The organism is Ferrovibrio sp. GW821-FHT12B10, assembly GCF_058807515.1.
This window is the reverse complement of the sequence record NZ_JBXAQT010000001.1, coordinates 2,442,691-2,553,661: the sequence shown is the minus strand read 5'-3', so window position 1 is coordinate 2,553,661 and position 110,971 is coordinate 2,442,691. Positions and strand designations below refer to the sequence as shown.

At 63.9% G+C, this 110,971-nt stretch carries 115 protein-coding genes and 2 tRNA genes (2 of these 117 running past the window's edge); 44 read left to right on the top strand and 73 right to left on the bottom strand.

Translation table 11 applies throughout. The features are described 5' to 3' along the window. The 12 genes from ccmE to AC1RRT_RS12870 all read right to left on the bottom strand — a co-directional run. On the bottom strand, positions 1-371 hold the 5' portion of the coding sequence (gene ccmE / locus AC1RRT_RS12925; RefSeq protein WP_493014212.1) for a cytochrome c maturation protein CcmE. 106 nt of this gene lie to the left of the window's left edge; only the first 371 of its 477 coding nucleotides appear in the window; the start codon lies at positions 369-371; its stop codon lies off the left edge, out of view. Continuing rightward, positions 368-556 carry a heme exporter protein CcmD gene (ccmD, locus tag AC1RRT_RS12920; protein ID WP_493014211.1) on the bottom strand — a complete coding sequence of 63 codons (189 nt, stop codon included), beginning with the start codon at positions 554-556 and terminating at the stop codon, positions 368-370. Before ccmD ends, ccmE begins: the two co-directional genes overlap by 4 nt. A gap of 82 nt (positions 557-638) precedes the next feature. After that, positions 639-1,373, bottom strand: a complete 735-nt coding sequence (locus AC1RRT_RS12915) for a heme ABC transporter permease (RefSeq protein ID WP_493014210.1) — start codon at positions 1,371-1,373, stop codon at positions 639-641. Between the two features lie 23 nt (positions 1,374-1,396). Next, positions 1,397-2,062 (bottom strand): heme exporter protein CcmB, encoded by a 666-nt coding sequence (ccmB, locus tag AC1RRT_RS12910; RefSeq protein WP_493014209.1) that lies wholly within the window; start codon positions 2,060-2,062, stop codon positions 1,397-1,399. Next, positions 2,059-2,691, bottom strand: coding sequence for a heme ABC exporter ATP-binding protein CcmA (ccmA, locus tag AC1RRT_RS12905; RefSeq protein WP_493014208.1), 633 nt, complete (start codon positions 2,689-2,691; stop codon positions 2,059-2,061). The genes ccmB and ccmA overlap by 4 nt, the downstream gene beginning before the upstream one ends. Positions 2,692-2,721: 30 nt before the next feature. Continuing rightward, positions 2,722-4,041 (bottom strand): phenylacetate--CoA ligase family protein, encoded by a 1,320-nt coding sequence (locus AC1RRT_RS12900; protein ID WP_493014207.1) that lies wholly within the window; start codon positions 4,039-4,041, stop codon positions 2,722-2,724. Between the two features lie 22 nt (positions 4,042-4,063). After that, positions 4,064-4,873, bottom strand: coding sequence for an ABC transporter ATP-binding protein (locus tag AC1RRT_RS12895; protein WP_493014206.1), 810 nt, complete (start codon positions 4,871-4,873; stop codon positions 4,064-4,066). 61 nt (positions 4,874-4,934) lie between these two features. Continuing rightward, positions 4,935-6,242, bottom strand: coding sequence for an ABC transporter substrate-binding protein (locus AC1RRT_RS12890; RefSeq protein WP_493014205.1), 1,308 nt, complete (start codon positions 6,240-6,242; stop codon positions 4,935-4,937). Between the two features lie 90 nt (positions 6,243-6,332). Then, entirely contained in the window at positions 6,333-7,397 is a 1,065-nt protein-coding gene (locus AC1RRT_RS12885; RefSeq protein ID WP_493014204.1) for a branched-chain amino acid ABC transporter permease, read from the bottom strand. Between the two features lie 15 nt (positions 7,398-7,412). Then, the gene (locus AC1RRT_RS12880; RefSeq protein WP_493014203.1) at positions 7,413-8,297 is read right to left on the bottom strand and encodes a branched-chain amino acid ABC transporter permease; all 885 of its coding nucleotides are present in this window, start codon (positions 8,295-8,297) and stop codon (positions 7,413-7,415) included. 13 nt (positions 8,298-8,310) lie between these two features. After that, positions 8,311-9,120 carry an ABC transporter ATP-binding protein gene (locus tag AC1RRT_RS12875; RefSeq protein ID WP_493014202.1) on the bottom strand — a complete coding sequence of 270 codons (810 nt, stop codon included), beginning with the start codon at positions 9,118-9,120 and terminating at the stop codon, positions 8,311-8,313. Beyond that, complete coding sequence (locus AC1RRT_RS12870; RefSeq protein WP_493014201.1) at positions 9,117-11,126, bottom strand: AMP-binding protein; 2,010 nt, start codon at positions 11,124-11,126, stop codon at positions 9,117-9,119. The genes AC1RRT_RS12875 and AC1RRT_RS12870 overlap by 4 nt, the downstream gene beginning before the upstream one ends. A 653-nt stretch (positions 11,127-11,779) precedes the next feature. Here AC1RRT_RS12870 and acnA point away from each other — a divergent pair. Both acnA and AC1RRT_RS12860 read left to right on the top strand, forming a co-directional pair. Next, complete coding sequence (gene acnA / locus AC1RRT_RS12865) at positions 11,780-14,449, top strand: aconitate hydratase AcnA (protein ID WP_493015174.1); 2,670 nt, start codon at positions 11,780-11,782, stop codon at positions 14,447-14,449. 72 nt (positions 14,450-14,521) lie between these two features. Next, positions 14,522-15,082: a nucleotidyltransferase family protein gene (locus AC1RRT_RS12860; protein WP_493014200.1), complete on the top strand. Its 561-nt coding sequence runs from the start codon at positions 14,522-14,524 to the stop codon at positions 15,080-15,082. A gap of 6 nt (positions 15,083-15,088) precedes the next feature. Here AC1RRT_RS12860 and AC1RRT_RS12855 read toward each other — a convergent pair whose 3' ends face one another. The 19 genes from AC1RRT_RS12855 to AC1RRT_RS12765 all read right to left on the bottom strand — a co-directional run bounded on the left by AC1RRT_RS12855 (position 15,089) and on the right by AC1RRT_RS12765 (position 33,576). Next, a complete protein-coding gene (locus AC1RRT_RS12855) occupies positions 15,089-15,535 on the bottom strand; it encodes an FKBP-type peptidyl-prolyl cis-trans isomerase (protein ID WP_493014199.1) in 447 nt (148 codons plus the stop codon). 73 nt (positions 15,536-15,608) lie between these two features. Further along, positions 15,609-15,965: an FKBP-type peptidyl-prolyl cis-trans isomerase gene (locus AC1RRT_RS12850; protein WP_493014198.1), complete on the bottom strand. Its 357-nt coding sequence runs from the start codon at positions 15,963-15,965 to the stop codon at positions 15,609-15,611. Positions 15,966-16,117: 152 nt separating this feature from the next. Beyond that, the gene (locus AC1RRT_RS12845; RefSeq protein WP_493014197.1) at positions 16,118-17,017 is read right to left on the bottom strand and encodes a UDP-2,3-diacylglucosamine diphosphatase; all 900 of its coding nucleotides are present in this window, start codon (positions 17,015-17,017) and stop codon (positions 16,118-16,120) included. 191 nt (positions 17,018-17,208) lie between these two features. After that, a complete protein-coding gene (locus AC1RRT_RS12840; protein ID WP_493014196.1) occupies positions 17,209-17,511 on the bottom strand; it encodes an HU family DNA-binding protein in 303 nt (100 codons plus the stop codon). A gap of 207 nt (positions 17,512-17,718) precedes the next feature. Next, positions 17,719-18,918, bottom strand: coding sequence for a multidrug effflux MFS transporter (locus AC1RRT_RS12835; RefSeq protein ID WP_493014195.1), 1,200 nt, complete (start codon positions 18,916-18,918; stop codon positions 17,719-17,721). Between the two features lie 69 nt (positions 18,919-18,987). After that, a complete protein-coding gene (locus AC1RRT_RS12830) occupies positions 18,988-19,800 on the bottom strand; it encodes an alpha/beta hydrolase (RefSeq protein ID WP_493014194.1) in 813 nt (270 codons plus the stop codon). Between the two features lie 66 nt (positions 19,801-19,866). Beyond that, positions 19,867-20,652 (bottom strand): ABC transporter ATP-binding protein, encoded by a 786-nt coding sequence (locus AC1RRT_RS12825; protein ID WP_493014193.1) that lies wholly within the window; start codon positions 20,650-20,652, stop codon positions 19,867-19,869. A gap of 6 nt (positions 20,653-20,658) precedes the next feature. Further along, entirely contained in the window at positions 20,659-21,909 is a 1,251-nt protein-coding gene (locus AC1RRT_RS12820; protein WP_493014192.1) for an ABC transporter substrate-binding protein, read from the bottom strand. Positions 21,910-21,960: 51 nt separating this feature from the next. Further along, the gene (locus tag AC1RRT_RS12815) at positions 21,961-23,034 is read right to left on the bottom strand and encodes a branched-chain amino acid ABC transporter permease (protein WP_493014191.1); all 1,074 of its coding nucleotides are present in this window, start codon (positions 23,032-23,034) and stop codon (positions 21,961-21,963) included. A gap of 3 nt (positions 23,035-23,037) precedes the next feature. Continuing rightward, positions 23,038-23,925 (bottom strand): branched-chain amino acid ABC transporter permease, encoded by an 888-nt coding sequence (locus AC1RRT_RS12810; protein ID WP_493014190.1) that lies wholly within the window; start codon positions 23,923-23,925, stop codon positions 23,038-23,040. Between the two features lie 13 nt (positions 23,926-23,938). Then, positions 23,939-25,894 carry an AMP-dependent synthetase/ligase gene (locus AC1RRT_RS12805; RefSeq protein ID WP_493014189.1) on the bottom strand — a complete coding sequence of 652 codons (1,956 nt, stop codon included), beginning with the start codon at positions 25,892-25,894 and terminating at the stop codon, positions 23,939-23,941. Beyond that, a complete protein-coding gene (locus AC1RRT_RS12800) occupies positions 25,884-26,633 on the bottom strand; it encodes an ABC transporter ATP-binding protein (protein ID WP_493014188.1) in 750 nt (249 codons plus the stop codon). Before AC1RRT_RS12800 ends, AC1RRT_RS12805 begins: the two co-directional genes overlap by 11 nt. Before the next feature lie 283 nt (positions 26,634-26,916). Beyond that, positions 26,917-26,990, bottom strand: a tRNA-Gln gene (locus AC1RRT_RS12795). A 63-nt stretch (positions 26,991-27,053) separates the two neighbouring features. Continuing rightward, positions 27,054-28,334 carry a class I SAM-dependent RNA methyltransferase gene (locus tag AC1RRT_RS12790; RefSeq protein WP_493014187.1) on the bottom strand — a complete coding sequence of 427 codons (1,281 nt, stop codon included), beginning with the start codon at positions 28,332-28,334 and terminating at the stop codon, positions 27,054-27,056. Continuing rightward, positions 28,327-29,082: a TlyA family RNA methyltransferase gene (locus tag AC1RRT_RS12785; RefSeq protein WP_493014186.1), complete on the bottom strand. Its 756-nt coding sequence runs from the start codon at positions 29,080-29,082 to the stop codon at positions 28,327-28,329. The genes AC1RRT_RS12790 and AC1RRT_RS12785 overlap by 8 nt, the downstream gene beginning before the upstream one ends. Continuing rightward, the gene (locus tag AC1RRT_RS12780; RefSeq protein ID WP_493014185.1) at positions 29,079-30,419 is read right to left on the bottom strand and encodes an MATE family efflux transporter; all 1,341 of its coding nucleotides are present in this window, start codon (positions 30,417-30,419) and stop codon (positions 29,079-29,081) included. The genes AC1RRT_RS12785 and AC1RRT_RS12780 overlap by 4 nt, the downstream gene beginning before the upstream one ends. An 11-nt stretch (positions 30,420-30,430) precedes the next feature. Next, positions 30,431-32,353, bottom strand: coding sequence for a 1-deoxy-D-xylulose-5-phosphate synthase (gene dxs / locus AC1RRT_RS12775; protein WP_493014184.1), 1,923 nt, complete (start codon positions 32,351-32,353; stop codon positions 30,431-30,433). A gap of 28 nt (positions 32,354-32,381) precedes the next feature. Continuing rightward, positions 32,382-33,302 carry a polyprenyl synthetase family protein gene (locus AC1RRT_RS12770; RefSeq protein WP_493014183.1) on the bottom strand — a complete coding sequence of 307 codons (921 nt, stop codon included), beginning with the start codon at positions 33,300-33,302 and terminating at the stop codon, positions 32,382-32,384. A 1-nt stretch (position 33,303) separates the two neighbouring features. Next, positions 33,304-33,576 carry an exodeoxyribonuclease VII small subunit gene (locus AC1RRT_RS12765; RefSeq protein WP_493014182.1) on the bottom strand — a complete coding sequence of 91 codons (273 nt, stop codon included), beginning with the start codon at positions 33,574-33,576 and terminating at the stop codon, positions 33,304-33,306. A 155-nt stretch (positions 33,577-33,731) separates the two neighbouring features. Between AC1RRT_RS12765 and AC1RRT_RS12760 the strand changes: the two genes are divergently transcribed. Continuing rightward, positions 33,732-34,442 carry a lipid-binding SYLF domain-containing protein gene (locus tag AC1RRT_RS12760; protein ID WP_493014181.1) on the top strand — a complete coding sequence of 237 codons (711 nt, stop codon included), beginning with the start codon at positions 33,732-33,734 and terminating at the stop codon, positions 34,440-34,442. Continuing rightward, a complete protein-coding gene (locus tag AC1RRT_RS12755) occupies positions 34,439-34,876 on the top strand; it encodes a DUF3293 domain-containing protein (RefSeq protein ID WP_493014179.1) in 438 nt (145 codons plus the stop codon). The genes AC1RRT_RS12760 and AC1RRT_RS12755 overlap by 4 nt, the downstream gene beginning before the upstream one ends. Here the strand turns inward: AC1RRT_RS12755 and AC1RRT_RS12750 are convergent. The 4 genes from AC1RRT_RS12750 to meaB all read right to left on the bottom strand — a co-directional run bounded on the left by AC1RRT_RS12750 (position 34,873) and on the right by meaB (position 39,470). Continuing rightward, a complete protein-coding gene (locus tag AC1RRT_RS12750) occupies positions 34,873-36,057 on the bottom strand; it encodes an acetyl-CoA C-acyltransferase (RefSeq protein WP_493014178.1) in 1,185 nt (394 codons plus the stop codon). The genes AC1RRT_RS12755 and AC1RRT_RS12750 overlap by 4 nt on opposite strands. An 89-nt stretch (positions 36,058-36,146) precedes the next feature. Continuing rightward, complete coding sequence (locus AC1RRT_RS12745; RefSeq protein WP_493014177.1) at positions 36,147-37,295, bottom strand: acyl-CoA dehydrogenase family protein; 1,149 nt, start codon at positions 37,293-37,295, stop codon at positions 36,147-36,149. 17 nt (positions 37,296-37,312) lie between these two features. After that, the gene (locus tag AC1RRT_RS12740; RefSeq protein ID WP_493014176.1) at positions 37,313-38,506 is read right to left on the bottom strand and encodes a pyridoxal phosphate-dependent aminotransferase; all 1,194 of its coding nucleotides are present in this window, start codon (positions 38,504-38,506) and stop codon (positions 37,313-37,315) included. A 16-nt stretch (positions 38,507-38,522) separates the two neighbouring features. Further along, positions 38,523-39,470 carry a methylmalonyl Co-A mutase-associated GTPase MeaB gene (gene meaB / locus AC1RRT_RS12735; protein ID WP_493014175.1) on the bottom strand — a complete coding sequence of 316 codons (948 nt, stop codon included), beginning with the start codon at positions 39,468-39,470 and terminating at the stop codon, positions 38,523-38,525. A gap of 79 nt (positions 39,471-39,549) precedes the next feature. Here meaB and AC1RRT_RS12730 point away from each other — a divergent pair, with 79 nt between their 5' ends. After that, positions 39,550-40,374 (top strand): ABC transporter permease, encoded by an 825-nt coding sequence (locus AC1RRT_RS12730; protein ID WP_493014174.1) that lies wholly within the window; start codon positions 39,550-39,552, stop codon positions 40,372-40,374. A 328-nt stretch (positions 40,375-40,702) separates the two neighbouring features. On the opposite strand, the gene AC1RRT_RS12725 is transcribed toward AC1RRT_RS12730, so the two are convergent. The 5 genes from AC1RRT_RS12725 to AC1RRT_RS12705 form a co-directional block, all read right to left on the bottom strand. Then, positions 40,703-40,894 (bottom strand): hypothetical protein, encoded by a 192-nt coding sequence (locus tag AC1RRT_RS12725; protein WP_493014173.1) that lies wholly within the window; start codon positions 40,892-40,894, stop codon positions 40,703-40,705. Positions 40,895-41,154: 260 nt separating this feature from the next. Then, on the bottom strand, positions 41,155-41,535 hold the full coding sequence (locus AC1RRT_RS12720; protein ID WP_493014172.1) for a RidA family protein: 381 nt from the start codon (positions 41,533-41,535) through the stop codon (positions 41,155-41,157). A 77-nt stretch (positions 41,536-41,612) separates the two neighbouring features. Then, positions 41,613-42,011: a DUF6841 family protein gene (locus AC1RRT_RS12715; RefSeq protein ID WP_493014171.1), complete on the bottom strand. Its 399-nt coding sequence runs from the start codon at positions 42,009-42,011 to the stop codon at positions 41,613-41,615. Continuing rightward, positions 42,011-42,454 carry an acyl-CoA thioesterase gene (locus tag AC1RRT_RS12710; RefSeq protein ID WP_493014170.1) on the bottom strand — a complete coding sequence of 148 codons (444 nt, stop codon included), beginning with the start codon at positions 42,452-42,454 and terminating at the stop codon, positions 42,011-42,013. The genes AC1RRT_RS12715 and AC1RRT_RS12710 overlap by 1 nt, the downstream gene beginning before the upstream one ends. A gap of 3 nt (positions 42,455-42,457) precedes the next feature. Further along, complete coding sequence (locus tag AC1RRT_RS12705) at positions 42,458-43,624, bottom strand: iron-containing alcohol dehydrogenase (RefSeq protein WP_493014169.1); 1,167 nt, start codon at positions 43,622-43,624, stop codon at positions 42,458-42,460. 249 nt (positions 43,625-43,873) lie between these two features. Here AC1RRT_RS12705 and AC1RRT_RS12700 point away from each other — a divergent pair, with 249 nt between their 5' ends. The 6 genes from AC1RRT_RS12700 (at position 43,874) to AC1RRT_RS12675 (ending at position 50,052) form a co-directional block, all read left to right on the top strand. Further along, positions 43,874-45,061 (top strand): aspartate aminotransferase family protein, encoded by a 1,188-nt coding sequence (locus tag AC1RRT_RS12700; protein ID WP_493014168.1) that lies wholly within the window; start codon positions 43,874-43,876, stop codon positions 45,059-45,061. A 20-nt stretch (positions 45,062-45,081) separates the two neighbouring features. Beyond that, positions 45,082-46,017, top strand: coding sequence for an ornithine carbamoyltransferase (gene argF / locus AC1RRT_RS12695; RefSeq protein ID WP_493014167.1), 936 nt, complete (start codon positions 45,082-45,084; stop codon positions 46,015-46,017). A gap of 52 nt (positions 46,018-46,069) precedes the next feature. After that, complete coding sequence (locus AC1RRT_RS12690) at positions 46,070-46,993, top strand: Hsp33 family molecular chaperone (RefSeq protein ID WP_493014166.1); 924 nt, start codon at positions 46,070-46,072, stop codon at positions 46,991-46,993. A gap of 240 nt (positions 46,994-47,233) precedes the next feature. Further along, positions 47,234-47,857, top strand: a complete 624-nt coding sequence (locus AC1RRT_RS12685; protein WP_493014165.1) for a hypothetical protein — start codon at positions 47,234-47,236, stop codon at positions 47,855-47,857. A gap of 200 nt (positions 47,858-48,057) precedes the next feature. Next, positions 48,058-49,050: a 2-hydroxyacid dehydrogenase gene (locus AC1RRT_RS12680; RefSeq protein ID WP_493014164.1), complete on the top strand. Its 993-nt coding sequence runs from the start codon at positions 48,058-48,060 to the stop codon at positions 49,048-49,050. Between the two features lie 78 nt (positions 49,051-49,128). Continuing rightward, positions 49,129-50,052 carry a pentapeptide repeat-containing protein gene (locus tag AC1RRT_RS12675; RefSeq protein WP_493014163.1) on the top strand — a complete coding sequence of 308 codons (924 nt, stop codon included), beginning with the start codon at positions 49,129-49,131 and terminating at the stop codon, positions 50,050-50,052. Between the two features lie 7 nt (positions 50,053-50,059). Here AC1RRT_RS12675 and AC1RRT_RS12670 read toward each other — a convergent pair whose 3' ends face one another. The 5 genes from AC1RRT_RS12670 to AC1RRT_RS12650 form a co-directional block, all read right to left on the bottom strand. Then, positions 50,060-50,560 (bottom strand): hypothetical protein, encoded by a 501-nt coding sequence (locus tag AC1RRT_RS12670; protein ID WP_493014162.1) that lies wholly within the window; start codon positions 50,558-50,560, stop codon positions 50,060-50,062. 25 nt (positions 50,561-50,585) lie between these two features. Further along, positions 50,586-54,710 (bottom strand): AAA family ATPase, encoded by a 4,125-nt coding sequence (locus AC1RRT_RS12665; protein ID WP_493014161.1) that lies wholly within the window; start codon positions 54,708-54,710, stop codon positions 50,586-50,588. 39 nt (positions 54,711-54,749) lie between these two features. After that, positions 54,750-55,520 carry a DsbA family protein gene (locus AC1RRT_RS12660; RefSeq protein ID WP_493014160.1) on the bottom strand — a complete coding sequence of 257 codons (771 nt, stop codon included), beginning with the start codon at positions 55,518-55,520 and terminating at the stop codon, positions 54,750-54,752. Between the two features lie 106 nt (positions 55,521-55,626). Next, positions 55,627-56,160, bottom strand: a complete 534-nt coding sequence (locus AC1RRT_RS12655) for a DUF721 domain-containing protein (RefSeq protein ID WP_493014159.1) — start codon at positions 56,158-56,160, stop codon at positions 55,627-55,629. 46 nt (positions 56,161-56,206) lie between these two features. After that, positions 56,207-57,364: an ABC transporter substrate-binding protein gene (locus AC1RRT_RS12650; protein WP_493014158.1), complete on the bottom strand. Its 1,158-nt coding sequence runs from the start codon at positions 57,362-57,364 to the stop codon at positions 56,207-56,209. Between the two features lie 112 nt (positions 57,365-57,476). Here AC1RRT_RS12650 and mutY point away from each other — a divergent pair, with 112 nt between their 5' ends. Then, entirely contained in the window at positions 57,477-58,613 is a 1,137-nt protein-coding gene (gene mutY, locus AC1RRT_RS12645; RefSeq protein ID WP_493014157.1) for an A/G-specific adenine glycosylase, read from the top strand. On the opposite strand, the gene AC1RRT_RS12640 is transcribed toward mutY, so the two are convergent. Beyond that, complete coding sequence (locus AC1RRT_RS12640) at positions 58,570-59,340, bottom strand: crotonase/enoyl-CoA hydratase family protein (protein WP_493014156.1); 771 nt, start codon at positions 59,338-59,340, stop codon at positions 58,570-58,572. The two genes, mutY and AC1RRT_RS12640, sit on opposite strands and share 44 nt — an antisense overlap. 113 nt (positions 59,341-59,453) lie before the next feature. Here AC1RRT_RS12640 and AC1RRT_RS12635 point away from each other — a divergent pair, with 113 nt between their 5' ends. Beyond that, a complete protein-coding gene (locus tag AC1RRT_RS12635; RefSeq protein WP_493014155.1) occupies positions 59,454-60,734 on the top strand; it encodes a 3-deoxy-D-manno-octulosonic acid transferase in 1,281 nt (426 codons plus the stop codon). Between the two features lie 3 nt (positions 60,735-60,737). Here the strand turns inward: AC1RRT_RS12635 and AC1RRT_RS12630 are convergent, their stop codons facing one another. From AC1RRT_RS12630 to AC1RRT_RS12595, 8 genes are all read right to left on the bottom strand, one after another. Beyond that, positions 60,738-61,646: an SDR family oxidoreductase gene (locus AC1RRT_RS12630; RefSeq protein WP_493014154.1), complete on the bottom strand. Its 909-nt coding sequence runs from the start codon at positions 61,644-61,646 to the stop codon at positions 60,738-60,740. 260 nt (positions 61,647-61,906) lie between these two features. After that, entirely contained in the window at positions 61,907-62,404 is a 498-nt protein-coding gene (locus AC1RRT_RS12625) for a KdsC family phosphatase (RefSeq protein WP_493014153.1), read from the bottom strand. A gap of 114 nt (positions 62,405-62,518) precedes the next feature. Next, entirely contained in the window at positions 62,519-62,914 is a 396-nt protein-coding gene (locus AC1RRT_RS12620; protein ID WP_493014152.1) for a hypothetical protein, read from the bottom strand. Further along, the gene (locus AC1RRT_RS12615; protein WP_493014151.1) at positions 62,911-63,285 is read right to left on the bottom strand and encodes a hypothetical protein; all 375 of its coding nucleotides are present in this window, start codon (positions 63,283-63,285) and stop codon (positions 62,911-62,913) included. Before AC1RRT_RS12615 ends, AC1RRT_RS12620 begins: the two co-directional genes overlap by 4 nt. 125 nt (positions 63,286-63,410) lie before the next feature. Then, a complete protein-coding gene (locus AC1RRT_RS12610; protein WP_493014150.1) occupies positions 63,411-63,881 on the bottom strand; it encodes a YcgN family cysteine cluster protein in 471 nt (156 codons plus the stop codon). Positions 63,882-63,943: 62 nt separating this feature from the next. Next, a complete protein-coding gene (locus AC1RRT_RS12605) occupies positions 63,944-65,185 on the bottom strand; it encodes a polyhydroxyalkanoate depolymerase (RefSeq protein WP_493014149.1) in 1,242 nt (413 codons plus the stop codon). 215 nt (positions 65,186-65,400) lie between these two features. After that, positions 65,401-66,015 carry an SCO family protein gene (locus tag AC1RRT_RS12600; RefSeq protein ID WP_493014148.1) on the bottom strand — a complete coding sequence of 205 codons (615 nt, stop codon included), beginning with the start codon at positions 66,013-66,015 and terminating at the stop codon, positions 65,401-65,403. A 10-nt stretch (positions 66,016-66,025) separates the two neighbouring features. Further along, on the bottom strand, positions 66,026-66,364 hold the full coding sequence (locus tag AC1RRT_RS12595) for a 4a-hydroxytetrahydrobiopterin dehydratase (RefSeq protein WP_493015172.1): 339 nt from the start codon (positions 66,362-66,364) through the stop codon (positions 66,026-66,028). Between the two features lie 80 nt (positions 66,365-66,444). Here AC1RRT_RS12595 and AC1RRT_RS12590 point away from each other — a divergent pair, with 80 nt between their 5' ends. Then, positions 66,445-66,873 (top strand): metallopeptidase family protein, encoded by a 429-nt coding sequence (locus AC1RRT_RS12590; protein WP_493014147.1) that lies wholly within the window; start codon positions 66,445-66,447, stop codon positions 66,871-66,873. Position 66,874: 1 nt separating this feature from the next. Here AC1RRT_RS12590 and cobB read toward each other — a convergent pair whose 3' ends face one another. The 4 genes from cobB to AC1RRT_RS12570 all read right to left on the bottom strand — a co-directional run bounded on the left by cobB (position 66,875) and on the right by AC1RRT_RS12570 (position 70,122). Then, a complete protein-coding gene (gene cobB, locus AC1RRT_RS12585) occupies positions 66,875-67,591 on the bottom strand; it encodes a Sir2 family NAD+-dependent deacetylase (RefSeq protein WP_493014146.1) in 717 nt (238 codons plus the stop codon). Positions 67,592-67,603: 12 nt separating this feature from the next. Next, positions 67,604-68,233, bottom strand: coding sequence for an RNA 2',3'-cyclic phosphodiesterase (gene thpR / locus AC1RRT_RS12580; RefSeq protein WP_493014145.1), 630 nt, complete (start codon positions 68,231-68,233; stop codon positions 67,604-67,606). Positions 68,234-68,310: 77 nt separating this feature from the next. Then, positions 68,311-69,369 (bottom strand): NADP(H)-dependent aldo-keto reductase, encoded by a 1,059-nt coding sequence (locus AC1RRT_RS12575; protein ID WP_493014144.1) that lies wholly within the window; start codon positions 69,367-69,369, stop codon positions 68,311-68,313. A gap of 93 nt (positions 69,370-69,462) precedes the next feature. Continuing rightward, positions 69,463-70,122, bottom strand: a complete 660-nt coding sequence (locus AC1RRT_RS12570; protein ID WP_493014143.1) for an arylesterase — start codon at positions 70,120-70,122, stop codon at positions 69,463-69,465. 29 nt (positions 70,123-70,151) lie between these two features. Here AC1RRT_RS12570 and AC1RRT_RS12565 point away from each other — a divergent pair, with 29 nt between their 5' ends. From AC1RRT_RS12565 to AC1RRT_RS12555, 3 genes are all read left to right on the top strand, one after another. Continuing rightward, positions 70,152-70,886, top strand: a complete 735-nt coding sequence (locus AC1RRT_RS12565) for an ABC transporter ATP-binding protein (RefSeq protein ID WP_493014142.1) — start codon at positions 70,152-70,154, stop codon at positions 70,884-70,886. After that, positions 70,886-73,396 carry an ABC transporter permease gene (locus AC1RRT_RS12560; RefSeq protein ID WP_493014141.1) on the top strand — a complete coding sequence of 837 codons (2,511 nt, stop codon included), beginning with the start codon at positions 70,886-70,888 and terminating at the stop codon, positions 73,394-73,396. Before AC1RRT_RS12565 ends, AC1RRT_RS12560 begins: the two co-directional genes overlap by 1 nt. Before the next feature lie 103 nt (positions 73,397-73,499). Beyond that, positions 73,500-75,356, top strand: a complete 1,857-nt coding sequence (locus AC1RRT_RS12555) for a GSCFA domain-containing protein (protein ID WP_493014140.1) — start codon at positions 73,500-73,502, stop codon at positions 75,354-75,356. Between the two features lie 9 nt (positions 75,357-75,365). Here AC1RRT_RS12555 and AC1RRT_RS12550 read toward each other — a convergent pair whose 3' ends face one another. Together AC1RRT_RS12550 and AC1RRT_RS12545 are read right to left on the bottom strand one after the other, a co-directional pair. Beyond that, positions 75,366-76,373 carry a phytanoyl-CoA dioxygenase family protein gene (locus tag AC1RRT_RS12550; protein WP_493014139.1) on the bottom strand — a complete coding sequence of 336 codons (1,008 nt, stop codon included), beginning with the start codon at positions 76,371-76,373 and terminating at the stop codon, positions 75,366-75,368. A gap of 83 nt (positions 76,374-76,456) precedes the next feature. Beyond that, entirely contained in the window at positions 76,457-77,647 is a 1,191-nt protein-coding gene (locus AC1RRT_RS12545) for a Bcr/CflA family multidrug efflux MFS transporter (RefSeq protein WP_493014138.1), read from the bottom strand. Between the two features lie 266 nt (positions 77,648-77,913). On the opposite strand from AC1RRT_RS12545, the gene AC1RRT_RS12540 reads away from it, so the two are divergent. The 4 genes from AC1RRT_RS12540 (at position 77,914) to AC1RRT_RS12525 (ending at position 81,942) form a co-directional block, all read left to right on the top strand. Further along, positions 77,914-78,639: a Bax inhibitor-1/YccA family protein gene (locus AC1RRT_RS12540; RefSeq protein WP_493014137.1), complete on the top strand. Its 726-nt coding sequence runs from the start codon at positions 77,914-77,916 to the stop codon at positions 78,637-78,639. A 164-nt stretch (positions 78,640-78,803) separates the two neighbouring features. Further along, positions 78,804-80,291 carry a M81 family metallopeptidase gene (locus AC1RRT_RS12535; RefSeq protein WP_493014136.1) on the top strand — a complete coding sequence of 496 codons (1,488 nt, stop codon included), beginning with the start codon at positions 78,804-78,806 and terminating at the stop codon, positions 80,289-80,291. Between the two features lie 12 nt (positions 80,292-80,303). Then, complete coding sequence (locus AC1RRT_RS12530) at positions 80,304-81,617, top strand: tetratricopeptide repeat protein (RefSeq protein WP_493014135.1); 1,314 nt, start codon at positions 80,304-80,306, stop codon at positions 81,615-81,617. Between the two features lie 136 nt (positions 81,618-81,753). Next, complete coding sequence (locus tag AC1RRT_RS12525) at positions 81,754-81,942, top strand: hypothetical protein (RefSeq protein ID WP_492980043.1); 189 nt, start codon at positions 81,754-81,756, stop codon at positions 81,940-81,942. Positions 81,943-82,009: 67 nt separating this feature from the next. Here the strand turns inward: AC1RRT_RS12525 and AC1RRT_RS12520 are convergent, their stop codons facing one another. The 4 genes from AC1RRT_RS12520 to AC1RRT_RS12505 form a co-directional block, all read right to left on the bottom strand. Beyond that, the gene (locus tag AC1RRT_RS12520; RefSeq protein ID WP_493014134.1) at positions 82,010-82,438 is read right to left on the bottom strand and encodes a DUF2794 domain-containing protein; all 429 of its coding nucleotides are present in this window, start codon (positions 82,436-82,438) and stop codon (positions 82,010-82,012) included. Between the two features lie 117 nt (positions 82,439-82,555). Then, on the bottom strand, positions 82,556-83,107 hold the full coding sequence (locus AC1RRT_RS12515) for a response regulator (protein ID WP_493014133.1): 552 nt from the start codon (positions 83,105-83,107) through the stop codon (positions 82,556-82,558). 21 nt (positions 83,108-83,128) lie between these two features. Continuing rightward, positions 83,129-83,776 (bottom strand): chemoreceptor glutamine deamidase CheD, encoded by a 648-nt coding sequence (locus tag AC1RRT_RS12510; RefSeq protein ID WP_493014132.1) that lies wholly within the window; start codon positions 83,774-83,776, stop codon positions 83,129-83,131. Between the two features lie 24 nt (positions 83,777-83,800). Next, positions 83,801-84,991 carry a pentapeptide repeat-containing protein gene (locus tag AC1RRT_RS12505; RefSeq protein WP_493014131.1) on the bottom strand — a complete coding sequence of 397 codons (1,191 nt, stop codon included), beginning with the start codon at positions 84,989-84,991 and terminating at the stop codon, positions 83,801-83,803. Between the two features lie 248 nt (positions 84,992-85,239). Between AC1RRT_RS12505 and AC1RRT_RS12500 the strand changes: the two genes are divergently transcribed. From AC1RRT_RS12500 to AC1RRT_RS12450, 11 genes are all read left to right on the top strand, one after another. Beyond that, complete coding sequence (locus AC1RRT_RS12500) at positions 85,240-85,761, top strand: hypothetical protein (RefSeq protein ID WP_493014130.1); 522 nt, start codon at positions 85,240-85,242, stop codon at positions 85,759-85,761. 112 nt (positions 85,762-85,873) lie between these two features. After that, positions 85,874-86,422 (top strand): hypothetical protein, encoded by a 549-nt coding sequence (locus tag AC1RRT_RS12495; protein ID WP_493014129.1) that lies wholly within the window; start codon positions 85,874-85,876, stop codon positions 86,420-86,422. Positions 86,423-86,595: 173 nt separating this feature from the next. Continuing rightward, a complete protein-coding gene (locus tag AC1RRT_RS12490) occupies positions 86,596-87,066 on the top strand; it encodes a hypothetical protein (protein ID WP_493014128.1) in 471 nt (156 codons plus the stop codon). A gap of 182 nt (positions 87,067-87,248) precedes the next feature. Next, positions 87,249-87,563, top strand: a complete 315-nt coding sequence (locus AC1RRT_RS12485; protein WP_493014127.1) for an STAS domain-containing protein — start codon at positions 87,249-87,251, stop codon at positions 87,561-87,563. Then, positions 87,560-87,928, top strand: a complete 369-nt coding sequence (locus AC1RRT_RS12480; protein ID WP_492980034.1) for a response regulator — start codon at positions 87,560-87,562, stop codon at positions 87,926-87,928. Before AC1RRT_RS12485 ends, AC1RRT_RS12480 begins: the two co-directional genes overlap by 4 nt. A gap of 47 nt (positions 87,929-87,975) precedes the next feature. Further along, positions 87,976-90,246 (top strand): chemotaxis protein CheA, encoded by a 2,271-nt coding sequence (locus AC1RRT_RS12475; RefSeq protein ID WP_493014126.1) that lies wholly within the window; start codon positions 87,976-87,978, stop codon positions 90,244-90,246. A gap of 15 nt (positions 90,247-90,261) precedes the next feature. Next, positions 90,262-90,792 carry a chemotaxis protein CheW gene (locus AC1RRT_RS12470; protein ID WP_493014125.1) on the top strand — a complete coding sequence of 177 codons (531 nt, stop codon included), beginning with the start codon at positions 90,262-90,264 and terminating at the stop codon, positions 90,790-90,792. A 21-nt stretch (positions 90,793-90,813) separates the two neighbouring features. Beyond that, the gene (locus AC1RRT_RS12465; protein ID WP_493014124.1) at positions 90,814-91,668 is read left to right on the top strand and encodes a CheR family methyltransferase; all 855 of its coding nucleotides are present in this window, start codon (positions 90,814-90,816) and stop codon (positions 91,666-91,668) included. Between the two features lie 19 nt (positions 91,669-91,687). Continuing rightward, positions 91,688-92,740 (top strand): protein-glutamate methylesterase/protein-glutamine glutaminase, encoded by a 1,053-nt coding sequence (locus AC1RRT_RS12460; protein ID WP_493014123.1) that lies wholly within the window; start codon positions 91,688-91,690, stop codon positions 92,738-92,740. A 105-nt stretch (positions 92,741-92,845) separates the two neighbouring features. Beyond that, complete coding sequence (locus AC1RRT_RS12455) at positions 92,846-93,238, top strand: response regulator (protein WP_493014122.1); 393 nt, start codon at positions 92,846-92,848, stop codon at positions 93,236-93,238. Between the two features lie 73 nt (positions 93,239-93,311). Continuing rightward, a complete protein-coding gene (locus AC1RRT_RS12450; RefSeq protein ID WP_493014121.1) occupies positions 93,312-93,782 on the top strand; it encodes a MarR family winged helix-turn-helix transcriptional regulator in 471 nt (156 codons plus the stop codon). Here AC1RRT_RS12450 and AC1RRT_RS12445 read toward each other — a convergent pair. Then, complete coding sequence (locus AC1RRT_RS12445) at positions 93,779-94,708, bottom strand: alpha/beta fold hydrolase (protein WP_493014120.1); 930 nt, start codon at positions 94,706-94,708, stop codon at positions 93,779-93,781. The genes AC1RRT_RS12450 and AC1RRT_RS12445 overlap by 4 nt on opposite strands. Before the next feature lie 103 nt (positions 94,709-94,811). Between AC1RRT_RS12445 and AC1RRT_RS12440 the strand changes: the two genes are divergently transcribed. The 4 genes from AC1RRT_RS12440 (at position 94,812) to AC1RRT_RS12425 (ending at position 99,432) form a co-directional block, all read left to right on the top strand. Continuing rightward, positions 94,812-96,218, top strand: a complete 1,407-nt coding sequence (locus tag AC1RRT_RS12440; RefSeq protein WP_493014119.1) for an aspartate aminotransferase family protein — start codon at positions 94,812-94,814, stop codon at positions 96,216-96,218. Between the two features lie 123 nt (positions 96,219-96,341). After that, the gene (locus AC1RRT_RS12435) at positions 96,342-97,193 is read left to right on the top strand and encodes a hypothetical protein (protein ID WP_493014118.1); all 852 of its coding nucleotides are present in this window, start codon (positions 96,342-96,344) and stop codon (positions 97,191-97,193) included. Between the two features lie 206 nt (positions 97,194-97,399). Continuing rightward, on the top strand, positions 97,400-97,939 hold the full coding sequence (locus AC1RRT_RS12430) for a TRAP transporter small permease subunit (RefSeq protein ID WP_493014117.1): 540 nt from the start codon (positions 97,400-97,402) through the stop codon (positions 97,937-97,939). Positions 97,940-97,974: 35 nt separating this feature from the next. Then, a complete protein-coding gene (locus AC1RRT_RS12425) occupies positions 97,975-99,432 on the top strand; it encodes a TRAP transporter large permease (RefSeq protein WP_493014116.1) in 1,458 nt (485 codons plus the stop codon). Between the two features lie 51 nt (positions 99,433-99,483). On the opposite strand, the gene AC1RRT_RS12420 is transcribed toward AC1RRT_RS12425, so the two are convergent. After that, positions 99,484-100,587 (bottom strand): PQQ-dependent sugar dehydrogenase, encoded by a 1,104-nt coding sequence (locus AC1RRT_RS12420; protein ID WP_493014115.1) that lies wholly within the window; start codon positions 100,585-100,587, stop codon positions 99,484-99,486. A 92-nt stretch (positions 100,588-100,679) separates the two neighbouring features. Here AC1RRT_RS12420 and AC1RRT_RS12415 point away from each other — a divergent pair, with 92 nt between their 5' ends. The 4 genes from AC1RRT_RS12415 to AC1RRT_RS12400 are packed head-to-tail and all read left to right on the top strand — an operon-like array spanning position 100,680 to position 104,519. Next, positions 100,680-101,261 (top strand): helix-turn-helix domain-containing protein, encoded by a 582-nt coding sequence (locus AC1RRT_RS12415; protein ID WP_493014114.1) that lies wholly within the window; start codon positions 100,680-100,682, stop codon positions 101,259-101,261. Then, on the top strand, positions 101,258-101,752 hold the full coding sequence (locus tag AC1RRT_RS12410) for a GNAT family N-acetyltransferase (protein ID WP_493014113.1): 495 nt from the start codon (positions 101,258-101,260) through the stop codon (positions 101,750-101,752). The genes AC1RRT_RS12415 and AC1RRT_RS12410 overlap by 4 nt, the downstream gene beginning before the upstream one ends. After that, positions 101,749-102,279: a GNAT family N-acetyltransferase gene (locus AC1RRT_RS12405; RefSeq protein ID WP_493014112.1), complete on the top strand. Its 531-nt coding sequence runs from the start codon at positions 101,749-101,751 to the stop codon at positions 102,277-102,279. Before AC1RRT_RS12410 ends, AC1RRT_RS12405 begins: the two co-directional genes overlap by 4 nt. A gap of 20 nt (positions 102,280-102,299) precedes the next feature. Then, positions 102,300-104,519, top strand: coding sequence for an FUSC family protein (locus tag AC1RRT_RS12400; protein WP_493014111.1), 2,220 nt, complete (start codon positions 102,300-102,302; stop codon positions 104,517-104,519). Here the strand turns inward: AC1RRT_RS12400 and AC1RRT_RS12395 are convergent. The 3 genes from AC1RRT_RS12395 to AC1RRT_RS12385 form a co-directional block, all read right to left on the bottom strand. Next, the gene (locus tag AC1RRT_RS12395) at positions 104,503-104,685 is read right to left on the bottom strand and encodes a hypothetical protein (RefSeq protein WP_492980017.1); all 183 of its coding nucleotides are present in this window, start codon (positions 104,683-104,685) and stop codon (positions 104,503-104,505) included. The genes AC1RRT_RS12400 and AC1RRT_RS12395 overlap by 17 nt on opposite strands. A gap of 147 nt (positions 104,686-104,832) precedes the next feature. Further along, on the bottom strand, positions 104,833-106,776 hold the full coding sequence (acs, locus tag AC1RRT_RS12390) for an acetate--CoA ligase (protein ID WP_493014110.1): 1,944 nt from the start codon (positions 106,774-106,776) through the stop codon (positions 104,833-104,835). Between the two features lie 154 nt (positions 106,777-106,930). Then, on the bottom strand, positions 106,931-107,455 hold the full coding sequence (locus tag AC1RRT_RS12385; protein WP_493014109.1) for a MarR family winged helix-turn-helix transcriptional regulator: 525 nt from the start codon (positions 107,453-107,455) through the stop codon (positions 106,931-106,933). Positions 107,456-107,564: 109 nt separating this feature from the next. Between AC1RRT_RS12385 and AC1RRT_RS12380 the strand changes: the two genes are divergently transcribed. After that, positions 107,565-108,092: a PaaI family thioesterase gene (locus AC1RRT_RS12380; protein ID WP_493014108.1), complete on the top strand. Its 528-nt coding sequence runs from the start codon at positions 107,565-107,567 to the stop codon at positions 108,090-108,092. Positions 108,093-108,111: 19 nt separating this feature from the next. On the opposite strand, the gene AC1RRT_RS12375 is transcribed toward AC1RRT_RS12380, so the two are convergent. Continuing rightward, a complete protein-coding gene (locus AC1RRT_RS12375; RefSeq protein ID WP_493014107.1) occupies positions 108,112-108,357 on the bottom strand; it encodes a DUF1127 domain-containing protein in 246 nt (81 codons plus the stop codon). A 144-nt stretch (positions 108,358-108,501) separates the two neighbouring features. Between AC1RRT_RS12375 and AC1RRT_RS12370 the strand changes: the two genes are divergently transcribed. Both AC1RRT_RS12370 and AC1RRT_RS12365 read left to right on the top strand, forming a co-directional pair. Continuing rightward, on the top strand, positions 108,502-109,242 hold the full coding sequence (locus AC1RRT_RS12370; RefSeq protein ID WP_493014106.1) for an ArsR/SmtB family transcription factor: 741 nt from the start codon (positions 108,502-108,504) through the stop codon (positions 109,240-109,242). A gap of 65 nt (positions 109,243-109,307) precedes the next feature. Continuing rightward, a tRNA-Gly gene (locus tag AC1RRT_RS12365) sits at positions 109,308-109,381 on the top strand. A 246-nt stretch (positions 109,382-109,627) separates the two neighbouring features. Here the strand turns inward: AC1RRT_RS12365 and AC1RRT_RS12360 are convergent. Beyond that, a complete protein-coding gene (locus AC1RRT_RS12360; RefSeq protein WP_493014105.1) occupies positions 109,628-109,945 on the bottom strand; it encodes a helix-turn-helix transcriptional regulator in 318 nt (105 codons plus the stop codon). 99 nt (positions 109,946-110,044) lie between these two features. Here AC1RRT_RS12360 and AC1RRT_RS12355 point away from each other — a divergent pair, with 99 nt between their 5' ends. Beyond that, on the top strand, positions 110,045-110,260 hold the full coding sequence (locus AC1RRT_RS12355; RefSeq protein ID WP_493014104.1) for a SlyX family protein: 216 nt from the start codon (positions 110,045-110,047) through the stop codon (positions 110,258-110,260). Between the two features lie 149 nt (positions 110,261-110,409). On the opposite strand, the gene AC1RRT_RS12350 is transcribed toward AC1RRT_RS12355, so the two are convergent. Together AC1RRT_RS12350 and AC1RRT_RS12345 are read right to left on the bottom strand one after the other, a co-directional pair. After that, entirely contained in the window at positions 110,410-110,688 is a 279-nt protein-coding gene (locus tag AC1RRT_RS12350) for a hypothetical protein (protein WP_493014103.1), read from the bottom strand. Positions 110,689-110,701: 13 nt separating this feature from the next. After that, positions 110,702-110,971, bottom strand: partial view of a hypothetical protein gene (locus tag AC1RRT_RS12345; RefSeq protein WP_493014102.1) — the end only. Its footprint extends 435 nt past the window's final position; only the last 270 of its 705 coding nucleotides appear in the window; the start codon falls outside the window, past its right edge — the gene reads right to left on this strand; its stop codon occupies positions 110,702-110,704.

Here is a 110,971-nt window from a genome sequence, read left to right as displayed (position 1 = left end):
TTCTCGTCGTGCTTGGCCAGCACTTCAGACGCAATGAAGACACCCTGCGCATCAAGCCGGCCATTCGTCACCACACCTTGCCCTTCGCGGAACAGATCGGGCAGCATGCCAGTATAGCGTACATTCACAGTATTGCGCAGATCGGTGACGACGAACTCGGTCACCAAGCCATTCTTCTTCACGCTGTCCTGCAGCACCAGGCCTCCGAGACGGAACCGCTTATCGGGCTGGACCTGCTTTTCAACCATGTCGGATGGCGAATAGAAAAAGACGAGATTGTCGTTGAAGGCCGACAGCACCAAGGCAACAGCGACACCAAGGCCGCCAACCAGGCCGAGCACGGCCATCAGGCGTTTCTGCTTGCGCGTCATGCCCCGGCTCCGTCGCGGCCGGCATCCTGCCGCGCCTCGGCATGTTCACGCTCGGCTGTCTTCATGGCGGCGCGGCTTTGCAGCGCCAGGCCGATCAGCACGACCAGCGCCAGGGCAAAAGAAGGCCAGATGAAGGCCGCGTGCCCGCCCATGGCCAGGAAGTCGCCCAGCGAACCCCAATACACGGAATAACCCTTTGTTTCTTCTGGCCCCTGCGGCCACCCAGCGGAAAATACCGCCTTACGCCCCCGCCGGCTACCCCGGCTGCTAGCCGGCGCGGCGATCCGTCGCGGCGCTGAACCGCAGGATACGGGCCTGGCGGCTGAGAATTTCCGCCCGCACCCGCAGGCTGAGCAGCCAGACGTAGTAGCCCTTGGCGCCAATCGCCATGATCAGCAGCGGCCAGAGGATATCGGCATGGATTTTCGGGCCCGACAGGGTCAGCACGCTGGCCGGCTGGTGCATGGTGTTCCACCAATCCACGGAAAACTTAATGATTGGCAGGTTTATCACGCCGACCAAGGCCAGGATGGCGGCCGCCCGGCCGGCACGCGCGGGATCGTCGAAGGCCTCCCAGAGCGCGATATAGCCAAGATAGAGGAAGAACAGGATCAGCATGGATGTGAGCCGGGCATCCCATTCCCACCATGTACCCCACATCGGTTTGCCCCAGAGCGAGCCGGTAATCAGACAAATGATCGTGAAGGCCGCGCCAATGGGCGCCGAGGCCTTGGCCACCAGTTCGGCCACCGGATGCTTCCAGATCAGGGTCACGCCCGAGGCCACCGCCATGGAGGCATAAATGAACAGCGCCATCCAGGCGGCCGGCACATGCACATACATAATGCGCGCCGTATTGCCCTGCTGGTAGTCCGGCGGCGCATAAAGCAGGCCCCAGACCAAGCCAATTCCCAGGCCGAGCACGGCCACGCCGGCGGCCCAGGGGCGGATAACCGCCATCAGGCGCAGGAAACGGGCGGGATTGGCTAGGGCGTGGAACATAGGCTGAGTATATAAGCTGCGGATTATTCGAGGGCCAGCTTGATCGCGCCGGCAATGGCGAAGGGACTGAGCACGACGGCCGCCGCCAGGAAGGCACCGAGCAGCAGCAGGTGCGGCGTGGCCGACAGGCCATATAGCGAAGCCTCCACCGCACCGACGCCGAAGATCAGCACGGGAATCACCAGCGGCAAGGTCAGCAATGGCACCAGCACGGCGCCCCGCCGCGCCCCCAGAGTCAGCGCCGCACCGATTGCGCCGATCAGGCTGAGCGACGGCGTACCGAGCAGCAACGCCAGCAGCAGCACCGGGATGCCGGAAGCCTCCATGTGCAGCAGTAGTGCCAGGACAGGCGCGATCAGGCTCAGCGGCAATCCGGTGGTGAGCCAGTGCGCCAGCGTCTTGGCCAGTGCAACAAGGCCGAGCGGCAGCGGCGCTTGCGCCAGCAGATCGAGCGTACCGTCCTCCTGATCGGTCTGGAACAGGCGATCAAGTGACAGCAGGGCAGCCAGTAGCGCCGCGACCCAGATTACCCCAGCGGCAATGCGCGCCAGCATCTGGGGCTCCGGTCCCACGCCAAGCGGGAACAGGCTAACAGCCAGCACGAAGAACAGCAGTGTGGTAAGCATCGCGCCCTGTGCACCGAAGCCCAGGCGCAGGTCGCGCATGACGATGGCGAGGAAGGCGTTCATGCCAGCCGGCCCTCGGGCAGATCCAGTTGCCGCGCGGTGGGCAGCGGCACAGCAATATGGCTGGCCAGAATGATCATGCCCCCGCGCTGTCGATGCGCCTCCAGAATGGTGCCCAGCCATTCCGTGGCCGCAGAGTCGAGCGCATTGGTCGGCTCATCCAACAGCCAGAGCGTCGCCGGACTTATCAGCAGACGAGCCAGCGCCAGACGGCGTTTCTGGCCGGCCGACAGATAGCGCGCAGGCAGTCGCTTCTGACGCGACAGGCCCGCAGCGTCCAGCGCCGCGACGGCCTGCGTTTCTGCGGCATTCACAGCAGCGCCATGCAACTGCGCAAAGAAAACCAGATTCTCGACCGGGGTCAGTTGCGGCTTTACCGCGTCCTGATGGCCGAGATACAGCAGTCGGGCACGATGGGCCTCGGCGTCATCCGCCACCGGCACATCGTTCCACAGCACGGCGCCGGTCGCCGGCTCCAGGAAGCCCGAGAGCAGGCGCAACAGGCTGGATTTGCCGCTGCCGTTCGGGCCGCGCAGCAGCAGCGCCTCGCCGGCAGCGAGGCGGAAGCTCAGATCGGAGAAAAGCTGACGCTCGCCGCGGATGCAGGCGAGTCCTTGGACTGCCAACGCCATGATGCGGTGGAGTTTAGCGGTTTCCGGTCCTTACTGGTAGGTACGGAGGTCGGCGATCACCTTGCCGTCATTCGGCAGACTGCCGGTCGCCGCCACCTCGACCTGGCCGCGCAGCTTGCAGACCGCCTGCACGGTCTCCGCCACGGCCTTGCTCAAGGCGGCAGCATCGCCCTTTTTCAGCTCGATTTTCAGCACCATGATATCGACATTGTTCTGCGAGCTGACCTCCAGCCGGGCCCTGGCCACCTCGGGGTGACGGGCGGCGACCTGGGCGATCTGGCCCGGCGTGATGAACATGCCCTTCACTTTCGTGGTCTGGTCGGCGCGGCCCATCCAACCCCTGATGCGGGTGTTGGTGCGACCGCAGGGGCTGGCGCCCGGCAGCACGGCCGAAAGATCGCCAGTGGCGAACCGGATCATCGGATAGACAGTGTTGGACAGCACGGTGACCACCACCTCGCCCACTTCGCCCGGCGCCACCGGATCGCCGGTGCCCGGCCGCACAATCTCGACGATCACATCCTCGTCCAGGATCATGCCTTCCATGGCGAAAGACTCGTAGGCAACGAGGCCAAGTTCGGCCGTGCCGTAGGATTGCAGCACATCGACACCAAACGCCTTGAGCTCGGCGCGCAGCGACGGCGGCAGCGCTTCGCCGCCGACCAGCGCCTTTTTCAGTGACGTCACAGGCTTGCCGAGCTCGCGGCCTTTCTCCAGCAGAATCTTCAGGAAGGACGGCGTGCCGCAATAGACGCGCGGCTGCAGTTGCGCGATGGCATCGATCTGCAATTCCGTATTGCCGACGCCGGCCGGAAAGACCGGACAGCCGATGGCATGCGCCGAACCCTCGGTCAGTCGACCAGCCGGCGTGAGATGATAGGAAAAGGTGTTGTGCACCAGATTGCCGGGGCGGCAGCCGGCTGCCCACATGGCGCGGCCAAACCGGAATGGGTCCTTCGATTTTGCCGTCGGATGCGGATAGGCTTCATACAACGGTCCAGGCGACTGGAAGTAATGCGCAATCTCGCCCGGCTTGGCGGCTTCGAGTCCCCCCAAAGGCGGTTTGGCCTTCTGGCGCGGCCCCAGATCGGATTTACGCGTGACCGGCAGCTTCGCCAGCTCGGCCAGCGAGGTGAGCTTGCCCGGTTTCACGTCTTTCAGTAATGCGCGATAATACGGACTGGCTTTCCTGGCATGCGCGACCAGCGCCTGCAGAGCAGTCAATTGCGCCTTTAGACGGGCAGCAGGCTTCCGCGTCTCACGCCTGTCGAGATATTCATCCGCACGGACCTTGCTTTTTGCCCGGGGCTTCGCCGGCTTCTTGACGGCCTTTTTCACTGCACGCGCCACACTTGTCTCCTCGAGAATAAAATCAGGACAGCCAGCGCTTGCGGCGGCGATAATGCTTGGTATCGCGGAAGCTCATGCGCCCGCCCGAGCCAAGACCCAGATAGAATTCCTTCACGTCGGAATTCTCACGCAGCTTATCGGCTGGACCATCCATGACGATGCGGCCATTCTCCAGGATATAGCCGTAATCAGCATAGCGTAGCGCCATATTGGTATTCTGCTCGGCGATCAGGAAACTGACGCCGGTTTCCTTATTCAGCTTGTGCACGATCTCGAAAATCTCCTCCACCAGCTGCGGCGCCAGGCCCATCGAGGGCTCATCCAGCAGAATGGTGTCGGGCTTGCTCATCAGCGCGCGACCGATCGCCGTCATCTGCTGTTCACCGCCCGAGGTATAGCCGGCCAGCGACTTGCGGCGCACCTTCAGGCGCGGGAAGTACGAATAGACCATCTCGAGGTCGCGCTCGATTGCCCTGTTACCGTCGCCGCGGGTATAGGCGCCAGTCAGCAGGTTGTCCTCGATAGTGAGATGGGCGAAGCAATGCCGGCCTTCCATCACCTGGATCAGGCCTTTCTTGACCAGCGCGGAGGGATTGAGCTGGTCGATACGTTCGCCATGATAATCGATCTGGCCCTTGGTGATATCGCCTCGTTCGGCACGCAACAGGTTGGAAATCGCCTTCAACGTCGTGGTCTTGCCGGCGCCATTGGCGCCCAGCAGGGCAACGATGCCGCCCTTGGGCAGCTGCAAGGACACCCCCTTCAGCACGAGGATGACATGATTGTAGATCACCTCGATATTGCTGACGGAAAGCAGCGGCTGGGCTGTCATGGGCGGCTCGGTTCGAAGAGTAAGAAAATCCCCGCCGGCGAACCGGCGGGGATGGCTTGGCTTACGACTTGGCGCAGGAGCGCGAGGGGATGTTCTTCTCGCGCTGATACTGTTCCGCCCCAGCCAGATACAGCGGCATCAGTTTCTGGTTCTCGGGTGCAAGCCAGTCGCTGACGGTCTTCCACTTGTCGCCCTCCCACTGCACGATCAGCATCTTGCCGTCGCCCTGATGGTTGTCGCAGGAGATCTTGATCGGCTGGATCAAACCCTTCAGACCAAGCTTGGTGAGCTTGTCGTCCGTCAGGTTGATGTTCTCAAAGCCCCAGCGGGACTGTTCGCCATCCATCACCTTGTTGCCGTACTGCGCCTGTGCGGCGCGCAGAGCCTCGGTGGTGAACATGGCGTTCAAGATACCACGCACATAACCGATTTCGCCCAGATGCTTGCCGTTCTGGCTGGCCAGACCCTTGTCGACCAGGCGAGTCTTGATCTGCTTCAGCACTTCCAGATCACGATCGGCGCTGTGGAAGGTCAGGCCGCGGAAGCCCTTGGCGGCTGGACCGGCTGCCGTTACATCGCTGTCCTGCGAGGTGTACCAGCCGCCGAGAATCTTCTCACGCGGGAAGTTCACCGCCGCCGCTTCCTTCAGCGACACAGCATTCATCGCGCCCCAACCGGTGAGGAAGACGAAATCCGGACGCATCTGCCGCACCTGCAGCCAGATCGACTTCTGCTCCAGACCCGGCGCCGGGACCGGCACCAGCTCGAGCTGGAAGCCGAGTTCCTGTGCATAGTTCTGCAGAACCGGGTTGGGCTCCTTGCCATAGGGAATGTCGATGAAGACATGGGCAATCTTCTTGCCCTTCAGCTTGTCCTTGCCGCCAGCTTCCTTGGCGAAGAACTGGATTGCCGCCGAAGCGCCAGACCAGTAGGTGACCGGGGCGTTGAACACCCAAGGGAAGATGTTGCCGACCATCGCCGAGGCGCGGCCATAGGCCATCGAGAAGATCACCGACTTGTCGGTCGGCGCGCGGTCGATCAGCGCATAGGTGATACCGGTGGAATACGGGCTGAAAATCGTACCGCCCATCGCCTTGAGGCGTTCATAGCATTCGACGCCGCGCTCGGTGTTGTACTGGGTCTCGCACTCCTCGACCTTCAGCTTCACACCATTGAGGCCGCCGTCGCGGTTGTTCAGCAGCGCGATATAGTCGGCAAAGCCGTCAGCCGTCGGCGTACCGCTCGGCGCAAACGGGCCGGTGCGATAGACCATCGACGGAATCAGCTGTTCCTGCGCCGAAGCGGTATAGCTCGCCCCGAGCAGCGTTACGCCAGCCGCAAGGGCCAGGCACCAATGTTTGGCACGCATTTGTAGTCCTCCCATTTGTCCCGTCCGTTCAGGCGGGTTGAGTGAAACCTAACACGCGATACAGGCCCGACAAAGCCGGGTTTACGCACTTCAGTACGGAAATGGCCAAACCCGGAGCTTTTCCTTCGTGATCTGCCACAGGCGGGCAAGGCCGTGCGGCTCGACGATCAGGAAGAAGACGATCATCGCGCCGAAAACCATGAATTCAGTATGGGCAATCGCGGCCGTCGACATGTCGAAGCCGATCAGCGGCAGGCCACGCGTCAGGAAGATCGGCACCAGCAGGATGAAGAAGGCGCCGAGGAAGCTGCCCAGGATGGACCCCAGACCGCCGATGATGATCATGAACAGCGCCTGGAATGACAGATTGATATTGAAGCCGTCAGGCTCGGCCGAACCGAGATAGACAAAGAAATACAGCGCACCGGCAACGCCAATGTAGAAGGACGACACGGCGAAGGCAGTGAGCTTGGCCACCACCGGGCGGATGCCGATGATCTCGGCGGCGATGTCCATGTCGCGGATCGCCATCCACTGCCGGCCTGGATTGCTGCGCACCATGTTCTTGGCCGCCAGCGCCAGCACCGATACGACGCCGAGCGCGAACAGGTATTTCTCCACCGGCGTATCGATCACCCAGCCGAACAGGTCCATGCGCGGCACGGTGATCACGCCGGAGGGATTGTGGTTGGTGAACCAGCCGAACTTGACGAAGACCCAGGGCAGGAAGAACTGCGCCGCAAGCGTTGCCACCGCCAGATAGAAGCCTTTGATGCGCAAGCTGGGCAGGCCGAAGATTACGCCGACCAGCGCCGCCACCAGGCCGGCGAGAATGAAGGCCACCAGCAGGTTCAGCTCGGGGACGCGGAACACCAGGTTCCAAGCCGCCACTGCGCCCACGCCCATGAAGGCGCCGGTGCCCAGTGATACCTGTCCGCAATAGCCGGTCAGGATGTTCAGGCCCAGCGCCGCCAGCGCCATGCACAGGAAGGGAATGATGAGCGCGGTATACAGATAGTCAGTCGCCACCACCGGCACGCCGAAAACGGCCACCAGCATCAGCAGCGCGAAGAAGATCCGATCCTGCGGGATCGTGAAGATCGCCTGATCGGCGGGATAACTGGTCTTGAACTGACCGGACTCGCGATACAGCATCCGCTTCGCCCTTCCCTAGACGCGCTCGATGATACGTTCGCCGAACAGGCCCTGTGGCCTGATCAGCAGGAAGCCCAGCGCGACCACATAGGCAAACCAGTTCTCGATGCCGCCACCAAAAAACGGCCCGATATAAATTTCGGCCAGCTTCTCGCCGGCACCCACGATCAAGCCACCGACGATAGCGCCGGGGACGGACGTGAATCCGCCCAGGATCAGCACGGGCAGCGCCTTCAGCGCCAGGCCGACAATCGCCGGCTGCACACCCAGCTTGGACCCCCACATCACGCCGGCAACCAGGGCGACCATGCCGGCGATGGCCCAGACGATGATCCAGATCACATTGAGCGGAATGCCGACCGACTGCGCCGCCTGGTGGTCATCGGCAACCGCCCGCAACGCGCGGCCGATCCGGGTCTTCTGGAAAATCACCAGCCCGGCCAGCAGCGAGCCGGCGACCAAGGCCGCCCAGAGATCGAAGGACTGGATCAGGATATCGCCATCCATCAGCAGGATCGGATCGGTGGGGATGCCAATATCAAGCGTCTGCACGCCCGAACCCCAGATCGACTGACCAAAACCGTCGATGAAGAACGACACACCGATGGTGGCCATGAACAGGATAATGCCTTCCTGGTTGACCAGATGGCGCAGCACCAGCCGTTCGATGGCGACCGCCAGCAGTACCATCACGCCCAGGGTGAGGATGATGGCGAGCCAGATCGGCACCCCCTTCTGCAGGAAGCCGACAAAGAACAGCCCGGCGAACAGCACCATGGCGCCTTGAGCGAAATTGAACACGCCAGACGCCTTGAAGATCAGCACGAAACCAAGCGCGACCAGGGAGTACATCACCCCGGCCATCAGGCCGCCGATCAGGACTTCGAGGAAAAATGCCATCCGTCCGTCCGCCCTAATGCTGCACGCCGAGATAGGCGTCAATGACATCCTTGTTGTTCTTGATCTCGTCGGGCGTGCCGTCGCCGATCTTGCGGCCGTAATCCAGCACCACCACGCGGTCCGAGATATCCATCACCACACCCATGTCATGCTCGATCAGGCAAATGGTGGTGCCGAACTCGTCGTTCACATCCAGGATGAAGCGGCACATGTCCTGCTTCTCTTCCAGGTTCATGCCTGCCATCGGCTCATCCAGCAACAGCAGTGTCGGTTCAGCGGCCAGCGCGCGCGCCAGCTCGACGCGCTTCTGCAAACCGTAGGGCAGCCGGCCAACTGGCACCTTGCGGATCGCCTCGATTTCCAGGAAGTCGATGATTTTTTCGCAGAAGGCGCGATGCTCGATCTGCTCGCGCTCGGCCGGCCCCTTGTAGAAGGCCGAGGCCAGCAGGCCGGATTTCATCTTCAGCAACCGGCCGGTCATGATGTTGTCCAGCGTCGACATGCCCTTGAACAGGGCGATATTCTGGAAGGTGCGGGCGATACCCTGCTTGGCCGCCTCATGCGGCCGCATGCGTTGGCGCGGCGTGCCCTTGAAGGTGATGGTGCCTTGCTGCGGATGATAGAAGCCGTTGATGCAGTTGAGCATCGAGGACTTGCCGGCACCGTTCGGCCCGATGATGGCCAGCACCTCGCGCTCGCGGATTTCAAAACTGATATCGGTGAGAGCCTTCACGCCACCGAAGCTGAGCGAGATATTCTCTACCTTCAGCATGACATCGCCGATGGTCTTGCCAGTCTTTTCGGCCATCATCGCCGTCATCATCCCACCTTCCGCATGGCGCTCTGGACCGCCACGTCATCGATTCTGAGCTGGGCCTTGAAGCTGCCAGTGCGGCCATCCTCGAAGGTAATTTTCGCATCCACCGCAACATCGGGCTGGCCACTGTACAGCGCCTCGATCAGGTCGCCGTAACGTTCGGCGATGGTGCGGCGGCGCACCTTGCGGGTGCGCGTGAGTTCGCCGTCATCGGCATCCAGCTCCTTGTGCAGGATCAGGAAGCGGCGGATCTGGCTGTCGACCATCGAGCTGTCGGAAGCCAAGTCGCGGTTGACCTGCTCGATACAGCCCTTCACCAGCGCATAGACCTCGGGCCGGCCGGCAAGATCGGTATAGGAAGTGTAGGGGATGGCCCTGCGCTCGGCCCAGGAACCGACGGCCGCCAGATCGATATTGATGAAGGCCGTGGCATAATCGCGCTGATTGCCGAAGACCACCGCTTCCTTGATGGAAGGGAAGAACTTCAGTTTGTTCTCGACGAATTTCGGGGCGAACAGCGCACCGCTGTTGAGCCGGCCGACATCTTTGGCGCGGTCGATGATGCGCAGATGGCCATTATCGGTGAACACGCCTGCATCGCCGGTATGCACCCAGCCCTCGGCCGTCTTGGTCTCGGCCGTGGCCTCCGGGTTCTTATAGTAACCAACGAACACGCCGGGGCTGCGATACATCACCTCGCCCGTCTTCTCGTCGATATACAGCTCGATGCCGGGACCGGGCGGGCCGACCGTATCGGCCTTCACGTCGACATCCGTATGCAGGCAGAGATAGACCGTGCTTTCGGTCTGGCCATAGAGCTGCTTCAGGTTGATACCGAGCGCCCGGAAGAAATCGAAGATATCCGGCCCGATGGCCTCGCCGGCGGTATAGGCCAGGCGCAGGCGACTGAGTCCCAGAACGTTCTTAAGCGGGCCGTAGACCAACAGGTCGCCGAGAGCATAGAGCAGCCGGTCGACGATCCCCACCGGCTTCTTCTCCAGGATGTTGCGACCGGCGCGCTTGGCCACGGCGATGAAGTATTTGAACATTCCGCGTTTGAAGGCCCCCGCGTCTTCCATGCGGATCATCACGGTGGCCAGCAAACCCTCGAAGATGCGCGGCGGCGCGAAGAAATAGGTCGGTCCGATCTCGCGCAGGTCGGTCAGCACCGTCTCGCCCGATTCCGGGCAGTTGACGCAGAAGCCGGCGATCGTCGCCTCGGCATAGGAGATGAAGTTGTCGCCCACCCAGGCCAGCGGCAGGTAGGCGAGAATCTCATCCTTCTCGTTGATGCGATCGAAACTTATGGCCAGATTGGCCGAGCGCACGACATTGTCCTGGCTCAGCATCACGCCCTTGGGGCGGCCCGTGGTGCCCGACGTATAGCAGATCAGCGCGAGGTCACTGCCCTTGCCCTGGTCGATTTCGGATTTGAAAAAGCCCTGGTTTTGCTGGCCGTAGGCGCGACCGCTCTGCATCACCGTATCCAGGCTGTGCAGGAAGGATTGCGTGTAATGCCGCATGCCGCGCGGATCGGAAAACAGGATCAGTTCCAGATGTGGCAAGCGGTCGCGCACCGACAGCAGCTTGTCGACCTGCTCCTGATTCTCCGCCAGCACGAAGCGGGTCTCGGCATGCTCGAGCACATACTGGACCTCGTCGGCCACGCTGTCCTGGTAAACCGGCACCGGCACGCCGCCCAGCGCCTGGATCGCCCCCAGCGTCCAATACAGCTGCGGGCGGTTGTCGCCGATGATCGCCATCTTGTCGCCGCGGCGCAGCCCCAGCGCCTTCAGGCCGCCGGCAATGGCTTCAACCTGCTGGGCCACCTCCCCCCAGGTCCAGCTTTGCCAGATGCCAAGGTCCTTCTCCCGCATGGCCGGACGGTCGCGGCGGTGCAGCGCATTGTAGGCGAGGTATTTCGGGACGGTGTCACGCCCCAACGGATCGCGGCCATGGGACTCGTCCCCATGCGCCCCGTGCCCGCCGGTATTCACCGACGTCTCGGACATATTCGCCTCCTCAAACGCGGTGCAGCCGTAGCCATCACCGTCATTAGTTACATCGTTGATAAGGGCACGGACCTTTACCCGTCAAGGGGTCATGGAAGTGGCAGGACGTACCGCCTTCACCCCCTGTATCCATTGCCTAAATTTCGACCCCGGTTGAACTTTCCTCCAGCCGAAAGAGCTTGGCAAAGCTCTGGTTTTACGGCACCAATTGCCCCAACCAATGCGGGACCAGCCCGCCCTGACCAGCCTTTCAATATCTGACGTTTCCGCCACGAAAGGATTGCCCCGTGAAAGCCGCCAAGAAGACCAAGCGCAAGGCCGTGAAGGCGAAGAGCCCGGCCAAGGCCAAGAAGGTCGTGAAGGCCAAAAAGGCCGTGAAAGCCAAGAAGGCCGTCAAGTCGGCCAAGACGCCGGCCAGGAAGGCGATCAAGAGCGCCAAGAAAAAGGCTGTGAAGGTCAAGAAGGCGGTCAAGGCCGCCAAGAAGGCCGTCATCCGCAAGGCCGTGAAGAAGGCTGCCAAGAAACAGGGGCTGCGCAGCGCCGCCAAGAAGACCGCCGCCGTCGCCAGGAAGCTGCCGGTGGCCAAGAAGGCCGCCGCTGGCAAGTCGACCGGCGCCGCGCGTTCCGTGCCGATCGTGGTGGGCCACGACACCATGAAGACCCGCCGCACCCTGAAGGTCGGCAACAAGAGCTATGCCTATTACAGCATCAAGGCAGCCGAGAAGGCCGGCCTGGGCGATCTGACCCGCCTGCCCTATTCGATGAAGGTGCTGCTGGAAAACCTGCTGCGCTACGAGGACGGCCGCAGCGTCACCGTGGACGACCTCAAGGCCGTCGCCCAGTGGCTGAAGGACAAGCGCTCTGACCGCGAGATCGCCTATCGCCCCGCCCGCGTGCTGATGCAGGACTTCACCGGTGTGCCGGCGGTGGTCGATCTGGCCGCCATGCGCGACGCCATGACCCACCTGGGCGGCGACACCAAGAAGATCAACCCGCTCTCACCGGTCGATCTCGTGATCGATCACTCGGTGATGGTGGATCATTCGGCCGCCAAGAGCGCCTTCCAGAAGAATGTTGATCTGGAATACGAGCGTAACGGCGAGCGCTATGCCTTCCTGCGCTGGGGCCAGACGGCTTTCGACAACTTCCGCGTCGTACCGCCGGGCACCGGCATCTGCCATCAGGTCAACGTCGAGTATCTGGCCCAGACCGTATGGACCGGTCTGGATGGCAAGGATGAGGTCGCCTATCCGGATACGCTGGTCGGCACCGATAGCCACACCACCATGGTGAACGGCCTGGCCGTGCTGGGCTGGGGCGTCGGCGGCATCGAGGCCGAAGCCGCAATGCTGGGCCAGCCGATCTCCATGCTGCTGCCGGAAGTCGTCGGCTTCCGCCTCTCGGGCAAGCCGAAGGAAGGCACCACGGCCACCGATCTGGTGTTGACCGTGACGCAGATGCTGCGCAAGAAGGGCGTGGTCAACAAGTTCGTCGAATTCTACGGCCCTGGCCTGGATGAGTTGTCGACCGCCGACCGCTGCACCATTGCCAACATGGCTCCGGAATACGGCGCCACTTGCGGCTTCTTCCCGGTCGATGGCGAGACCATCGCCTACCTGAAGGCCTCGGGCCGCGATCCCGAGCGCGTCAAGCTGGTTGAGGCCTATGCCAAGGCGCAGGGCTTCTGGCGCGCGCCGAAGTCGCCGGACCCGATCTTCACCGACACGCTTGAACTCGACCTCTCGACGGTCGAGCCCTCGCTGGCCGGTCCGACCCGTCCCGAAGGCCGCGTGCCGCTGAGCCGCGCTGCCGCCGAGTTCAAGGACGCGATGACCAACTTCTACGGCAAGAAGACCGCCGTGGACTTCCGCGCCAAGGTCGAGAACTCCAAGTTCGATCTCGGCCATGGCGACGTGGTGATCGCCGCGATCACCTCCTGCACCAACACCTCGAACCCCAGCGTGCTGCTGGGTGCCGGCCTGCTGGCCCGCAATGCGCTCAAGAAGGGGCTGAGCACCAAGCCGTGGGTGAAGACCTCGCTCGCGCCGGGCAGCCAGGTGGTCACCGACTACCTCGCCAAGGCCGGCGTGCAGAAGGATCTCGACGCTCTCGGCTTCCAGATCGTCGGTTACGGCTGCACCACCTGCATCGGCAATTCCGGCCCGCTGCCGGACAACATCTCGAAGGCCATCACCGACAATGATTTCGTCGTCGGTGCCGTGCTCTCGGGCAACCGCAACTTCGAAGGCCGCGTCCATCCGCTGACCAAGGCGAACTACCTCGCCTCGCCGATGCTGGTGGTTGCCTATGCGCTGGCCGGCAACCTGAACATGGACGTGGCCAACGAGCCAATCGGCCATGACAAGAAGGGCAAGCCGGTCTACCTGAAGGACATCTGGCCCTCGAACAAGGAAATCGCCGCCACCGTGCGCAAGTACGTGACGCCCGCGATGTTCAAGAAGCGCTATGCCGACGTCTTCAAGGGCGATCCGAACTGGCGCAAGATCAAGGTCGATGGCGGCCAGACCTATGGCTGGGACAACAAATCGACCTACGTGCAGCATCCCCCGTATTTCGAGGGGATGAGCGCGACGCCGGCGGCGATCACCGACGTCAAGGGTGCCCGTGTGCTGGCGATCCTGGGCGACAAGATCACCACCGACCACATCTCGCCCGCCGGTTCGATCAAGAAGGACGGCCCCGCCGGTGCCTACCTGACCGACCACACCGTGCCTTATGCCGACTTCAACTCCTATGGTGCCCGTCGCGGCAACCACGAGGTGATGATGCGCGGCACCTTCGCCAACATCCGCATCAAGAACGAGATGGTGCCAGGTACTGAAGGCGGCATCACCAAGCACATGCCGGCCGGCGATGTCATGTCGATCTATGACGCCGCCATGAAGTACAAGGCCAGTGCCACTCCGCTGGTGATCGTGGCCGGCAAGGAATACGGCAACGGTTCCTCGCGCGACTGGGCGGCCAAGGGCACCATCCTGCTGGGCGTCAAGGCGGTGATCGCCGAGAGCTACGAGCGTATCCATCGCTCGAATCTGGTGGGTATGGGCGTGCTGCCGCTGCAGTTCCTCAACAACATGACCCGCTTCGACCTCAAGCTCGACGGTACGGAGAAGTTCGACATCTCCGGCATCGCCGTCGGCCTGAAGCCGCGTATGAAGACGCCGGTGACCATCACCCGCGCCGACGGTTCGACCCAGACCATCGAAGTGCTCTGCCGCATCGATACGCTGGACGAGATCGACTACTACAAGAACGGCGGCATCCTGCATTACGTGCTGCGCAACCTGGCCAAGGCCGCGTAAGCGCAACACTGCAGATCGCAGAACCAGAAACGGCCGGAGGAAACTCCGGCCGTTTTGCTTTATAGCTACCCCATGTCCGCCGACAGCCAGGCCGTCATAGACATCATCGCCGCCGATCCCTGGGCCATGGATATCCTATGGCTGGCGCGCAACCTCGGCCTGCCTGACTGGGCGATCGGCGCCGGCTTCGTGCGCAGCCTGGCTTGGGATCGGCTCTGCAATTTCAACCATCGCACGCCGCTGAACGATATCGATATCGTCTACTTCGATCCGGCCAATACCGGGCGTGGTGTTGAAATGGCCGCTGAGGCTGAGCTGGCCGCCGCGCGCATCGATCAGGTCTGGTCCGTGCGCAACATGGCGCGGATGCACATCAAAAACCGCGACCAGCCCTATCGGGATACAGCCCATGCCATCGGCCACTGGCTGGAAACGCCAACCACCGTCGCCATTCGCCTGGAGCCGGATGGCAGTCTGCATCTGCTGGCGCCACATGGGGTGGAAGACCTGCTGGCCGGCCGCGTCAGGCCGACACCGCACGGCCAGAGCAAAATTCAGGAATACCGCACGCGGGTCGCATCAAAAAAATGGCCGGCGCGCTGGCCCCGCGTGCGCGTTGAAGGCCTGACGTAAGCGGCCTTACTTGAGGTCGACCAGCTCGACATCGAAGATCAACGTGGCATTCGGCGGGATCGCGCCGCCGCCAGCGCCCTGCGCGCCATAGGCCAGGTTGGGCGGAATGATCAGGGTGCGCTGACCGCCCACCTTCATGCCGGCCACGCCTTCATCCCAGCCCTTGATCACCCGGCCACCGCCGACCGGAAAGGCGAAAGGCTGGCTGCGGTCGCGCGAGCTGTCGAACTTGCGGCCCTTCTCTCCGGCGATATAGAGCCAGCCGGTGTAATGCACGATAGCAGTCTGCCCCGGCATAGCGGTGGCGCCGGCGCCAACCTTCACATCGGTATACCGCAAGCCGGACGACGTGGTCTTTTCCTGGGCCCAGGCTGCATTCTTGGCCGGCAGGGCGATGGCAAGGCCGGCGGACAGGATGGCGGCAGCGGCAAAAGCGCGGCGGGACAACAGCATTACGGACAGCTCCTGAAGGTTTAAGACGGAGACGCTGCCGCGTGAATGCGGCGACAGCATGGCATGGCCCGCCTCAGCGGACGTTGACCAGTTCGATTTCGAAGAACAGCGTGGCGTTGGGCGGAATGATGCGGCCGTTACCGCGCGCGCCATAGGCCAGGTAAGGCGGGATGATCAGTGCACGCTTGCCGCCGACCTTCATATAGTTGACACCTTCGTCCCAGCCCTTGATCACCTTGCCCTGGCCGAGCGCGAACTCGAAGGGCTGGCCACGCTTGTAGGAACTGTCGAACATCCGGGTCGGCTTGTTGTTCTCCCAGATCCAACCGGCGTAATGGACCGAGACCATCTTGCCCTGTTCGGCCTTTGCGCCGGTTCCGACCACAACATCGCCCATGCGCATTCCAGACGCGGTCTGGCGCAGATTCACGGCCTCTTGCTTACCGCCAAGGCCGATCGCCCCAAGCAATGATGAAAGCACTCCCATGCCCCGAGAATACCAAGCAAATTTGCCGATGCCCAGAGTTGTCACAGGCCCCGGCAGCCGCGACTCGGGGTATACACGTCACCGTGTAGGGCCGATCAATCCACCGTTGCCGGCTGCGAAACCCGCGCGGGTATCACAACATCCTCCGGAAGCAGATCATTTCCCGGCATCTCGGCCAGGGCCGGCTCCAGGCTGTCCAGCCCGCCGGCAGCCAGGAAACTCTCCATGGTCTCGCGCAATTCGGCCCAGCGCAGGATTTCCAGCCGGCCATCGGCATGCTCGACCAGGGCTGTGCAGCTCTCCACCCAGTCGCCATCATTGCAGTACAGGATGCCGTCGATCTCGCGGATCTCCGCGTGGTGGATATGCCCGCAGACCACCCCGTCGACATGCCGGCGGCGCGCTTCCTCGGCGATCGCCTGCTCGTAGTCGGAGATAAACTCGACCGCGTTCTTGACCTTGTGCTTCAGGTAAGCCGAAAGCGACCAGTAGGGCAGGCCCATGCGACGGCGGATATGATTGAACCAGGTATTTAGGTCCAGCGCGAAGCCGTAGGCCGCGTCACCCAGCAGCGCCAACCATTTGGCGCAGGTGACGATGCCGTCGAAATGGTCGCCATGGGTCACCAGCAGGCGGCGGCCATCGGCGGTCTGGTGGATCGCCTCCATCTGCACGGTAATGCCGCCGAACTGCAGGCCGGTGGCGTCGATGAAATCGCGCAGCGCCTCGTCATGGTTGCCCGGCACATAAATGACGTCGGTGCCCTTGCGCGCCTTGCGCAGCAACTTCTGCACCACATCGTTATGGCTCTGATTCCAGTACCAGGACCGCTTGAGCCGCCAGCCATCAACGATATCGCCGACCAGATACAGCGTATCGGATTCAGTATGTTTGAGAAATTCCAGCAGCAGATCGGCCTTGCAGCCGCGCGTGCCCAGATGGATGTCGGATATCCATATGGTGCGGTAACGGGCCGGAAAGAGCGCCATATTCATCGGTCACCTGCTGAACGAATCACCAGATCTGGCAATGCGTTGGCCGGGAAGATGAATCGCGGACTCGCTGAAGTCCCGTGAATTTTCGATGACCCGCATGACGGTTCGATGACAACCGCAGCCGCGACTGCGCAAAGAAAAAGGGCCTGCCGCGAGGCAGGCCCTTGAAGCTTGATCCTAGAACGAAAGGATCAGACGGCTTCCTTCAGCACCTTGGAGGCGCGGAAGGCGACCTTCTTGGAAGCCTTGATCTTGATCGGCTCACCGGTCTGCGGATTGCGGCCGATGCGAGCGGCGCGCTTGCGGACCTGCAGGATACCGATATCGCCCATGCGGACGCGTTCGCCCTTCTTCAGCGACTTGGTGATGGCAGCAAAGAAGTCCTCGAACAGGGCGAGGGTCAGCTTCTTCTGCAGCTCATGCTTCTCGGCCAGCGTGGAAGCGATCTGCTTCGCAGTCACGGTAACCGTCTTGGTGGCGGCTGCCTTAGCCATGGTCTCTCTCCTCGGAATTGATGAGTCAGATGTTGTTTTTGAACGAATCGGGGGTTGATTCCCGAATCCTGCATAGCATCACCCCGTGGTTTTGCCCATCGGGTAATGCAAAAAATCCGCTAGCCATGCGGGGTTTCGAGAACCGGCACGAATCGGAGCCGCAAACCACGCGGGTTTGTGACCACCCCCTGTGGACAGACTTGCCGTTCAGGGGCGGCTGGCGCGGGATTTTGAAGCGATCAGAAAGCTTAAGACAGACAAACTGCCGCAGCCGAGCATGCCCCAGATCATCGGATACTGGCTCGGATCGTGGTCCTGGCCGTAGCCCACCAGCAGTGCCATGCCGGCGCCGGTCAGCATCTGCACCGCCCCTGAAAGGCCGGCGGCGGCGCCCGCCGTACGCGGATTGATCGAGATCGCACCGGCCGTAGCATTCGGCAGGGTCAGGCCGTTCGACATCGCCACCACCATCATCGGCACGAAGATGCCGGGCAGGCTGAGTGGCCCCAGCCAGCTGGTCAGGGCCAGGGCGGTAATGCCGGTCATGGCAAACGCGGCGCCGGCCGCCAGCATGCGGTTGATACCGAAGCGGACGGAAAACCGGCCGGTGAGGAAATTGCCGATCAGGTAGCCGCTGGATACGACGATGAACCACAAGCCGTAATCAGAGGGCGGCAAGCCCATCACCGTCACCACCACGAAGGGCGCACCGGCGATGAAGGAGAAGAAGACACCTGAGGTAAAGGCCAGCTGCAGCACATAACCGCAGAAGACCGGCGAGCGCAGCAATTCCGCGTAGCCGCGCAGCAGGGTCATCACACCCTCGCCTTCACCGCGCTGGCTCAGCGTTTCCGGCAAGGTGCGCAGTACCCAGGCAAATACCGCCAGGCCGGCGATGCTGCAAGCGGCGAAACTTGTGCGCCAGCCCGCCATCGTATCGAGATATCCACCCAGGGCCGGCGCCAGCATGGGCGCCAGGGTCATCGCCATGGTGACATACCCGATCATGGCGGCCGACCGCTCACGGTCGTACAGGTCGCGGATGATGGCGCGGCCCAGTACCAGGCCGGCGCAGCCGCCGATGGCCTGCAGGGCGCGCCCTAGCATCAGCAGCGTGATCGACGGCGCCACGACGCAGGCGATGCTGCCCAGGCAATAAAGCCCCAACCCCCAGAGCAGGACCGGACGGCGGCCGTAGCGGTCGCTAAGCGGCCCATAGACCAGCTGCGCTGCGCCCAGGCCGATCAGGTAGAAGGTCAGGGTCAGCTGCACCAGGCCGTAATCGACGCCGAACTGGCGGGCCAGACCAGGCATCGAAGGCATGAAGATATTCATGGCCATCGGTCCCAGCGCCGACATGGCGACCAGAATCACGACTGAGGGCAGGCGCTGGGCGGGAACCGACATGCGAGCATACAGGGGTGAGCAGGCCGGAGGCCCGGGATCCGCCCATATACAGCGGCCGGCGGCGTCTTTCTACTGTGCCGCCACGCCCTTGATCCAGGCCGCCACCTCATCCTTCACGATGGCCGGCGTGTTCAGGTGATTGGCGCTGATCGCGAGATACTGGTTTTTCGGATTGGGCTTCAGGCGATCGAAAATATAGGCCCGACCCACAGTGGTGAGCGGATCCTGATCGCCCAAGGCGACCAGGACCGGGATTTCTGCCGGCTGCTTTGCGGATGCCACAGCCATGTCGCCCATGCCGTCCGGATCGAAATAGGACAGGTAAGCCTTGGCCGTGGTGCGCACGGCGAGAGCCTTGCCCTGATTGTTGTCCATGAAATCCTTACGCGTGTCGCCCTGGCCAGACGCCACCAGCGCCCGCGCCTCATCGATACTCGCCTTCACCGCGACATTCGGACCCTGCTGTGCGCTGTTGTAATAGTAGTAAGGGGCATGGCCCGGGGCGAGCATCACGACGCCATTGACCCCACCGCGCTGCGCCGCATAGGCCAGACCGATGGCCGCACCCATCGAATGCCCGGCGATGAACAGCTTCACGGCGCCACGCTGCTTCAGTTTCTCCAGATGGCCCGCAATCTCATCCATCCCCTTGGTGAGGTCGCCATCGATATAGCGGTTGGCGGACCATGGCATGTCGGGCATGGAAACAACCGCGCCATCAGCTTCAAGCCGTGACTTCAGCGTCTGCATGCTGGGCGTGCCGGGACTGCCGGGATTCTTTCCATGCAGCATCAGGACGCCAACCTTGTCCTGGGCCATGGCATTGACGGGCTGCACCAGAACGGCCAGCGCCAGCAGACCTGCAAAAACTGATTTGAACATATTGTGTATCCCCCCGGATTGAGATGTCAGCCTAGGGGTGCCGCCCGCGGGCAGCAAGAGAAAGCATCAGGCCAGCCAGCGCTTGCGGCGGCGATAGTGCTTCACCGCGTGATAATCCACGCGGCCGGTACCGCCAAGGTAGAATTCCTGCACGTCGGGATTCTGCTTGAGCTGTTCGGCGCTGCCGTTCATGACAACGCGTCCGTTCTCGATCAGATAAGCCTGATCGACAATATCGAGCGCCGCCGTGGCATTCTGCTCCACCAGCAGCAGGCTCATGCCGCGCTCGCGGTTGATGCGGCTGATGGTGCCGAAGATTTCATCCACCAGATAAGGCGCCAGGCCGAGGCTAGGCTCATCCAGCATCAGCAGCTTGGGCTCGGTCATCAGCGCGCGGCCGATGGCCAGCATCTGTTGCTCACCGCCCGAGAGATAGCCGGCTTTGGCGTTGGCGCGCTGGCCCAGGCGCGGGAAGAAGGTGAAGACCATGTCCATCAGCTCGGACACCTTCTGCCGGCTGCGGTGCATGGAGGACGCCGCGATCAGGTTTTCCGCCGGCGTCAGGTGGCCGAAGACGCGCCGGCCTTCCAGCACCTGCACGATGCCCAGACGAACGCGCTGCGGCGCGGAGAGCGCGGCAATGTCCTGTCCCTGAAACAGGATATTGCCGCGCGTAACCTCGCCGCGTTCCGGCTTCAACAGGCCGGAGATGGTCTTGAGAGTCGTACTCTTGCCGGCGCCATTGGCCCCGAGGAGGGCGACCGCGCCACCCTCGGAGACCGACAGCGAAACGCCCTTGATCGCGAGAAAAACGCGGTCGTAGGCAACTTCGATGTTTTCCAGCGCCAGCATATCGGGTCAGTTCCCGGACTTCTTGAACTCATCCGCGTTCTTGCGGACCAGCTCCCAGACAAGGTCTTGGGACGCCGCGTACCAGTCGGTCTTGGGGACCCACTTGGCGCCATCCCATTGCGAAATACGGCCCTTGCCGCCACCCTGATGATCTTTCGCCGTGATAGTCACCGGCGGGATCAGGCCCTGGGCATCGAAGTTGGTGATGCTTTCCAGGCCGGCCTTCAGCTTGGGGCCGGTGAGCGGACCCGGATCCTTCTCCAGCGCCAGGCGGATGCCCTCGGCCACCAGCGCGGCACCCGCCACACCGATGTTGTAGTAGGACGAGCCGACCTTGGCGGCCGGACCCGCGCCCTTGCCCTTGGCAACAACCTCGGCATCAATCGCCTTGATCACGGTCGAGTCCTTGCCATAGGCCGCGCCTTCGAAGCGCAGCACGCCCTTGGCCGCATCCTTGCCGGCGATCTCGGTATCGACTTCCGAGAGCCAGATCACCGACAGCAGGCGATCGAGCTTCACGCCGTTACGGATCGCTTCGCGCAGCGACACGGTCTGACCGCCACCGGCGCCCCAGATCACGGTCCAATCAGGCTGGAAGCGGCGCACCGCTGTCCACGTAGCGGATTGCTCATTCCCCGGAGACGGATACGGGTGGATGCCGAGCTCGAAGCCTTCCTTCTCGGCCAGCGCCTGGAAGATCGGATGCGGCTCGCGACCAAACGGCGAGTCGATACCGACCAGGGCGATCTTCTTGCCCTTCAAATTCCCTTTTTCCTGCTCCTTGATGTACTGCAGGATATTGGTCGCCTGCGACCAGTAGAGCGGCGTCATCGGGAAGATGTAGGGGAAGGTTTCACCATCGGCGGCGTCCGAGCGGCCATGGAACAGCGTCAGCATGTTGACCTGGTCCTTGAGTGCACGCGGCACCACGGCGCGCGACACCGGCGTCGACAGGAAGTCGACCAGCACGGCACCTTCATTCTTCATGCGCTCGTAGGCCTCAATGCCGCGTTGCGGCTGGTTGCCCGTATCCACCACATCGGCTTGGATCTTGTAGCCCTTGATGCCGCCGCGCTCGTTGATCAGCGAGAAATAGTCGCGCTGACCCTGGTTGTAGTCCGAGGTGACGAAGGTGTAGACGGCGGTGAAATCCTCGGCCAGGCCGATCTTGATCACCTTGTCCTGCGCCTGCGCGCTGCCGGCAGCAACAGCAAACGCGGCCGCCGCTCCCAGCATCTTCAATGCACTCTTGCTCATGGCGTCTCTCCTCTGTGTTTTTACTATTCTTGTTGAACCCAAAGTCACGCTTTAACGCCGGGCATGGCGGAAGGGCCAGACCAGGAAATAGTTGCGGACGTTGTCATAGACCTTGGCAAGCCCTAGCGGCTCGAACAGCAGGAAGCCCATGATCAACCCGCCATAGAGAATGAGCGGGATCAGCGCCAGCACCTCGGGCGAGAGCGTCATGCCGGCCAGCTTCACGATGGCACCGACGCCGTTGTTCAGCACGATCGGCGCCAGCAGTACGAGGGCCGCGCCGAAGAAACTGCCCAGGATCGACCCCATGCCGCCGACGATCACCATGGCCACAACCTGGATCGAGACATCGAGATGGAACTGCTCGGGCGTCACGGCGCGGTAGTAGCAGAAAGCCAGCACCGCGCCGGCGATGCCGCCGAGGAAGGACGAGACCCAGAAGGCCAGCAGTTTGTAGTAAAAGGCATTCACGCCGATGATAGCGGCAGCGAAATCCTTCTCGCGCACCGCGACCAGCGCACGGCCGAAGCTGGTGCGCTTCACATTCAGCATGAAGACGGTGACCAGCACGCAGATGCCGAAGGCGACCCAGTATTGCCCGGCTTCGGAGGTGACCGCAAAGCCCAGCACCCGGATCGGCGGCGTCTGCAGCGTCGCCTGGCTGCCGCCGCTGATCGCCGGTACATGTGAGATCACCCAGTCGACCATATATTGCATGGCCAGCGTCGAGACGGCGAGATAGAGCCCCTTCACGCGCAAAGCTGCAGCCCCGAAGACAAGTCCGGTGACGGCAGAGACCAGTCCCGCACCGAGCAGCGCCAGCTCGAAGGGCACGCCGGCCCGCGCCATATGGATGGCGCTGTAGGCGCCGATGGCCATCACGGCGGCAAAGCCCAGATGAATCTGCCCGGCCCAACCCATCAGCAGGTTGAGCGCCAGCGCAGCGGTGGCCCAGATGATCCAGGGCAGCATGTAGCTGCCAAGATACAGCGGCGACAGCAGGAAGGGTGCGGCGATGCCCAGTACTAGCACGATCACCACCAGATAGCGGTCGAACGGCACCGGCCAGAGCTGGCGGTCGGCCAGATAGGACGTGTGCTTGATGCCGGAGAGGCGATAGAACATGGCTTACACCCGCTCGATGTCTTCGCGGCCGAACAGGCCATGCGGTCGCAGGATGACGGTGAGCAGGATCACCAGCGAGGCCACCACGTCGCGGCTGCCGCCGCCGACATACGGATCGAGATAGGCCGGGATCACGCTTTCCAGGATGCCGACGATCATGCCGGCGATCAGCACGCCCACGATGCTGTCCAGCCCGCCGAGGATCGCCACAGCCAACGCCTTCAGCAACAGCAGCGACAGCGTCCAGTCCACGCCCTGCACCGAGCCCCAGAGGATGCCACCCGAGGCGGCCGCAATGCCGGCCAGCCCCCAGGAAAGCCCGATGGCGCGTTCGACCGAGATGCCGACCGACCACGAAGCGGTCTGGTCATTGGAAACCGCGCGCAGCACCGTGCCGATGCGGGTGCCGAAGAAGGCCATCGACAGCAACACCAGTGTCAGCGCCACACCGCCCGACACCAGATAGGCGGTGTTGATCAGCATCGGGCCGATGATGATCGGCGCCTGCGGAATACCGAGATCGAGGCGTTTGACCACGCTGCCGAAGATGGCTGGCGCCAGGCCGCGCAGCAAAATCTCCAGACCCAGGGTCAGCATGATCACCATGATCACCGGTTGGCCAATCATGGACCGCAGTGCCACGCGCTCGATGCCGACGCCGACGAAGAACATGATGATCAGGCTGAGTGGCACAGCCACCCACATCGGCGCACCGACCAGAACCAGCAGCGCCCAGGCGACATAGGCGCCGACCATGGCAATGGCACCCTGCGCCAGATTGGCAATGCCCGAGGACTTGAAGATCAGCACGATGCCGAGCGCCACCAGGGTGTACATCAGCCCGATCAGCACGCCGTTGACCGCCAGTTCAAGGAAGAAATAGATATCCATGCTCGGCTTCCCCTCAGGCCACGGTGCGGATCAGCAGATGGCGCTTCAGCGCCCCGGTCGCACCGGTCTCGTAGGTGATGCGGGTTTCGTATTCGATGCTGTCGCCCGATCCGTAAAGCGCCTCGATCACCGGGGCGTAGCGCTCGTCGATCACATTGCGGCGCAGCTTGCGGGTGCGAGTCACCTCGCCGTCATCGGGGTCGAATTCCTTGGGCAGATTGGCGAAGCGCTTGATCGCCAGCGCCGGCGGCAACAGCGAATTCACATGCTTCACCACCCCGGCGATCAGGTCGCAAACGCGCGGGTGCTGCGACAGGTCGGCATAGGACGTATAGGTCACGCCGTTTTCCTCGGCCCAGTGGCCGACAGCCGCCATGTCGATGCAGACCAGCGCCGCAAGATGCTCGCGTCCGTCGCCGATGATGGCGGCATCCTTCACGTAAGAGCTGAACTTGAGCCGGTTCTCGATGTAGGTTGGGATGTAGCGCTCGCCGGCCTTGGTATGCACCACCTCGCTGGCGCGCCCCAGCACCACCAGATCACCATCGGGCTCGAGATAGCCGGCATCGCCAGTATGCAGCCAACCGCCGGCCATCGACGCCGCCGTCGCCGCATCATCGCCGAGATAGCCGTCAAACACGCTGTCGGCACGCACCAGAATCTCGCCGTCATCGGCGATCCTGATCTCCACGCCAGGAAGCGGTTGCCCCACCGTATGCAACTTGACCTTGCCGCTGAGCTGCGCGGCGGTGAGCGCGGCATTCTCGGTCTGGCCGTAGAACTGCTTCAGGTCGAGGCCGAGTGCGCGGAAGAACAGGAAGGTGTCCTCGCCGATGGCCTCACCTGCCGTATAGGGCCGGCGAGCGCGGGCCAGGCCTAGATGGTCGCGCAGCGGTGCATAGACCAGCCACTCGCCCAATCCCCGCAGGATGCGGCGGCCAAGGCTGCTGCTGCGGCCTTCCAGACGGTCGCGCTCCAGGCTGATCGCCAGCGGCATGAAATAGCCAAACAGCCGGCGCTTGAACGCCGTCGATTCCGCCATGCCGACCTGCACATGGGTCAGCATACCGTCCCAGGAGCGCGGCGAGGCGAAATACACCATCGGCGCGACTTCGCGCAGATTGGACAGCACCGTGTCCTGACGCTCGGGGATATTGACGCAGAAGCGCAGCACGATGCCGCCGGCCAGGGTGAAGACGAAGTCGCCGACCCAGGCCATCGGCAGGTAGGCCATCAGCTCGTCGCGTTCCTTGAAATAGTCGGCGGCGGCGGCATTGCGCACGGCGGCGATGGCGCGGCGATGCTGCAGCACGATACCCTTCGGCTTGCCGGTGGTGCCGGAGGAGTGCAGCAGCACGGCGGCATCACTGGGCCGGGCGCGATTGATGAGATCGTCACGCAGGCCCGGCTCGGCCTGCAGTCGCGCCGCGCCTGTCTTGATCAGATCGTCCCAGGCCAGCAGGCCGGGCTGGGTGTAGCCGCGCAGGCCACGCGGATCGTCATAGATGATGATTTCGGGCTGACCGCCGGTATCGGCACGCAGCTCCAGCAGCTTGTCGACCTGTTCCTGGTCTTCGGCCAGCGCAAAGCGCGCGCGGCTGTTGGCGGCGAAGAAGCGGATTTCCTCCGGCGGCAAGTCGGAAAACACCGGTGCCGGCAGGCCGCGCAGCATGCCGATGCCGACGATGCCGAAATAGAGCTTCGGCCGGTTGTCGCCGATCACCAGTAGGCCTTCGTCGGCCCTGAAGCCCAGCGCATCCACGGCGGCGGCAAAGCTGAGCACCGCATCCAGATACTGCGTCCAGTTGAATTCCTTCCAGATGCCGTGCTCGCGTTCACGCATGGCGATCTCGGCGGGATGCCGGGCAGCATTGGCGGCCAGCAGCGTTCCCAGCGTGCCAGAGTCGAGTCCGGCATTCACGCGCGGTACGGCCTGCGCGTCGACGTCTGCGCGCGCCTCAAGCCGCATGGCGCTTCTTGCTCCCGAGATAGGCCTCGATCACCTTGGGATCGGCTAGCGCATCGGCTGGCTTGCCCTCGGCGATCTTCTCGCCATAGCACAGCACGGTCATGCGATCGCAGATCGCAGCCACGACATCCATGTGATGCTCGATCAGCAGCACGGTCAGGCCGCGTTCCTCGCGCGCGTCCAGGATGAAGCGCGCCATGTATTCCTTTTCTTCCTGATTCATGCCGGCCATCGGCTCGTCCAGGATCAGCAGCCGCGGCTCCGCTACCAGGGCGCGCGCCAGCTCGATGCGCTTCTGCAGGCCCAGCGGCACGGTTTCCACCGGTTCGTTGCGCACGTCCTGCAGCTGCAGGAAATCGATGATCTCCTCAACCACCTCGCGCTCACGGATTTCATCGCGCCGCGCCCACCACCAGTAAAACAGCGTGGCCAGCGCGCTGGGCCGCATATGGATATGGCGGCCCATCATGATGTTGTCGAGCACGCTCATGCCGCGGAACAGCGCCAGATTCTGGAATGTGCGGGCGATGCCCAGCCGCGCCACGCCATGCGGCTTGCGGCCGGTGATGTCCTCGCCCTCGAACAGGATGCGGCCCTGCTGCGGCGGATAGAAACCGGTGACCGCATTGACCATGGTGGTCTTGCCGCTGCCATTGGGGCCGACGAGGCCGTAGATCTGGCCGCGTTCAATCGACAGCGACACATCCTTCAGGGCCACAAGGCCGCCGAATTTGCGCACGACTCCCTGGCATTCCAAACTGATTGGCGCCGCTTCCATTCCGTCTCCTCCCGGACGCAAGCGCGTCCGGGTCATCAGCGTCGGCTTATGGATAGACAATGCTCGTTAAGCTGATGACCACGAAGATGATAAGCATGCGGACAGAAGCCGTGCAAGCAGACCAAGTCTGCGGCACGGGCAGGTGGAATTCTCTATCGACGCTATAAGGAAATTCTATGCATGCCGGCGGACGGGACAATTCGTCCCGTCTGTCACGATCAGCATGTCGGATGAGCCGGAAGAATGGCTGGGGGACTAGGATTCGAACCTAGACAACCAGAGTCAGAGTCTGGGGTCCTACCGTTAGACGATCCCCCAGCAGGGATCGGGGCGGGATATAGCCCGTCTAAGGGGGCTTTGCAACCCCCCAGTCTGGCCGCGCTAGCGCCTGAAAAGACTGACAATTTCCAGATGCGGCGACCACCGGAACTGGTCGATCGGCACCGCCCGCTCCAGGCGGTAGCCGGCATCAGCCAGCACCCGGGCATCACGGGCGAAACTGGAGGGATCGCAGGAGGCCATGACGATCAGCGGCGGTGCCTCTCCCCCCTTGGCGGCCTCGGCAATCTGCTGCACCTGAGCCTTGGCGCCGGCGCGCGGCGGATCGATCACCAGCGCATCCAGCTTCTTCAGTTCCGCGCGACTGAGCGGCTGCCGCTCCAGGTCGCGCGCCGAGGCCGTCACCTTGCCGGCAAAGCCCTTGGCCGCAGCGGCCAGCGCGGCAATCGCCGGCTTGTCGGCATCCACGGCCCAGACACTCTTGCCGGCCGCCGCCAGCCGCAGCGCAAAGGCACCGCAGCCGGAGAAAAGATCGGCCACGCGCTTGGCGTCTTTCAAGGCCTCGAGCGCGACATCCGCCATCGCCTGCTCGGCTTCGGCCGTCGCCTGCAGGAAGCCGCCGGGCGCCAGTGTCACCGGCGTCGCACCAAAGGCCACGCGCGGCGGCTCTTCGCCCTGATACAGCATTTCAGGCTCGCTGCGCATGTCGAAGCGGAAGCTGAGACGCCCGAGCCCGATCTGCTTGGCCGCCTTGCTCAGCTCGATGCGCTCCTGCACGCGCATCTTCAGCTTACCGGTGATCAGCACATCGGGGCCGGTTTCGGTCTCGGTGACTTTCAGATCGACAGCCCAGCCGTCGCCCAGCACCGGCATCATCATCTCGCGCAACTGCGGCAGCACAGCGACCAGCGCCGGCCGCAGCACCAGGCAGGTCTGCAGGTCGACGATCTTGCGCGTCTGCGCCTCGTGGAAGCCGAGCAGCACCTTGTCCTTCACGCGACGCGCGATGAACTCGGCGCGGCGGCGCGACTGATCCGGCACCGAGACCAGATCGTCCACTACGGGATTCTCGAAATCGCGACGCTTCAACGCCGCCACCAGCTTGTCGCGCTTCCAATCACGATAGGGAGCCTCGGCCCAGTGCTGCAACGCACAGCCGCCGCAGGCGCCGAAATGCAGGCAGGGTGCTTCCACGCGATCCGGGCCGCTGGCTTCGAGCACGCTGACCCAGGCGGCAAAGCCATCGCCGCGCTCCTCGCCCACCTTGGCGGCGACGCGGTCGCCCGGCACGGTGAAGGGCACGTAATAGCGCGCATCATCCTTGGTCAGCACGCCATGGCCCTGTCCGCCCATGCGTTCGATCACCCCATCCACGTCACGCATGCGCATTGCCTTTCCGGGCGGCGATCAGGAATTCGCGATTGCCTTCTGGTCCCAGGATCGGGCTGGGCTCCAGGCCGATCACCTGCCAGCCGGGCAGTTCACTCCACCAGCTTTGGATACGTTCGCAGACTTCCTCATGCAGGGCCGGATCGCGCACCACGCCACCCTTGCCGACGCGTTCGCGTCCGACCTCGAACTGCGGCTTGATCAGCGCAACCGCCCAGGCGCCATCCTGCGCCAGACCAAGAGCCGCCGGCAGCACGGTCTGCAGGCCGATGAAGCTGGCATCGCAGACCACGCAGGAAATCGCGTCGGGAATGAGTGCGGCGGTCAGATGGCGCGCATTGGTCTTTTCCATCACGACAACGCGTTCATCGTTGCGCAGCTTCCAGTCGAGCTGGCCCTCGCCCACATCGACGGCAAACACCTTCGCCGCGCCATGATGCAGCAGCACATCGGTGAAACCGCCCGTCGACGAGCCGACATCGATGGCGGTGCGGCCCTTGGCATCGAGCGAGAAATGCTCGATCGCATGCGCCAGCTTCACGCCGCCACGGCTGACCCAGGGATGCGGCTTGCCACGCACTTCCAGTGGAATATCGGCCGCGAGCGAAACGCCCGGCTTGTCGAGGCGCTTTTCGCCCGAGAAGACCAGACCGGCCATGATCGCGGCCTGCGCCTTGGCCCGGCTATCCGCCAGGCCGCGTTCCACCAGCATCTGGTCGAGGCGAAGTTTCGGGGCCTTCATCGCGCCAGCCTACGGGTCATGACGGCGAAACGCCAGAGTAGCAACACAGCCACGATGGCGAGTCCGACCACCAGGCCGGCCCAGACACCGATGCCGCGCATCGGCGTGTAGAAGCCGAACCAGATCGCCACCGGGAAGCCGATCAGCCAGTAGCCGACCAGGGTCATCACCATCGGCACGGCGGTATCCTTCAGGCCGCGCAGCGCGCCATTGGCCACGCCCTGTGCGCCATCGACCAATTGGAACAGCGCCGCCATGCCGAGATAGGTCAGCGCCATGGTGAAAACCGGCGCCGCGCTGTCGGGGACAAAGACCGTGATCAGCAGCGCACCGGCGAAGCGGAAGATCAGCGCCGTGCAGGCCATGAAGGACATGCCCATCAGAATAGCGACCCAGCCGGCACGTGCCGCCGCGGCAATATCGCGCGCCCCGGCGGCAAGACCGACGCGCACGGTGGCGGCCTGTGCCAGACCCATCGGCACCATGAAGGCAAGCGATGCCCATTGCAGCGCCACCTGATGACCGGCGACCTCGGTCGCGCCCAGCCGCCCCATCAGCAGGGCCGCCGCCGAGAACAGCCCGATCTCGGCGCCCAGCGCCAGCGCGATCGGCGATCCGATCTTCAGGAAAGCCGTCATGCGGGTGCGCGTCGTGCGCCACCAGCCTTGCGCCAGATGATAGCGACTGAATTGCGGATCGCGCGCGATATACCCGCCGAAGACCAGCAGGATGGCGATATTGACCACACTGGAGCCCAGCCCGGCACCCACCACGCCCAGCGGCGGCACGATCCAGAAGCCAAAGATCAGCACGGCGTTGACCGCGGCATTGAGCGCAACGGCCAGCAGGGTGAGCAGCAGCGCCGCGCGCGGCCGTTCGAGCGCCGAGACGAAGCCGCGCAGCACCATGAACCACAGCGCGGGAATGAACATGCCGCTGACCGCCTGCATGAAAGGTGAAGCCAGCACGATCAGTTCTTCGGGCTGTCCGATCAGTCTGAGGAAAGGCTCGCTGACCATCAGCAGCGCTGTACAGACCACGCCATACAGGCCGGTGGCGATCAGGCCGTCATGCACCGCCTGACGCACACCTTCGCGGTCGCCACGGTCATGCCCCAGCGATTGCGCGGCAATGGCCGGTGTGGCCATGGCAAGACCCAGCCCCATCATCCACAGGAAGCTGAAGATGGCGACGCCCAAAGCAGCCGCGCCCAGGGCCTCGGCACTGTAATGCGACAACAGCCAGACATCGGTGGTGTGGATCGCCATCTGCGCCAGCTGGGTGCCGACAATGGGCAGCGCCAGCGTGAGCGTGGCCCGCGCTTCCTTGAGGATCATGATGGAACCTGTCAGGCGCGGGCTGGGAGGACGTCGCTCGAACGGCCAAGAGCGGCAAGCGCGGTGGCGACGATCTGCGGCGCGTTCAGGCCGGCCTCGTCATACTGCTTCACCGGGTTGTCGTGATCGATGAAGCGATCAGGAAGAACCAGCGGCCGGATCTTCAGGCCATGATCGAGCAGGCCGTCATGGCTGAGGAACTGCAGCACATGGCTGCCGAAACCGCCGACCGAGCCTTCTTCCAGCGTGATCAGCACTTCGTGGTTACGCGCCAACTGGCGCACCAGATCGGTATCCAGCGGTTTGCAGAAACGCGCATCGGCCACCGTGGTCGACAGGCCATGGGCGGCCAGGTCGTCGGCCGCCTTCAGCGCTTCGGCCAGACGGGTGCCGAAGGACAGGATGGCGATCTTGCTGCCTTCGCGGATGATGCGGCCCTTGCCGATCTGCAGCACCGAGCCGCGCGCGGGCAGGGCCAGGCCGCTGCCTTCGCCGCGCGGATACCTGAACGCAGACGGGCGATCGTCGATGGCGGCAGCAGTTGCCACCATATGCATCAGCTCGACCTCGTCGGCCGCCGCCATCACCACCATGTCGGGCAGGCAGGCGAGATAGGCGATGTCGAAACTGCCGGCGTGAGTCGCGCCGTCAGCGCCCACGAGGCCGGCGCGATCGATGGCGAAACGCACCGGCAAGCGCTGGATCGCCACATCATGCACCACCTGGTCATAGGCGCGCTGCAGGAAGGTCGAATAGATCGCCGCAAAGGGCTTGTAGCCTTCGGTGGCGAGGCCGGCGGCAAAGGTCACGGCATGCTGTTCGGCAATGCCGACATCGAAGCAGCGCTTGGGGAATTTCTTGGCAAACAGATCGAGCCCCGTGCCTGACGGCATGGCGGCGGTAATCGCGACGATCTTGTCGTCGGCTTCAGCTTCGGCAACCAGGCTCTGGGCAAAGACCTTGGTGTAGCTCGGCGGACCGGCCTGCGGCTTGGCCTGCGCACCGGTCACAACGTCGAACTTCACCACACCATGATACTTGTCATCGGCGGCTTCGGCCGGGCCATAGCCCTTGCCCTTCTGCGTCACGACATGGATCAGCACCGGGCCGGGCTTGTCGGTGTCGCGGATATTCTTCAGCACCGGCACCAGATGCTCAAGGTTGTGGCCGTCGACCGGGCCGACGTAATAGAAGCCCAGCTCCTCGAACAGCGTGCCGCCGGCCACCATGCCGCGCGCATATTCCTCGGCTTTCTCGGCAATCGAGGTCAGCGTCTTGGGCAGGATTTTCTCACCAATCTGCTTGGCCAGCTGGCGCAGGCCGATATAGGAGCGCGACGACATCAGGCGCGACAGATAGGCGCTCATGGCACCGACCGGCGGCGCAATCGACATGTCGTTGTCGTTCAGGATGACGATCAGCCGGCTGTTCATCGCACCGGCATTATTCATCGCCTCATAGGCCATGCCGGCCGACATCGCGCCGTCGCCGATCACGCAGATGACGTTGTTGCTCTCGCCCTTGAAGTCGCGCGCCACCGCCATGCCCAGGCCGGCCGAGATCGAGGTGGAGGAATGCGCGGCGCCGAAGGGATCGTATTCACTTTCCGAGCGTCGTGTGAAACCGGAGAGGCCGCCCGGCTGGCGCAGCGTGCGGATGCGGTCGCGGCGACCGGTGAGAATCTTGTGCGGATAGGCCTGATGCCCGACATCCCAGATCAGGCGGTCGGTCGGCGTATCGAAGACGTGATGCACGGCGACGGTGAGTTCAACGACGCCCAGGCCCGCGCCCAGATGACCGCCGGTGACCGAAACAGCATCGATCATCTCGCGACGAACCTCGTCAGCGAGCTGCTTGAGCTGTTCCAGATCGAACGACCGGGTATCGGCCGGCGTGCGAACGGTATCCAGCAGGGGCGTGCGGTTACTGATCATTACGGCCTGTCATGCGGCGTTAAGCGTGTCACGAGCGGCGGGTTATAACAAACTCCGCCAGTTCCTGCAAAACCACGGAACCGGGGCCAAAATGCGACAAAACCGCCGTCTTGGCCGAATTCGTTAACGTCCGCGCCTTGGTCCGGGCCTCCTGAAGCCCGAGCAGGCCGACAAAGGTGGCCTTGCCGGCAGCGGCATCCTTGCCCACCGCCTTGCCGACTTCGGCGGCCGAGCCTTCATGATCCAGAATATCGTCGGCGATCTGGAAGGCGAGTCCCAGATCGGCGGCATAAGCACGCAGGACCGCGCGATCCCGAGGGTCAGCCCGGCCTAGGATGGCGCCGGCTTCGGCCGAAAAGCCGATCAGCGCGCCGGTCTTGAGCGCCTGCAGATGCGCGATCTCGTCATAGCTCAGTGGCCGGCCGGCCGCCGTGCGGTCCTCGGCGGCCAGGTCGATGGCCTGCCCGCCGACCATGCCGCGCGCACCAGCCGCCAGGGCCAGCCCGGCGACCAGGCCGGCGCGCACCGTGGCATCGTCATGGGTGGCCGCGTCGGCCAGCACCGCAAAGGCCTGTGTCTGCAGCCCGTCGCCCGCCAGGACGGCGGTCGCCTCGTCGAAAGCCTTGTGCACGGTGGGCTTGCCGCGCCGCAGGTCATCGTCGTCCATGCAGGGCAAGTCGTCATGCACCAGCGAATAGGCATGCAGCATCTCGATGGCGGCTGCGACCCGCAGGGACTGCGTGCGCGGCACCTTGAACAGGTCGGCGCCCGCCACCACCAGCAGCGCGCGCAGGCGCTTGCCGCCGCCCAGGCAGGCATAGCGCATGGCCTCATCAAGCTTGCGGGTGGGGGTTTCGACAGCGGGCAGCAGGCCATCGAGCGCGGCTTCCACCGCCGCGCCGATATCCCGCATGGCCGCCGCTAATGCGGGCGACGGCTGGTCGGCCATATCAGTCTGCCTTGAAGGGCTGGGTGGCGGGCTGGCCATCGCCGCCGACCACGATCTTCTCGATCTTCTCTTCGGCGGCCTTCAGTTTGGCCTCGCAATGGCGCTTCAGCAGGGCGCCACGGCCATAGAGGGCGATCGACTCTTCCAGATCGACCCGGCCGCTTTCCAGCTTGGCGACGATCTCATCCAGCGCCTTCAGTGCCGACTCGAAGCTCAGCGCTGCGATGTCCGCCGGGATGGTCTCCTGACCTGCATCTTCCTTGGCCTTGGACATGCCGCCTCCGTTTCACAAAGCCGCCACAGTTTAGGGACTAGCTTGCGCTGCAACAACCCGTGCACCCCCGACTGATTCGTCGCCTGGGGTGATTCTGCGCGGCCGAAGCAATATATTGCGATTCGCGATTTGCCAACCCGGAAAGGGGTTTGAACATGTCCAAGCCGATACTCTCCGCTGCCATGACCCGCCGCTCCCTGATGACCGCCAGCCTGGCCGGCGGCGCCCTGCTGATGTCGCCCGTGCCAGCCTTTGCCGCCAGCGACGATCAGGGCCTGATCGACAGCGCCCGCATCACGGTGGAGCATTTCACCAATGACGGCCATATGAGTGACCTGCGCCGCAAGCTGGCCCAGGCCAAGGGCGCCTTCGTGGTGCCACAACTGCTGAAAGCCAGCTTCATCATCGGCGGCGAAGGCGGCTCGGGCGTATTGATGGCCAAAACCGGCACCGGCTGGAGCGAACCCGCGATCTACACCATGGGCTCGGGTTCCATCGGCCTGCAGATCGGCGGCGAGGCCTCGGAAGTGATTCTCGTGCTGATGAATGACAAGGCGGTCGACGCCATTCTGCGTAACGAGTTCAAGCTCGGCGCCGATGCCACCGTGGCCGCCGGCCCGGTCGGCATGGGCGTCGAAGCCGCCACCACCACCAATCTCGGTGCCGACATCTACTCCTTCTCCAAGACCAAGGGCCTGGCTGCGGGTGTATCGGTGGAAGGCGCGGTGATCACCGCGCGCCACAGCCGCAACACGGCCTACTACGGCAAGGAAATGCATCCACGCAACATCATCTATGACAACATGGTCAGCAACCCGGGCACCCAGGGCCTGCGTCAGGCGATGGCCAATGCCGAGATGCGATGATCTCTGACAGGACCCTGCAGGGCTATGTCGCCACCACCTATGCGGTGACATGGCCTGACGGCACGATGACCGGCCTGCGCCTGGATCAACCCAGTGCGCAGGCCGATGCGTATCTGCGCCAGTGCAGAGCGAACTCGCTAACATGCATAAACGCCTGGAACCCGCGCAGCCGGCGGCTGGATACCGGCCGCAACATGGCGGCGCACCAGCGCCTGCGCCGCGACCTTGGGATGCGCGGCCTGCTGCATCTGCCGCAGCTCGGCGTGCCGGACCGGCGCGGCTGGAAAGCCGAACCCGGTTTCGCCGTGCTGGACCTGGAAACGGAAAAGGCCATAGGCCTTGCGCAGACCTATGGCCAATTCGGGATCGTGCAGTACACGCGCGGCGGAGTGGCGGAACTGATCCTCACCCGCCTTGCGGCACCGAGGCTTTAAGCGACTTCAAACAAGCCGGCACCGCCCTGGCCACCGCCGATGCACATGGTCACCACCACATACTTGGCGCCGCGACGCTTACCCTCGATCAGGGCGTGGCCAGTCATGCGCGCGCCCGACATGCCATAGGGATGGCCGATCGAGATTGCGCCGCCATTGACGTTCAGGCGATCGTTCGGGATGCCGAGCTTGTCGCGGCAGTACAGTACCTGCACGGCGAAAGCCTCGTTCAGTTCCCACAGGCCGATATCGTCCATCTTGAGGCCGAAACGCTGCAGCAGCTTAGGCACGGCATAGACCGGACCGATGCCCATCTCGTCCGGCTCGCAGCCCGAGATCGCCATGCCGCGATAGATGCCGAGCGGCTGCAGCCCCTTCTTCTCGGCCAGCTTTGATTCCATCACCACGCAGGCGGATGCGCCATCGGAAAGCTGGCTGGCATTGCCAGCCGTGATCACCTTGCCCGGACCGCGCACCGGCTGCAGGCCGGCGAGGCCTTCCAACTTGGTGTCGGCGCGGTTGCCTTCGTCCTTGGCCAGCGTGATGTCCTTGTAGGAGACTTCCTTGGTCTCCTTGTCGACGACCGCCATCTTGCTCGGCATCGGCACGATCTCGGCGTCGAACTTGCCGGCGGCCTGGCCGGCGGCGGTGCGGCGCTGGCTTTCCAGCGCGTATTCGTCCTGCGCCTCGCGGCTGATGCCATAACGCTTGGCCACGACCTCGGCGGTGTCGATCATCGCCATGTAGATTTCAGGCTTGTTCTTCATCAGCCATTCGTCACGGGCACGGAAGGTATTCATATGCTCGTTCTGCACCAGCGAGATCGATTCCAGACCGCCGCCAACCACGATGGGCGCGTTGTCCTGGATCACCTGCTTGGCGGCCGTGGCAATCGCCATCAGGCCGGAGCCGCACTGGCGGTCGAGGCTCATGCCGGCAACAGAAACCGGCAGGCCGGCGGCGATGGCAGCCTGGCGTGCGATATTGCCACCGGTCGAGCCCTGCTGCAGGGCCGCGCCCATGATGACGTCATCGACTTCGCCGCCCTCGATGCCGGCGCGCTTCACCGCTTCGCGGATCGCATGCGCACCCAGCGTGGCGGCGTCGGTGTTGTTGAAAGCGCCGCGATAGGCCTTGCCGATCGGCGTGCGGGCGGTGGAAACGATGACGGCTTCACGCATTTTATGTCCTCCCAAGACTTGGTCTGGCGGAACGCTAGCCCCAAACTTTTCGCGGCGCAAACGTTCCGCTACGGCAGTTTACGCGAACGTCAGGCCGGCCAGCGCTTGGCGATCTCTTCCAGCATGACCTCGGTGGCACCGCCGCCAATGGGATGGATGCGGGCATCGCGCGCCATGCGCTCAATCTCGCTGTCCCGCAGGTAGCCGGCACCGCCATGGAACTGCAGGCAGTCATAGGTCACGGCATTGACCAGCTCGCCGCACAGCGCCTTGACCATCGAGACCTCGCGCACGGCATCCTTGCCCTCGCCCACCAGCCAGGCGGCGTGATAGACCAATTGCCGCGCCGCTTCGGTGCGGGCCTCCAGCATGGACAGCCGCTGGCGGATCACCTGCTTGTCGGCCAGCGCGCCGCCGAAGGCCTTGCGCGTCGTCACATACTGCCGGGTGATCTCCAACGCGCGGCGGCATTCGCCCACCGCCATGGCGCCCAGCACCAGGCGCTCGTTCTGGAAGTTGCGCATGATGGCGTAGAAGCCGCGGTTCTCCTCGCCAAGACGGTTCTCGACGGGGACGCGGCAGCCGTCGAACACCAGTTCGGCGGTATCCGAGCAGAGCCAGCCATGCTTCTTGAGCGAACGCCCGACGCTGAAGCCCGGCGTGCCCTTCTCCACCGCGAAGATCGAGATGGCGCGCGAGCCCTTGGCATCCGGGTCGGTCTTGGCGGCGACGAAATACAGATCGGCATGCACGCCATTGGTGATGAACATCTTGCTGCCGGTCAGCACATAATGGTCGCCATCGCGTTTCGCCCGGGTGCGGATGGCAGCGACATCAGAACCAGCATCGGGCTCGGTGACGGCCACGGCGGTGATCAGCTCGCCAGCAATGACCTTGGCGAACCAGCGGTCGAGCTGCTGCTGGTTGCCGGCATGGGCCAGATGCGGTGAGGCCATGTCGGTATGCACCAGCACGGTGGCGGAAAACCCGCCAAAGCCCGACAGCCCGCACTCCTCGGCCAGGATCGCGGCGGCGACCGGCGACTGGTCGCTGCCGCCATATTCTTCCGGATAGCGGATGCCGAAGAAACCCAGCGCACCCATCTTGCGCAGGGTCTCGCGCGGCACCATGCCGGCCTCCTCCCAGGCATTGCCATGGGGCCGGACCTCGTTGTCGATGAAACGGGCGATCTGTTCACGCAGCGCGGCGTGATCGTCGCTTTCGTAGATCGTCCGCATTCATCCTCCGGATTTTTTTATTTGAGTTGCGGCACCAGGCGCTCGAGCGCTTCCGACAGCTTGGGCAGCGAGGCCGCATAACACAGGCGGATGCGCCCTTCGCCGGCCGGGCCGAAGGCGATGCCGGGGGCTAGGCCGACCTTGGCCTTGCGCGCGATCTCCTTGCAGAACTCGACGCTATCGGTCAGGCCATCCAGCGCAAAGAAAGCGTAGAAGGCGCCTTCGGGTTTGCCGAGACGAACGCGCGGCAGCGGCGCCAGCGCCTGATAGACCAGATCGGCGGCGCGGCCATAGCGCTCGACCAGGCTCTCCACATAGTCATCGCCCTCATTCATCGCGGCAACGCCGCCATACTGCACGAAGGTGGTCGGATGCGAGATGTTGAACTCGGTCATCTTCTCGACGGCGGCGCACAGGCGCGGCGGCGCCACAATCCAGCCCAGACGCCAGCCGGTCATCGACCAGCTCTTGGAAAACGAGTTGACGATCACCACCGGATCTTCCGGCTGTGCCAGCGTGTAGTAGCTCGGCGCATGCCGTCGCCCTGATTCTTGGGCCGGGCCATAGATGATGCGGCCATAAACCTCGTCCGAGAGGATCCAGATGCCGCGCTCGCGGCAGAAATCGAGGATCGCCTTCAGCTCGGCTTCGGATGCCACCCAGCCGGTCGGATTGCCCGGGCTGTTGATCATGATCATCTTGGTGGTTTCGTCGCAGCTGTCGAACAGCTGCTGCAGGTCGAGTTTCCAGCGGCCATCTTCCTGCGGCTGCAGGAACACGTCGCGCGGCTCGCCGCCCATGGCACGGATGGCAGAGCGGCCATTGGGCCAGATCGGCCCGATCACCACGGCGCTGTCGCCGGGCTCGATCAGGCACTGGATGGTGATCATGATCGCACTCATCCCGGAAGCGGTGACGACCATGCGGTCATGGCCGACGCGGGCACCGTAGGCACGGTCGAGATAGGCGGCGATGGCGTCCAGCAGCGGCGCGATGCCGCGATTGGCGGCGTAGAAGGTCTCGCCGCGCTCCAGCGCCGCGGCCGCGCCCCTGCGCACGAATTCTGGCGTCGGCTCGTCGCCCTCGCCGAACCATAGCTTGATCATGTCCGGGATATCGGCCGAGGCGCGGGTGACGACGCGGATGCGTGAACCGGGCAGGTCGAGGATGTTGGCGCAGATACGGGCTTCGGGATTTTTCACTTCGGACATGGACGACAGGTTCACTTCATTTGGAGAGACGGTTTGCCAGCAGGGCGATCATGTCCTGCATGGCGGTTTCGATATCGCTGTGGCCACCGAGCACCGCATCGGACAGGCGGTCGATCTCTTCGGCCGGCAATTCGCTCAGGCCCCGGCGCAGGCGGTCGAGCACCAGGTTGTGCAACAGGCGCCGCGTGCGGGCACGCGGATCGGGACGCTTGCGCTTGCCAATCGCCTGGATCGCATCGGCCAGCTCAGCCACGCCCAGCCCCGCCGTCGCGCTGGTCTGCAGCACCGGCACGGGACCATGGCCACGTTGCGCGCTCATCGCGGCGAGCTGGCGCGCCGAGCGTTCGGCGAACGGCAGGTCGGACTTGTTGACCACCAGCACATCGGCGATCTCGAGAATGCCGGCCTTGATGGCCTGGATATCGTCGCCCAGGCCGGGTGCATTCACGACCACGCGCACATCGGCGATCTCGGCGATCTCGACTTCCGACTGGCCGGTGCCGACGGTCTCGACGACGACGACATCGCGGCCCGAGGCATCGAAGACGTCGATCACGCGGGCGGCCGTGCGCGACAGCCCGCCGAGATGGCCACGGCTGGCCAGGCTGCGGATGAAGACGCCGGGATCGGCGGCATGCTGGCTCATGCGGATGCGGTCGCCCAGGATGGCGCCGCCGGTGAGCGGGCTGGACGGATCGACGGCGACGACGCCGACATTGAGGCCGCGCTGCCGCAGCTCGGCCACATAGGCCGAGACCAGGGTGGACTTGCCCGCGCCCGGGGCGCCAGTGAAGCCGACGACCAGGGCATGGCCGAGCCGGCCACGGATGCCCTGCAGCACCAGCCGGGCCTCGTCGGTCTCGTTCTCGACCGCCGTGATGGCCCGGGCCAGGGCGGCACGTTCGCCGGCCAGCAGGGCCGGCAGCCAGTCCGGCAGGGCAGAATCAGCCGTCGCGTTTTGCATTGGGGCAGATTACGCGCTATGTAGCCCGGCGAACAGGTTCCCCCGCAGCTCTCCGGGGCCTCAAAGGCTTCAAATCCTCATGTCCGACCGTCCCGCCGTCGCCTATACCCCCCGCAGCTACGGCCCACGTTCTTATGGGCCCGTGAACTGGCTGGGCCTGTGGACGCTCTACGTCAAGGAAGTGCAGCGCTTCCTGAAGGTGATCACCCAGACGGTGCTGGCCCCGGTGGTGACCACCTTGCTGTTCTTCGCCGTCTTCGCGCTGGCGCTGGGCGGCGCGGTGCGGCAGATCGCCGGCATGCCCTTCATTGAATTCCTGGCGCCAGGCCTGATCATGATGGCCACCACGCAGAATGCCTTCGCCAACACCTCCTCCTCGATCATGATCTCGAAGGTGCAGGGCAACATCATCGACGTGCTGATGCCGCCGATCAGCCCGGGCGAGCTGCTGCTGGCCTATGCCGGCGCCGGCGTGACGCGCGGCCTGGCCGTGGCCTGCGCGGTCGCGCTGGCGATCGCGCCTTTCTCGGCCATCCATATCCACCACTGGTTCGCCACCGTGTATTTCGCCTTCGCCGGCTCGCTGATCCTCAGCCTGATGGGCATTCTGGCCGGCCTGTGGAGCCAGAAATTCGACCACATGGCCGCCGTGACCAACTTCGTCGTCACGCCGCTGGCCTTCCTGTCGGGCACCTTCTACTCGGTGCAGCAACTGCCGCCCTTCTGGTACGCGGCGGCGCATGCCAATCCCTTCTTCTTCATGATCGACGGCTTCCGCTGGGGCTTCACCGGCCATACCGACGGCGACGTGCTGCTGGGCGGCGGCGTGCTGGGGGTGGCCGCCGTGCTGCTCTGGGGCCTGTGCTACACCCTGCTCAAGCGCGGCTACCGCCTGCTGCCCTGAGCGGGTTACCGGCGCCTGATCGTCGAATGTGATGCTGTCGCCGTCGAAACTGATGCTGTAGGCGTCGAATCCGGGGATGTAGCCGTCGAATTCCGTCTTATCGGATGCCTATCCGACCTTATTGCCCCCTTATCCGACCTTATCCGGGGCTTATCCGTCCTTATGGACCCCTTAGTCCTCCTTATGCGCGCTTACCTCTGGCCGGCGGTCCGATGGCGGACAGGCGTCTGCGACCCGCCGGGATACCCCGCGGTCGCAAAAGAACATATAATGTACATATTATAGGATAAAAGTCAAGATTCCGTCCGTAGACGGATCGACTGATGTCTCAGCGTTGCTGCTGCTGCGCCTGCTGCGGCCAGACCAGCCAGAGCCCGACCACGAAAAGCGCCGCCCCGGCCCAGCCGGCCGTCACCCGGTCGCCCTCGGCAATCGCCACCCCGGCGATGACCGCCGCCAACAGGCCGAGCGTGATCACGGCCTTCGCACCCGGTACTGCGGGAAGTTTGGTATCGAACATCGTCCCCATCCAACTCGGTGGGCGCGCATCCCGTGGCATCAGAGGGCGCGCCATGTCTGCCTCATGCACACTATGCCCGATCGATTTTAAAGATTCTGCTAAAAGTGCGGTTACCTTTTGCCGCAGCTTAAGGCCAAGCTGCGTTACATCCATGAGCCGTCATGCCACGCCTTGGGCGTGGCATCCACGCGTTGTTTTCAAAAGGAACTCGTGGATGCCCGGGCCAAGCCCGAGCATGACAGGAAATGCGTGCGACGCACTCACGCCTCGGCGATCACCGCGATCGACACCTTCATGCCGGGAATGCGTACCGGCATCTTGGCGCCCTGCCGCGCCGGCGGATTGGCGGGAAACCATTTCACCCATTCCTCATTCATGCCGGCGAAATCGGCTTCGTCGAGAATGATCACCGTGGCGCTGACGACGCGGTCGAGCGAGCTGCCGGCCGCCGTGAGGATGGCGGAGATATTCCGCAGGCATTGCCGGGTCTGCTCCTGGATCGTGTCGCCGACGATCTTTCCCGTGGCCGGATCCTGCGGCGCCGTGCCCGAGACGAAGACCAGACCCGCCGCCCGTACCGCCTGGCTGTAGCTGGGCGGCGGCGATGGTGCAGCAGCGGTTCGAATGATCTCTCTGGTCACGATGGCCTCCAGCGTTGCGCCACAGCATTCAACGCTAGAGGAGCGGGCCCGACCGAGAAAGAGACGACTCCGCGCCGTCAGGCTTCACTTGACCGTGATGCGCGTTCTTCATAGGCCATGCAGAAGACGATCTTCCAGGCATCATCAATACGACGCAGCGTATACCCGGTGCGGAATTGCCACTGCGGCTTGGGATCGCGCCTCAATGTCCAGAGCAGATTCAGCACCAGCGCATCCGGCCCCTGCGGCAGCAGCGTGTCGACCACATAGCCGGCGGCCTTGAAACCACCCTCGCGATAAAGCCCGATCAGGCGCTGCATGTTGGCAACCACCTGATCCTGCGTGGTCCACAGGATGGGATCGCCATCGATCAGGACGCAGGGCAAGGCGAAATGCGCGGCGATTGCGTCGGCATCCTGCGCATTGAAGGCGGACTGATAGCTGTCGAGAAATGCCGTGACGCCGAGCGGCAGCATTACACCAGAATCTTTTCCAGCGCCGCGCGGATCTTGGCCGGAATCGGTACCGGCTTCTGCACACCGCGTTCGACAAAGACATGCACGAAATGCCCGGTAGCGGCGGGATGCGGATCGCCATCGCGGAACAACGCGATCTCGTGGCGCGCCGAGGAATTGCCCAGCTTCACCGTGCGCAGACAGCCCTCGATGGTCTCGGGATAGTTCAGCGATTTGTGGAAGCGGCAGCCGCTTTCCACCAGCAGGCCGATGATGCTGTCGTTGACCATGTCGAGGCCGCCGAAGCGGATCATGTAGTCGTTCACCAGCGTGTCGAAATAGGCGTAATACTGCACGTTGTTGACATGCTGGTAGACGTCGATATCCGACAGCCGCGTCGGGATCAGCAGGCTGTGGCGATAGTTGGCGCGGCTTTCCAGCTTCGGATCGAGGACTTCCGACATCGCTTACAGGGCCTGCTCGTAAATCTTCAGCGCGTCGTCATAGGCGACATCGCGCGGGTTGTTGACCAAGAGGCGCTGCTGGTTCATCGCGTCCTTGGCCAGCATCGGCAGGTGGTTGTGGCTGATGCCGACCTGACGCAGCTGCTTTTCCAGCTTCACGTCGTCGATGATCGCCTCGAGTTCAGCCAGCAAGGCGCCGGCGCCAGCCGATGCAGAGCTGAAGCTCTTGCCCGGCAGCAGGATCGGCGCCAGCTCGGCATACTGCTCGGCCGCCTTTGGCACTTCGAGGTTGAAGCGCAGCACATGCGGCAGCATCAGCGCATTCGACAGGCCATGCGGCACATGGAAATGCCCGCCGACCGGATAGGCCAGCGCATGCACGGCCGCCACCGGCGCATTCGCGAAGGACATGCCGGCCAGCATGGCGCCGAGCAGCATCTCCGAGCGCGCCGCGCGATCCTTCATACCCTCTGGCGAGCAGACCCTGCGGATGTTCTTTGACAGGAGCCGCAGCGCCTCGCGGCCCAGCGCATCCGACATCGCATTCTTCTTGTTCTTCGAGGTATAGGCCTCGATGGCATGTACCATGGCATCCACGCCGGTCGCCGCCGTCACATGGCGCGGCAGGCCCAGCGTGAGATCGGCATCGAGCAGGGCGATATCGGGCAGCAGCAGCGGCGACACCACGCCCTTCTTCTCGCTCTCGCCCGTGGTGATGATGGCGATGCCGGTGACTTCCGAGCCGGTGCCGGCGGTGGTCGGCACCTGGATCAGCGGCAGGCGTTTGCCCTTCGCGTTGCCGACGCCGTAAATCTCGGACAGCGGCTGCGTCGCGACGGGGAGGAAGGCGACCAGCTTGGCGATATCCATCGAGGACCCGCCGCCGAAACCGACAACGCCGTCGGCCTTGAAGTCCTTGGCGACCTGCACGGCGTCATGCACCAGCTTTTCCGGCGGATCGGCCTCGGTCCGGTCATAGATGGTGACGGCGATATTGGCGGCCTTCAGGCTGGCCAGGGCGGCCTCGGGCAGGCCCAGTTTCATGACACCCGGATCGGTGACCAGCACCACCCGGGACGCCCCCAGTTCGGCCATCAGGGCGCCCAGCTTCGCGCTGGCGCCGGGCTCGCAATAGACCCGCCGCGTGGTCTCGAAACTCAGGGTCGTCATGGCAGGCCTCCCGGTTTTCCCTTGTGGGGCCAGAGATTAACACCGGCCGGAAAAGCCCTGCCAGCCTCGGACGCTACGGTAAGGGATGGGTAATCTGCCAATGTCAGGATGCATTCGCCGAATTGACATAAGCCCTTAAGCGCCCGTAGAGTCTGGCCTTACCGCCAGCCCGGCCGTGTAAAACCCGGGGCTGGCGTCTTATTTTCTGGGGTCCAGATGGTCTGGGCCCGTCATTCAGAGGAGCGTGTCGTGACCGAAGCATTGATGTCGACTTACGCGAGGCAGGACCTCGCGTTCGAGCGGGGCGAGGGTTCTTACCTCTACACCGCCGACGGTCGACGTTATCTGGACTTCGGTTCCGGCATCGCGGTGACCGCGCTCGGTCACAGCCATCCCCATCTGGTGAAGGCGATCCAGGAGCAGGCGGCCAAGCTGTGGCACACCTCCAACCTGTTCCGGATTCCGGAGCAGGAGAAGCTGGCCGAGCGGCTGGTGGCGAACTCGTTTGCCGACAAGGCCTTCTTCTGCAACTCGGGCGCCGAGGCGAACGAGGGCGCGGTGAAGTGCGCGCGCAAGTATTTCGCCGTGAGCGGCAAGCCGGAGAAATACCGGATCATCACGTTTGAGGGCGCTTTCCACGGCCGTACGCTGGGCATGCTGGCGGCGACCAATAACCCCAAATATCTCGACGGCTTCGGCCCCAAGGTCGAAGGCTTCGATCAGGTCGCCTTCAGCCTGAAGGCGGCGAAGGATGCGATCACGCCCGAGACGGCGGCGATCATGATCGAGCCGATCCAGGGCGAGAGCGGCATCCGGTCGGTTCCGACCGAAATGCTGCGTGGCCTGCGCCAGCTCTGCGACGAGCATGACCTGCTGCTGATCCTGGACGAAGTGCAGACCGGCATGGGCCGCACCGGCAAGCTGTTCGCCTATGAATGGTCGGGCATCGCGCCGGATATCATGTCGCTGGCCAAGGGCCTGGGCGGCGGTTTCCCCGTCGGCGCCGTGCTGGCGACCGCCGAGGCCGCCAAGGGCCTGACGCCCGGCACCCACGGCACCACCTTTGGCGGCAATATCCTGGCGATGACGGCCGGCAATGCCGTGCTGGACGTGATGCTGGAAGACGGCTTCTTCGACGGCGTGCAGAAGCGCTCAAGCTATTTCATGCAGCAGCTCGTCATGCTGAAGGACCGCTATCCCGACGTGGTCGAGGATGTGCGCGGCCAGGGCTTCCTGCTCGCCATCAAGACCAAGGTGCCGAATACCGAGTTCCAGGCGACGCTGCGCGATGAACACGTGCTGGGCGTTACCGCGGGCGACAACACCCTGCGTCTGATTCCGCCACTGACCGTGCCGGAGAAGGACATCGCCGAAGGCATCCGCCGGCTGGAAGCCGCCTGCCAGAAGCTGCAGGACAAGAACAAGGCCGCCGCATGACTCCCGGCATGCAGCCCACTATGAATGGGACGGGCATCCGTCACTTCCTCGATCTCGACCGCCTGCCGGCCGAGACGCTGCGCGGCATCCTGAGCCACGCGGCGCAGATGAAGGCTGGCCGCCGCGGACTGCCGAAGGGCACCGTCGAGCCGACGCGGCCGGGCCGCGACCGGATTCTGGCGATGATCTTCGAGAAGCCCTCGACCCGCACGCGGCTGAGCTTTGACAGCGCCATGCGCCAGATCGGCGGCGAGACCATCGTGGTGCGCGCCGACGAACTGCAGATCGGTCGCGGCGAAAGCATCGCCGACACAGCCAAGATCCTGTCGGGCAATGTCGACGCCATCATGATGCGCACCAACAAGGCGCAGAACCTGCATGACCTGGCCGCCAATGCATCCGTACCGGTGATCAACGGCCTGACCGATGACAGCCATCCCTGCCAGGTGATGGCCGACGTGATGACCTTTGAAGAGCATCGCGGCCCGATCAAGGGCCGCAAGATCGCCTGGGTCGGCGACGGCAACAACATGGCCACATCGCTGATCCATGCGGCCGTGCTGTTCGGCTTCCGCCTCGATCTCGCCTGCCCGGAAGAGCTCAAGCCGTCGCAGAAGGTGCTGGACTGGGCCGCCGAACGGCAGGGCCAGATTCGCGTCACCACCGATCCGGCCGAAGCCGTGGCCGATGCCGACTGCGTCATCACCGACACCTGGGTGTCGATGGGCCAGAAGGATGCCGACAAGCGCCATGCGCTGCTGGCCCCCTATCAGGTCAATGCCGCCCTCATGGCCAAGGCTGGCAAGAACGCCATCTTCATGCACTGCCTGCCCGCCCATCGCGGCGAGGAAGTGACCGCCGAGGTGATCGACGGGCCGCGCTCGGTGGTGTTCGACGAGGCGGAAAACCGCCTGCACGCGCAAAAGGCAATCCTGGCCTGGTGCTTCGGCGCCTAAGGCGTCGCGCCTCCGACTAGGCTTGAATCTTCGGCCGGATTATAGTGGTGCCGTGAGCAGCATTCCTCTTCTTGATGACCTGTCCCTGCCGTTCCAGATCGAGCAGTGCGACACGCGCGGACGCCTGGTCCGGCTCGGCCCGGCCATCGATCACCTTCTCGCGCGCCATGCCTATCCCGAACCGGTCGCGCATTTGCTGGCCGAGGCGCTGGTGCTGGTCGCCACCATGGGCACGGCGCTGAAATTCGACGGCGTCTTCTCGCTGCAGGCCAAGGGCGACGGGCCGGTCTCGACATTGGTGGCCGACTTCCGCACGCCGGGCCATCTGCGCGGCTATGCCAGCTTCGATGCCGCGCGCCTCGAGGGCCTGGAGCTCGGGCCGGGCGGCACATCGGCGCTGGTGCCACTGCTGCTGGGCAAGGGCTACCTCGCCTTCACCATCGATCCGAACAACGAAGACCTCGAACGCTACCAGGGCATCGTCGATCTGGCCGGCTCCTCGCTGGCCGATGCGGCCCATGCCTATTTCGCGCAGTCGGACCAGCTCAATGCGCGCGTGACTTTAAGCGCCGCGCATCGCAAGGGCGTCAACGGCAACCGCTACTGGCGCGCCGGCGGCATCCTGCTGCAGCAACTGCCGCTGCAGCCCGGCGGGCTGTCGACGGAAGAACGCGGCTTCGCCTGGGAGAAGGTCACGGCGCTGCTGGGCACCACGAAACCTGATGAGTTGACCGATCCGGTCCTGAGCCAGAATGACCTGCTGTTCCGGCTGTTCCACGAGGATGGCGTGCGCGTCTTTGACGCAGCCCCGCTGGCCGACCGCTGCACCTGCTCCAAGGACAAGGTGCGCGGCATCCTGACGACCTTCTCGTCCGACGAAGTCGCCGACATGACGCAGCCCGACGGCCAGATCACCGTCACCTGCCAGTTCTGCAGCGAGCATTACAGCTTCCCGGCCGAAGCCGTCCGAGGTTGACGGTCCTGGGCTGACGGCCCCCGGGCTGATCCCGTTGCGCGTGTGATCTCCAAAAGACTTGGTTTCCCGCGGCTGACGAAACCCAAGCTGCGCCGTTTCTCCCGCCGTCCGGTTCTTGATCCCGCCACAGGCAGTCCATTAACGGATACGGTGTTTTCCGCAACGGGATACCTTGGCCGGGCCTTGAATTTGCCCCAATTCGCCGCCTATTTGGGGGCGGAAAACCAAGGAGAAACTCATATGCGCTCCCTCTTCGCCCAACCCTATTTCACCCGGGCCTATTTCACCCGGGCTTTTGCCGCCCTGGGCCTGGCCTTCGCCCTCGCCGCCTGCAGCGGCCCGCTGGAGAAGTCGATCCTGCCCGAGATCACCTTCGCCGATCAGCCCAAGATCACCTTCGCCGCCAGCACCGTCGAGACCATCCTGGAATACCAGCCGACCGCGCAGCCGCCGCATATCGAACTGGCGATCCCGCAGCCGCCGGCCTCTGTCGCCACCCGCTGGACCCGCGACCGCATCGCGCTGGACAACAGCCAGCAGAACCGCGTCACCGTGGTGATCCGGAAGGCCAGCGTCACCGAGACCGACCTGAAGAAGACCCCGGGCCTGCGCGGCAGCTTCACCGAGGACCAGGTCGCCCGCTTCGACACCGAGGTCGAGATGGCCGTCGAGGTGCGCGATGCCCGCGGTTTCCGCGTCGGCGAGGCCTCGGCCTCGGCGCGCCGCTCCAATTCGATGAGCGAGAAGGCGACGCTGAACGACCGCGACCGCATCATCCACGCCCTGGTGCGTGAAACCATGATGGATGTGAACCGCGAACTGGAGCGCAACATCCGCCAGTACATGCCCCTCTATGCCCGTTAATTGGGCCTAAGGATCAGGCAGGCGGCAGGCTCCGGCCCGTTCGTACGCCAACAGACGATCTGGCGGTCCTTGGACGAATGTCCAAGTCCCGACCTGCCCTTAGGGTAGCGGTTTTCGACCCGGTCGAGGTTTGTCTCGGCCGGGTCGATCTGCTAGAGAGGGCTTGAAAACACCTCCCCCTTTGCGGAGTGGAAACGCCAATGCCGACGCCGAAAAAGCGCCCCCTGGTCATCGTGACCCGCAAGCTGCCGGATCCGATCGAAACCCGGATGATGGAGCTGTTCGACACGCGTCTGAACGTGGCGGACAAACCGATGAGCCAGGCCGAGCTGATCGATGCGGTGAAGACCGCCGATGTACTGGTACCGACCATCACCGACCGCATCGACGGCGCGATCCTCGCCCATGCCAGCCCGAATTTCCGGCTGATCGCCAATTTCGGCACCGGCGTCGATCACATCGACCTCGCCGCCGCCCGCCAGCGCGGCATCACCGTGACCAACACGCCCGGCGTGCTGACCGAAGACACCGCCGACATGACCATGGCGCTGATCCTGGCCGTGCCGCGCCGCGTGGTGGCCGGCGCGATGGCGCTGCGCGAGGGCAAGTGGGAAGGCTGGTCGCCGACCTGGATGCTGGGCCAGCGCATCTGGGGCAAGCGGCTCGGCATCATCGGCATGGGCCGCATCGGCCAGGCCGTCGCCCGCCGCGCCAAGGCCTTCGGCCTGTCGATCCATTACCACAACCGCAAGCGCGTGCATGAGAGCGTGGAGCAGGAACTGGAGGCGACCTACTGGGAGAGCCTCGACCAGATGCTGGCCCGCATGGACATCATCTCGGTGAACTGCCCGCACACGCCGGCCACCTTCCATCTGCTGTCCTCGCGCCGGCTCGACCTGCTGCCGCCACATGCCTATGTGGTGAACACCGCGCGCGGCGAGATCATCGACGAGAACGCCCTGGTGCGGAAACTGCGCAAGGGCGAGGTCGCCGGCGCCGGCCTGGACGTGTTCGAGCACGAGCCGGCGGTGAACCCCAAGCTGCTGGAGCTGGATAACGTCATCCTGCTGCCGCATATGGGTTCGGCCACCCTGGAAGGCCGCATCGACATGGGCGAGAAGGTGCTGATCAACATCAAGACCTTCGCCGACGGCCATGCCCCTCCCGATCGCGTGATCGCCGGCCTGCTCTGACGAGTCGGACCACCTTTCCGCTGTACAAGATTCGCGGCGCTCCCTAGTCTCGGCGCACTGTTACGCCTGCCCGGACCCATGACCCAGACCGCCTATTCCCGCGCGCCCGCCGACGTCCTCGACATGATCGCCGCTCATGGCCGCTATCTGCAGTCGCAGACCGGTGCCGTGCGCGTGGGCAAGCAGCTGCGGCTGGAGCGCGTCGATTTCGGCGCCATCAAACTGCAGAAGAAGATGATGCGGCAGGTGCATCTGCCGTTCTGCGGCTTTTCCTGCGCCGACCTGCGCGAAAGCGACTTCTCGGGCTCCGACCTCACCGGTTGCGACCTCTCGGCCGCCGACCTGACCAAGGCCGATTTCAGCCGCGCCAACCTGCGCGGCGCCGACCTGAGCCGCGCCGTGCTGACCCAGACCAATTTCGCCGAGGCGCATCTGGGCTATCACAGCGGCGCCGACGGCAACCAGAATGCCAAGCTCAGCGGCGCGACCATGCATGGCACCAGCTTCGCACGGGCGCAGATCCTGGGCGCCAACTTCGACAAGGCCAAGCTGGAGGATGCCGACTTCGCCTTCGCCCGGCTGGAGAATGTCAGCTTCAAGGGCGCCGACCTGCGCGGCGTGGAATTCGCGCTGGCCGACCTCGGCGAGGGCATGGCCGAGGCGATTGCTGCGGCCGGCGGCAAGCTCGCCCCGCGCATGGAGCATGACGTGCTGCAGGAGATCATCGCCCAGCATGCGCTGTGGATCTCCACCGACGGTGCGCGTGGCATCCGCGCTGGCTTGCGCGGCGCCTATCTGGTCAACGCCTCGCTGGTCGATGTGGACCTGAGCGGCGCCGACCTCAGCCTGGCCAACCTGACCGGCTGCGACCTGACCGGTGCGCGTCTGATCTGCACGGATTTGCGCGGCACGAACCTGTCCCGCACCCGCGTCACCAATGCCGACTTCCGCGGTGCGCTGCTCGATGGCGCGCATGGCTTCATGCCGGCGGGTAGCCTCTAGATCAGGCTCAGTCCCATTGCGAATGATCGTCCGCCGTTAAAAGTCGACGTCCATCTGCAGCGATTTGATCGAATTCAAAGTCGCGGAAGGAGATGCGAAACTCACCAGGACGGCTGTCGCCCGGCCTTTGCGTGAGAAGAAAGCCATGAGACATCTCGCCAGCACTGCCGGAGAATTCATCATACCAGATCTCGGCTGGGCGCATTCGCAAAGCTGTTCGGAGTATTGCCTCCCCAGCCTCAATTTTGGCGCCAGCATAATTTATACGGGTTCGCCAATATCCAACTTGATTATCCCCGGTAAGCAATAAAAGTTCGATCCGGTGCGATTGACGATCGAACTTTACCTTGTCGAGGTAAGCATCGTTCAAATTCACTGACGTTGCAAACCGCCAGACTTGAGACGCATGACCGAGCGTTTCTAGGTACTGCTGATAGCGCGATGAGATAGCTTGTGCCGCCTCATCGCCCAGACGGCCCGCCGCCCATTCTGCAGTAAAATATTTCATCCAGCGGGTCGAAACATTCCACGCCTTACGCGATCGCCTTCAGCGTTTCGACACCCGCCAGGTCGACCGAGACCAGCGTCGAGACGCCGCGCTCGGCCATGGTGACGCCGAACAGGCGGTCCATGCGCGCCATGGTGATCGGATGGTGAGTGACCACCACGAAGCGCGTGCCCTCGCCCAGATTCTGGGTCTGGCGCGCCATCGCTTCCATCAGGTTGCACAGCCGCTCGACATTGGCGTCGTCGAGAGGCGCGTCCACTTCGTCCAGCACGCAGATGGGTGCGGGGTTGGTGAGGAACACGGCGAATAGCAGTGACAGCGCAGTCAGGGCCTGCTCGCCGCCCGAAAGCAGCGACATCACCTGCAGGCGCTTGCCCGGCGGCGAGGCATAGATTTCCAGGCCGGCCTGCAGCGGATCATCGCTCTCGACCAGTTGCAGATGCGCCTTGCCGCCGCCGAAGACTTCGACGAACAGCTTCTGGAAGTGGCTGTCCACCTTCTGGAAGGCTTCGAGCAGGCGCTCGCGGCCTTCCTTGTTCAGCGTGGTGATGCCCTGGCGCAGCTTTTCGATGGCGGTGACCAGATCGGTCTGCTCGGTGCTGAGCGCCGTGAGCTTCTCTTCCACCTCGTTGGCTTCCAGCTCGGCGCGCAGGTTGACCGGGCCCATGTTGTCGCGCTCCTTGCGGAGGCGTTCGAGCCGGTTGTCGACCTGGGTGAGATCAGCCTTTTCCTCGCCGTCCTCCACTTCGCCAACCTTCAGCACCTGATCGAGCGTGCAATCGAGTACCTCGCGCACGCGGATCGCCAGCTCGTCCATGCTGACACGCTGATGCTCCATGTCGGCTTCCGCCTTCACGCGCGCCTCACGGCCGGCGCCGAGCAGCTGCTCGATCTCGCGGGCGGTGCGGGCGGCGAGCTGCTGCGCGCTTTCCGCATTGGCCAGATGATCGGCGGCATCCTTGCGTTCGACCTCGGCCAGATCGATCTGCTGCTGCAGGGCATTCTGGCGGTCGCCGAGTTCGAGCGGGATCAGCTCCAGACGGGTCAGCTCGGTCTCGGCCTCCTCGCGGCGGGCGGAGAGCTGGGCGATCTGGTGGCTGGCGCTTTCATTGCGCGCATTGGCGGCGCGCATCTCGATGACGATGCCATCAAGGCGGCGGCCGCGGCTTTCGGCCTCGCGGCGCAGCTGCTCCAGCGTGGTGCGGGCATCGACCAGGGCCTGACGCAGGGTATCCAGTTCGCCGCGCACGGTGGCGATGAGCTGACGCACCTCGTCTTCCGGCGGCAGGGCTTCGAGCGCCTCGCCGTCGGCGCTGCGCACCTGCTCGGCCTCGGCGATCTCGGCTTCGGTCTGCTGCTTCTGTTCGGCCAGCGCGGCCAGCTGGGCCTGACGCTCGGCTTCCTTGCGCACGCCCTCGGCCTGACGGTCGCGGGCCTGACCCAGTTCGCGGTCGGCGCGGGCGATGTCCTGGTTGGCCAGCTCGCGCGCGGTGTTGCGTTCGCGCTCGGCGGCCGTGATCCCCTGGGTCGCATGCTCGCGCGCGGTGTTGCGTTCGCGCTCGGCCTGCGCCACGCCCTGATTGGCCTGATCGCGGGCACCCTGGCGCTCGCGCTCGGCGGCGGCGACAGCCTGGCTGGCGCGGTCGCGCGCTTCGGCGGCGGCGCGCTCGGCGGCCTGCACGACAGCCGAGGCCTGCTCGCGGGCTTCGCCGCGCGCCTGCTCGGCGGTCTGCACCACGGCGGCAGCCTGCTGGCGGGCACGATTGCGCTCTTCCTCGGCGCCGGCAATGGCCTGACGGGCCGCGCGCTCGGCGGCGGCGGCGGCTTCGGTCGCCTGCTTGGCCTCTTCATAGGCGCGCTGGGCATCGCCCAGCTTGCCTTCCAGTTCACGCAGCTCCTCGCGCAGATCGGCGAGGCGGTTGCGCTGCTCCAGCTTCACCGAGGCCGAGGTCGGCGCGCCGGCCTTGACCGTGAAGCCATCCCAGCGCCAGAGCGCGCCCGAGCGGGTGACCAGACGCTGGCCCAGCTTGAGATCGGCGCGCAGACGAGCACCATCGGCATCGTCAGACACAAGCCCGATCTGGCTGAGGCGGCGCTGCAGCGCGGCCGGCCCGGTGACATGCTGCGACAACGGCTCGGCGCCGAACGGCAGGCCCGGCGCATCGGTCAGCGGCGGCAGCGTATCCCAGTGCATCGGCGCATTGGGATCGGTGGCGGCATTCAGTTCATCGGCGAGCGCGGCGCCCAGCGCCTTCTCAAAGCCCGGCGCGACCTGGATCTGGTCGATCAGCGGCGCGAAGAGATTGCCCTCGTCCACCTTCAGCAGCTTGGCCAGGCCGGCCTCTTCCGCCTTCAGGCGGGTCAACTCGCCCTGCACGCCCTGCCAGGCATCGCGCGAGGCCTGCTCGGCCTGCGCCACGGCATTGCGATTGGCTTCGGCGGCTTCCTGGCCGCGGCGGGCGGCGGCGATCTTCTCGCTGTGCTCGGCCTCGACGGCATTCAGGCCGCTGCGCGCCGCTTCGATTTTCTGCGCATGCTCGCCTTCGACGGCGGTCAGCCCGGCACGGGCCTGCTCGATCTTCTGCTCATGCTCGCTGCCGGCCTGAGCCAGCAGACTGCGGGCGGCATCGACCTTCTGGCTGTGCTCGGCCTCGACGGCTTCAAGGGCGGCACGGGCCGCCTCGATCAGGCGAGCCTGCTCGGCTTCGACGGCTTCGTAGGCCTGACGCGCGGCATCGATCTTCTGCGCATGCTCGGCCTCGACGGTGTCGAGCGCGGCGCGCGCCGTCTCGACGGCGGTCTGCTTGGCTTCGACCTCGGCATTGACGGCCTCGGCCTCGGCCAGCGATTCCGTCTGCGCCTGCAGGCGGGCCTCTTCCAGACCCAGTTCTTCCAGGCGAGCCTTGAGGCGCGCGAGGCGGCGCTCGCCGTCCTCGATGGCCTGGCGCAAGCGGGCGCGATTGGCCTGCTCCTGCGCGGCGCGGTCGCTCAGGCGATCCAGTTCGCCCTGGCGCTCGCCCACCTTGCCTTCAGATTCGGTGACGGCGGCTTCGGCAGCCGCCTGCGTCTCGGCCTCGCCGGCGCGCTGCGCCTGCAGTTCGGCATCCTCGCTCTGAAGACGCGCGACCGTGGCCTGCGCATCTTCCGAGAGCGCGGTTTCGCGCGCGCTGTCGGCATTGATCTGCTCCAGGCGCTGGCGCACCTGATCGGCGGCTTCCTGTGCGCGCTGTGCCTCGGCTTCCAAGCCTTCGCGGGCAACGACCAGGCGATGCAGCTTGGCACCGGCCTCGGCCTCGTGCTGGCGCAGCGGCGGCAGCGCCTCGGCGGCGATGCGCTCGGCCTCATGGGCTTCCGAGACCTGCAGCGTGCGGTCGGCGACCTCACGCTCGGCGGCCTGCAGTGCCTGCTCGGCCTCGGCCAGCGCGGTGCGCAGCGCTTCATGCTTCAGATGGAACAGGATCGCTTCGGTCTTGCGGATCTGGCCGGCGATGTTGCGATAGCGGCTGGCCTGGCGAGCCTGCCTTTTCAAGGACTGCAACTGGTTGTCGAGCTGGCCGATGACGTCAACCACACGCTCCAGGTTCTGCTCGGCGGCCTTCAGGCGCAGCTCGGCCTCATGGCGACGTGAATGCAGACCAGAAATGCCAGCCGCCTCTTCAAGCAGCATACGGCGATCGGTCGGTTTGGCGTTGATGATGGCGCCGACGCGGCCCTGGCTGACCATGGCCGGCGAATTGGCACCCGAGGCCAGATCGGCGAACAGCAACTGCACGTCGCGCATGCGCACGTCGTTGCCGTTGATCTCGTAATCAGACCCCTTCTCGCGCTCGATCTTGCGCGTGATCTCCACCGTCTCCATCTCGTTGAAGGCGGCAGGGGCCGTGCGGGTCTTGTTATCCAGCGTGAGGGTGACTTCGGCGATGTTGCGCGCCGGCCGGGTGGCCGTGCCGGCAAAGATCATGTCGTCCATGCCCGTGCCGCGCATGCGCTTGGCCGAGTTTTCGCCCATCACCCAGCGCAGGGCTTCCACCAGATTGGACTTGCCGCAGCCGTTCGGACCGACAATGCCGGTCAGACCCGGATGGATCACGAAATCCGTCGGTTCAACGAAGGATTTGAAGCCGGACAAGCGCAACTTGGTAAACTGCACGGGAACTCCCTTTCAATAACGCAAACGCAGGCGGCTTGTTCAGCCGCGCCGGCGCTTGAAATACCAGACGCCGCCGATCAGCAGGGCGAGCAGCAGCGCTGCACCCACGATGAGGACGGTGTTGTTCATGCCGCCCGCGGATGACATGGCGGCGGCGGATGCGGCCGGCGCGGCGGAGGCCGCAGCGGCGTCGAGCTTGCCGGTGGCGGCCAGATGCTGACGCACCTCGGCGATCGACAGCGCGCCGGGGAAGGCCTTGCCCTCGATGATGAAGGTCGGCGTCGACGAGACGTTGAACTTCTGATTGCCTTCGAGCCGCGAATTCAGGATGTAGTCGGCCAGCGGTTTGTCGGCCATGCACTGCTCGAACTGCTCGCCCGACACGCCGCCCAGGCGCGCGATCTGCATCAGCGCGCTTTTCGGATCGCTGGAGCCGGCCCACTGGGCCTGCTGCGAGAACAGCACGTTCAGGAAGGTGTAGTACTTGTCCGGGCCGCCGCAGCGCGCCAGCACCGCGCCGGCGAAGGCCAGCTGGTCGAGCGGGAAGTCGCGGAAGATCAGTTTCACCTTGCCGGTGTCGATGAACTCGGTCTTCAGCGCCGGCAGCGTCTCGGCATGGAAGCGCGCGCAGTGCGGACAGGTGAGCGAGGCGTATTCGATCATGGTGATCGGTGCATCGGCCTTGCCGAGCACGATATCCTGCAGGCGCGGATCACCCGCCGGCGCTGTCCCCTGCGCATAGGCAGTGGCACCGAGGAAACCCGCGATCACGAAAGACAGGGTCAGTACCAAACGCTGTATATATTTCATAGAGATACTCCGACCCCCTACATGTAGGGGGCATTCTATGTTGCACGATCCGGCCTGCAACCGGACTCTGCCTTTATCCACAAGAATCTGGCTGCCTCAAGGCAGCTCAGCGACTCGCACCGAGAAGTGATCGTCCAAGGTTCTCAAGGGCTTGGCGAAGCGCCTTGTCCTCGACTCCGACCAGCATTTTCTCAAGCTGGGCGCGCTCCTCCGCCGTCAGCGGCCGAGTCGTGCGCGCGGGCTTTTCCCGCGACTCGGTCTGGCGGATCGGCATCTGCTTGAGCCTGAGCCGCTCGACGGCGCGATACCCGAAGTAGCCGTTGATCTTTTCGATGATCAGCGGGCTGAGATGCTGCAGTTCCAGCGCGAAGGCCGGCGTCACGCCGATCTCCAGCGTGGCGGCATGGCCGGCGCCCGAGGCATAGATCAGTTTTTCCGGCTGGGTTTCGACCGCGAGCAGCGGTCCGGCAATGGCTTTCCAGTTGTGGATCACCTCGCCCAGCGCCGCGCCGCGCTGTTTCATCAACGGGCGCGTCAGGCGGCCGAGCGACAACCCCAGCGCCTTGGGCGCATTCGTCCGTCGCGCCGGATCATGCTTGTCCGGCTTTTTCGCGTCAGCTTTCTTGGACTCGTCGACCATGGCGGCAGTCTACGCCGCCAGAGGCCGTGAGAGTAGCCGTGGGATCTCAGTAGCCGAGCGCCTCGGACAGCTTTTCGTAGCGCGCGCCACGCAGCTGGTAGACATAGGCCTGTCGCGCGCCCTGCCGCGAGCCATCGGTGAAATCCTGCAGGGTGCCACCGAAGAGATCACGCCAGCCGCGAATGCCGCTGATGGCACGGCCCAGCTTCGGCATCGCCGTCTCGCCCTCGGTGCGGTCGAGCGTGAGGATGGCAAGATCGGCTATGGTGGCGCCATAGATCGACGCCGCATTCGGCTCCTGGCCGAAGCGCGCCTTGTAGGCATCCATCCAGGCCACGACCTCCGCCGACGCCGTGGCGCGATCGGGCAAGGCAATGGACGACACGCTGTACAGTCCCTGCGTGGCGCCGCCGGGCGCATTGGCCAGCAGATAGTCATGCGTGGTGGAGGGTCCGAGGAAATCGACCTTCCAGCCCATGGTCTTCGCCGTCGTCATCGGCAGGATGGTGTCGCGCAGAAGCGTCGCCAACACGACGAGGTCGCAGCCGGTCGACTGCAGGCGCGTCATCGCGGCGGTGAAATCCGTATCGACGGGGCGATGGCTGACCACCGCCTTCAGCGTCTGGTTATGCTTGGCCAACTGGTCGCGCAGCGCCTGCTGCACCTCCTCGCCGTAATCGGTGTTCTGCACCAGCGCGCAGACCGCCTGCTTGCCCTGCGTCTCGACCATCCATTTCACGCCGGCACGGATCTGGTCGTAATACAGCGAGCCGGAAATCCAGCTCACCGCATCGGCGGCCTGCACCAGGTCGCGGCTGGCGGCCATCGGGAAAAGATTGGCGAGACCGGCCTCACGCAACTGCGGCAGCACCGCCTGCACTTGTGCGGTGCCGAGCGAGCCGACGAAGAGATGCACATGGTCGCGTTTGATCAGCTTGTTGGCGGCCTGCACGGCGCGCGGCACCTGGAACTGGTGGTCTTCCACGATCAGGCGCAGCTTGCGGCCACGGATGCCGCCGGCGGCATTCACGGCGTCGAAGCGCAGGCGCATCGCATTCACCACTGCATGGCCATAGGCCGAAGCCGGGCCGGACAGGTCGGTGACGGTGCCGATCAGGATGTCGCTGCGGGCCGCGGGTTCGGCCGCCTGCGCACCGAGGCTTGCAAAGACCGCGATGGCGGCGGCAACGATGGCGTGGCGCATGATGAACTCCGCTGGAAACCGGGGTCAAAATGACGCAAGCGCCCCATCCCTTGCAAGACAGGATTGCCGCGATCCCGTGGCAGTTATCGAATCTCAATGCTATGGTCCGGCCATGCCCAAGACACGCCCGATGCAGCCCGTTTCAGGGGCGTCTGATCTCGCGTCCCGTCTGCTGCCCTGGTACGACCGGCATCATCGCAGCCTGCCCTGGCGCAGCCCGCCGGGCGATCCTCCGATGCCGGCCTATCGCGTCTGGCTCAGCGAGATCATGCTGCAGCAGACCACCGTGCCGGCGGTGAAGCCGTATTTCGCCAAGTTTCTTGCACTATGGCCCAGCGTCGACGACCTGGCCGCCGCACCGGTCGAGCAGGTGATGGAGGCCTGGGCGGGGCTGGGCTATTACGCCCGCGCCCGCAACCTCCACAAATGCGCGCAAATGGTCAGCGCTAAACTCGGCGGCCGTTTCCCCGATAGCGAGGAAGGCCTGCTCGAGCTGCCCGGCGTGGGCGCCTATACCGCCGCCGCCATCGCCGCCATCGCGTTCAACCGCCCGGCCGCGGTGATGGATGGCAATATCGAGCGCGTGCTGGCGCGCGTGTTCAGCGTGCAGACGCCGCTGCCGCAGGCCAAGCCGGAGCTGCGCAAGCTGACCGCGCTGGTCACGCCGCAAACGCGTCCTGGCGATTTCGCGCAAGCCATGATGGATCTGGGCGCCACCGTCTGCACGCCGAAAAGTCCCGACTGCCTGCTCTGCCCGCTGCAGGCGATCTGCACCGGCTATCGCAGCGGTATCGCGCCCGAACTGCCGCGCAAGGCGCCGAAAGCCGAACGGCCGGTGCGCCATGCCGTGGCCTTCCTGCTGGAGCGCGAGGACGGCGCGGTGCTGCTGCGTCGCCGTCCGCCCAAGGGCCTGCTCGGCGGCATGCTGGAAGTGCCGAGCACGCCCTGGCGCGATACGCCCTGGCCGAACCCCGACGACGCGCTCGACCATGCGCCAGCCGCCCTGGCCTGGCAGCCGGTGGATGACGGCGCGGCCGAGCATGTGTTCACGCATTTCACCCTGAAGATCACCGGCCTGCACGGCCGCATCACGGCGAAGGCGGCGGCGAAGCTGGATGGCATCTGGCTGCCGCCGCGCGAGGCGCAACTGCCCACGGTGATGAAAAAGATGCTGGGGCTTCTGCCCGAAAATCTATCGGGCGAGACTAGATCGACGAAAAATCGCCGTGGCGGCCGAGCCCGCTCTTGAAGCGGGCCGCGCCCTTGATCGCCTCCTGCTCGACGATCGGCAGGCCGCCCTCGGCCTCGTCATGCAGCGCCGCATCCAGCGACATGTCCCACTGGCGATAGCTCGAACTGCGGTCGGCCAGCATGCAGCCTTGCGGGAAGCGGCTGATCTCTTCGGCCAGCGCCTCGGCTGCGGCGCGCGCCTCGCCCTTCGCAACTACGCGGTTGGCCAGGCCGATGTTCAATGCCTCTTCAGCACTCACGGCACGACCAGTGAGGATCATGTCGAGCGCGCGGCTATGGCCGATCAGCCGGGGCAGACGCACCGTGCCGCCATCGATCAGCGGCACGCCCCAGCGCCGGCAGAACACGCCGAAGGTGGAGTCTTCCTCGGCCACGCGCAGATCGCACCACAAAGCCAGTTCCAGCCCGCCGGCGACGGCGAAGCCCGAGACGGCGGCGATCACCGGCTTGGATAATGTGAGCCGCGTCGGCCCCATCGGGCCTTCGGATTCGGGCGAGACGTCGTTGCGCTTGTCGCCATCGGCCACGGCCTTGAGATCGGCGCCGGCGCAGAAGGTGCCGCCCGCGCCCCACAGCACGGCGACCTTCGCCGTTTCATCGGCATCGAAATCCTTGAAGGCCTGGCGCAATGCATCGGCGGTGGGGCGGTCGACGGCGTTGCGCGCCTCGGGCCGATCCAGGATCACGGTGGTGACAGCACCCTTCCGTTCGACATGCACGGCCATGATCATTCCTCCCGCCATAAACCCGTTTATCGCCACAGGCTGACAGTGCGCGGGCAGTGCCGCAAGGGTCTCTGGACGCTGTCCTAACGGCAGGGACGTGCTAAACAGCCTGCATGACTATGGACTGGCGGCGATCCCTCTGGCGCGGCACCGGGCATCTGATCGCGCCGGCCGTCGGCCTGTGGCTGCAGCATCGCGCCCGCATCGGCAAGGAAGACCGCGCCCGCCTCGGCGAACGCCTGGGTCATGCCGGAAAACCGCGGCCGGCCGGCCAGGTGATCTGGTGCCACGGCGCCAGCGTCGGCGAGAGCCAGGCCCTGCTGCCGCTGCTGCAGCATCTGCATGAACTGCAGCCCGCGCTGACACTGCTGCTCACCACCGGAACGGTCACCTCGGCCGCGTTGGTGGACAAGCGCAATGCCGGCGGCGTGCTGCACCAGTATGTGCCGGTCGATCTGCCCGATGCCGTCGACCGCTTCCTCGACCACTGGCGGCCCGACCTGGTGCTGTGGAGCGAGTCGGATTTCTGGCCCGGCATCCTGAGCAGCCTGCGCGAGCGCGAAATCCCCACGCTGCTGATCAACGCGCGGCTGTCGGAGCGGTCCTGCCGGCGCTGGGCCGCGACACCAGAGACGGCGCGCTGGCTGCTTCAAGGCTTCGCCGCGGTCTATGCACAAACAGCGCAGGATGCCGAACGCCTGCGCCGCCTCGGCGTGCGCGACGTGATCGAGGCCGGCAACCTGAAGCATGCCGCGCCGCCGCTGCCGGTGAACGCCACCGATCTGGCGGAATGGCGCCGCCGGCTCGACCTGCGGCCGCTCTGGCTTGCCGCCAGCACGCATAACGGCGAGGAAACGATCGTCGCCGACATCCATCGCCGCCTGAAATGGCGGCATCCCGACCTGCTGACCCTGATCGTGCCGCGCCATCCCGAACGCGGCGCGGAAATCGCCGCCGAGATGGCCGGCGCCGGGCTGATCAGCCGCCTGCGGTCGCGCGGCGAGGTGCCGGATGCGCAGACCGACATCTATGTCGCCGACACGCTGGGTGAGCTCGGCCTGTGGTACCGCATCAGCCCGCTGGTGGTGATGGGCGGCTCGCTGATCCCGCATGGCGGCCATAATCCGCTGGAACCGGCGCGCCTGGGCAGCGCCGTGCTGCTGGGGCCGCATATGTTCAATTTCGCCGAAGTCAGCACCGGCCTGCTCCAGGCCGGCGGCGCCGTGCAGGTGGAAGATGCCGAAGCCATGGCGGCCGAAGTGCTGAGCCTGTTCGAAGACCAGAAACGCCAACGCGCCATGGCCGCGGCCGGGCAGGTCTATGCGGCCGGCCCGGCCGAGATCATCGAGCGGCTGTCAAACGCCGTGCTGCAGCACCTGCCAGCACGGCCCTAAGCCTTACGCCTTGGCAAAAGGCTTGCCGATATGGGCGACCTCTTCCATCGATGAGCCGAAGCCGCGCGGCTTGCTCATGTCAGTGATCTTCGCGTAATTCGCCGCGATGTCGTCGATGCTGACCTTGGCGTCGGCGCCGAAGAACAGGCCTTCGGATTCCATGAACTGGATCTTGGCGTAGTAGCCGGCGCCCGCCGCGATGATGTCGCCGGTGGCCTTGCAGGCTTCCGAGCAGAGATAGGCCACGGCCTGGCTGACATAGTCGGGCCGCAGATGCTTGAGCAATTCGGGCGTCAGCAGGCTCTCGGTCATGCGGGTGGCAGCCACCGGCGCGATGGTGTTGACCTGGATGCCGTATTTGCCGCCTTCCTGCTTCAGCACATTCATCAGGCCGACAACCGCGCATTTGGCGCCGCCGTAATTCGACTGGCCGAAATTGCCATAGATGCCGGCGTTGGACGAGGTCATGACGATGCGGCCGTAGTTCTGCGCCTGCATCACCGGCCAGACCGCCTTGCTGACATAGGCCGAACCGAGGAAATGCACCTTCACCACGGTCTCGAAATCCGACAGCTCCATCTTGGCGAAGGTCTTGTCGCGCAGGATGCCGGCATTGTTGACCAGGATATCGACGCGGCCGAAGGCATCCATCGCGGTCTTGACGATATTGGCGGCCGCATCCGCTTCCGACACGCTGTCGTAATTCGCCACCGCGACACCGCCGGCCGCCGTGATCTCGGCCACCACCTGATCGGCTGCCTTGGCCGAACCGCCGGTGCCGTCCAGCGCGCCGCCCAGATCATTCACCACCACCTTGGCGCCGCGCGAGGCCAGCAGCAGCGCATGGCTGCGGCCCAGGCCGGCGCCTGCACCGGTGACGATGGCGACGCGGCCGTTGAAATCTATGGCCATAGCTTCTTCCCTTTTGCCTTCACTTAAGTTGTTAAATTTTTGAGATGGTCATCCCATGTGGGACCTGCTTACGAGGCAGATATCCCCAAATTTTACCATCGGGGGTCAGGTCCTGATATTTTCGCTTGATGTAAGGGCGATTACCATCTGCACCGTGATAATCTGAAGTGACATGATCACGCTCGTCCGCTGATAGTTCGCGGATCGTCCCGTCCTGCTCCACATGCACGAATGGAAATAGCTCCGCCAACATTTTTCAATCAAGCCCGATATTCGAGGAGCAGGTCGCAGACCTCGCGCACGGCACCATGGCCACCGGCGAGTTCGGTGACATAGGCCGCGACCTTCTTCACCTGCGGCCGCGCATTGGCGACCGCGACCGGCAGGCCGACGGCGCCCATGACATCGAGGTCGTTCACGTCATCGGCCACATGGCAGACTTCGTGCAGACCGATGCCAAGCTCCTTGCAGATTTCGTTCAGCACCGGCAGCTTTTCATGGATGCCCATGCGGCCGAACCGGATTTTCAGCCGGTCGATGCGCTTCTGAATGGCCGGCGTGTCGCTGCGGGTGATCAGCGCCAGCTCGATGCCGGCCTCCTTGCACAGCAGCATGCCGAAGCCGTCCTGCACATGGTATTTGCGCAACTCCGACCCATCCTCGGCATAATAAAGCCCGCCATCGGTCAGCGTGCCGTCGAGATCGACCGACAGCAGCTTGATGGCCCGGAACCGGGCAATGAGATCGGCGTCGAGCATGGAAGTCTCCCCTACCCGCAGAGCTGCGGGGCCTGCGGGGGAGATTAACGGGGAAGCCGGGGACCGCGCCAGCGTCTGGGCGACGTGCCGTTAGGTCAGTTCCGTCCCGTTCAATCAGTTCTGCAAGGTGCGGTTCATCTGCTGCTGGCGGTCGCGCCGCTGTTCGGCATCCAGCGACCGGCGACGCTGGTCTTGCTGCAGGCGCTGGGTCTCGGTTTCCCGTTTCGCGCCCTCCGCCGCCCGGCGGCGCTGCATGCTGTCGAGCCGGCGCTGGTCCTCGTTCATGTTCATCTGGCGCTGCTGGTCCTGCCGAGCCGCGTCGTCCTGACGGCTGCGCTGGGCATCCTGAAAACGCTGCTCGCGCTCCAGCTCGATGCGACGGTTCTCACGCTCGATATTCTGGCGGTTCCACTCGGCCTGATCGGCCTGCACCAACTGCTGGGCCAGCACAGGTGCCGAGGCCACCAGGATGCAGAGAGCGGCCAGCGGGAGCAGCGGCGATCTGATCACTGAAACCGCTCCGAGTCCGCGCGCTGGCGCTTGGCCTCGATCTCGCGCAGCGGGTCTTCACGCCCCCGCAGGGGATCGACATCGGTGCCGCGATCGGGACCGCGCCGGCGGTCTTCCTCGGCGGCCATGCGGCGGCGAGTTTCCTGTTGCTCGGCGACGTCCTGCTGTAATTGCATGAAATCCTCGCTCACCTGCTCCCGCTCGGTCTGACTACGGCGGGTTTCGGCTTCCACTTGCCGGCGCGCCCATTCGGTGCTGTCCGATGCGGCCGCCTGGGCATAACCCGATGGGGAATAAAGAGTAGTGCTGGCGAGAAGGCTTGCCAGAGTCAAAAACCGGGGCAGGCTCAAAATCAGGTGAAGACGCGACATGACCGACTCCCTTGCTGGTGAAGCACGGTCTCGCCGGTTTGCTGCCATTTTTGGCAGATCGCTGGGGCGGGACAAAGCAGGCGCAGCCTGCCTCGGCCTATAAACGCTGCCGGCTCTGGTTTGGTTCAGCGCCGCTTTGGTTTGGGCGGGCCCTTGTCGTCGAGCCAATAAACGATGTGGTCTTCCAGTTCGCCGGCATCCTTTTCCGAGATGCAGCGCCCGGCGGCCGAAACGCCGGCCTGATGCACGGTCTCGCGACTGCCGCTTTTCAGCGGATGCCACCAGGGCAGGTCCTTGCCCTGTGCCACCAGGCGATAGCCGCAGGTGGCCGGCAGCCAGTTCATCTTCTGCACTTTTCCAGGCGTGAGCTGGATGCAGTCGGGGACGATCTTCTTGCGCTTGGGGTAGTTGCTGCACTGGCCGGTGGCGCAGTTGAGCAGTTTGCAAGCCACGTTGGTCTGCTCCAGCGAGCCCGTATCCTCGTCTTCCAGACGATAGAGGCAGCATTTGCCGCAGCCGTCGCAGAGCGACTCCCATTCGGACGGGGTCATCTGGTCGAGGCGCTTGCGGCGCCAGAATGGCAGGGCACGGGACATGGCGACAGACTACGCCGAAAACCGGCTTTCAGAAAGACGTGCCGCCTGACCGGCGGTCAAGCTTACTTACGACCGGGCTTGCCGTCGTGCTGGCGGATGAAGGCGGTCACGCGGGGGGCGATTTCCTCGCGCCAGCGGCGGCCGTTGAACACGCCGTAATGGCCCACACCCGACTGCAGGTAATGACCGCGCTTGGCGGCCGGAATGTTGGGGCAGATATCATGCGCCGCCATGGTCTGGCCGACGCCGGAGATATCGTCCTTCTCGCCCTCGACGGTCAGCAGCGCGGTCTTCCTGATCGCGGTGCAGTCCACCGGCACGTCGCGATGGGTCATCACGCCGCGTGGCAGCTGGTGCTCCTGGAACACCACCCGCACGGTCTGCAGGTAATATTCCGCCGGCAGGTCCATGACCGCCAGGTATTCATCGTAGAAGTCGTTATGCGCCTTGGCGCTGTCGCCGTCGCCCTTCACCAGGTGGTGGAACAGGCGGACATGGGCGCCGACATGGCGGTCCAGGTTCATGGTCATGAAGCCGGTGAGCTGGATGAAGCCCGGATAGACCGCGCGCATGAAGCCCTCATGCGGGAAGGGCACATTGTTGATCACGCTATGCTCGAACCACTCGATCGAGTGTTCCTGGGCCAGGTTGTTCGGCGTGGTGGGGCTGATGCGGGTGTCGATCGGGCCGCCCATGAGGGTCATCGAACGCGGCACATGGGTGTCGTTCTCGGCCGACATCAGCGCAATGGCAGCCAGCACCGGCACGGAAGGCTGGCAAACCGCCATGACATGGCTGCCCGGACCGAGCGTGACGAAGAATTCACGCACGTAGTCGATATAATCGTCGAGATCGAAAGCGCCGGCGCTGAGCGGCACGTCGCGGGCATCGATCCAGTCGGTGATGTAGACCTCGTGGTTCGGCAGCATCGCCTCCACCGTGCCGCGCAGCAGCGTGGCATAGTGGCCCGACAGCGGCGCCACGATCAGTAGCTTGGGGTCGTTGCGGCCTTCGCAGCCTTCGCGCACGAAATGCTTGAGGCGGCAGAACGGCAGGTCGAGGACATAGTCCTCGGTGACTGCGCATTCGACGCCATTGACCAGCGTCGTGGCGAGGCCGAATTCCGGCTTGGGGTAGCGCCGGGTGATATTGGTGAACACTTCCAGCCCGGCCGCGAGCGTGCGCGCCGCCGGCGAATAGTTCATCGGCAGATAGGGCAGCTTCAGCGCCTTGGTCTGCGCCTCGGCGAGAGCCCGGAAGGGCTGCAGCGCAGCCTGATGGAATTCGAAGAGCTGATAGAGCATAGGTCCCACCCTGATGCCGAAGCGCGGCGGAAACTGGGCCGTCGCGCAACAATCGTCGGATAAAGCTGTTATCGATCCGTCACCAGAACCGGTGCCGGGCCGACAGGCTGATATCTGACATAACGCAGCTTAACCCGATTCCTCAGTAGCCGCACAAATATATTTTGCACTGCAACATATGCGTGCATGGCGGGCAAGTTACTGATTGGTAATAATTAAAGCTTGGCCTTGATGCGCTGGGCCATCTGATCCGGCGTTGCATCATGGCGGAAATGGGTCAAATACCGCCCCTGGCCGTCCATCAGATAGATGAATCCCGAATGGTCGACCGAATAGCCAAGGCTCGAATCCTTGAGCTGCACCTTCTGGTAATAGACCCGGTAGGCGCGGGCCACCGCGGCGACCTGCTCCGGGCTGCCGGTCAGGCCGATCAGGCGCTCGTGGAAGGCCTGCACATAGTCCTTCATCACCGGGGGCGTATCGCGCTCGGGATCGACGGTGATCAGGATCGGCTGCACCTGCGCACCCGCCGCGCCCAACTCATCCATGGCGATGGCGATGGTCTGCAGGCCGGTCGGACAGATATCGGGGCAGTTGGTGAAGCCGAAATACACCAGCATCAGCTTGCCGGCGAAATCCTTGTCGGAAACCGTTTTGCCGTCCTGATCGATCAGCGTGAAGGGGCCGCCGATGGCGACCGGGCCGCTGCCTGCATCGTCGCTGCCCTTGGGGCCGAACCACTGCAGGCCGAGGAAGGTGAGGAACCCCGCCACCACGATGACGGCGACGATCAGAAGGCCGCGTTGCAGGCCCCGTGTGGCAGCAGACATGATGGTGATCCTACTTCGCTTTGCCGCCGAGCGCGGCGGCGACGTCTTCGATGAAACCGGCCAGCGCCACATCGCGCTCGCTCAGGCCGTTGGCATCATGGGTGGTCAGCGTGATCTCGACGCGATTGTAGACGTTGAACCACTCGGGGTGATGATCCAGCTTTTCGGCCATCAGCGCCACGCGGCTCATGAAGCCGAAGGCGGTGTTGAAATCGGCGAAGACGAAGGTCTTTTTCAGCGCGTCGCGGCCGGCATCGTGGCTCCAGCTGGCGAATGTCTGCAACGCACTGCTGCGTGCGGCGCCTTCCAGTTTGCGGATCGCCATGTCATCCTCCTCGCGACGAGACAGGCCGCAAGCTAGCGCGCGCCCTGCCCCGCTTCAACCGCCGCCCGTCAGCTTGAGACGATCCGCCGCATGAAGGCCGCCGCATGACCGAGACCGCCCCCGCCAGCCAACACCCCAAAGCCGCAAACCTGGCCCCCAGCCTGGATGACATCGCCGTGATTGGCGAAACCGAGCTGAAACGCCTGCGCTTCGCGCTGGCGCAGTATATCGACGGCGTGCCGATCCAGGTGGTGGACTTCCCCGACGACGAGACGCTGACCGAGATGAACTGCGACACGCCCTACGATCTGCTCGGGCTGTATGTCGGCGGCAGCATCCTGGCCGAGGATCGTGGCGAGACCGGCACCATGCCGGCCATGATCTTCCTGTATCGCCGGCCGCTGCTGGATTACTGGTGCGAGACCGGCGAGGCGCTCAAGGATGTCGTGCGCCATGTGCTGATCCACGAGATCGGCCACCATGTCGGCCTGTCCGACGAGGACATGCACCGCATCGAGGACAGTGTGACGTAAGCTATTCGCCCGTCAGCAGCCGGGCGACAAAGGCCGGCACAACGTCCGTGGCCGGGCCGAAGATTTTTTCGGCAAACAGCGATGCGCCATCGGAAGGGTCGAGATTCAGCTCCACCGTATGGGCGCGCCGCGCGCGCCGCACCTCGGCCACGAAACCCGCGGCGGGATAGACTTGCCCCGACGTGCCGATGGAGATGAAAAGGTCGCAGGCTTCGAGCGCGGCGTAAATCTCCTCCATATGCAGCGGCATCTCGCCGAACCACACGACATGCGGCCGCAACTGGCCCGTGGTGGCGCAGGCCGGGCAGGTGGTGGCAAGATCGAGGTTCTCGCGCCAGGCCGTCACGTTGCCGCAGGCCTCGCAGCGGATCTTCAGCAGCTCGCCATGCATATGCATCAACCTCTGCGAGCCGGCGCGCTCGTGCAGGTCGTCGACATTCTGCGTCACCAGCAGGATATCGCCCGCAAACCGCCGCTCCAGCTCGGCCAGCGCCGTATGGGCGGCATTGGGCACGGCCTCGATCAGATTCCTGCGGCGCGCATTGTAGAAGTCATGCACCAGCACCGGATTGCGCGCGAAGCCTTCCGGCGTCGCCACTTCCTGCAGGTCGTATTTGGTCCACAGGCCGTCCTTGTCGCGGAAGGTGCCCAGGCCGGATTCAGCCGAGATGCCGGCGCCCGTCAGGATGACGATGGAACGGAACCGCGTCTGCGTCACTCGCCGTGGCCGCTATTCGCCATGACCATAGGCAGCCGCTTCCTGGCGTTCCCAGTGTTCGGCCTCGTCGGCCATCCAGTCATCATGCTCGTCCTCGGCATAGCCGCCGTCGACACGATAGACCTGCTCGGGCGTATAGATGGCGCCCGAGGAGGACAGGAAGCTGGAATAGAGCACGAAGCGGTTCACATGGCAGACCGGCGCGGCGTAGAGCGCATGATGGCTGAGGAAGGCGCCAAGCCGATCGAAGGGCGCGTTGTTGAGCCGCGCCAGCGTCACATGCGGCATGAACTTGCGGCGGTCGGGCGGCAAGCCGGCGCGCAGCACGGCGTTGTCGACCTTGTCCTGCAGGCGGTTCAATAGCGCATTGGGGCGCACGCCGGCCCAGAGCGAATTGGCCTTGCGCTTGTCGCCGAAGGTGCCGACGCCGAAGAGCTCAAGATCGAAGCTCGGCACCACGATGCTGCCCAGCTCCTCGCTGACAGCGCGCGCGGTGCGGCCATCGACTTCCCCCATGAAGCGGAGCGTGAGATGGAATTGATCGGGATTGGCCCAACGCGCGCCGGGCACGCCGGCGCACAGGGCAGCCAGCGACCGACGAATCTCGTCGGGGAAGGGTAAAGCAACGAACAGGCGCATCATGGTAAGCCCTCCGCTGACGGGCGCATGGCCCGGAAACAACCCTACTCAGGCATCACTGTACTCAGGCATTACTGTACTCACGCGGCCGGGTTAGGCTGATCGCGATGAATCGCCTCGATCCCGTCCAGAACATCCTTGGACAGCGTGACGTCCGCGCTGTCGATATCGATCTTCAACTGCTCAAGGCTGGTGGCGCCGATGATGTTGCTGGCCACGAAAGGCCGGCTGTTCACGAAGGCCAGCGCCATCTGCGACGGATCGAGGCCGTGCTGCTGCGCCAGCGCCACGTAGCGCTCGGTGGCGCGGTCGACCTGCGGGTTGCTGTAGCGGGTGAAGCGGGTGAACAGCGCCAGACGGCTGCCCGGCGGCCGCGCGCCGCCCAGATACTTGCCGCTCAGCACGCCCATGGCGAGCGGCGAATAGGCCAGCAGGCCGACCTCTTCCAGCTGCGTCACTTCCGACAGCGAAGATTCGTACCAGCGGTTCAGCAGATTGTAGGGATTCTGGATCGAGACGATGCGCGGCAGCGCTTTGTTGCCGTCGGCCACCGCGACATGCCGCATCACGCCCCAGGCGGTCTCGTTCGACACGCCCATCATGCGGATCTTGCCGGCCTTCACCAGCTCGCCCATCGCCTCCACGGTCTCACTGATGGCGATGCTCTCTTCGCTGTTCCACGGATATTCGGCGCGGCCGAAGGTGGTGGTCAGGCGATCGGGCCAGTGGGTCTGGTAGAGATCGATGTAATCGGTCTGCAGGCGCTGCAGGCTCTTGTCGACTGCTTCGAAAATCTGCTTGCGGCCCAGATTCGGCGGCTGGCCGTCATTACGCAGCCAGGCGAAGTCGCCGCGCGGACCGCCGCCGCGGCCGGCCACCTTGGTGGCGAGCACGACCTTGTCGCGGTTCCTGCGCGCCTTCAGCCAGGTGCCGATGTAGCGTTCGGTGCGCCCCTGGGTCTCCGCCTTGGGCGGCACGGGGTACATTTCGGCAGCGTCGATGAAGTTGATGCCGCGCTCCAGCGCATAATCGAGCTGCGCATGCGCCTCGGCCTCGGTGTTCTGCTCACCCCAGGTCATGGTGCCAAGGCAAATCAGGCTCACCTTGATATCGGTGCGGCCTAAGCGGCGGAACTCCATGACAAAACTCCCGGCAAACACAAAACAGGCCGACTGTTTTGCCGGCAGCCCATATTGTCGGCAGGACTCGGCGTTTTCAACAACGAATTGCGGTCAGCGCCCCAGGAACCGCAAAATATGGGGCGTTGTGCGCTCAACAATCCGTGCCACGCCCTCCCGTGTCGGGTGAATGCCGTCAGACAGGTTCAGGCTGGCCTCGCCGGCCACGCCATCGAGGAAAAAGGGATAGAGCGGCAGGCCGTGCTTCTGCGCCAGGTCGGCGTAGATGGCATTGAACCGCCGGCCGTAATCGGCGCCCAGATTGGGCGCGGCCAACATACCGGCCAGCAGGACCGGCAGATTGGCCTGTTTCAGTTTGATGATGATCGCGTCCAGATTGGCCTTGGCCTGCTCCGGCGCCAGGCCACGCAGCATGTCGTTGGCCCCCAGTTCCACCAGCACATGCGTGGGCTTTTCGGCCAGCGCCCAATCCAGCCGCGCCAGCGCCGCAGCGGTGGTATCGCCCGAAACGCCGGCATTCAGCACGGTCACATCGGTGACGCCGCGCGCCTTCAGCGCTTTGTCGAGCTGGGCCGGATAGGCGGCGTCGGGCGGCAGGCTGTATCCAGCCACCAGACTGTCGCCAAAGACCAGCAAACGGGCCGGCGCGGCCCAGCCCTGGCCTGACATGAGCGTGACCAGCATCACCGCCAGAAGGCCGGCAGCGTTGCGACAGCGCCGGTAGACCCCATATTGTGCCTGTAACATTCCCATCAGCTTTCCGCCTTGAGGTCAGTATCCTGATGACGCCAGCCAGCGCCACCGATCCGATCGTTCGCCTGAGCGATGTGACCCTCACTCTCGCCAGCACGGCCGGGCCGGTCAATATCCTGCGCGGCATTGACCTGACCGTGCAGGCCGGTGAACGCATCGGCATCGTCGGCCCATCGGGTTCGGGCAAGTCGACCCTGCTGGCGGTGCTGGCCGGGCTGGAGCGCGTGAGCGGCGGCCATGTCCATGTGGCCGGCGGCGACCTGAACTCTTTAAGCGAAGACCGGCTGGCGCTGTGGCGCCGCAGCCGTGTCGGCATCGTGTTCCAGAGTTTCCATCTGATCCCGACCATGACAGCCATCGAGAATGTCGCCGTGCCGCTGGAGCTGGCCGGCGTGCCTGACGCCATCGAGCGGGCGCGCGCCGCTTTAAAGCAGGTGGGCCTGGGTCATCGCGAGACGCATTATCCGGCGCAGTTGTCGGGTGGCGAACAGCAGCGCGTGGCGCTGGCGCGTGCTGTGGCGCCCCGCCCTGCCCTGCTGCTGGCCGACGAGCCGACCGGCAACCTGGATGGCAATACCGGCCATGCAATCATAGACCTGATGTTCGGCGAGGCGGCGCGGCTGAATTCCACGCTGATCCTGATCACCCATGATGAAACCCTGGCCGCGCTCTGCGACCGCGTGGTGCGCATCGAGGATGGCCGCGTCAAGACCATCGAGCAGCGTCCGCAGGCCCCGAAACCCCAGACCGTGGCCGCCGGCTGATGCTGTCGCTGCGTTTCTCGCTTCGTGAACTGCGCGGCGGCCTGCGCGGCTTCCGCTTGTTCGTCGCCTGCCTCAGCCTCGGCGTGGCCGTGATCGCCGGCATCGGAACGCTGTCGGCCTCCATCGTCACCGGATTGGAGCGCGACGGACGCAGCCTGCTGGGCGGCGATATCGAATTCCGCCTGGCCCATCGCGGCGCCACGCCGGAGGAACGCGACTTCCTGCAGCGCCAGGGCAGCATCTCGGAAACCGCGCAGATGCGCGCCATGGCGCATGCCCTGCGCAGCGACCAGCGCACGCTGGTGGAACTGAAAGCCGCTGACGCCGCCTACCCGCTGTATGGCGCCGTTGAACTGGAACAGCCCGGCCGCCTGAACGACCTGCTGGCGGCGCAGAACGGCCTGCGCGGCGCCGCCGTCGATCCGCAGGCGCTGATCCGCCTGGAAGCCGAGGTGGGCGACCGCATCACCATCGGCGAGGAAGAGTTCCAGATCCGCGCCGTGATCGCGCGCGAACCTGACCGTGCTACCGAGGGCCTGACATTGGGCCCGCGCATCCTGATCGACCTGGATGCCCTGGATGCCACCAAGCTGGTGCAGCCCGGCACGCTGGCCTACTGGCATTATCGCGTAAAGCTGCGGCCCGAGTTGAACGCACCGCAGGTGCAGGAGGTCGCGCAAAAGGACTATGCCGCGTCGGGCTGGCGCATCCGCGACTGGAAGGAAGGCAGTCCCGGTGTACGGCGCTTCCTCGATCGCGCCGCCCTGTTCCTGGTGCTGGTCGGCCTCACCGCGCTGCTGATCGGCGGCGTCGGCGTCGCCAATGCCGTGCATGCGCATCTGGACGGCAAGACGCCGACCATCGCCACGCTGAAATCGCTGGGCGCAACGACAGGACTCATCTTTCGCGTCTATTTGTGGCAGACGCTGCTGCTGGCCGCCTTCGGCATCGTGCTGGGGCTGATCGCCGGCGCGGCCATCCCCAATCTGGCCGCCGGTGCCCTGGCCAATATCCTGCCGCTGCCGCTGGTGCCGGGCCTGTATTGGCAACCGCTGGCACTGGCCGCCGTCTACGGCCTGCTGGTGGCGCTGGCCTTCACCATCTGGCCGCTGGCGCGCGCCGCCGACATCCGCCCGGCCGCGCTGTATCGCGATCTGGTCGCGCCCGGCAGCCGCCTGCCGCGCCCGGCCTATGTCGCCGCGACGCTCGCGCTGTTCGTCATTCTGGCAGCGCTGGCGGTGCTGGGCACCGATGAACGCCGCTTCGCGCTATCATTTGTCATCAGCGCCATCATCGCCTTCGTGCTGTTCCGACTGATCGCCGCCGGCATGGCCGCCGTGGCCAAGCGCATCCGGCCGCCGCGCGCCGTGCGCCTGAAGCTGGCGCTGGCCAGCCTGCACCGCCCAGGCGCCGCCACCGCCGCATTGCTGCTGTCGCTCGGCGTATCGCTCACTCTTCTCGTGGCCATCGCGCTGGTGGAAAGCAACCTGCATGCACAGGTGGAAGACCGCCTGCCCGACGAGGCACCAGCCTTTTTCTTTGTCGATATCCAGCCCGGCCAGATGGACGACTTCCGCGCGGTGGTGAACGCCACGCCGGGCACCCGCGACCTGGAGACCGTGCCCAACCTGCGCGGCCGCATCGCCAGCGTGAAGGGCGTGCCGGCCGAACAGGTCGAGGTGGTGGCCGAGCAGCGCTGGGTGCTGCAGGGCGACCGCGGCCTGACCTATGCGCGCGAACTGCCGGCCGGCTCGACCCTGCTGCAGGGCAAGTGGTGGGCGGCGGATTACGACGGCCCGCCACTGATCTCGATGGAAGAGAAGGTCGCGCAGGGCCTGGGGATGGTCATCGGCGACAAACTGACGGTGAATGTGCTGGGCCGCGACATCGAAGCCGAACTGGCCAGCATCCGCCGGCTCGACTGGAGTTCGTTTGGCATCAACTTCGTGCTGGTCTTCTCGCCCGGCCTGCTGGAACGCGCGCCGCATACCCTGCTGGCCACCGTGAAGGCGCAGCCGGCGGCCGAGAATGTGCTGTTCAAGGCCGTGACGCAGCGCTTCCCCAATATCTCGGTGGTGCGCATGAAAGACGTGCTGACCGAACTGAACGCCATCGTGCAAAAGCTGGGCAGCGCCGTGCGCGGCGCTGCCGGCGTCACGCTGCTGGCCGGGCTGATCGTGCTGGCCGGCGCGCTGGCGGCCGAGCATCGCCGCCGCCTGAAGGAAGGCGCGATCCTGAAAGCGCTGGGGGCGACACGGCGCGACATCATCATCGCCCACCTGATCGAATACGGCAGCGTGGGACTGGTCGGCGCGATCCTGGCCTTCGGGCTGGGCTGGCTTGCCGCCTGGGCCATGGTGACGCTGATGATGAACGCCAGCTTCGTTTTCGCGCCGGGTGTGGCCGCCGCCACCGCACTGGGCGGCGTGGCCGCCACCCTGCTGCTGGGTCTGGCCGGGGCCTGGCAGGCGCTGGCGGCCAAGCCGGCGCCACTGCTGCGCAGCGTCTGAGTGCGCGCCCGCGCCACTGCGGAAAGGCAGTATTAACCTTTGCATGCGAGGTAGGATGGGCACCGATCCGGCATCGCCGGTCGGCACCCACGGGGCCACAAGCATGTCACGCCTGAACAAGAACTGGGACGACTTCATCAAGACCCGCGCCATCGGCGTGGAAGAGAACCGCTTCATCGGCCCGACGGATCGCGTCTTCACCATGGGCAGCTGCTTCGCCAACGAAATTCGTCTCGCGCTGGCAAAAAAGAATTTCGACACCCTGCCGGTGCTGAGCGGCGAGTTCAAGAAACATGTCTCATCCGCTTCGCATGAGATGCCGAGCTGGGGCGTCTATGACGAGCGCGTGCATTATCAGTTCTACACCACCTTCTCGATGCTGCAGGAATTCGAGAAGGCCTTCGGCCTGTGGCAGCACGAGGATACCGATATCTGGTCGGCCGTCGCCAAGACCGAAACCGGCGAACGCATGATCTTCCAGGAGCCATACAAGCGCCGGCTGTTCGCCAACAGCCTGGACGACCTACTGGCCATGCGCCGTATCATGGAAGGCGCACTGCGCGACGGCATCATGAGCAGCGACGTGCTGGTCCTGACGCTTGGCCTGACGGAAATCTGGCAGCGCTCCAATGGCCGCGCCGTCTGCGAGCCGCCCAAGCTGCGCTCGCGCGAGATCATGAAGGAGACCACCTTCTTCGCCTCCAACTTCGACCAGAACCTGGCCAACATGCGCCGGCTCTGCACGCTGTATTTCGAGAAATTCCCCGATCGCAACATCGTGCTGACCGTGTCGCCGGTGGCACTGTCGCGCACCTTCACCGACCATCAGGACATCGTGGTCGCCAATTCGGAAAGCAAGGCGATCCTGCGCACCGTGGCGGCCCAGATCTGCCGTGAATTCAAGAATGTGCACTACTTCCCGTCCTATGAATTGTGCGTTTCAGACCCCAATGCCTTCGAAGATGACGGCCGCCATGTGCGGCCCGCCAAGGTCGACAAGATCATGTCGACCTTCCTGGGACATTTCCTGATCAACCCGCCGGCCGAGATCGTCGCTGACGACGCGACGGCGGCCAAGCCGGCCGCCGCGCCGGCATCCGTGGAGACAAACAGTATGGTTGCTGATCGCCGGGGCAATGCAGGCCACGCCTATGAATCCCACTGGGGCGCCACGCAGGCCGCCATCGACGCCATGCTGGCCAGCGGCGAACGGGACCTGGGCCGCATCCTCAACCGGCTGGCGGATGCGCCGGCAGACAACAACACTGTTGCCTTAAGCGAAATCGGTTACCGCGTCACCGGCCAGCCGGTGCGCAGCCCGGTCTGCGACGGCAATCTGGAAAACCGCCTGTTCATCACGCAGAAGATGTGGCTGCTGGAACGCAGCATTCCCGCGGGCGTCACCGATATCGCCGAGCTGGGTAGCGGCAGCGGCAACAACCTGTTCGGACTCTGGCTCGCCGGCCTGTCGCCCGAGATCCGCTTCCATGCGCTGGAATACACCGCTGCGGGCCGGGCCTGCGCCGAAAAGCTGGCCGCCCTGGTTCCGCAGATGAAATTCCAGTCCACGCCGTTCGACTATTACAAGTCGACGCTGGAGGAGCTGCGGTCGGCCAAGAAGCTGTTCGTATTCAGCAGTTACAGCATCGAGCAGATCACCTTCATGCCCGACGATTTCTTCGACCGTCTGCTCAGCCTGCCCAATCTGGATTCCGTGCTGCATATCGAGCCGGTCGGCTGGCAGTATCCCTTGCCGCCGACTGCGGATGCCATCGCTGTGGAAGTCGATCGCCGCATGCGTAAATCGGCCGGCCGCAAGGGCTACAACCAGTCACTGGTTCCGCAACTGCATGCCCTGGCCAAGGCCGGCCGCATCGTCATCGAGGAAGAACTGCCGCAGTTCCTGGCGCACCGCCCGGATCTGCCGGGCACGGTGATCCGCTATCGTCCGGTCCGCTAGGCGGATCGCTCAGCGCATATAGAGCTGGTTGCGATACATGAACTGCGGCGTGATCTCGGTGGTGATCGGCAGGTCTTTCACCGGCAGGCGCTCAGTGGCCGACCCCATCACATCGCCATACGGCAGCAGCGTGTAAAGCGCCTGGAACAGCATGCGGTTGCGCGCCTTGGGCACTTCGCCCTTGTGCAGACCGTAGGTGTTCACCATGAAGGCCGAGCCAGCCGGGCCGACGAAATGCTCGAACTGGCCGGCAAACACCTTTTCCAGATACGGGGCCTGGCCGCGCTGGCCGCCCACGAAGAACTGCAGCGGGTTGTGATTGTCCTGGGTCGCGGCGCGGTAAATCTGCTCGAACCGGTCGGGGCGGTGTGAATTCGGCAAGAAGACGTGCGGGCCCGAATCCTCATCGACATCGCTCAGATACAGGAACAGCTTGCAGAAGCGGAAGCAGTCCTTGTCGCGATGCAGCGTCTGCGGGCTGCCGGGCATCGGCCGGCCGGCATAGGAATGCCAGGCCATGTAGGTGTCGATGATGGGTTCAAAACCCAGATGCGCGCGCACCACATCCAGGATGCGCGGATCGTTGGCGATATCGACCAGATGCGGACAGGAAATCACGTCGCTCGGCGTGTGGTAGCCGATATAGGTGGAGTCAGGCGCCTCGGAGGCCAGACCGGTGCCGATCGGATTGTGGTTGGCATCCTGGTATTCGACCGGGCGCGACGCCAGATAGGCGCGAATCTCGGCAATCTTCTCGGGCGCGACAAACTGCCCCAGCTTCAGGCGGCCGAGCTTGGTGAATTCACGGGCGCGATCATCCTGCATCGCTTCCGCCATGGTCTTCGCCGGCGCCAGCGCCGGGAAGGCACCGCGCAATCCCGCCACCACATCATCGGCAATCTGCGTCATCGAAGCGGGATTCGAGGCCACCGTCGGACGAATGGCCCGGATGGTGCTGCGCAACAGGCGTTCGGCCGGCTCAGTGGAAAAACCCGGCGATGGCACTGACGTGTTCATGGGCAACTCATGCATATGGCGAGACCATGCGAATCATAGTGCGTTGATGGCCCGAAGGGGAGCCGAAAAACACCAGCGACCCGCTAGCGCACCAGGATCAGGCGCGCCGACAGCCCGCCGAGACCGCACAGGCCGACGATCATCGCCATGGAGAGTGCCGAGCCATCATGCAGCAGGCCGACCAAGCCGCTGGTGACGGCGCCGCCAGCGAATTGCAACGTGCCCATCAGGGCCGCGGCCGTGCCGGCGCGATGCGCCTCGCCTGCCATCGCGCTGGCCGCGGCATTGGGCAGCACCGCACCCAGGCTGGCGATATAGACGAACAGCGGCAGCCAGAGGCCGAACAGGCCGCCGATACGGAACACGGTGAGCAGCACCAGCGCCACGCCGGAGAGCGCCATGACGCTGACGGCGACGATCAGCACTTCATCCAGCGTGAAGCGGCGTAGCAGCGCCCGGTTGACCTGTGAAAGCCCGATGATGCCTATGGCATTGATCCCGAAGATCCAGCCATAGGCCTGCGGTGACACCTGGAACAGGTCGATGAAGACAAAGGGCGAGCCGGCGATATAGGCGAACATGCCACCCATGCCGAGGCTGGAGGCCAGCGTATAGCCCATGAAGCGGCGATGCCCCAGCAACTGGCCGTAATTGCGCAGGGCCGAGCCGATGGTCAGCCGCGCATCGGGATGCGCCACATGGGTCTCGCGCAGCCAAAGCCGCCCGGCGACCATGACAATCGCCGCGAAAACCGCGAGGAACCAGAAGATCGCATGCCAGTCGAACCAGACCAGCACATAGCCGCCGAGCAGCGGCGCGAGGATCGGAGCCACGCCCATCACCAGCATCAGCAGCGACATGACGCGGGCGCCCTCGCGCGGCTCGAACAGGTCGCGCACCATGGCACGCGAGATCACCAGCCCGGCACAGGAGCCAAAGGCCTGCACGAAACGCGCGGCGATCAGGCTGTCGATACTGGGTGCCATGGCGCAGGCGACCGAGGCGGCGATGTAGAGCAGGTTGCCGATCAGCAGCGGCGCGCGGCGGCCGAACCGGTCGCTGACCGGGCCGTAGAACAACTGACCGACGGCGAGGCCGAGGAAGAACAGCGACAGGGTCTGCTGCACCTTGCCGGCATCGGTGGCCAGCGCCCGCTCCAGCGCCGGCAGGCCGGGCAGATACATGTCGACCGCCAGTGGCGTGAAGGCGCTCAGCGCGCCCAGGATCAGGGTGAGCTGCCAGAGCGGGCGCTGGCTGGCTGGCGAATCGGGCATAGGGCTCTCTGGGACGGCCGGCGGTTTTCCGCCGGTCCGGGCATATTCTGCGGGAAAGGCGGCCCGTCATACGCGATCTGCCGCCGGCTGACGAGGGCGCGGCAGACACCACCGGCTGAGTTTCGGCCCTTGCCGTTCTAGGGCTTGGGGAAGAATGTACGGTTTATGAATGACTTATATGAGAATTTTATGCGGTGTTTACGCTTGAAATCCGCCCCAGCGCTGACAATATGCTGATCACAACCATTGTCTGAGGAGGCAACACCATGTCGACCCCGTTCAACCAGCCGCGCTATGGCTACGGCACCGCCACGATTGACCGTGCGGTGGTCGATGAGGCCCTGCGCAGCTACATGCTGCGGGTCTACAACTACATGGGCTCGGGCCTGGCGCTCAGCGCCATCGTCGCCCTGCTGGCCTCGCAGTCGCCCGCCCTCATGAGCACCCTGTTCTCGGGCGGCCTCGCCTTCGTGGTGATGCTGGCCCCGCTGGGTCTGCTGCTGGTCATGAGCTTCGGCGCCAACAAGCTCTCGGCCGGCGCCGTGCAGGGCCTGTACTGGGCCTTCACCGCCACGATGGGCCTGTCGCTGTCGACCATCTTCATGGTCTATACCGGCACCTCGATCCTGCGCATCTTCTTCATCACCGCCGCGATGTTCGGCGCGATGAGCCTGTGGGGTTACACGACCAAGCGCGACCTGACCGGCATGGGCAGCTTCCTGTTCATGGGCGTGATCGGCCTGATGATCGCCAGCATCGTGAACATCTTCCTGGGTTCGAGCGTGCTGCAGTTCGCCATCTCGGCGATCACGGTCCTGGTCTTCACCGGCTTGACCGCCTTTGATACGCAGCGCATCAAGTCGGAGTTCTACGAGGGCGACCCGTCGGACATCCAGAGCAAGCAGGCGATCTTCGGCGCGACCTCGCTGTATGTGAACTTCCTGAACATCTTCATGGCCCTGCTCAACCTGTTCGGCCAGAAGAACGAATGATCCGGCGCTAAAACCGGAAAAGACCGAGGCCCCGGCAGGCAACTGCCGGGGCCTTTTTCTTGCGTACCTGAGCGAACCATTACGTTCTCCCGTGACAAGCCCGAGCCGGCGGTCTTAAGCTTTATTCGTCTGCTTACGAACTTCTGCAAAAGGTTGCCCGCCCCATGAAGCTTGTCCTTGCGATGGTGAAGCACGAGACCAACACCTTCTCGCCGATCGTCACCGATTTCGCCCGTTTCGAGTCCTGGGGCCTCTATACCGGCCAAGCCGCCATCGACGCCTATGCCAAGACCAACATGCCGCTCGGCGTCTACCTCAACCTCGCCAAGGAATTCGGCGCCGAGGTGGTGCTGCCGATGGCGGCCGAGGCCATGCCCGGCGGCAAGGTCACCAAGGATGCCTGGAAGCGCCTGACCGATCCGATCCTGGAGGCCGTGCGCGCCGGCTGCGACGGCTGCCTGCTCGACCTGCACGGCGCCATGGTGGTGGACGGGCTGGAAGACGGCGAAGGCACGCTGCTGGAGCAGATCCGCCAGATCGCGCCAGACTTGCCGATTGCCGTGACGCTAGACCTGCATTGCAACCTGACACCCAAGATGGTGGCCAACTGCACGGCACTGATCGGCTACAAGACCTACCCGCATGTCGACATGGACGTGGTGGCGCAGCAGGTCGGCCGCGTGGTGCTGGAATTCATGGCCGGCAAGCGCAGCAAGCCGGCGATGGCGCTACGCCAGCTGCCGCTGCTGTCGCAGACGCTGTGTCAGGGCACGGATGACGAGCCGATGAAATCCGCCATCCAGGCCTGTGTGAACGAGGAAACGAAAGGCCTGCCCTGCGCCAGCGTGTTCGGCGGCTTCGCCATGGCCGACATCCGCGATGCCGGCACCACGGTGATCACCGTGGGCGACGACCAGGCGCAGGCCGATGCGGCGGCCGATCGGATCGCGGCACAGGTCTGGGACAAGCGCGACATCCACATCTACCAGCATCGCGATCTGGCCGAGACGGTGGCCAAGGCCAAGAAGCTGAAGGACGGTCCGGTGATCCTGCTCGACCATGCCGACAACTGCGGCTCGGGCGGTACCCAAGACGTGATGATGGTGATCGCCGAAGTGCTGAAACAGGGCCTGGAAGACGTGGCCGTCGGCGCCGTCTGGGACCCTGAAGCCGTGCAGGTCATGCAGAAGGCCGGTGTCGGTGCCACCGTGACGCTGGAGCTGGGTGGCAAGAGCGACATGCCGTCGCTGAAGCTGAAAGGCAAGCCGCTAAAACTGACCGGCAGGGTGCGCACCGTGACCGATGGCGAATGGATCGTGCGCGGCCCGATGTATACAGGCTACAAGGTCATGATGGGCCCGACAGCCGTATTGGAAGTGGATGGCCGGATGCAGATCGTCGTGGTCTCGCGGCACCACGAGCCCTGGGATACCGGCGTGTTCCGCTCCGTCGGCATCGAGCCCGAGCACAAGCGCTACCTGCTGCTGAAGTCGCGCATCCATTACCGGGCCGGCTTCGCTCCGCTGGCCAAGGCGACCTTCACGCTGGACGGTGAAGGTGTCACCACCTCGGATAACAGCATTCTCGACTACGCCAACCTGCGCCGGCCGATCTATCCGCTCGACAAGATCAACGACTGGCAGGGCCGATAGGACCGACGCGGCATGCTGCAGGATCAGTGGAACCTGGACGTCGCCACCGACAATCCCGCCGCCATCGAGGGCCTGAACACCTTCGACACCAGTTTCATCACTTACGGCACCACGGCGGCCGCTGTCTGGACTGCGGCCAAGGCCGATCCAGCCTGCGTGCTGGCGCAGGCCAAGGCGGCGGCGCTGGAGATGTTCCTGCAGACCGGCCAGTCCGTCGCCAGGGCCAGGCCATGGCTGGCTGGCGCCGAGCCGCATCTGCAGGCCGCCACCGATCGCGAACGGCTGTGGCATGCTCAGGTAAGTGCCTGGGTGAACGGCGATGCCGCTGCAGCCATCGCGCGCTGCCGCGAACTCAGCGCCCGCTGGCCCGATGACTTGCCGGCCATGAAGATGGCGCAGTATCACATGTTCCACGTCGGTGACCTGGCCGGGATGCTGGCGGTGGCCGAGGCCGCCCTGCCGGCGCACCGCGAGCGCGCCGAGATGCATGGCATGCTGGCCTTCGGGCTCGAGGAAATGAACCGGCTGGAGGAGGCCGAGGCTGCCGCCCGCCATGCCATCAGCCTCAAGCGTGGCGAACCTTGGGCGCATCATGCTCTCGCACATGTGATGGAAGCCCAGGGCCGCTGTGCCGAGGGCCTGGAGACGATGACGGCCCTGGCCGACACCTGGGCCGACAGAAATTCCTTCATGCGCAGCCATAACTGGTGGCATGTCGGGCTTTTCGCGATCGATTGCGACCAGCCCGACACCGCGCTACGGCTGTACGACCAGCAGGTCTGGGGCCTGGTGAAGGACTACAGCCAGGACCAGGTGAACGCCGTGGCGCTGCTGGCGCGCCTGGAGATCGCCGGCCTGGATGTGGGTGAGCGCTGGCAGGATGTCGCCGATTACCTGGAGCGGCGCGGACCCGAGCATGTCGAGCCGTTCCTGGATGCGCATTACCTTCTGGGGTTAAGCCGCGCCGGCCGCGATGCAGCCGTGGAGCGCCTGCTGCAAAGCCTGCAGACATATGTCGATGCGCAGCCCGATCACCTGACCGGGCGGATCTGGCGCAACGTCGGGCTGCCGTTGGCTGAAGGCGTCGCCGCCTATGGCCGCGGCGCATGGCGCGAGGTGTTCGAAAAATTATCTCCGGCTTTGCAGGGCCTGCAGCAGATCGGCGGCAGTCATGCGCAGCGCGATCTGTTCTGGCAACTCTGGCTGCGCGCCGGTGTGGAAAGTGGCGAAAATGCTGCGGTAAAACCGCATTTCGAACGTCGGCTGGCCGAGCGCCCGTCTGTGGCCAAGCATCGTCGGGACATCGCTTCTGTCACGTCCGTATAAAAAAACCGTAAACCGACAGAGTGTCGCAGATAAAATATCGGCCATTGCCGTTCAGAGAAGACAGGCGCAAGAATGACCGTGATGCAGCCTGTGATTCGCTGGCATGCAGCAACACTGTTGTAAGGGATGGACCCCGATGTTGACCCGTTTCAAGACGATCGCCGCTGCTTTCGTGATGGCTGGCTTCCTGGCTGGCGCTGTTGCCCCCGCCTTCGCTCCGGCCGCCGAAGCCCAGACCGCTCAGCCCGCTAAGAAGAAGGCTGAGAAGAAGAAGACTGGCGAGAAGAAGGCTGCCAAGCCGGCGAAGAAGGCCAAGAAGGCCTAATCGCTTTCAAGCATCTCGATCCGGAAAGGCCCTCGTCCGCTGGACGGGGGCCTTTTCTTTTAAGGGATCAGAAGACTGCTTCGCGCTTAGGCTCGAAGAAGCGCAGCATGACATCGAGATCGCGACCACGGCGCAGCACACGGCCGCCCTGTGCGATAATGGCAAAGGCGCCCTGCTTGCGCGCCAATTTCGGCGTCTTGACGATACGGTAGAGCGCGCCATCCGCAGTGCGACGGAATACCGCGAAGCTGCAGCTCTCGCGGTCATGCCCGATAGCATAGTCGCGCCATTCGCCCTGACCGACCATGCGGGCATAGAGATTGAGGATCAGATTGAATTCGCGGCGATCAAAAAATACGGCCGGCTCTACTGCCGGCCTGGGGTCGGTGCTTCTGGCGACGATCAGCTTTGCGTCCGCACCCGGAGCCGCTCCCTGCGAAGCGGAGTCCTCAGGCATCGAACGCCGGAACTGATGCAAGGCGACAACCTCGCTCATGCCGAAACGGCTGACCTCCCAAATCGACTCTGTCTGGTATGAATCTTGGTCCTGCGACGAAGGTCCGTCAAGCCGGGATTGCAGCATCCATGGCCCGGGCCGGGCGCAGAATACGGCTCAGATCTCGTTCAGCAGCCGCTCGACGGCATCATCGTCCATCTGCTGGTCGCCCTTTTCCATCATGTCCTTGCGGCGCTCCTCGCCGGTATAGTTGGACACCTTGTGGCGGCGGCGATCGGGGCCGAAGAAATCATCGGTGCGCACGAACTGACGGGGGTATTCGACCACCACCGTGATGCGGCGAGCCATGGTCTTGGCCGAAAACGGCTTGACCAGGAATTCGGTGACGCCGACATCGCGCGCCTTCATCACCTTCCACTCTTCCGACTGCGCGGTCACCATGATGATGGGCACGAATACATTCTTGGAGGCGGGATTCTTGCGGATCCATTCGACCAGACCAAGGCCGTCCATCTCACCGTCCATGTGCCACTCGGTGAAGATGATATCGACGACATTATTCTCGAGATAGGTGAGCGCATCTTTCGCATTCATGCACTCGGCGATGCGCGCCACGCCAAGCGGTCGCAAAACCTCTTTGATAAGCTGCATGTGGTTGTGGTTGCTGTCGATCACCAGCACTGCAACGTTATTGAGTTTGTAGGTCATGACCGAAAGCGCCCGTGCTGTTCAGTCAAAGAGTTCGATGCTGCCTGCCGTGGTCTGCACGGCAGTGATCTTCTTGGTGCTCTCGCGCTGGAACACCGCCTTCGCACTGGCATCCTCGATCTGCTTCATACGGACAATGCCGGTCGAGGGGAAATACTGGACCTTGCGCGGCAGCGTGCCGCGCAGATCCTTGCCCATGATGCGGAAGCCTTCGTCCTTGAGGTAGCGCTCGACGAAATCGGCATTCTGGTGGCCGATGCCGCGCAGGCCCGCCAGCACATTGGCGCCACCGAAGATTTTCACTTCCAGGCGCTCACGGCGGCCGCCGGCACCCAGGATTCCGTTGATGAGCTGCTCCATGGAGTAGCTACCGTAACGCAAAGAAGCGGAAAACGGCAAATCCGGATTGGTCTCGCCGCCCTTGTCGGGCAGCAGGAAATGATTCATTCCACCCACCCCGGCCACGGGATCGCGGATGCAGGCCGCCACGCAGGACCCCAGGACGGTGGCCAGCATTTCGCCCTCGCGGGTCGAAACGAAGAAGTCGCCCTGGAAGACCTGGACGACATTCACCTTCAGAATCGGGTCGTAATACCGACGACGATCGCCCGAAGCGCCGCCATCGGCGGTCGGGGGGCGGCGCAGGATGCTGCCAGGCGTCGTGTTCATCGGGTCATCATGGCCATGGGCCGGTCAGGGTTCAAGACCGCTGGCGTCATGCAGGATCGCATCACCCCAGTCTACACCCTCCAGGGCCGCCCCGTTCAAGCGGGCTCCGGAGAGGTCGGTATATATCCTGCGCCCGGTCTGTTCGCCTTTGGCACTCAGGATTTCAGCACTGCCGAAGCGGCTGCCATGCAGTCGGCTGTTGCGCAGGTCGGCGCCGGTCAGGTTGCAACCGGCGAAGGTTGTAGCCTTGGCGCTGCAGCCGCGCAGGTCGACACCGGACAGGTCGGCGAACTGGAAGGTGGTGCTGTCCAGCTTCACATCGCGCATGGCGGCGCCGCGCAGCTTGATGCCGGAAAGATCGAGGTCGCTGAGGTCAAATCCACTCAGATCCTGGCCGCGCAGATTGGCGGGCCGACCATCGCCGCCGCCGACCCAGCTCTTATGCGCGGCGAGCGCAGCCTTGATTTCATCTTCGCTCAGCGGCTTGGGCGCGGCGGTCGCATGCTCGACCGCCATATTGGCCATCACCACATTGGCGCCGAAGACATCGACATCGCTCAGATCGACGCCGTGCAGATGCGCATCGGTGAGATTGGCGCCCTGCAGCGTTGCGCCTGCCAGATTGGCGCCGGCCAGTTCGGCGCCCACCAGATTGGCGCTGGCAAGCGTTGCGCCGGCAAGGTCTGCGCCGGAAAGATCGACGCTGACAAGCTGGCAATCGGTCAATGCCGCGTCCTGCAGATTGGCGCCGGCCAGGTTGCTGCCGCTGAAATCGGCGCCCAGCGCATCAACGCCGACCATGGTGGCCCCGGCGAAATTGCTGCCCGTCACGTTCAGGCGCAGCACTTCGACGGCCTCTTTGGGATTCTGCCCCAGTTCCAGGCCACGGCGGAAATTGGCGCCCGTGAGATTGGCGCCAGCCATATTCACCTGCTCCATCGTCGCACCACGCAGATCGGCGCGCGTGAGATCCGCATCGCTTAGATCAGCATTGGAAAGATCAGCCTTGAACAGGTCGCACTGCATCAGCTGCGCCTTGGACAACTTGGCGTCGCGCAGATTGGCCATGCGGAATGACGCCCGGCGCAGGTCTGCACCGCTCAAATCAGCACCACTCAAATCCTTGCCGGAAAAATCCGCCGGCTGGCCTGTGGGCATGCCCTTCAGCCAGAGATGATGGTGATGCAGCATCTCCTTGATATCGATCGGATCCATATCCGCTCGTGACTCCCTGCTTGATCCGGTAGTTAGCATGTTTCCCACAGAGCACCTATGCCCGTGACGGCTGGTTATCAGCTTTTAATTTCCCTTATATGCCAACATTGACCACTGTGCAGGCAAGGGACTATGGGGCGCATATGATCAACCGGTGGTCGTAATCCCTCAAGGCGAATAACAAAAAGATATCAGCGGGTTGCCTCGGAAAGAGTGCATATCTGCGGCAATTATGGAAGAATTGGCATATGGGGAAGGTTCCGGCGCAGTCGCAGGACTATCGAAAGACGCAGGCAGGCGGTACGGAGGCGGCAGGTGTGTCGCCGGCCGGAACGCGTGAACTGCTCGATTTCATCGCGCTTGTCCTGTTGGCCATCAAGGAAGAAGTCGAGGATCTGCAGAAGGTGCAGAGTGCCAATGCACAATCCTTTGCGGCCAAGCTGGTTGAACTGGGCAAGCAGCTACCCGGCTCGCCCGTCATGGGCGAAGTGGTCAGCCTGATGCAGAGCGACGATCTGCGCAGCCAGCGCCAGCAGCATGTAATCAATGCCCTCCGCTATGTGGAAGACATCATCCGCGACCAGTCGGGCCGCGACTGGGCACCACGCCTGACCGATCGGGCAGCCGGCTGGGGTGAAGGCTTGGTGGCCAGCCAGACCCTGGAGCAGGTGCGAACCCATTTTCAGCATTATCTGCTGGGAGCGCCCTCGGAAGATGCAGGGGTCAAGACTTCTGCAGCCGCGCATAAAAGTGAAGTCGAGCTGTTTTAGTCCCTATGCTGAGAACTGCGTATTCAGTTGCGGCGCCGGAACGGGATGTTTACCTTGCCGCTGTTATCGTGGCGGCTGTTATGCCGTCGCATGAGGAGCGTTGATACCCAACATGGCTGACAACGACGCGAAGGCCAACGCGGACGCCGACGACAAGAAGCAGGACGGCGGCGCTGAATTCGTCACGCCACCGAATTACCTCAAAATGAAGGTCGGCGGCGGCGGCATCGACAAGGAAGCGATCAAGGAAGCCGAGATCGCGGTCCAGGTGCTTGGCCATAAGATGTATGCCAAATGGGCCGATGACGACCTCGGCCGCATGCGCGTTGCTTTCGAGGAACTCAAGCAGACAAACCTGGACGACCCGAACAGCGTCAAGCATATGCTGCGCATCTGCTGGGATATGAAGGGCCTGGGCGGCACCTTCGGCTATCCGCTGGTCACAACGATCACGCATTATCTCAGCAATTATCTCGAGCATTGCCTAAACAACGACGACGCCAAGGTCAGTGCGGCCGTCGTTTCGCCGCATATCGACGCACTCTATGTCGTGCTGAGCCAGAAAATCAGCGGCGATGGCGGCGCCATCGGCCGCGAGCTGGTGGCCGGCCTGCAGAAGGTGGTCCTCAAGACCGGCGCCCGTATCGGCGGCGTGGGCTGATTTCCCGCCCTTTCCTGCATAACCCAATATTTGGTAGCCCCTAGGGCTGAAGAATCCGCGATCTCGCGGTTCTTCCTTGACCCCCGGAATCACGGTGGCTAAGGTCTACCCGACTCGGGCCCGTGGTCCGATTCGCCACTGACACTGTGATTTTTTTCAGGATTGGAACTACCTTGGATCTCGATCAAGGGTTGTTCGCAGATCGCGATACAGATTCCGGCCACGACGATGCCGGGTTCAGCCATTCCTATTCCGCCGATCCGATCATCGATATCGAGGCCGAGGATATCGAGGATATCCAGTCGCGTCGCGATGGTGTGACACGACAGACCATGGTCGTGCCGCCGCCGCGGATCAACGACCGCTTCAACACCGAAACCAACTTCCACGGCCTGTCGCTGTCGCAACTTGCGGTCCATTCGCTGTGGATCGCCGATTATCTGCGGCAACTTGGCGAGACCGAAATGGCCGACGGCGACCTCGACAGCATCGGGCGCTGCGCCGAAGATCTGGAAAACGCCATTATGATGATGTTTCAGCTGGCCGGCGGCACCCGCCAGGAATTGCGCCAGCGCTATCATGAAATCAAGCGGATGCTGCAGGCACGTCAGCACGCTACGGTCGACCTCAGCCGCGCCCAGTAGGGTTATTTTTCGTGCACCTTCCGCTGGCACGGAAGCCACGGGGCTAATTGTGGTTTTTTGATAACCCCCAATGCATCCCCCTTCCGTCCCTGCGCCCCCTCAGCTAGGCTTATCTGCATAAGGCCGGCCCCTCCTGCGGGGTAGGCTGACGCCCGCCCTGCGGGTGTTCTGGGGGAATGTGGATGGACTCGTTCACGGTTACAAAGTCGGATGATGCAACCCAGATCGCCCTGGCGGCGAGCATGGATTTGCGCGCCGCCGAACCCCTTTTGCATAGCTTCCACGAGATTCTGTCCCAGGGCGGCAAAATCGTGATCGATGCCTCGGCGGTGGAACGTCTTTCCACTCCGTGCGTGCAGATCCTGCTGTCGGCGGCGAAGCATATGGAGGAGCACGGCATCGCTTTTGTCGTGAAAGCTCCCAGCGACGCCTTCGTATCCGCCTTTGACGATCTGGGCCTCTTCTCGTTTCTCATGAAATGGCCGGTACAGACATGACCAAACGCGTTCTTACTGTCGACGATTCAAAGACCATGCTGCAGATGCTGCAATTTGCACTGAAGCAGGGCGGCTTTGAGGTCATTCAGGGCGAGAACGGCCAGGAAGGTCTGGACCTGCTCGAAGCCAACAGCAACATCGATGTGATCATCACCGACATCAACATGCCGGTGATGGACGGCATCACGTTCATCAAGGAGCTGCGCAAGCAGCCCAAGAACAAGGCTATTCCGGTGCTGATTCTCACCACCGAAAGCAGCCAGTCTAAGAAGGAAGAAGGCCGCAGCGCCGGTGCCACGGGTTGGATCGTCAAGCCGTTCGATCCGGGCAAGCTGCTGGAAGTGATCCGTAAGGTCAGCCCGTAAGCGGCTGAAAACGGAACGGCGACGCGGAGCAGAAGCGGGACGCGCCAATGGATGATCTAGCGCAATTCAAGCAAACGTTCTTCGCGGAATGCGAGGAACTGCTCGGTGACCTGGAAGGCCATCTGATGGCGCTCCAGTCCGGCGAAGGCGACAACAACACGCTGAACGCCGTGTTCCGCGCGATCCATTCGATCAAGGGCGGCGCCGGTGCGTTCGGCTTCGACCGCCTGGTCGCCTTTGCCCATATTTTCGAGACCGTGCTGGATCTGATGCGCGACGGCCGCCTGGAGCCGACGCCCGATTCCGTGCTGCTGGTGCTGCATTGCGCCGACATCCTGTCCGATCTGGTCAAGGCCGCGCAGAACGGCACCGAGCTGCCGCCGGATCATGAAAATGAAGGCCGCAAGTCGCTGATCGACCTGGCCGCCACCATCGGCGTCGATGCCGATCCGCATGCCGCCGACGCGGCGCTGGCCGCGCTGGATGCGCAACTTGCCGGCGGCAGCCTCGACGAGGAACCGGCCGCCGTGCCGGCCGAGCCGGAACCCGAAGCCGAGACTGAAGCCGAACCCGCCGCTGAAGCTGCGGCGCCGGCCAAGGCCCCGCTGCTGAAATACCTGGTGAAGTTCGAGCCGCGCGATGCGCTGTACCAGCGCGCCAACGAGCCGCTGATCCTGATCCGCGAACTACGCGAACTGGGCGGCTTCATCGCCCGCGCCGATGCCGATGCGGTGCCCGCGATCGACCAGATCCAGCCCGAAGGCGCTTATATCAAGTGGGAATTCGAGATCGAGACCGATCGTGGCGAAGCCGCGATCCGCGAGGTCTTCGAATTCGTGCTCGACGACTGCCTGCTCGAAGTCACCTGCCTCAATCCGCCGGCTGCCGGTGCCGCCGCGGCCGCTAAGCCCGCCGCGGCCGCCGCACCCAAACCAGCCGCCACTCCCAAGCCCGAGGCCGCCGCGCCCAAGCCCGCCGCAGCACCAGTCGCTGCCGCAGCGCCCAAGCCTGAAGCCGCCGCCGCCCCCAAACCGGCCGCCGCCAAGGCTGAAGCCGGCGCTGGCGCTGGCGCCGGTCCTGGCGCCGGTGGTGGTGGTGACGCCAAGCAGGTCCGCTCCATCCGCGTCGACCTCGACCGCGTCGACAAACTGGTCAACATGGTGGGCGAGCTCGTTATCACCCATGCCATGATCGCGCAGCAGACCGAGCATCTGCATGCCGACCAGCATCCTGAACTCGCCAACGGCCTGGCTGAATTGTCGCATCACATCCGCGATCTGCAGGAAAGCGTGATGGCGATGCGCGCCCAGCCGGTGAAGAGCGTGTTTGCCCGCCTGCCGCGCCTGGTGCGCGAACTGGCGATGATGACCAACAAGAAGATCCGCCTCGACATGAGCGGCGAGAACACCGAAATCGACAAGACGGTGATCGAGCAACTGGGCGATCCGCTGACCCACATGATCCGCAATTCCTGCGACCATGGCATCGAGGGTCCGGATGACCGCGTTGCCGCCGGCAAGCCGGCTGAAGGCGTAATCCATGTCTCGGCCGACCAGCGCGGCGGCCGCATCGTGATCGAAATCACCGACGATGGCCGCGGCATCAATCGCGACAAGGTGATGAAGAAGGCGATCGAAAAGAAGCTCGTCGCCCCGGATGCGGTGCTGAGCAACGAGGAAATCGACAACCTGATCTTCCTGCCCGGCTTCTCGACGGCGGATACGGTGTCGAACATCTCCGGCCGCGGCGTCGGTATGGACGTGGTGCGCCAGAACATCCAGTCGCTGGGCGGCCGCGTGCATATCCAGTCGCGTCCCGGCCAGGGCTCCAGCTTCATCCTGACCCTGCCGCTGACGCTGGCCGTGCTCGACGGCATGGTGCTGAAGGTCGGCGTGCAGTCCTACATCCTGCCGCTTGCCAACATCGTGGAGAGCCTGCGGCCCGAGCCTGATCAGATCAACATCGTCGCCAATCAGGGCGAACTGCTGCGCATCCGTGGCGAATACGTGCCGCTGGTCTACCTGCACCGCATCTTCAAGGTGCCGATGGGCATCGACGACCCGACCAAGGCGCTGGTCATCATCGTCGAGCTGGAAGACAGCTCGAAGATGGGCCTGGTGGTGGACGAGATCATCGGCCAACAGCAGGTCGTTATCAAAAGCCTGGAAGAGAATTTCGACCCGATCCGCGGCGTCGGCGCCGCCACCATTCTGGGCAACGGCCGCGTGTCGCTCATTCTGGACGTGGCCGGCATCAAGCATATTGCGGAGCATGAGCCGCGCGGCGCCCGCCCGCGTCTCGCTGCGCCCGCAGCGTAAGTCAGGAGAGTTCGTATGGCATCCGAGGCAGAACAGACCGCGCGCTCCAGCCGCACCGTGCAGCTCGTGTCATTCACGGTCGGCAACGAGGAATACGGCGTCGACATCATGGCCGTGCGCGAAATCCGGGCCTGGTCGGAAACCACGCCGCTGCCGAACACGCCCGAAGTGGTGCGCGGCGTCATCAACATGCGTGGCGCCATCGTGCCGATCTTCGATCTGCGCGCCCGTTTCGGCATGCCGCGCACCGAACCGACCAAATACAACGTCGTCATCATCGTCTCGATCGCTTCCCGCATCGTCGGCATCCTGGTCGACGCCGTGTCGGACATCATCACGATCAATGAAGACGAAATCCGCCCCATGCCCAGCATGGAACAGGTCAGCGGTCTGGGCTTCATGGAAGGCCTGATCACGGTGGGCGAGCGGATGGTGGGCCTGATCGGCCTGGAGCGCATGTTCTCCGAGCGCATGCTCGAAGCCGCCGACAATACCGGCAAGCCGATGCTCGCGGGCCCGTCCGAAGCCGGCGGCGCGGCCGCCTGATCGCAGCGCATCACACACCCAATGGCAAACGCAGATATTCCTTCCGCCGAAGACCGGGAATTCAGTTTCTCGACCGGGGACTATGATTATCTGCGGTCGATGCTGAAGGAGCGGACCGGCATTGAGCTGGGTCCGACCAAGCACAACATGGTCTACGCCCGCCTGGCCAAGCGGCTGCGCAAGCTGGGCATGAAGAGCTTCCGCCAGTATATTGAATTCATCGGCTCGGATGCCGGCCGCGACGAACTGGGCACCACGCTCAACGCACTGACCACGAACCTCACCAAGTTTTTCCGCGAAAATCACCACTTCGAGCATCTGGCCACCACGGCCCTGCAGGAAGTGCGTGCCCGCGCCGTCAGCCAGGGCCGCCGCCTCCGCATCTGGTCGGCCGGCTGCTCGTCCGGCGAGGAACCCTATTCCACGGCGATCACGCTGCTGCGTTCGATGCCCGACATCAAGCAGTGGGACGCCAAGATCCTGGCTACCGACATCGACACCGAAATGGTGCGGCGCGGCTCCGAAGGCATCTATGCCGCCACAGCGCTGGAAGGCATGCCGGCCGACATCGCCAAAAAGTATTTCGAACCTCACGGCCCCGACAAGGTGCGCGTGGTGGAAGAGGCGCGGAACCTGATCAGCTTCAAGCACCTCAACCTGATCGACAAATGGCCGATGAAGGGCCCATTTGACGTGATTTTCTGCCGCAATGTGGTGATCTACTTCGACAAGGACACCCAGCGCGTGCTGTTCGACCGCTACGCCAACCTGCTGGCGCCGGGCGGCTTCCTGTATATCGGCCATTCAGAAAACCTGTTCGGCATCACCGAACGGTTCAAGCTGCTTGGCCGCAACATTCATCGCAAGATCGCGTAAAATACGCGCGGAGCTCATCGTGGCCGGCAAGAGAATTCGAGTTCTGATCGTGGACGACAGCGCACTGATCCGTCAGTTGCTGACCGCTGCCCTTTCCAGCGATCCCGAGCTTGAGGTGGTGGGCGCCGCCCCCGACCCGCTGATCGCACGCACCATGATCAAGGAACTCAATCCGGACGTCCTGACGCTGGATATCGAGATGCCGAACATGGACGGCATTTCATTCCTCGAAAAGATCATGCGACTGCGGCCGATGCCGGTCGTGATGGTGTCCACCCTGACCCAGAAGGGCGCCACCATCACCATGCAGGCGCTGGAAATGGGCGCCGTCGATTTCGTGCCCAAGCCGACCCTGGACATCAAGCACGCCCTGGAAGAGATCCGGACCGACCTCATCGCCAAGGTCAAGATGGCCTCGACGGCCCGCGTCGTGGCGCGCAACCGCCCGGTCGAAGGCGCAACGCCCAAGCGGCTGACCCCTGGCCCCGGCTTCAACTCGACCGACATCATCGTGGCGATCGGCTCGTCCACCGGCGGTGTCGAGGCGCTGAAAGAAGTCATCACCATCCTGCCGCCCGACAGCCCGCCGATCCTGATCACCCAGCATATGCCGCCGCGCTTCACCGGCAGCTTTGCCGCCCGCCTCGACTCGCTGTCAGCGGTTACCGTGACGGAAGCAAAGGACAACGTCCGCGTCTTCCCGGGCCATGTCTATATCGCCCCGGGCGACTTCCATCTGACGCTGCATCGCTCCGGCGGCCACTATTACACCAAACTTAACCATGATCCGCCGGTCTCCGGTCACCGTCCTTCCGTTGACGTCCTTTTCAATTCCGTGGCCGAGCATGCGGGGCATAATGCCATTGGCGTGATCCTGACCGGCATGGGCAAGGACGGCGCCACGGGCCTGAAGAAGATGCTGGAAGCCGGCGCCCAGACCATTGGTCAGGACGAGTCGACCAGCCTGGTATACGGCATGCCGAAAGCTGCGAAGCTGATCGGTGCGGTGCAGGCGGAAATAGGGATCGGGCAGGTCGCCTCCGAGATCCTGAACCGCTGCAAACAGCGTTGAGGAACCTTGTTTTTTGCGCTAAAAACCATGATGTTAGGCATTGAATCGGGTGTCGCTGGCCAGGATGGCCGCGATTGGTTGCGTTGAGGAAGAACGAGGGGCGAGATGCCTTCGGCTAGCACTCTTAGAGTTTTGATCGTCGACGACCAGATGAGCATGCGCGGCATCGCGCGCTACTGTCTGCAGGAGATCGGCATCAAGAATGTCGTCGAGGCCAAGAGCGGAGCGGAAGCTCTGGTTGCCATGGGCTCGAACAAATTCGACCTGATCATCTCCGACTGGAACATGGACGGGATGGATGGACTCACTCTGCTCAAGACCATCCGCAGCAATCCGCTGACCAAGCGCATGCCCTTCATCATGGCAACCGGCCAGCGCGATACCGAAATGGTGAAGACGGCGATCCAGGCCGGCGTCAACAACTACATGGTCAAGCCGTTTAACGCGGCGACCATGAAGCAGAAGATCGAAGCCGTTCTGGGCAAGCTCGGGGCCTGACGCTCCGGCGTTGCCTATGGCTGTCAGCCCACCGTCAGACGTCTCTTCCGCTCCGCCGGCTTCCGGCTCAAAGATGCCTGCATCGCCACCGCTACGGTTGGACGACTATCTTCCTTACCTGATCAATCGCGCCGGCGTCTCCTTGGCTCATCGCTTTGGTGCCGAGCTGCGGCGCGCTGGCGTCACACTGCAGGACTGGCGCGTGCTGGCCGCGTTGCGTGAGCGTGATGGCCAGCGACTGACCGAGCTGGCCGCCCGCACCAGCATCGAGGTTTCCACGCTGTCGCGTCTGGTCGGTGGCCTGGAAGCGGCAGCGCTGGTGCTGCGCGAACGTGATACCGGAGATGCGCGCGCCATTGCCATCCGCCTGACCGAGGCCGGCGCCACCACCACGACCGCGCTGACCCCGGCTGCGGTCCTGCTGGAACGCACGGCGCTCGACGGACTCAGCGATACCGAGATCGGCCAGCTCAAGGACCTGCTGAACAAGGTCTATGCCAACCTGCTGACCGATGCGGCGGCCGCAGACGAGGCTGCCGGTTAAGGCAGGCAGCGCCGCAGGAAGGCGATGATATCAGCCGTGACCGCGTCCCGATTGGTCTCGTTCAGCAATTCGTGCCGCGCCTCGTCGTAGAAACGGCTTTCCACCCGGGTCAGGCCGGCCGCCGCATAAGCCTCCAGCAGCTGACGCAGCCCCTTGCCGCCGCCCGACACCGGATCGTGCCGGCCGGCAATCACCATGATCGGCAGGTTTTTGGGAATCCGCGCCTGGTTGGCCGGGCGCGCCATCGCATCCAGGCCGTCCAGCAGATCGATCCATGACTGCGCGCTGATCGGAAAGCCGCATAAGGGATCGGCGATATACTTGTCCACCTCGGCCGCATCGCGCGACAGCCAGTCGAATTCCGTACGCGCCGGCTCGAAACGTTTGTTGAAGGCATCGAAGGACAGCGTCTGGATCAGCGGGCTGATGCCGCTGCGGCCATGCCGCAGGCGCTCCAGCCGTGCGACCAGCCGGCCGATCAGGGCGATTGCCGGCGGCTTGCCGTTGGAGCCGCAGAGCACGCAGCCCGCCAGCAGGTCGCCATGCTGGTACAGCAACTGCTGGGCCATGAAAGAGCCCATCGAATGGGCAAACAGCAGTACCGGCAGGCCGGGATGACGCTCGGCCGCCAAACGACAGACAGCTGCCAGATCAGTCACCGCCCGGTTCCAGGCATCGCGATCCGCCATATGGCCCAGCGCCGCCTTAGAGGGCGCCGTATGGCCATGGCCGCGATGATCGAAGCCATAGGCCGCGAAACCAGCCGCATTCAGCGCCGCAGCAAAGCGGGCATAGCGTCCTGCATGTTCGGCCATGCCGTGTGCAATCACCACCACAGCCTGTGGCGGAGCGGCAGGCAGCCAGGCATAGCCGCGCAGCAGCAGGCCGTCGACCGGAGAGGTCAGTGTGATATCGGGTTGGCTCATGGACTGAGCCTAGCGAGAGAATCCCCGGTTCGACAACCGACCCGTTTTGACAGCCGGGCGATTTCGCCGTCTACTGAGCAGATCCTTCCCCCCGGAGACCGTCATGACCGCCATGCCCAATACCCCGCGCCCCAATTCGATGGCCGCCCGCGACATCGCCCATGTCATGCATCCCTACACCAACATGGTGAAGCATGAGATCGCCGGCCCGCTGGTGATCGAGCGCGGCAAAGGCATCTATGTCTATGACGACCAGGGCAAGGAGTACATCGAGGGCATGGCCGGCCTGTGGTGCGCCGGCTTGGGCTTCAGCGAGGCCGCGCTGGTCGATGCCGCCATCGAGCAGATGCGCAAGCTGCCCTACTACCATGGCTTCGGACACAAGACGACCGGACCGGTGGTCGAGCTGGCCGAGAAGCTGAAGGCGCTGAGCCCGTTGCCGGTGGGCAAGGTCTTTTTCGCCGAGGGCGGCTCGGGCGCCAACGACACCCTCATCAAGCTGATGTGGTACTACAATAACGCGCGCGGCAAGCCTGAGAAGAAGACCATCCTCGGCCGCATGAAGGGCTATCACGGCGTCACCGTCGCCAGCGCCAGCCTGACCGGCCTGCCGGCCAACCATCGCGATTTCGACCTGCCGATAGCCCGCATCAAGCATGTCGACTGCCCGCATCATTATCGCTTTGCAGAGGCAGGCGAGAGCGAGGCCGATTTCGTCGCCCGCTTGGCCCGCAACCTGGAAGCCTTCATTGCGGAGGAAGGCGCCGACAATATCGCCGGCTTCTTCGCCGAACCGGTCATGGGCGCCGGCGGCGTGATCCTGCCGCCCAAGGGCTATTTCCCCGCCATCCAGGCGGTGCTGAAGAAGCACGACATCCTCAGCGTTTCGGACGAAGTGATCTGCGGCTTTGGCCGCACCGGCAAATGGTGGGGCGCTCAGACCTTCGACTACAAACCCGACTTCATCTCCTGCGCCAAGCAGCTGTCCGGCGCCTATCTGCCGATCTCGGCTGTGCTGGTGCCCGAGCATGTCTATGAAGTGATCCGCGACAATTCCGGCAAGATCGGCACCTTCGGCCATGGCTTCACCTATGGCGGTCATCCGGTCGCTGCCGCCGTGGCCTTGCGGGCATTGCAGCTTTATGAGGAGCGCAACATCCTGGCGCATGTGGAAAGCGTATCACCGCGCTTCCTGGCCCGCCTGAAGAAGCTGGGCGACCACCCGCTGGTCGGCGAAGCCCGCGGCATCGGCCTGATCGGCGGCGTCGAGCTGGTGGCCGACAAGAAGACCAAGCGCAATTTCGCACCCACAGCCGGTGTCGGCGCCGCCTGCATGAACTTCTCGCAGGACGAAGGCCTGATCAATCGCGCCATGGGCGGCGACGTCATGGGCTTCTGCCCACCAATGATCATCACCGAAAGCGAGATCGACGAACTATTCGACCGGTTCGAGCGGGCGCTGGCGAAGACCGAGGCCTGGGTGGAGCAGCAGGGTCTGCGAGCGGCCTGAGCCGCCACGGACGACTCCCTTCGGCGGTGTACCCTATCCTTTTGGTGGAGTAACCAGACGGTTCGCAAATCACAGGATTGTGTTAAGGTTAATGTAACCAGACCGGAAACACACTCCCGCCCGATGATTGCCGATAACCACGCTCACAACCAGGAAGCCAACGAACTGGTTTCCAAGATCGAGCAACGCGCGATCCAGATCTTCAAATTCACTGAAGATCCGGGTGAGAAGCGCAATACCGTCTCGGGCTTCCGCAAGTTCTCGGCTCTGGTCGATGACTTCCATCAGGCCGCCGAAGTAGCTGAAGGCCGGCTTTCCGTGCTCAAGACCGGCCGCCGCGACGAACTGCGCCGCTATGTGGCGCAGATGCGGGCCAAGATCCTCAAGATGGAAATCGACATCAAGCAGGGCTATCTCGAGAACCTGATCGAGGCCCGTTCGGCCCTGCCTTATGGCGCGCGCGAATTCTTTGCCTCGCGCCTGAAGCGGCTGGAAGAACTCAGCAGCATCCTGATCGATGGCCCCGATGCCGGCGGCGGCGCCGGTGACCTGATGGAGCACATGCGCAAGATGCTGCAGCACCTGATGGACCAGGCACCGCAGCTGGAAGTCTTCGAGCGCGAACCCGATTACCGGCCGCCGCAGCGCAGCGGCCGCACCGTGCCAGTCGTCGGCGCAGCCCCGTCCGCCAAGCAGGCCCGCAATGCGCCGCCTACGGCCGATCTCAAGCCGATCCGCCTGACCGGCCGCGACGAATGGGGCCGCGTGTTCCTCGACAAGGGCTCCTTCGATCAGGTCAGCACGGCCTGCCGGGCCCGCGGCATCACCCTGGATCAGGTGGCTTCCAAACTGGGCCTGACCCGCGTCGCCTTCACCCTGATCCTGAACGGCCAGGACCCGATCCAGCGCAACCTGCTGGACGTGGTCCACCGCACCATCAACAATTACAACCCGAATACCGGCGAAATGGGCTGAATCTGGGCTAAGCCTCAGATTTTACAAAAATTTTATGCCTCATTCGCAGGCAGTAGATTATATATAGCCCCGGTCGTCAGCCGGGGCTGGATAGAACGACCCGCATAGAATAATAAACAGCCCCGCAAACAGGGAATGGTTCCGGATTTCATGCCGCGCACCATCCACGATCCGGACGGACCCGTCCGGCACGAAGGGGGACTTTTATGCGGCTACTTCTGGCTTTCAGCACCGCTGTCGATCGGTTCAACACCTGGATCGGCTGGGTTGCCAACTGGCTCGTGCTGCTGTCTTGCGTGATCAGCGCCGGCAATGCCTTTACCCGCTATCTGTTCAACATGAGCTCGAACGCCTGGCTGGAAATCCAGTGGTACATGTTCGGCGCGATGTTCCTGCTGGGCGCGTCCTACACGCTGAACCGCAACGAGCATGTCCGCGTCGACCTCGTCTACGGCAATGTCTCCTCGCGCGCCCAGCTCTGGATCGACCTGCTCGGCGGCATCTTCTTCCTGCTGCCGGCCACCGTCATCATCGGCTGGCTGTCTTGGCCGATGTTCTACAACTCCTACAGCATCCACGAGATGTCGACCAATGCCGGGGGCCTGCTGCGCTGGCCGGTCAAGATCTGCGTGCCGATCGGCTTCTTCCTGCTTACCCTCCAGGGTCTCTCCGAGATCATCAAGCGCATCGCTGCGCTGCAGGGTCATGAAGAACTGATCATCAAATATGAAAAGCCGCTGCAGTAAGCCGGCGTGACATTCAGACTTCGAGGATACCAGAGATGATTCCGTTGGATTGGATGGCGCCCCTGATGTTCGGGGGACTCGTCGTCTTCATGCTGATCGGCTACCCGGTCGCCTTCTCGCTTGCTGCCGTCGGCCTGTTCTTCGGCTTCATCGGCATCGAGCAGGGCTTCTTCTCCTCCGCCCTGCTGCAGGCTCTGCCCGAGCGCGTCTTCGGCATCATGGCCAACGACCTGCTGCTGGCCATTCCCTTCTTCACCTTCATGGGCGCGGTGCTGGAACGCTGTGGCCTGGCGGAAGACCTGCTGGATGGCCTGGGCCAGGCCTTCGGCCCGATCCGCGGCGGCCTCGCCTATGCGGTCATCCTGGTCGGCGCCGTGCTTGGCGCCATCACCGGCACGGTTGCAGCCTCGGTCATTGCCATGGGGCTTATCTCCCTGCCGGTGATGATGCGCTACGGCTATGACATGCGCCTGGCCACCGGCGTGATCGCCGCCTCGGGCACCATCACGCAGCTGATCCCGCCGTCGCTGGTGCTGGTGGTCCTGGCCGACCAGCTCGGCCGTTCGGTCGGCGACATGTATGCCGGCGCCATCGGCCCCAGCATCATGCAAGTCGCGCTGTTCTGCATCTTCATCTTCGGTGTCAGCATCTTCAAGCCGCAATGGGTTCCGGCCCTGCCGCTCGAAGCCCGCACCATCAAGGGCTGGGCGCTGACCAAGAAAATCCTCTGGGGCATCGTGCCCTCGCTGGTGCTGATCTTCCTGGTGCTCGGCACCATCCTGATGGGCCTGGCCACGCCGACCGAAGGCGGCGCGATGGGCGCCGTCGGTGCGATCGCGCTGGCTGCGATCCACAAGCGCCTGACCTGGGACCTGATGTGGCAGGGCATGGGCTCGACCATGCGCATCACCGCCATGGTGGTGTTCATCCTCGTCGGCTCCACCGTCTTCGGCCTCACCTTCCGCGGCGTGGACGGCGATTTGTGGATCGAGCATCTGCTGACCAGCTTGCCCGGCGGCGCCGTCGGCTTCCTGGTCTTCGTCAACATCTTCGTCTTCTTCCTGGCGTTCTTCCTCGACTTCTTCGAGATCGCCTTCATCATCATTCCGCTGCTGGCCCCGGTGGCGCAGAAGCTGGGCATCGACCTGATCTGGTTCGGCGTCATGCTGGGCGCCAACATGCAGACCTCGTTCATGCATCCGCCGTTTGGCTTCGCGCTGTTCTACCTGCGCGGCATCGCACCAAAGTCGGTGAAAAGCTCGGATATCTACTGGGGCGCCATTCCCTGGGTGATCCTGCAGCTGATCCTGGTCGGCATGCTGATCTTCTGGCCGGAGATGGTGACCTACTGGCTGGATGCCGATCTGAACATGGATCTGAACGACGTCCGGATCGAGATTCCGAACGATCCGATGGGCGTCGATCCGCAGGTCGATGGACCGAACGACGACGAGCCGGAAGTCCCGGAAGAACTGCAGCAGAAGGCCGACTGACGGTCTTTCGCACCAAGACAAAAGCCCGGCAGAGATGCCGGGCTTTTTTATTCAGTTTGCCGGCTCCAGCCGCAGGATGCGGCCGCGCGGATTATCGGTGGCGACGTAGAGATAACCGTCCGGTCCGTCACGCACGTCGCGAATTCTCTCGTCCAGCTCCTTCAGCATCTGCTCCTGTCGCACCACCCGCGTGCCATCCAGAACCACCCGTTGCAGCAGACCGAATTTCAGCGACCCCACGAACAGGTTGCCACGCCAGGCCGGGATCTTGTCGCCGGTGTAAAAGGCCATGCCAGAGGGCGCGATCGAGGGCGTCCAGTGCAGTAGCGGCTGCTCCATGCCAGGCGCCGACGTGCCGATGCCAATCTTGGCGCCTGAATAGTCGATGCCATGGGTGATCACCGGCCAGCCGTAATTCCTGGCCCTCTCTGGAATATTGATTTCGTCGCCGCCCTGCGCGCCATGTTCATGCAGCCAGACGATGCCGGTCTGCGGATGCCACGTCATGCCCTGGATGTTGCGATGTCCGTAGGACCAGATTTCCGGCCGTGCGTCGCTGCGCCCGACGAAGGGATTGTCTGGCGGCACGCTGCCATCCCGGTTCAGCCGCATTACCTTGCCCAGATGGTTGGTCAGGGTCTGCGCCTCGTCGCGGCGATAGCGCTCGCCCACACCGAGCCAGAGTTTGCCATCGGGGCCGACAACGACCCGGCTGCCGAAATGATTCCCGCCCGATACCTTGGGCTGTTGGCGGAACAGCACCTTTACATCATCCAACCGCGTCTCCGCGAAGACGGCGCTGGCCAGCGCCGTGCCGGCGCCGCCTTCGCCCGCTTCGGCATAAGTGAAGTACAGCACGCGGTTGCGGGCGAAATCCGGATCGAGCGTGATATCCAGCAGGCCGCCCTGCCCGCTGTCGTAAACCTTCGGCACATTGCCGAGCGGCGCGGAGACGCGGCCCGCCTGCACCACCCGCATCCGGCCGGGCCGTTCCGTCACCAGCAGGCGCCCGTCGGGCAGGAAGGCCATGCCCCAGGGATTCTCCAGATCCTTGGCCACCTCGGTCACCCGCACCGTGGCGGCTTCCGTCCGGATTGTCTGAGCAGCGGCAGGAAAGACGATCATCAAAGACAACAGGGCGACCAACAGACGCATCGGTATCTCCATCCGGGACCTTCCTGAGATAGTAGCCAAGCGCGGCAAACCCAGCTTGACCCCGCTTGTCTCTTATAATAGACAATTGTCTCATGAGTAAGACGAACCCGGATGATATCGAGCTGCGGATCGCGCTTCGCCTCAAGGCCCGCCGCGAGGAGCTGGGACTTTCACTGGCCGATCTGGCCACGCGCAGCGGCGTCAGCAAGCCGATGATCTCCCGCATCGAGCGCCGCGAGGCCAGCCCCACGGCGGCGGCGCTGGGCCGCCTCTGCGCCGGTCTGGACATCACGCTCTCGGGCCTGATGGCCGCCGTGGAGGATCGCAGCCTGGTCTTGCTGAAAGCCGAAGTCCAACCGCAATGGCGCGACCCCGAAACCGGCTTCCAGCGCCAGGCGGTGAGCCCCGCCGGCACGGGATCGCCGGTGGAGATCGTGCAGGCCACCCTGCCACCCGGCGCACGCATCGACTACCCCGCCATGCCCTCACAGGCCTATGACCAGCATATTCTCGGCCTCGCGGGCCAACTCACCTTCCAGAGCGGCGCCGACAGCTTCGTCATCGGCCCCGGCGACTGCCTGCATTGCGCGCTCGACCAGCCGCATGTTTTCACCAACAGCAGCAGCGCTGCCTGCCGCTATCTCGTCATCATTGCCAAGCGAGTCTCCCGATGATCATCCGTGACGCCGGCGCACAGGACGCCGAAGCGATCCGCGCCATCTACAACGACGCCGTGCTCAACACGACGGCCGTCTTCGACTACACCGCCCGCGAGCCGCAGGCACAGGTCGATTGGCTGGCCATGAAGGCCGAGCAGAAGCTGCCGGTGCTGGTGGCCGAGGAGAACGACATTGTGCTGGGCTACAGCAGCTATGGCCCGTTCCGGCCCTGGCCGGCCTATCTCTACACCGTGGAAAACGCCATCTATGTGGCGCCTGGCAGCCGCGGCAAAGGCATTGGCAAGCTGCTGCTGGAGCCGCTGCTGGAGATCGCAAAATCGCGCGGGCTGCGCACCATGATCGCCGGCATCACCGCCGACAACACCGCCAGCCTGCGACTGCATGAACGGCTGGGCTACAGCCATGCTGGCCTGATCCGCGAGGCTGGCTGGAAATTCGAGCGCTGGCTCGACCTGATTTTCCTGCAAAGGATGCTACAATCATGATCCCTGCTGCTTCGATCACGACACTGGATGCGGCCGGCGCCGAACGCGAGATCGACGCCTTGAGCGATATCCTGCGCGACTGCGTGGCGGGCGGCGCCAGCGTGAATTTTGTGCAGCCCTTCACGCTGGAGCAGGCCGCAGCCTTCTGGCGCCGGGTCATCCCCGGCATCGCCAGTGGCGATGCCATCCTGTTGGTGGCCCGTCATGACGGGCAGATCTCCGGCACCGTAATGCTGGGCCTCGACACCCCGCCGAACCAGACCCATCGCGCCGACGTCAAAAAGCTGCTGGTACATCGCCGCGCCCGTCGGCAGGGCCTTGCCCGTGCCCTGATGCTGGCCGTCGAGCTGGAAGCCCGGCGCCTGAAGCGCGACCTGCTGACACTGGATACGGAGCATGGCAGCACGGCCGAGCAGCTCTATGTCGATCTGGGCTACAAAAGCATCGGTGCAATCCCGCGCTATGCCCGGACGGCGGACGGCCGCAGTCTGGCCGCCGCGGCATTTTTCTACAAAGACCTCGCCTAGGTCACAGCGGCATCGCTACAATGGCGGAAAACACGGCCGCCATGATCAATCCGTTCAGCCTGTCGCACTATTCACTGCCGGCACAGAACCTGCTCAGCGGCCTCACCGCCGCGCTGGGCGTATCTGTTGTCGTCGGCATCGCGGCCCTGGCGGCCGGCTATGAGGTGGCGGCCGTGGTCGCCGTCGGTGCCACCTGCGTCAGCATCGTCGATACGCCGACGCCGCCCGACCACAAGCGCACCGCCTTCCTGATCGCCCTGCTGTTCGACAGCGCCGTGACACTGGCCATCGGACTCAGCACCGGCAATGTCTGGCTGCAGATTCCCATTGTGGCGGTTACCAGCTTCGCCGCCGCCATGGTCTCGATCTACGGCAAGAGCGCGCTGGCGCTCAGCATGTCCATGATCCTCGCGATGATCTTCGCCTTCGGCACGCCGGTGGCCAACGTGCAGGCCGCCGTGTTGCATGCCTTCTGCTTCGCCGCCGGCGCCGCCGCCTATGCGGTCTTCGGCATGCTGATGGCGGAATGGCTGGAGGCCCGGCACAAGCGCATCGCACTCAGCGGCGCGCTCGATGCTTTTGCGGCCTATGTGCGTGCCAAGGCCCAACTCTACGATACTGAAGCGCCGATCGAGGCCAGCTATGCCGCGCTGATCGAACGGCAGGTAACCCTGATGGAACGCGTGGAAGCAGCACGCAATCTACTGTTCCGCACCATGGAGCGGCCGAAGGAGAGAGAGTGGGCGGCGGCCCTGGTGTCTGCGCTCGACGCCTTCGAGACCATACTCTCCAGCCAGACCGACTACTGGCTGCTGCAGCGCCAGTTCGGCAGCCAGCGCGACAGCAGCCTGATCCTGAGCGCCATCCGCAACGGCGTACTGCATATCGCCGACCTGCTAGCTACGCTGGCAGACGAGGTGGAAACCGGACGCCCCAGCGCCTCGGTCGCCGCACTGCAGGCGGAATTTTCCGCCATCGGCCTGCGCATGCAGCAGATCGTGCCGCTGGAATCCGGCATGGACGAGGCCACTGAACATGGTCAGGCCGTCATCGAGCTGCGTGCCACGCTGGAGCGGATCAGCCATGCCATCGAGGCAGTGGGACAGATCCAGCAGGCACTGCACCGTGAAGACACCGCCGACCGCATCCTGGGTGCAGTGACGCTGGCCGATTTCCTGCCGCCGCGCCCCTATCGCCTGCTCCTGATCCGCCGGCACCTGCGCCTGAGTTCGCCGATCTTCCGTTATGCGCTGCGGCTGACCGCGGCCATGCTCTGCGCCTATGCCCTGGCCGAAGTCCTGACCCGCTATTTCAGCCATGGCAGCTGGATCCTGCTGACCGTGGCGGTGATCATGCGCGCCAGCTATAGCGCCACGCGCCAGCGCCAGAAGGACCGCCTGATCGGCAACCTGATCGGCTGCGTGCTCGCCGCCATCGCCCTGCATCTACTTCCCGATCCGGCATTGGTGGCGATCTATTTCGTCACCATCGGGCTGTCGCATGCCTATGCGCCGGTGCGCTACCGCATCACGTCCACAGCCGCCTGCGTGATGGCGCTGCTGATGATGCATTTCCTCAACCCGAGCGAAACCTCCCTGCTGCTGGAACGCCTGCTGGATACCGTGCTTGGCGCGATGATTGCCGCGATCTTCAGTTTCGTCCTGCCCTACTGGGAGCGCCAGAGCCTGCCGGTGCTGACAGCCAGCCTGCTGCGCGCCAACCGCAAATACGCCCGCCAGGCGCTGAAGCGGCAGCCGGCCGAGCAGACCTATCGCCTGGCGCGCAAGGATGTCTTCGATGCCGGCGCCGATTTCGCTGGCGCATTGCGGCGCCTGGCTGCAGAACCCGGCGCAGCGCAGGCCGATCTGCCGCATCTGCAGGCCTTCCTCTCGGCAAACTATCGCATGATGGCGCAACTGGCCGCGCTGCATGTGCTGCTGCGCATCCGTGGCCGCGAGCTCGACCCCGCACTCGCCGACGGCCTGCTGCGACAGCATAGCGACCGCCTGCTGACTCTGCTGGGCAGCGAGGCCGTGGAACAGGCCACAGGAGACGACACTATCCCGCCGGACGATGACCGGCAGGAGAAGACTTCACCGCAATGGCAAATGGTGGCCGCACTGATGCAGCGATTGGCTCAGGCCGAGGCCATGGCCGGACAAATTCGCGATCTTGCCGGCGGCATGGCGATTGCCTCGCAACGCGCCGACGCGCGCGCCGCAATCACACGCGGAACATGAAATACCAGACCAGAGCAAAGGCGATCACCACGCCAATGATGCCAAAGCCCAGGACATAGCGCATCCTGTGCAGCTCGATACCCGAACGTGCCTTGTTGGTGGGTACCACACGTTCGCGGGTATCGTATTCCGTTCGCTCCTTGGGGCCGTAGCCTGCGGTACTCATAAGAGACCTCCTGCGTTTTCTATCAGAACTATAAGACACAGACAGCCGCATGGTTCCCCACTGCAAAGCTTGTAGTGTCCATGTCGTGACATCAAAAAAAAGCGCCCGGATTGCTCCGGGCGCTTTGATCTTGGAATACTGCAGATATCAGCTGCGGTTCATCCGGTTGTTGACCAGATCGTCAACCACCGTCGGATCGGCAAGCGTGCTGGTATCACCCAACGCCGAGAATTCGTTCTCGGCGATCTTGCGCAGGATGCGGCGCATGATCTTGCCCGAACGAGTCTTGGGCAGGCCCGGCGCCCACTGGATCAGGTCGGGCGAGGCAATCGGCCCGATCAGGGTGCGGACATGCTGCACCAGTTCCTTGCGCAGCTCTTCGGTCGGCTGGATACCGGCCTTGAGCGTCACATAGGCATAGATGCCCTGGCCCTTGATGTCGTGCGGATAGCCGACCACGGCGGCCTCGGCCACCTTCTGATGGGCGACCAGTGCGCTTTCCACTTCGGCCGTGCCCATACGATGGCCCGACACGTTGATCACGTCGTCGACGCGGCCGGTGATCCAGTAATAGCCATCGGCATCGCGGCGGCAGCCGTCACCGGTGAAATACTTGCCCGGGAAAGTGCTGAAATACGTGTCGATGAAACGCTGGTGATCGCCATAGACCGTGCGCATCTGGCCCGGCCAACTGTCGGTGATGCAGAGATTGCCGTCGGTGGCGCCTTCCAGCACGTTGCCATCGCCGTCGACCAGCTGCGGCTGCACGCCGAAGAAGGGCAGCGTCGCCGAACCCGGCTTCTGTGCGATCGCGCCGGGCAGCGGCGTGATCAGGATGCCGCCGGTTTCAGTCTGCCACCAGGTATCGACGATCGGGCAGCGGCCGTCACCGACCACGCGATGATACCAGAGCCAGGCTTCTGGATTGATCGGCTCGCCCACCGAGCCGAGAAGGCGCAAGGAGGCGCGGCTGGTTTTCTTGACCGGCGCTTCGCCATCGCGCATCAGCGCGCGGATCGCGGTCGGGGCGGTGTAGAAGATGTTGACCTTGTGCTTGTCGATCACCTGCCAGAAGCGCGAGGAATCAGGATAGTTCGGCACACCCTCGAACATCAGCGTGGTGGCGCCGTTGGCCAGCGGCCCGTAGAGGATGTAGCTGTGGCCGGTGACCCAGCCCACATCGGCGGTGCACCAGTAGATGTCGCCCTCGTGATAGTCGAAGACATACTGGTGCGTCATCGCGGCAAAGACGAGATAGCCGCCTGAGGTGTGCAGCACGCCTTTCGGCTTTCCGGTCGAGCCCGAGGTGTAAAGAATGAACAGCGGATCTTCCGCATTCATCGGCTCCGGCGCGCATGTGGCCGAGACCTTGGCGGCTTCATCATGCAGCCAGATGTCGCGGCCGGCGGCCATGTCGACCTTGCCGCCGGTATGCTTGACCACCAGGACCTTCTTCACGCCCGGGCAGGTTTTCAGCGCCGCATCGGCATTGGCCTTCAGCGGCACGCCGCGGCCGCCACGCAGACCTTCATCGGCGGTAATGACGAACTGGCTGTCACAATCCTGGATGCGGTTGGCGAGGCTGTCGGGCGAGAAGCCGCCGAACACCACCGAATGCACGGCGCCGATACGGGCGCAGGCCAGCATCGCATAGGCCGCCGCCGGGATCATCGGCAGGTAGATGGTGACGCGGTCGCCCTTCTTGACGCCGTTGGCCTTCATGATGTTGGCCATCCGGCAGACTTCGTCGTGAAGCTGCTGGTAAGTGATGTTGGTCGACTTCGACGGATCGTCGCCTTCCCAGATGATCGCGGTCTGATTGGCGCGCTTGGGCAGGTGACGGTCGATGCAGTTGGCCGAGACGTTCAGGGTGCCATCGTAGAACCAGCGGATATGCAGGTCCTTCCTGTCGTAGGAAACATCCTTCACCTTGGTGAAGGGCGTGATCCAGTCGACGCGCTTGCCATGCTCGGCCCAGAAGCCCTCCGGATTCTTGACCGACTGCTCGTACATGGCCTTGTACTTCCCGGCATCGGCCCAGGCGCGCTTGGCCCAGTCGGCGGCAACCGGAAACAGTTCATTCTCGGCCATAATCGGCTCCCTCTCGTCTGCACTGGCCGGATTGATCCGGCCGCGTTTCCTCATATAGCCGGATGATGCCCGCTGGATCGGAAGCGGACAAGCAGGCGCACCCCGGCTTTCGACCAAAGCATAGGCCCTGTCGAGACTTAAGTATTGAGAGAGATCAAAGATCGTTCGCGGCCGAAGTGCCGGCAGCCGCCGGCAGACCCGCGATGGTGGTTGCCAGCGCCTGCATCAGATCGGGGAACTGCCGGCCCAGGATGGCCTGCGCCTCGGTCTGCGCATCCCGCCACAGCGCGATGCCGGCACGCCAGGCGGCGCGGCCTTCGCGGGTCGCGCGCACCAGCCGCGCCCGGCCATGGCCCGGAACAATCTCGACGAAGCCAGCCGCCACCATCGGTTTCAGGTTGCGGCTGAGTGTGCTGCGGTCGAGGTCCAGCGCCGTCGCCAGTTCGGTGATGCTGGGCGGACGGCCATTCTGCTTCTCGCAGGCCGCCGCCATGCCGACCAGGCTGTACTGCGGCAGGCCGAGACCGACGGGCGCCAGGCGTTTGGTGTAAAAGGCACTGACCCGCCGCGATGCCGCCCGCAGCTGGAAGCACAGGCAGATATCGGTGCCGTCCGGCGCCGGGGGCGGCAGGACAAAAACCGGGTCGGCCGCGGGGAGGGCTTGCGGGGTCTGGCTCATGACGTGTATATACACGATATAGGGCTGCCCGGCAAGCCATCCTCCCGGACGGCCCTGAACTGAACAGCCTCCCCGCTTTTTCATAGAAACGACCCCAGAGGAGCGTCCGATGTCCGCAGCCCCCAACGACAACAGCCCGCAAGGCCGCTCGGCCGACCTGATGCCCCCCACCGGCGGCAAATACGCGCCGATCCCGGTGGAGACGCTGCGCGAGTTGGCGGGCATCGAACTGTTTCGCAAGATCATGAGCGGTGAGCTGCCCGGCGCGCCGATCGCCGAGTTGATGAACATGTGGGTGCTGGAGGCCGAACCCGGCCGCGTGGTCTTCGCCGGCCGGCCGGAGCTGAAGCATTACAACCCGATCGGCAGCGTGCATGGCGGCTATGCCGGCACCATGCTGGACAGCTGCATGTCCTGCGCCGTGCAGTCGATGCTGCCCAAGGGTTCGGGCTACACCACGCTGGAATACAAGGTCAGCCTGGTGCGCGGCATCAGCCACAAGACCGGTACGGTCTATGCCGAAGGCAGCGTGATCCAGGTTGGCAGCCGCGTTGGCACCGCCGAAGGCCGCATCGTCGATGCCGCCGGCAAGGTTCTCGCCACCGGCACCACCACCTGCCTGATCTTCCCCATCTGAGACTGGATGGGACTGAGGGTCAGCGATCCCACACTGGCTTGCGCAACTCAGCCTCGATATCCGCGCGCGTAAGGCCGAGATCCTTGAGGGCCGTATCGCTCAAGGACGCGAGACTGTCGCGTTCGCGCACCAGCCGCTGGGCAGCGACCGCGTCGATGGTCAGGGTGCGCAGGCTAGCGGCAATCTGAAGCCACAGGCGCTCGGCCAGGCTGCGTGAGGGGCGGATGACGGTGATTGTAGCCCGAGAAATAGTGGATTGGGTCATGGCGAGACTCCGTTTTCTGGCATCGGGGGAGATGCTGATCCACCTTATACCCCGCTCCCATGACGCTGCAGTGACCGATTAGTACGGCCGGCGCCGAAGTGTTGCAGATGGACGACAGCCGGTCCCGCGCCTAGAGTCGCATGCATGAGCAGCAATGATCCCCATGTGGCCAAGATCGCGGCCCTGATCGGCGATCCGGCGCGCGCCAATATCCTGAAGGCGTTGATGGATGGCCGCGCCCGTACCGCCAAGGAACTGGCGCATATTGCTGGCGTCTCGCCACAGACCACTAGCGGCCACCTGTCAAAACTTTCAGACGGCGGCCTGCTCGGCCTCGCCAAGCAGGGCCGCCACCGTTACTACCATCTCGCCAATGCGCAAGTGGCGACGGCGATTGAAAGCCTGATGGCGCTGGCTGGCGAACGGCCATTGCCCAAGCACCATCATCACACCCGCGTCGCCGGCGCGCTGCGCGCAGCCCGCACCTGTTACGACCATATCGCCGGCAAGCTCGGTGTCTGCCTGTTCGACCAGCTGATCGCGCGCGGCTGCCTTCTTCCCAGTGGCGAAGAGGATTTCGTCGTCACGGCGGCGGGCCGTGAGCTGTTCAAGGCCATGCAGATCGATGTGGATGCGATGGCCATGGGCAAATCCGGAGGCAAGCGGCGTTTCGCCCGCGCCTGCCTGGACTGGAGCGAGCGCAGCCCGCATCTGGCGGGCAGCCTGGGCGCCGCACTGGCCGATCGCTGCTTCGATCTGGGCTGGCTGGAACGCCGACGCGACAGCCGCGCCGTGACGCTGACCGCGGCGGGCCAGACCGGCCTGGGCCGCCTGTTCGACCTCACCCCGGACCAGATCGCCGCCACCATGGCCGAGGTCCATTAGGCCCTCACCTTCGAAGCCCCCTGTTGCAAGGCAAGGGCCGGTTGGCTATTTTCCGCTGCAGGTGCGCGGGTGTAGCTCAATGGTAGAGCAGAAGCTTCCCAAGCTTACGACGGGGGTTCGATTCCCCTCACCCGCTCCAAATCCTTCAAATACTTAGCTGATTCCACGCCCCATCAGTGTGATCTACACTGAAAAAATACTGAAAAAACAGGTGTGGATTTACATGGATTTAAGCGGACGAGCCTCGATGACCCATGCAAAAAAACGACGCGAAATTAGCGTCAGAGCAAGGCTGCGCGAATCACGCAAAAGCATTGCTTTTGGTGCATTAGAATCAACAGCACTCAAAGCCTCCTGAAGCAGAGCCCAACAGAGCTCTCCAATATCAGTCAGCTTCAAACTGATCTGACGGCAAAGCGATAACAGACCGATACGCGGGCAAAGAATTGAGCCAACGCTCCGCTTCTTCAGACGCGATATAGGTTGATCGACCGAGCTTCTTGCCTGAAAGCTCCCCAGCTTTTAGCAACTGATAAACTTTTGCCCGACAAGGACCATAGCGTTCGGTGAATTCCGTGATCGTCAACAACCGCTTTAATGTCATTTTACTTCCCAACTCAATACTGTCGGGAAAGTTCAGTAACGGCGACGAAATGTAAAGACACTGGCTGAGCAGGGAGCCAACACTCTTTCCGCCAAACATTACGATTAAGCACTTAAGATTGCTTGCCAGAATCTGGCCGGCACGCTCTCACCCACAAATCCACCCATGTATAGTTTTTGTGCAAAAAAGGAATGCCTCATGGCTGACGACAATGTCGTAGCGCGCGTTACAGCTCTTGAAGAGCGCGTGGCCTATCAGGATGAAACTCTCGAAGCTCTCAATCAGACCATTACGAGCCAATGGGCTCAAATTGACAAGCTAACGCGACTAGTCGAGGTGCTGAACAATCGCTTCCGCGAAATCGAAGCAAAGGTAGCCCAGGGCCCAGTCAATGAGCGTCCACCCCACTACTGATCATGAGCTTTTAGCATTCGGCCAAGTTCGAGAAGATACCCTCTCGACGGATAATGAATGACCAAAAATCGAATCACGCTAAGGCAACGCTGCCTTTACCAAAAAGCTTCAAAGGCCTTAACGGCAGATTCTACAGTTTTCAATGCGATCTACTGATCGCCGCCAGCTGGCTTATTACGATTCCGCTTATTTATGACGTCTGGAATACTGCCCCCGATGTTCTTTCTCGCCTTGTGACCTCGTTCAATAGATCGCTCCAAAATCTCTGCGTCGTTAATTCTTCCCTGCCCACGGAGCTCCTTGGCCATTTTCTGCTGCCGCCGAATATCAGCGCCAATTGCACGCAGATCGTCAGCTCGATCTTCTTTAATTTCTTTGTTGATATCGGCCCTGGTCTTTTGAGCCTTCTCCTTAGCATCTTTGCTCACAGCGTTACTCCGATCATAGCAGTGGCTGTATACCTGGCATATCAGCTCGCGCCGTCCATGTGGGAACTCGCCCTGGCTTCCAAGGTACTGCGCGCACATACTCGCTAATATCAACCGACCAGAAATCTGGCTGGTATCTATAGTCGCCTACGATCGTTTTGAGCTCGTCGCACATGCAGATCGTATCAACAATCTTTTCCTTCCATGCATGCTGAATCGTGCAGCCATTGACGACGGGGTGCTCAATAATGAGGTGAATTGTTTCGTGGACTAGATTTGCCAC

Coding starts and splice junctions, on each gene's coding strand:
- AC1RRT_RS12540 (WP_493014137.1), top strand. CDS start 77,914: ATGTCGACCCCGTTCAACCAGCCGCGCTATGGCTACGGCACCGCCACG.
- AC1RRT_RS12780 (WP_493014185.1), bottom strand. CDS start 30,419: ATGATCCTCAAGGAAGCGCGGGCCACGCTCACGCTGGCGCTGCCCATT.
- AC1RRT_RS12765 (WP_493014182.1), bottom strand. CDS start 33,576: ATGTCCAAGGCCAAGGAAGATGCAGGTCAGGAGACCATCCCGGCGGAC.
- AC1RRT_RS12375 (WP_493014107.1), bottom strand. CDS start 108,357: ATGACCCAATCCACTATTTCTCGGGCTACAATCACCGTCATCCGCCCC.
- AC1RRT_RS12525 (WP_492980043.1), top strand. CDS start 81,754: ATGTTGACCCGTTTCAAGACGATCGCCGCTGCTTTCGTGATGGCTGGC.
- ccmB (WP_493014209.1), bottom strand. CDS start 2,062: ATGAACGCCTTCCTCGCCATCGTCATGCGCGACCTGCGCCTGGGCTTC.
- AC1RRT_RS12480 (WP_492980034.1), top strand. CDS start 87,560: ATGACCAAACGCGTTCTTACTGTCGACGATTCAAAGACCATGCTGCAG.
- AC1RRT_RS12485 (WP_493014127.1), top strand. CDS start 87,249: ATGGACTCGTTCACGGTTACAAAGTCGGATGATGCAACCCAGATCGCC.
- AC1RRT_RS12730 (WP_493014174.1), top strand. CDS start 39,550: ATGTCCGACCGTCCCGCCGTCGCCTATACCCCCCGCAGCTACGGCCCA.
- AC1RRT_RS12650 (WP_493014158.1), bottom strand. CDS start 57,364: ATGCGCCACGCCATCGTTGCCGCCGCCATCGCGGTCTTTGCAAGCCTC.
- AC1RRT_RS12385 (WP_493014109.1), bottom strand. CDS start 107,455: ATGAGCCAGACCCCGCAAGCCCTCCCCGCGGCCGACCCGGTTTTTGTC.
- AC1RRT_RS12805 (WP_493014189.1), bottom strand. CDS start 25,894: ATGCGGCTTGAGGCGCGCGCAGACGTCGACGCGCAGGCCGTACCGCGC.
- argF (WP_493014167.1), top strand. CDS start 45,082: ATGAATGGGACGGGCATCCGTCACTTCCTCGATCTCGACCGCCTGCCG.
- AC1RRT_RS12895 (WP_493014206.1), bottom strand. CDS start 4,873: ATGACAGCCCAGCCGCTGCTTTCCGTCAGCAATATCGAGGTGATCTAC.
- AC1RRT_RS12755 (WP_493014179.1), top strand. CDS start 34,439: ATGATCTCTGACAGGACCCTGCAGGGCTATGTCGCCACCACCTATGCG.
- AC1RRT_RS12565 (WP_493014142.1), top strand. CDS start 70,152: ATGACGCCAGCCAGCGCCACCGATCCGATCGTTCGCCTGAGCGATGTG.
- AC1RRT_RS12560 (WP_493014141.1), top strand. CDS start 70,886: ATGCTGTCGCTGCGTTTCTCGCTTCGTGAACTGCGCGGCGGCCTGCGC.
- AC1RRT_RS12715 (WP_493014171.1), bottom strand. CDS start 42,011: ATGCTGCCGCTCGGCGTCACGGCATTTCTCGACAGCTATCAGTCCGCC.
- AC1RRT_RS12670 (WP_493014162.1), bottom strand. CDS start 50,560: ATGAAATATTTTACTGCAGAATGGGCGGCGGGCCGTCTGGGCGATGAG.
- AC1RRT_RS12415 (WP_493014114.1), top strand. CDS start 100,680: ATGAGTAAGACGAACCCGGATGATATCGAGCTGCGGATCGCGCTTCGC.
- AC1RRT_RS12470 (WP_493014125.1), top strand. CDS start 90,262: ATGGCATCCGAGGCAGAACAGACCGCGCGCTCCAGCCGCACCGTGCAG.
- AC1RRT_RS12535 (WP_493014136.1), top strand. CDS start 78,804: ATGAAGCTTGTCCTTGCGATGGTGAAGCACGAGACCAACACCTTCTCG.
- acs (WP_493014110.1), bottom strand. CDS start 106,776: ATGGCCGAGAATGAACTGTTTCCGGTTGCCGCCGACTGGGCCAAGCGC.
- AC1RRT_RS12475 (WP_493014126.1), top strand. CDS start 87,976: ATGGATGATCTAGCGCAATTCAAGCAAACGTTCTTCGCGGAATGCGAG.
- AC1RRT_RS12740 (WP_493014176.1), bottom strand. CDS start 38,506: ATGTCCGAAGTGAAAAATCCCGAAGCCCGTATCTGCGCCAACATCCTC.
- AC1RRT_RS12870 (WP_493014201.1), bottom strand. CDS start 11,126: ATGTCCGAGACGTCGGTGAATACCGGCGGGCACGGGGCGCATGGGGAC.
- AC1RRT_RS12445 (WP_493014120.1), bottom strand. CDS start 94,708: ATGAGCCAACCCGATATCACACTGACCTCTCCGGTCGACGGCCTGCTG.
- AC1RRT_RS12425 (WP_493014116.1), top strand. CDS start 97,975: ATGATTCCGTTGGATTGGATGGCGCCCCTGATGTTCGGGGGACTCGTC.
- AC1RRT_RS12420 (WP_493014115.1), bottom strand. CDS start 100,587: ATGCGTCTGTTGGTCGCCCTGTTGTCTTTGATGATCGTCTTTCCTGCC.
- AC1RRT_RS12750 (WP_493014178.1), bottom strand. CDS start 36,057: ATGCGTGAAGCCGTCATCGTTTCCACCGCCCGCACGCCGATCGGCAAG.
- AC1RRT_RS12380 (WP_493014108.1), top strand. CDS start 107,565: ATGTCCGCAGCCCCCAACGACAACAGCCCGCAAGGCCGCTCGGCCGAC.
- mutY (WP_493014157.1), top strand. CDS start 57,477: ATGCCCAAGACACGCCCGATGCAGCCCGTTTCAGGGGCGTCTGATCTC.
- AC1RRT_RS12825 (WP_493014193.1), bottom strand. CDS start 20,652: ATGCTGGCGCTGGAAAACATCGAAGTTGCCTACGACCGCGTTTTTCTC.
- AC1RRT_RS12770 (WP_493014183.1), bottom strand. CDS start 33,302: ATGGCCGACCAGCCGTCGCCCGCATTAGCGGCGGCCATGCGGGATATC.
- AC1RRT_RS12625 (WP_493014153.1), bottom strand. CDS start 62,404: ATGCTCGACGCCGATCTCATTGCCCGGTTCCGGGCCATCAAGCTGCTG.
- AC1RRT_RS12710 (WP_493014170.1), bottom strand. CDS start 42,454: ATGTCGGAAGTCCTCGATCCGAAGCTGGAAAGCCGCGCCAACTATCGC.
- AC1RRT_RS12555 (WP_493014140.1), top strand. CDS start 73,500: ATGTCACGCCTGAACAAGAACTGGGACGACTTCATCAAGACCCGCGCC.
- AC1RRT_RS12655 (WP_493014159.1), bottom strand. CDS start 56,160: ATGGTCGACGAGTCCAAGAAAGCTGACGCGAAAAAGCCGGACAAGCAT.
- meaB (WP_493014175.1), bottom strand. CDS start 39,470: ATGCAAAACGCGACGGCTGATTCTGCCCTGCCGGACTGGCTGCCGGCC.
- AC1RRT_RS12660 (WP_493014160.1), bottom strand. CDS start 55,520: ATGAAATATATACAGCGTTTGGTACTGACCCTGTCTTTCGTGATCGCG.
- acnA (WP_493015174.1), top strand. CDS start 11,780: ATGAAGACCCGCCGCACCCTGAAGGTCGGCAACAAGAGCTATGCCTAT.
- AC1RRT_RS12855 (WP_493014199.1), bottom strand. CDS start 15,535: ATGCTGTTGTCCCGCCGCGCTTTTGCCGCTGCCGCCATCCTGTCCGCC.
- AC1RRT_RS12395 (WP_492980017.1), bottom strand. CDS start 104,685: ATGAGTACCGCAGGCTACGGCCCCAAGGAGCGAACGGAATACGATACC.
- AC1RRT_RS12890 (WP_493014205.1), bottom strand. CDS start 6,242: ATGCGTGCCAAACATTGGTGCCTGGCCCTTGCGGCTGGCGTAACGCTG.
- AC1RRT_RS12400 (WP_493014111.1), top strand. CDS start 102,300: ATGGCGGAAAACACGGCCGCCATGATCAATCCGTTCAGCCTGTCGCAC.
- AC1RRT_RS12410 (WP_493014113.1), top strand. CDS start 101,258: ATGATCATCCGTGACGCCGGCGCACAGGACGCCGAAGCGATCCGCGCC.
- AC1RRT_RS12835 (WP_493014195.1), bottom strand. CDS start 18,918: ATGTCGGTTCCCGCCCAGCGCCTGCCCTCAGTCGTGATTCTGGTCGCC.
- AC1RRT_RS12430 (WP_493014117.1), top strand. CDS start 97,400: ATGCGGCTACTTCTGGCTTTCAGCACCGCTGTCGATCGGTTCAACACC.
- AC1RRT_RS12885 (WP_493014204.1), bottom strand. CDS start 7,397: ATGCTGTATCGCGAGTCCGGTCAGTTCAAGACCAGTTATCCCGCCGAT.
- AC1RRT_RS12355 (WP_493014104.1), top strand. CDS start 110,045: ATGGCTGACGACAATGTCGTAGCGCGCGTTACAGCTCTTGAAGAGCGC.
- AC1RRT_RS12450 (WP_493014121.1), top strand. CDS start 93,312: ATGCCTGCATCGCCACCGCTACGGTTGGACGACTATCTTCCTTACCTG.
- AC1RRT_RS12600 (WP_493014148.1), bottom strand. CDS start 66,015: ATGTCTGCTGCCACACGGGGCCTGCAACGCGGCCTTCTGATCGTCGCC.
- AC1RRT_RS12705 (WP_493014169.1), bottom strand. CDS start 43,624: ATGACGACCCTGAGTTTCGAGACCACGCGGCGGGTCTATTGCGAGCCC.
- AC1RRT_RS12520 (WP_493014134.1), bottom strand. CDS start 82,438: ATGAGCGAGGTTGTCGCCTTGCATCAGTTCCGGCGTTCGATGCCTGAG.
- AC1RRT_RS12575 (WP_493014144.1), bottom strand. CDS start 69,369: ATGGAGTTCCGCCGCTTAGGCCGCACCGATATCAAGGTGAGCCTGATT.
- AC1RRT_RS12495 (WP_493014129.1), top strand. CDS start 85,874: ATGGCTGACAACGACGCGAAGGCCAACGCGGACGCCGACGACAAGAAG.
- AC1RRT_RS12605 (WP_493014149.1), bottom strand. CDS start 65,185: ATGCTCTATCAGCTCTTCGAATTCCATCAGGCTGCGCTGCAGCCCTTC.
- AC1RRT_RS12820 (WP_493014192.1), bottom strand. CDS start 21,909: ATGAGCAAGAGTGCATTGAAGATGCTGGGAGCGGCGGCCGCGTTTGCT.
- AC1RRT_RS12880 (WP_493014203.1), bottom strand. CDS start 8,297: ATGGCATTTTTCCTCGAAGTCCTGATCGGCGGCCTGATGGCCGGGGTG.
- AC1RRT_RS12915 (WP_493014210.1), bottom strand. CDS start 1,373: ATGTTCCACGCCCTAGCCAATCCCGCCCGTTTCCTGCGCCTGATGGCG.
- AC1RRT_RS12830 (WP_493014194.1), bottom strand. CDS start 19,800: ATGTTCAAATCAGTTTTTGCAGGTCTGCTGGCGCTGGCCGTTCTGGTG.
- AC1RRT_RS12505 (WP_493014131.1), bottom strand. CDS start 84,991: ATGGATCCGATCGATATCAAGGAGATGCTGCATCACCATCATCTCTGG.
- AC1RRT_RS12615 (WP_493014151.1), bottom strand. CDS start 63,285: ATGTCGCGTCTTCACCTGATTTTGAGCCTGCCCCGGTTTTTGACTCTG.
- AC1RRT_RS12370 (WP_493014106.1), top strand. CDS start 108,502: ATGAGCAGCAATGATCCCCATGTGGCCAAGATCGCGGCCCTGATCGGC.
- AC1RRT_RS12790 (WP_493014187.1), bottom strand. CDS start 28,334: ATGCGTGACGTGGATGGGGTGATCGAACGCATGGGCGGACAGGGCCAT.
- AC1RRT_RS12630 (WP_493014154.1), bottom strand. CDS start 61,646: ATGGCCATAGATTTCAACGGCCGCGTCGCCATCGTCACCGGTGCAGGC.
- AC1RRT_RS12725 (WP_493014173.1), bottom strand. CDS start 40,894: ATGTTCGATACCAAACTTCCCGCAGTACCGGGTGCGAAGGCCGTGATC.
- AC1RRT_RS12590 (WP_493014147.1), top strand. CDS start 66,445: ATGACCGAGACCGCCCCCGCCAGCCAACACCCCAAAGCCGCAAACCTG.
- AC1RRT_RS12455 (WP_493014122.1), top strand. CDS start 92,846: ATGCCTTCGGCTAGCACTCTTAGAGTTTTGATCGTCGACGACCAGATG.
- AC1RRT_RS12745 (WP_493014177.1), bottom strand. CDS start 37,295: ATGCGGACGATCTACGAAAGCGACGATCACGCCGCGCTGCGTGAACAG.
- AC1RRT_RS12515 (WP_493014133.1), bottom strand. CDS start 83,107: ATGACCTACAAACTCAATAACGTTGCAGTGCTGGTGATCGACAGCAAC.
- AC1RRT_RS12840 (WP_493014196.1), bottom strand. CDS start 17,511: ATGGCTAAGGCAGCCGCCACCAAGACGGTTACCGTGACTGCGAAGCAG.
- AC1RRT_RS12845 (WP_493014197.1), bottom strand. CDS start 17,017: ATGAATATGGCGCTCTTTCCGGCCCGTTACCGCACCATATGGATATCC.
- AC1RRT_RS12435 (WP_493014118.1), top strand. CDS start 96,342: ATGATTGCCGATAACCACGCTCACAACCAGGAAGCCAACGAACTGGTT.
- AC1RRT_RS12545 (WP_493014138.1), bottom strand. CDS start 77,647: ATGCCCGATTCGCCAGCCAGCCAGCGCCCGCTCTGGCAGCTCACCCTG.
- thpR (WP_493014145.1), bottom strand. CDS start 68,233: ATGATGCGCCTGTTCGTTGCTTTACCCTTCCCCGACGAGATTCGTCGG.
- AC1RRT_RS12760 (WP_493014181.1), top strand. CDS start 33,732: ATGTCCAAGCCGATACTCTCCGCTGCCATGACCCGCCGCTCCCTGATG.
- AC1RRT_RS12440 (WP_493014119.1), top strand. CDS start 94,812: ATGACCGCCATGCCCAATACCCCGCGCCCCAATTCGATGGCCGCCCGC.
- AC1RRT_RS12530 (WP_493014135.1), top strand. CDS start 80,304: ATGCTGCAGGATCAGTGGAACCTGGACGTCGCCACCGACAATCCCGCC.
- AC1RRT_RS12680 (WP_493014164.1), top strand. CDS start 48,058: ATGCCGACGCCGAAAAAGCGCCCCCTGGTCATCGTGACCCGCAAGCTG.
- AC1RRT_RS12465 (WP_493014124.1), top strand. CDS start 90,814: ATGGCAAACGCAGATATTCCTTCCGCCGAAGACCGGGAATTCAGTTTC.
- AC1RRT_RS12360 (WP_493014105.1), bottom strand. CDS start 109,945: ATGTTTGGCGGAAAGAGTGTTGGCTCCCTGCTCAGCCAGTGTCTTTAC.
- AC1RRT_RS12685 (WP_493014165.1), top strand. CDS start 47,234: ATGCGCTCCCTCTTCGCCCAACCCTATTTCACCCGGGCCTATTTCACC.
- AC1RRT_RS12510 (WP_493014132.1), bottom strand. CDS start 83,776: ATGAACACGACGCCTGGCAGCATCCTGCGCCGCCCCCCGACCGCCGAT.
- AC1RRT_RS12610 (WP_493014150.1), bottom strand. CDS start 63,881: ATGTCCCGTGCCCTGCCATTCTGGCGCCGCAAGCGCCTCGACCAGATG.
- AC1RRT_RS12570 (WP_493014143.1), bottom strand. CDS start 70,122: ATGGGAATGTTACAGGCACAATATGGGGTCTACCGGCGCTGTCGCAAC.
- AC1RRT_RS12640 (WP_493014156.1), bottom strand. CDS start 59,340: ATGGCCGTGCATGTCGAACGGAAGGGTGCTGTCACCACCGTGATCCTG.
- AC1RRT_RS12500 (WP_493014130.1), top strand. CDS start 85,240: ATGGGGAAGGTTCCGGCGCAGTCGCAGGACTATCGAAAGACGCAGGCA.
- AC1RRT_RS12875 (WP_493014202.1), bottom strand. CDS start 9,120: ATGATGACGGCGATGATGGCCGAAAAGACTGGCAAGACCATCGGCGAT.
- AC1RRT_RS12405 (WP_493014112.1), top strand. CDS start 101,749: ATGATCCCTGCTGCTTCGATCACGACACTGGATGCGGCCGGCGCCGAA.
- AC1RRT_RS12860 (WP_493014200.1), top strand. CDS start 14,522: ATGTCCGCCGACAGCCAGGCCGTCATAGACATCATCGCCGCCGATCCC.
- AC1RRT_RS12675 (WP_493014163.1), top strand. CDS start 49,129: ATGACCCAGACCGCCTATTCCCGCGCGCCCGCCGACGTCCTCGACATG.
- AC1RRT_RS12635 (WP_493014155.1), top strand. CDS start 59,454: ATGACTATGGACTGGCGGCGATCCCTCTGGCGCGGCACCGGGCATCTG.
- AC1RRT_RS12550 (WP_493014139.1), bottom strand. CDS start 76,373: ATGAACACGTCAGTGCCATCGCCGGGTTTTTCCACTGAGCCGGCCGAA.
- AC1RRT_RS12810 (WP_493014190.1), bottom strand. CDS start 23,925: ATGGATATCTATTTCTTCCTTGAACTGGCGGTCAACGGCGTGCTGATC.
- dxs (WP_493014184.1), bottom strand. CDS start 32,353: ATGATCAGTAACCGCACGCCCCTGCTGGATACCGTTCGCACGCCGGCC.
- AC1RRT_RS12815 (WP_493014191.1), bottom strand. CDS start 23,034: ATGTTCTATCGCCTCTCCGGCATCAAGCACACGTCCTATCTGGCCGAC.
- ccmA (WP_493014208.1), bottom strand. CDS start 2,691: ATGGCGTTGGCAGTCCAAGGACTCGCCTGCATCCGCGGCGAGCGTCAG.
- AC1RRT_RS12785 (WP_493014186.1), bottom strand. CDS start 29,082: ATGAAGGCCCCGAAACTTCGCCTCGACCAGATGCTGGTGGAACGCGGC.